Origin of the sequence: Streptomyces changchenzhani (genome assembly GCF_039766235.1) — a bacterium.
Lineage (GTDB): Bacteria > Actinomycetota > Actinomycetes > Streptomycetales > Streptomycetaceae > Streptomyces.
In genome coordinates, this window is record NZ_JBDHNH010000003.1 from 57,672 (window position 1) to 173,014 (window position 115,343).

The window sequence follows — 115,343 nt, forward strand, 5'->3', positions numbered from 1 at the left end:
AGCTCCAGGGCAGCGCCAATGGATCGGACTTCACGGATCTGACGGCGTCCAAGGGGTACGAGTTCAGCGCGGCCAACAGCCGGGCGGCGACGATCACCTTCGATGCGGCGACGACCCGCCATGTGCGGGTACTGATCACGGCCAACACCGGTCAGCCCGCGGGGCAGTTGTCCGAGCTGGAGATCTACGGTCCTACGACCGGTGACACCCAGGCCCCCAGCACCCCCCAGGACCTGGCGCTCACCGAGCCGACGACCGGCCAGATCAAGCTCACGTGGAAGGCGGCGACGGACAACACGGCCGTCACCGGCTACGAAATCTACGCCAACAACGCGCTGCTCACCAGCGTCGCGGGCAATGTCACGACGTTCACGGACACCCAGCCGGCGAATGCCACGGTGTCGTACTTCGTACGGGCCAAGGACGCGGCGGGCAACCAGTCCGGCAACAGCAACACCGTCACCCGCAACGGGTCGGGCGAGGAGGGCTCCAACCTCGCCGTCAACAAGCCGATCAGTGCGTCGTCCGTGATCCACACCTTCGTCGCGGAGAACGCCAACGACAACAAACCGACCACCTACTGGGAGGGTGGCGCGGACAGTTACCCCAACACCCTGACCGTCAAGCTCGGCGCCAATGCCGACGTCAGTTCGCTGGTGCTCAAAATCAACCCCGACAGTGGCTGGTCCACCAGGACCCAGCGCATCGAGGTGCTCGGCCGTGAGCAGAGCGCGACCTCCTTCACCAGCCTGGTGGCGGCCAAGGACTACACGTTCAACCCGGCGTCCGCAAACGCGGTCACCGTCGCGGTCACCGAGCGGATCGCCGACGTCCAGCTGAAGTTCACCGCGAACTCCGGTGCCACAGCGGGCCAGATCGCGGAGTTCCAGGTGCTCGGTGTCCCGGCGCCCAACCCGGATCTGGAGATCACCGGGCTGACCGCCTCCCCGGCCTCCCCGGTCGAGTCGGACGACGTCTTGCTCACCGCCACCGTCCGCAACAGCGGTCCGGCCGCAGCTCCGGCGACCGCCGTCAACTTCAAGCTCGGTGGCTCCAAGGTGGGCACGGCCGCCGTGCCGGCCCTGGCCGCCGGGGCCTCGGCGAGCGTGGCAGCCGCCATCGGACCGCGGGACTCGGGTACGTACCCGCTCAGCGCGGTCGTCGACGAGGCGAACACCGTCATCGAGCAGAACGACACCAACAACACCTACACGAGCGGCAGTCTGCTGGTGGTGAAGCCCGTCGCCAGCTCCGACCTGGTCGCCTCGCCGGTGAACTGGTCGCCCAGCGCCCCGGGGGACGGGGACAACGTCACCTTCTCCGTGACCATCAAGAACCAGGGCACGCAGGCCTCCGCCGCCGGCAGCCACGGCATAACGCTCACGCTCGTCGACTCCAAGGGCGCAGTCGTACGCACACTGACCGGCGCCCACAGCGGGGCCATCGCCCCCGGGGCCACCACGGCGCCGGTGGGTCTGGGCAGTTGGACGGCAGCCAACGGCACATACACCGTCAAGGTGGTGATCGCGGACGACGCCAATGAACTGCCGGTCAAGCGGGAGAACAACACCAGCACCCAGCCGTTCTTCATCGGACGTGGCGCCAATATGCCGTTCGACATGTACGAGGCGGAGGAGGGCAGCGCCGGTGGCGGCGCCCAGGCCGTCGGGCCCAACCGGACCGTGGGCGACATCGCGGGCGAGGCGTCCGGCCGTAAGGCCGTCACCCTCAACGAGACCGGAAACTATGTGGAGTTCACCACCAAGGCGAGCACGAACACGCTGGTGACCCGGTTCTCCATCCCGGACTCGCCGGGTGGCGGCGGCACCGACGCCACGCTCAACGTCTACGTCAACGGCACCTTCCGCAAGGCGATCGATCTCACGTCCAAGTACGCCTGGCTGTACGGCGCAGAGGCGAGCCCCGGCAACTCGCCGGGGGCCGGTTCGCCGCGCCACATCTACGACGAGGCGAACTTCACCCTGGGCGAGACCGTCCCGGCGGGCAGCAAGATCAAGCTGCAGAAGGACTCGGGGAACACCGCCAAGTACGCGATCGACTTCGTGAACCTGGAGCAGGTCCGGCAGCTCGCCAACCCGGACCCGGCGACGTACACGGTACCGGCCGGCTTCACCCACCAGGACGTACAGAACGCCCTGGACAAGGTGCGGATGGACACCACCGGCAAGCTGGTCGGCGTATACTTGCCGGTCGGTGACTACCAGACGGCCAGCAAGTTCCAGGTCTACGGAAAGGCCGTGAAGGTGGTGGGCGCCGGGCCCTGGTACACCCGGTTCCACGCGCCCACGACACAGGACAACACCGACATCGGCTTCCGGGCAGAGAACACGGCCAAGGGCTCCTCGTTCGCGAACTTCGCCTACTTCGGCAACTACACCTCGCGCATCGACGGCCCGGGGAAGGTGTTCGACTTCTCAAATGTCTCCGACATCGTGATCGACAACATCTGGAACGAACACATGGTGTGCCTCTACTGGGGCGCCAACACCGACAACGTCACCATCAAGAACTCGCGCATCCGCAATATGTTCGCCGACGGCATCAACATGACCAACGGCAGCACGGACAACCTCGTGACCAACAACGAGGCGCGGGCCACAGGTGACGACAGCTTCGCGCTGTTCTCGGCGATCGACGCCGGCGGCGCGGACATGAAGAACAACGTCTACGAGAACCTGACCTCGATCCTGACCTGGCGTGCTGCCGGTGTCGCCGTCTACGGCGGGTACAACAACACCTTCCGCAACATCCACATCGCGGACACGCTGGTGTACGCCGGGATCACGATCAGCTCGCTGGACTTCGGCTATCCGATGAACGGCTTCGGCACCGACCCGACCAGGTTCGAGAACATCTCGATCGTGCGGGCCGGCGGGCACTTCTGGGGAGCGCAGACCTTCCCCGGCATCTGGGTGTTCTCCGCGTCGAAGGTGTTCCAGGGCATCCGGGTCAGCAACGTCGACATCGTCGATCCGACGTACAGCGGCATCATGTTCCAGACCAACTACGTCGGAGGGCAGCCACAGTTCCCGATCAAGGACACGGTGTTCACCGATGTCTCGATCTCCGGTGCCCGCAAGAGCGGGGACGCCTACGACGCCAAGTCCGGCTTCGGACTGTGGGCGAACGAGATGCCGGAGACGAGCCAGGGACCTGCGGTGGGTGAGGTCACCTTCAACAACCTGAGGCTCAGCAACAACGCTCAGGACATCAAGAACACCACCGCCACCCTCGAGATCAACATCAATCCGTAGTCCACGGAGAGACCCGTAGAAGGTCCATGGAAAGGAGAGGAAACAGCGGCGTGCGGCGCCGTCCGGCGGTCCTGACCCCGGGCGGCACCACTTGCAGTCGAATTTGCGCGGATCAGTAAGCCACTTGCGGGGTTTGCGTTAGTCTTGCGTCCATGACGCGACGACTTGCTCAGGTTGCCAAGAAGGTAGGGGTCAGCGAGGCCACGGTCAGCCGGGTACTGAACGGCAAACCGGGGGTCTCCGAGACTACCCGGCGGTCGGTGCTGACGGCCCTGGACGTGCTCGGTTACGAGCGGCCGACGCAGCTGCGCGGCGAGCGCGCGCGGCTGGTCGGCCTGGTCCTGCCGGAGCTGCAGAACCCGATCTTCCCGGCCTTCGCCGAGGTGATCGGCGGAGCGCTGGCGCAGCAGGGGCTGACGCCCGTCCTGTGCACCCAGACCAAGGGCGGGGTGTCCGAGGCCGACTACGTCGAGCTGCTCCTCCAGCAGCAGGTCTCCGGAGTGGTCTTCGCCGGGGGGCTGTTCGCGCAGGCGGACGCGCCGCACGAGCACTACAGGCAGCTGTCCGACCGCAAGGTCCCCGTCGTGCTCATCAACGCCTCCATCGACCGCCTCGACTTCCCCTGTGTCTCGTGCGACGACGCCGTCGCCGTCGAGCAGGCCTGGCGCCACCTGAAGTCCCTGGGGCACGAGCGCATCGGTCTTGTCCTCGGCCCGCCCGACCACATTCCCTCGCGCCGCAAGCTGGCCGCCGCCCACATCGCGGCGCAGGCGGCGGGCGCCACGCTGCCCGAAGAGCACATCGAGCGCACCCTGTTCTCCCTGGAGGGCGGCCACGCCGCCGCCTCCCGGCTGCTGGGTCGCGGAGTCACCGGCATCATCTGCGCGAGCGACCCGCTGGCCCTCGGCGCGGTACGGGCCGCGCGCCGGCGGGGTCTCGACGTACCCGGTGACGTATCGGTAGTCGGCTACGACGACTCCGCGTTCATGAACTGCACCGAGCCCCCGCTGACCACCGTGCGCCAGCCCATCGAGGCCATGGGGCGGGCCGCGGTCGAGCTGCTGTGCGCGCAGATCCAGGGCGGCGCGGTACAGCAGGGCGAGCTGCTGTTCGAGCCCGAGTTGGTGGTACGCGGCTCCACGGCCCAGGCGCCGCGCTAGCCGCGCATCAACCGCGCAACCCCCTGTCAATCATTTACGGAATCAGCGCGACATATTGCGGTCGTCTGCTCTCGGTGGTTGAGTGTGCCGCGCCCCCGCTGTGTGTCAGCAGGGGGTCTTCCACGCTCATGCCCGAAGGGGACCACCGATGAGAAGCACTTGGTTCCGCCCTGCCTCCCGCACCCGCCGGAACTCCGCGGCTGCGATCGTCTCCGCGCTCGCGCTGACCGCTCTCGCAGCCTGCGGCACCAGTAGCAGCGACAACGACAACGACGGTGGTGGGGGCGGCGGATCGGCAGATCCTGCCGCGCCGCTCGACCCGAAGACCAAGGTCACGCTCACCATGGACTGCATGCCGCCCGCAGCGAAGGCCGCAGAGCTGAGGCAGTGGAAGGAGGACGTCAAGACGTTCAACGAGAAGTACCCGAACGTCAAGATCGACGGCAAGTCGACGACCGGGCAGTGCAACGAACCGGCCCGGTTCACCGCCGCGCTCAAAGGCAAGTCGCAGCCCGACGTCTTCTACTCGTATTTCACCGACCTCCAGCAGGTGCTGGACAACGACGGCGCAGCGGACATCTCGCAGTACGTGACCGAGAAGACGGTCCCCGCTCTCGCGAGCATCGACCCGCAGGTGCTGGACGTCCACAAGAAGGACGGCAAGGTCTACGCCCTGCCCACCAGCAACTACACCATGGGCCTGCTGATCAACCGCAAGCTCTTCGAGCAGGCCGGCCTCGACCCGAACGCGCCGCCCAAGACGTGGGAAGCGGTCCGCACGGCCGCCAAGGCGATCGCGAAGCTCGGCAACGGAGTCTCCGGCTTCGGCGAGTACAGCGCGGCCAACACCGGGGGCTGGCACTTCACCGCCACCATGTACGGCCTCGGCGGCGACGTCGTCACGGCCGACGGCACAAAGGCCGCGTTCAACAACGCCCTGGGCAGGCAGATCGTGCGGAACCTGCACGACATGCGGTGGGAAGACGACAGCATGGGCAAGACCCAGCTGCTCAAGTGGGGCGACCTGCAAAAGCAGATAGCCACCGACAAGCTCGGCATGTTCCTCGCCGCGCCCGACGACATCACGTACATGGTTCAGCAACTCGGTGCCAACTACGAGAACTTCGGTATGGGGCCGATTCCCGGAGGCAGGGACACGCTGTTCGGTGGCAACAACTACGTGTTCAAGAAGGGCAGTTCGACCGACGAGCTCAAGGCGGCGATAGCCTGGGTGAACTTCAAGACGCTCACCCCGGGCAAGGGGCAGTTCGACTGGGCCCGTCACAAGGCCGACAAGCTGCCCGTCGGCCTGCCCCAGCCGAACTTCTGGACCGGGGACGTCAAGGCCAAGGACGCCGCCGAGCGCGCCGAGAACGCGACCATGCCGGTTGAGAACTTCAAGCCCTTCGTGGATAACCCGGTGGCCGGCAAGGCCGAGCCGCCAAAGGCCCAGGAGGTCTACAAGGTCCTGGACAACGTGATGTCCGGCGTCCTCACCAACAAGAACGCGGACGTCGACAAGCTCCTGACCACCGCCGAGACCCAGGTCAACCAGGTACTGGCGAAGCGGTAGCAGGCGAGCGGGGCCGGGACCAGCCTCCCTGACCCGCCCCCCGTACCGCCCGCGTCCCTGAGGCCGCGTACGCCGTCCCCGACGCCGTACGCCGCCCAGGACCGCGTACACCTCGAAGACCCTGCGCCCCGGCACCAAGGAGAGACGATGTCGGCCCCCACCCTGGCCAAGAGCAAGACGGCGAAGCCCCGCCCCAAGAGCCCGGGCGACTCCGGCGCGCCGCGCACCCGCGAGGAGTTCGTGCGGGCGCTGCGGCGCAATGTGTCGGCGCACGGCTTCCTGATCGGCGCGGTCCTGTGCTTCTCGTTCTTCTCCTGGTACCCGATTGTCAGGGAATTCCTGCTGGCCTTCCAGAAGACCGAGGGCGGGAAGACCACCTGGGCCAGCTGGTCGAACCTGACATACATCTTCAACGACCCGGCGTTCTGGCAGGCCTGGCGCAACACCCTGCAGTTCACCGGACTCGCGCTGGTGCTTGGCTTCGCGGTGCCGTTCCTCATCGCCGTCCTGCTCAATGAATTCCGGCACGGGCAGGGCTTCTTGAGGCTGCTGGTCTATCTCCCGGTGATGCTGCCGCCGGTCGCCTCGGTGCTGCTCTTCAAGTACTTCTACGACCCGGGGTACGGCCTGTTCAACCGGATCCTGGAGCTCCTGCACCTGCCTCCCCAGGACTGGCTCCAGTCCACCGACACCGCCATGTTCTCCGTGGTGATCGCGGCCACCTGGATGAACATGGGCGGCGCGACCCTGATCTACCTGGCCGCGCTCCAGGGGATACCGGGGGAGCTGTACGAGGCGGCCGAGCTGGACGGCGCCGGCATCCTGCGCAGGATCTGGCATGTGACGATCCCTCAGACCCGGCTGATCCTCTCGCTGATGTTCCTGATGCAGATCATCGCGACCATGCAGGTCTTCACCGAGCCGTTCCTGCTCACAGGCGGCGCGGGCCCCGAAGGGTCCACGACCACCGTGGTCTATCTGATCTACCAGTACGCCTTCAACTTCAACAACTACGGCAGCGCGGCGGCGCTCGGCCTGGTCCTGCTCGTACTGCTCGCCGTCTTCTCCGCGGCGTACGTACGACTGAGCCGCGACAGCGACGACTAGGGAGTCCGACGATGGCAGCGAGCACTCTCATATCCCGCCGGAAGGCCACCGGGAAGGCCACCGGGAAGACCTCTCGGGCCAAGGCGCACACCGAACGCACCCGGACCCTCATCTCCCCGGCGCAGCTCGGCCGGACCCGCGGGAAGGTCGTCTACTGGGCCGTCCTCGCGCTGGTGGTGCTGGTCTTCGTGCTGGTCTTCCTGGGCCCGCTGTACTGGATGGTCAGCGGCGGTCTGAAGACGACGCAGGAGTTCGCGCAGAGCCCGCCCACACTGGTCCCCGAGTCGGTGCACCCGGAGAACTACTCCAGCGCCTGGCACGTGATGGACCTGGCCCGGCTGCTGTTCAACACGCTGTACTACGCGTTCGGCGCGCTCGCCTTCCAGCTGGTGTTCGACGTCGCCGCCGCCTACTCGCTGTCCAAGCTCAGGCCGCTCTTCGGCAAGGCGATCCTCGGGATGATGCTGGCCACCCTGATGATCCCGGCGACGGTACTCGTCGTACCGCAGTACCTCACGGTGCTCGACGTGCCGATCTTTGAACGCAATCTGCTCAACTCGCCCTGGGTGATCTGGCTTCCGTCCGTCACCAACGCCTTCAACATCTTCCTGCTGAAGCGGTTCTTCGACTCGATCCCGCGCGAACTGCTCGACGCCGCGTCGATCGACGGAGCCTCGCCGGTACGCACCCTGCGCTCCGTGGTCCTGCCGATCTCGCGGCCGATCCTGGGCGTCGTATCGATCTTCGCGGTGGTCGGGGTCTGGAAGGACTTCCTCTGGCCCATGCTCACCCTTCCCGACCCGGCCATGCAGACGCTCAACGTCGGGATCTACTCACTCGCCCAGGGCGTACCCGAGAACTGGCTGATCGCCGCGCTCGCCATCGCCTCCGCCCCGACACTGCTCATCTTCCTGATCTTCCAACGGAACATCATGGGCGGTCTCACGGCGGGCGGCCTGAAGGGCTGACCGCAGCCGCCGTACCCGCACCCACAAGCACTCCGCCGTCGGCCTCCTGGCGGCGCCCCCGCTGTCCGGGGCCGGCGGCGGAGTCCCACCTGCCCGAAAGGACCGTCACGTGGCAGTCATCCTCCCGCCCGAGGCCACCGCCGACTGGTGGCGCTCCGCCGCCATTTACCAGGTGTACGTACGCAGCTTTGCCGACGGCGACGGAGACGGCACCGGTGATCTCGCAGGCGTCCGCAGCAAGTTGGGCTACCTCGCCGAACTGGGCGTCGAGGCGCTCTGGTTCACCCCCTGGTATCTCTCACCGCTCGCCGACGGCGGCTACGACGTTGCCGACTACCGCACCATCGACCCTGCCTTCGGCAGTCTCGCCGAGGCCGAGAAACTGATCGCCGAGGCCCTCGGTCTGGGCATCCGCACCATCGTCGACATCGTGCCCAACCATGTCTCCGACCAGCACGCCTGGTTCCGGGCGGCGCTGGCGGCCGAGCCCGGCAGCCCGGAGCGCGAGCTGTTCCACTTCCGGCCGGGGCGCGGTGAGCACGGCGAACTGCCGCCCAACGACTGGCCGTCGCAGTTCGCCGGCACCACCTGGACCCGGGTACCCGACGGGGAGTGGTATTTGCACCTCTTCGCCCCCGAGCAGCCCGACCTCAACTGGGCACATCCCGCCGTGCGTCAAGAGCACGAGGACGTCCTGCGCTTCTGGTTCGAGCGAGGCGTCGCCGGCGTACGTATCGACTCGGCCGCACTGCTCGCCAAGGCCCCGGGGCTGCCCGACTTCGTCGAGGGCCAGGATCCGCATCCGTACATCGACCTCGACGAACTCCACGACATCTACCGCTCCTGGCGGACGATAGCCGACGAGTACGACGGCATCTTCGTCGGCGAGGTGTGGCTGCCCGACTCCGAACGCTTCGCCCGCTATCTGCGCCCCGACGAGCTGCACACGGCCTTCAACTTCAACTTCCTGTCCTGCCCGTGGGACGCCACCCTGCTGCGCACGTCCATCGAGGAGACACTCGCCGAGCACGCGCCCGTCGGGGCGCCCGCGACCTGGGTGCTGTGCAACCACGATGTCACGCGGACCGTCACCCGGTACGGGCGCGAGGCCACCGGATTCGACTTCGCGGCCAAGGCCTTCGGCACCCCCACCGACCTCGCGCTCGGCACCAGGCGGGCACGCGCCGCCGCTCTCCTCTCGCTCGCGCTGCCGGGGGCCGTCTACCTCTACCAGGGCGAGGAACTGGGCCTGCCCGAGGCGGAGATCCCGCTGCAGCGCATCCAGGACCCCATGCACTTCCGCTCCGGGGGCAGCGACCCCGGGCGCGACGGGTGCCGGGTGCCGCTGCCCTGGTCGGCGGAGGCCCCGCACTACGGATTCGGCTCCGTGCGGCCGCCCTGGCTGCCCCAGCCCGAGGACTGGGAGGCGTACGCCGCCGACCGCCAGGAGGGTGATCCGTCCTCGATGCTCAGCCTGTACCGGACGGCGCTGGGCCTGCGCCGCACCGAGCCCGGCTTCGGCGACGGCCCGCTCCGCTGGCTGCCCGCCCCGGACGGCGCCCTGGCGTTCGCCCGTGAGGACGGCCTGATGTGCGTGGTCAACCTCGCCGCACAGAGCGCCGAACTCCCCGGCCACACCGGCTTCCTGCTCGTGAGCGGCCCCCTGGACGAGGACGGCCGCCTTCCGCAGGACACGGCGGTGTGGCTGCGGGCCTGACGGCCGCACGGCACGCTCCGCCGGCTCGACCTCCTCGCCCCCGATCCCCACGGAAAGGTGTGAGTGTCATGAGCGCAACAAGAGCCGCCCCCAGGTCGCAGGACTCCGTGCGAAAGCCAAGCGCCGGGCCACGGACTGGCAGCACCAAACGACCACCGTCATCGCCCGCACCCACGGCACCGTCGTGGTCGAAGGACTGCGGCTGGTCGGGCAACGCCGACCACAACGCAGCCCGCAACGTCTTGCACCTGTACCGAATGGGCCTCGCGCTCATCCCGGCACCGCAACCTCGCCAAGGGCCGTCCCGCCACCGCGTCCGGCCAGGTGGACGGCTATCCCGCGGCCAGGGCTGTGGATGGCCCGGTGCCCGCGGACGAGGAAGTACCCCCGGTCGGGCGGCCCCCGGGCCGGGCGCGCTGACCGGAGTTGGCCGGTCAGGCGGCGGCGCGGGCCTCCCGGATCGGGGCTCCGGCCTGGTGGAGACTGGCGAGCGCCTGCTTGTACGACGTGATCAGGCTGGTCTCCAGGTAGCTGATACCCAGCTCCTCGCAGTGCCGCCGGACGATGACCTGCGCCTTGCGCAGATGCGGGCTGGGCATGCTGGGGAACAGGTGGTGCTCGATCTGGTAGTTCAGCCCGCCCAGCGCGATGTCGGTGATCAGACCGCCGCGCACATTGCGCGAGGTGAGCACCTGGCGGCGCAGGAAGTCGGGGCGGTCCTTGCCGGTCAGGATCGGCATGCCCTTGTGGTTCGGGGCGAAGATGGAGCCGAGATACACACCGAAGAGGCACTGGTGGACGGCCAGGAAGGCGATCGCCATGCCGGGCGGCAGCACCAGGAACAGGGCGGCCAGGTACACCGCGAAATGACCGAAGAGCAGCGCGCCTTCGATCTTGCGGTTCTTCAGAGACGGGTTGGCGAGCCCCCGTACGCCCGCCACATGCAGGCTGAAGCCTTCCAGCGTGAGCAGCGGGAAGAAGAGGAAGGCCTGCGAGCGGCCTAGCAGCCTGGGCAGGCCCTTGGCGGCGCGGGCCTGGTCCTGCGACCAGACCAGTACGTCGGGGTTGACGTCCGGGTCGAGATCCTCGTGGTTGGGGTTGGCGTGGTGGCGGGTGTGCTTGTCCTGCCACCACCCGTAGCCCATGCCGATGCCGGCGTTCCCGGCGATCCACCCGGACCGCTCGCTGCCCTTGCGCAGCCGGAAGACCTGGCGGTGGGCCATGTCATGGGTGAGCAGTGCGACCTGGCCGAAGACCACGGCGAGGAAACCGGCGATCGCCAGTGTCCACCAGCTGTCGCCGACGAGGACGAAGGCGGCCCAGCCTCCGACGTAGAGCGTGGCCACCGCGGCGATACGGGCCGCATAGTACCCGGGGCGGCGGCTCATCAGTCCGGCAGCGATGACCTTCTTCGAAAGCCGGGCGAAGTCACTGCCGGTCTCGCTCGGCGGCGGGGGCGGAGGACGGACGGAAGTCTGCACGGTCATGGGTGGATCCTTCTCTGGAGGGGGGCACAGGAGGCGTCGTGACAACGTGCCGTACGGGGGCAGCGCGCAGCGGCGGTGCCGCCGGTCGGGAGTGGTGCGCGGGCGCTCGTGCCCGGACTACAGCGCGATGTATTCGCGGATCTTGCCCCGCACCATGGGTCTGGGGGCGCCGATGTTCAGTGGAAAGGCGGGGAATCGTTCGGCCAGGGTGTCGGGGCTCAGCGGTCGGCCGAGTGGCAGCGCGACCTTGCCCTGCGGATTCTCCTGCCAGGGGCCGTCCTCGATCTCACGGACCCGGGTGACCTTGCCGTCGGTCACGTAGGCGACAGCACGCAGGAGAGGGCGCTTGCCCTTGGCCACGGTAAACCACATGCGGTCGGCATCCCGCTGGGCCGCACTGTCCTCGCCCTGCCCGGTCTCGCCGTACGGCCGCCCGTCCGCGTCGATCTTCTCGGTGTGGGTACCGCGGTAGACCACCATGACCATGCCTGCGGCGCGCTCGCGGGCCCGGACGGTCTTGGGGTCCAGACCCAACAGAGCGGCGGCCTGACTGACCCCGCCGGCTTTCGCCACTATCGCGCGGATCACTGCCGCCTGCTCCTCGCGAAGCTCCTTCTGTCGGGTTTCGATGGTACGGAGTCGATCAAGGAGGTCGCGGATGCCAGGTCCTTCGTCGCATGAGCCGGAGGCCCTTACCTTTCATTTGTCCTCTCTTGACCCGCTGTTGTCAATGGAGAGGAATAACACGGAGACCTTTATGGATCTCTTATCCGCACCCCGCCCCTTCGGCTTCGCCATCGCCATCGCCATCGCCGAAATGATTCACTACGGCATGTCCAAGACCGCGCTGCTCGCGGTCTCCCGGGGCTTCGCGAAGGAAGCGGCCGGCACCGGGGTCACCGTCAACTTGGTGATCGCGGGGCCCACGCGCACCGGCGGGGTCGAGGACTTCGTATACGAGCTGGTGGACAGCGCACTTCCGTGGGACGAGGCGCAGCGCGAGTTCATGGGGCTGCACCGCCCCCAGTCGCTCATCCAGCGCCTGATCGAACCCGAGGAGATCGCCAACATGGTGGTCTACCTCAGCTCGATGCTCGCTTCGGCCACCACCGGCGGCGCCGTCCGCGTGGACGGCGGATACGTCGACTCGATCCTTCCCTGACCCTTCCGCCCCGCACGACAGGTTTCCTCCCCGGGGACCGGGGCACGGCCGCCCGGGGAGTCGGGTGCGCGACGGCGGAACCAGGGCCGCCCGGCTGGCCGTACACTCCCCTTATGGGTCGCACATGTGGAGTAAGGGAGTGCCTGCTGCAGGTCTCCCATGCCCTGTGCCCGATCGCGCCCGGCGCGACGGCCCACGGTCCGGCGAATGAGCCGGAGAGCGGCTGCCGGGCCCTGCACGGCCACGGCTAGCGATCCTCGCCCGCTCCTCAGAGGCACCCGGCGGTTCCCGCCCCGTTCGTGACACCCCTTTCTCACGGTCCGCTCCTCGCAATGGGCGCCGTAGTACGTCCGCAATATCTCTGCCTCCGGGCCGATCCGCTGTGTCCCGGCCCCGCACGCACGACCGCGCACACCTGCACGACCTTCTTCGGCGCCCCGGGCGCCGTCCTTGACGACCGCCGGACGGCCGGCTGTCGTCCGCACCCTCCGAGAGGACCCCTGTGAAGTTGAGCGAGTTGCTGGCCGGCCACGACCACGAGGTGCTCCAGGGGGATCCGGAGACGATGATCACCGCGGGAACCTGCTTCGACGCCCACCGGGTGTCGCCGGGCTCCCTGTTCGTCGCCGTTCCCGGTCACCGCGAGGGCGGCCCCGAGGCTGTCGGGCCGGCTCTCGCACGTGGCGCGGCGGCCGTACTCGTCGAAGGTGCTTCGGACCACCCCGCGCCGTCGTGGGCGTCGGACACCGGCGTCTGTGTCGTGCGGGTTCCGGAGACCAGGACGGCCGCCGCCGCCGTCGCCTCCCGCTACTACGGCGAGCCCGGACGGCAGTTGGACATGGTGGCCGTCACCGGCACCAACGGGAAGACCTCCGTGTCGTACATGGTCGAGTCGGTTCTGCGGATCGCCGAGGCCGCCGTCGTCGGCGTCATCGGCACGGCCGGCAGCCGGATCGGGGACGATGTGATCCCGATGCCGAGGTCGGTGCTGAGCACCCCCGAGTCGCCCGACTTCCAGTACCTGTTGGGGCACATGCGCGACCGTAGGGCGAGCACCGTCGTGCTGGAGGCCACCTCGATGGGCCTGTTGAACCACCGCATCGACCACTCGTTCATCGATGTCGGCATCTTCACCAACCTGACCCAGGACCACCTGGACGACCACGGCACCATGGAGAACTACCGGGACGCCAAACTGCGCCTGTTCGACGGCCTTTGCGAGCGTGCCGTGGTCAACGTTGACGACTCGGTGGGCGCCGGGATCGCCGCGATGATGCCCGGCCGGGTGACCACCTTCGGACTCGACTCACCCGCCGACTACCGTGCGACGGACCTCGATATGGACGGTTTCGGCACGCGTTTCACCCTGCACCACGACGGTCGCAAGTACCCGGCGGCGATTCCCGTCCCCGGCCGCTTCTCGGTGGCCAACGCGCTCGCCACCGTGGCGGCTTGCCACCTGCTGGGTCACGACCTCGCCGGACTCGTCGCCGCGCTCGACCGGATGCCGCCGGTCCCGGGGCGCCTGGAGCGCTACGAGACGCCGGCGGGCACCTCGGTGATCGTGGACTACGCGCACTCCCCGGACTCCCTGGAGAAGGTCCTGACCGCCATCCGCGGCTTCGCCAAGGGCCGGGTCGTCACCGTCTTCGGCTGCGGCGGAGACCGGGACGTCACCAAGCGCGCCCAGATGGGAGAGATCGCCGGGACCCACTCCGACCTGTGCGTTCTCACCTCGGACAACCCCCGCAACGAGGACCCGGAGGCGATCCTGGATCAGATCGTCCCGGGTCTCGCGGCGACCGGCACCCGGTTCGAACGGTTCGCCGACCGCCGCGAGGCGATCGCTTTCGCGCTGTCCGCCGCCGGGCCCGATGACACCGTGCTGATCGCGGGCAAGGGCAGTGAGCCGTATCAGATCGTCGGGGAGCAGCTGATCCCGTTCAGCGACATGGCTACGGCGCGCGAACTCGCCGGGGCATAAAGGCCGTTACAGGAAGGCCGTACAGGAATACCGTTTACTGGAAGGTCTTTACTGGTTCTTCCCGGTATTCAGGTGGACCACATTGGACTGCTTTCCGTACGAGATCGCGCGGACCCGGTAGGAAGCCTTCTTTTCGTTCGGCAGAGTGATGAGTCCGAAGGAATTGATATCGGGGTCCAGGACGGCGGTCGGCCGGAATGTACGGCTGCCCGCCGGTCTGGTCTCCAGTAGATAGCCCGCCTCGTCGTCGGCGTGGTCGGTCCAGGTGAACTTGATGCCGTTGGCGTGCTCGACGGTCGCCTTCAGACCGCTCGGCGCGGAGCCCGCGTTCCGAACAGGGCGGGTGGGCACGGGCTTGCCCCGGACCGTGCGCGGAGGCGCCCACTCGTGGTCGCCCTGCTGGTCCTTCTCCGTCAACTCCCCCGGGGGCAGAGTGACTTCGACCGGTGGCGAGGCCTGGCCGTAGTAGGGGCGGAGCCGGTAGTGGAACGGGGTCAGGGGCATGAGGTCGGGATGCCGGTAGGTCCGGCTGTCCGGCGTCAGGTACTCCAGAATCGTGTACGGGCCTGCCGGATCCGTCGCGAACTCGATGATGCGGCCGGCCGCACCCCGGTCCTCGCCCGTCCACTTCAGGGTGATGTCGACGGGCGTGACGAGCTCGGCCGTGAGCCTGGTGCCGGTGACAGCGACGGTGGCCGGCGCGGGCCGGCCGGCCGGCCCCTCGCCCGAGTCCTTCGACTCGTTCGACGAGCGCGTGCAGCCGGCCAGCCCGATGACGAGTGCCGCCGTCACCGCGGTGCGCAGTCGGGTCCTCATGTGGCCACCGGCTACTTGCGCCAGAACTTCACGTTGCTCCACACCACGGTGGCGGGACCGTTGCCACTGCTGGTGCGGTAGGCGCCGAACTTGTCGTAGAAGCTGCCGCCGGGACTGCTGTAGGTGTGCTTCAGGGACCCGTTGATATAGGTGCGGTGCTCATTGCCCACCTGGTGCACCGTGTTCACGCGGACGTTCGCGCCGACCGTGCCCGCGTTGGAGAGGGTGTCGCCGCCGTGCACGGCGTACAACCGTCCGCCGCGCTCGGCGGCCAGCATGAAGAACGGTCCCGCGGCCGATTCGTTGAAGGTCTGCTTCAGGCTGATCCGGGTGCCGCCCATGCTGCTTATCCTGAAGTACCCCTCGAACTGGCGGGTTCCGCCGGTGTACGTCGCGTAGCGCCGCTCGGCGCGCTGGTCACCACTGGCGGTGGAACAGGTCAGTTGGAACGTCAGGTTGTCGACCTGACCGCAGCCCCTCTCCTGCACGTTGAAGGTCGGGGAGACCGAGGTCCAGCCGCCCGGCTCGACCTCCGCGTGGGCGGTGGGTGCCAGGAGCAGTCCGCAGGCCGCGGTCAGTCCGGCGGTGGCAAGGATTTTGGTGCGCATGTCTCACTACCCTTTGATCGAGTCGAGTTGTTCGGCTGCGGGCCGCAGCGCCCAGAGGTCGCCGCCCGGTGGTGTCTCGACATGCGGCACGGCCGCCCGCGCGCGGGCGTCGCCCGCGTCGGCCGCCGCGTGGATGATGTCGCTCGCCGCGTACGCGCGGAAATCGAGTTCGGGGTGGGGCCAGGGGGTGGCCGAGGTGGCTGCGGGGATGAGCTGGTGCACGGCCTTGAACAGGCTTCTGCCGCCGGGTCCTTGGTGGCTCCACAGGTTGACGCCGACATGCTTGCCGATGTCGGCGAGGCGGGTCAGCGCGACCAGGTTGAAGGTCGAGTAGTGCCAGCTGCGGGTGCGGCTGATCTCCGCGGGCTGGCTGCCGTCGGCCGCGATCTGGGCGTCGATGCGCTTCTTGCGTGCGTCGAGGACCGTCTTGCGCGCCAGCTTGTCGTCGCCGACCGCGACGGCCGGCGCGGCGACCTGCATGTCGTGGAAGCTGCCGTGGTTGTTGACGGCGGCGGCCTCCTCCTTGCCGAACGGGCTCGTCACCAGCCAGTCCAGGAAGCCCCGGTACCAGGTGCGCATACCGGCCCGGTCGCTCGCCTTCCAGCCGGGCGCACCGGTGTCGAGGATCGCGGTGGCGTCCAGGACGCCGGTGAAGGACTGCGAGAAGTCGATGATGCCGATCGCCCGGCCGTTGTACTTGCAGGGGATGAACTGGGCGTGGTTCAGGTTCGGGTTCATCCGGGTGTCCGGATCGGTGAACCAGGTGCGCAGGATGGCGCCCGCGTGCTCGGCGTACTTCTTCTGTCCGGTGTAGTACCAGGCGAGGCTGAGGGTGTACGCGGAGTCGAGGACCTTGGCCCGGTCGGGGTGGTCGGTGCCGGTGTCGACCTCAGGGTTGCGCTGCCCGTCGCGCTGGACGTACGGGCAGCCCCAGGGGTTCTCGGCGGTCCTGGGCTTCGACGGCCACCAGTAGGGGGCCTGGCTGAGGTAGTCGTGCGGGTCCCCGCTCGGGGCGGGCTTCGGTTTGTCGACGACGGTCCACGGCCCCTGGCCGAGCCGGTCGTCGGCCCGTGCGACGAGGTCGTTGAGGGCCCCGCGCAGTGCGGGATCACCCCGGTCGAGGCGGCGGCGGGTCTCCCGGAGCTGCTTGCCGTCGAGGACGGCGGTCCGGGGGGCGACGGCATCGGCGGACGGCGCGGGCGCCGATGCCGACGACGCGGGGGGTACGAGTACGGCGGCGAAGGTGGCCGCGGCGACGATCAGGGTTGCCAGACGGTGCGATGGTCTTCCGTTCATTCAACGCTCCCGCCGCATATGTGAACGCTGTCCATGAGCAGGACCGTGCGAGCGTAGAACTGCCCATGGCTGCGTGGCAATGGTGGGAGCGGAATTCACGGACAGGATCCGCGTACGGATCTGCGTACGGTCTCCTGGAAGCCCATGAGATCTCCTGAAAGTCCCCGGAAGCCGGAATTCGTCGGCTAGTTGCTCCGGATGAACTGCTTCGCCAGCGTCTCGCCACGCGCGGTCGCGGCGCTGCTGTTCTCGATGGGGGAGACCTTCGAGTTCTTGAAGAGGATGTACGTGACCCCCGACGCGGTGCCGCCGCTCGTCGGGTCGGGGTCGATGCCCAGGGACCGCGCCGCCGCGTACGACGCCTCACCGATGATGCGGCTGGGGCCGGTGTCGCCGACGACGGCGTACCGTACCCGGCCGCGGTAGACAACGGCGGCGACGGCGCCGCCGCGGATTCCCGACGCCCGGTGGTTCCAGATGCCGCTGGCTCCCGGCACGACGACGAACGGCAGCTTCTCCGAGTTCAGCGGCTTGCCGTCGGACTGCTGGAAGGCGGTGGCGTCCTGGAACCAGCGGTCGGTCCGCTTGTTGCACCGCGCGGTGACCTGGCCGTCGCAGTCGATGTCCATGTCGGCCTTGAAGAACACCGCGCCGTTCTTGCCGCACACGGGCACATCGGCCTTCGCGCCCTCGTCTGAGCGGTACCTGCCGTTCGAGATCTGCGAGCAGCTCCTGACCTTGGCGAGCAGCGCGTCCGCACCGACGGCCCCCGCCTCGACGGCCCCCGCCTCGACGGCCCCCGCCTCGGCGGGCGGGGGTGCGGCGGGCAGCGCGGTGGCGGGCAGGGCGGTGGCGGCGAGCAATGCGGCGCCGAGGACAGCGAGAAGCTGCGTTCGGTGGTGCACTCAGGGTTCCTTCCGGGCGCGGTTCATGGGGCCGGTGGTGAGGTGGGTGGTGGGGGACGGTTGTCCTGTACGTGGGCGGCGAGCCGGTCGAGGAACACGCGCTGGCCGGTCACGAGCCGCTCGTGGGCGCTCCGCGGTGTGCACCACGCGACCCGGTCGAGCTCCGGGAACTCACGCAGCACCCCCGAGCCCCGCGGCCACTCCATGCGGAATGTCCCGAAGACGGCCCGGCCGATGTCGAGATCCGCCTCCACCGCCCAGACGGTGACGGTTTTGCCGCCCGACTGACGGGACTCGCCGAGCGCGATCGGCTCCCCGTCGGGCACCGGCAGGCCCAGTTCCTCCGAGAACTCCCGGCGGGCAGCCGCCTCGGCCTGCTCCTCGGGCCCGTACTCGCCCTTGGGAATCGACCAGGCCCCGGCATCGCGGCCGGCCCAGAACGGACCGCCCATATGACCGATGAGCACCTCGGTCCCCGCCTCCGAGATCCGGAAGAGGAGGAGCCCCGCGCTTCGCTTGCCCGACATGCCGTCAAGTCTGCTCGCGGGGAAAGCGCGACGCCATCGCAGCGAGCCGGGCAGCGACAGGCCCCGGCACTGCGATCCGCCGTGCTGCCAGGGGCCCCGACCGGCCGCCCCGGAAACTGTGCCGCGTTGCGCCGACCGGGTTCATAACCCTCAGCAGCCGCGTGCGGTGCGTCGGGATGGATGGCAGCCACGGCGCCGGAGAACCCGGTGAAGGCGTACGTGCCTGAGCAGTGCTGCCGGGGCCGGTACCGGTCCCGACGCCTCCCGACGCCTCCTGACATCGGGTCAGGGAATTTTGTGCGCGCAAACGGTGAACACAACTCTCGCACCGCCCGTACCAGACGGCGGACGCGTCCCCCCGGTTTCCGTCGGCGACCGGGCTCCATATCCCCCTTAGGAGGCGACGAGTTGAGCCACAGGCGAATACCCAAGCGAAAGGCCATCCTCGCAGGAGCCGGGGCCGCGGGCATCGCGGCAGCGGCCATCCTGCTGCCCAACGCCAACGCCTCGCAGACCGAGGACGACGCGGCGTCGGATCCGGCCCCCAGGACGATGAGCGCCGCATCGGTGGCGGGCCTCATCGAGAAACTGGCGCCGCAGCTCGGCGAGGCCTACGGCGGGGCGTACTACGACGCCGAGAAGCAGCAGGTCATCGTCAACGTCGTGGGCAACAACAAGGCCGTGAGCGTCGAGGTGAAGAAGGCCGGGGCCGTCGCGCGGAGCGTGCAGAACAGCACGAACCGGCTGACGTCCGCCACCCGCACCCTGACCAGCCGCGCCAGCATCCCGGGGACGGCATGGGCCGTCGATCCCAGGACCAACCAGGTCCTGGTCACGGCGGACCGTACGGTCACCGGCGACCGGTGGAACAGACTTGAGACGGCCGTCGAGTCACTGGGCGCCGGTACGGCCCGCATCCAGAAGTCCACGGGGGAGTTCAAGCCCTTCATCGAGGGCGGGGACGCCATCTTCGGCGGCGGCGCGCGCTGTTCCCTCGGATTCAATGTGACCACTCAGGACGGCCAGCCGGGCTTCCTGACCGCGGGACACTGCGGTGTCGCCGCCGAACAGTGGTCGGACGCCCAGGACGGCGCGCCCATCGGTACGGTCCAGGCCGCCACCTTCCCTGGCGACGGCGACTTTGCGCTCGTGACGTACGACGACCCGGCTACCGACGCGCCGAGCGTGGTCGACGTGGGCGGCGGGCAGACCGTGGAGATCACGCAGGCGGCCGAGGCCGCGGTCGGCCAGCAGGTGTCCCGGATGGGCAGCACCACCGGGCTGAACGATGGCGCGGTCACCGGGCTCAACGCCACTGTGAACTACCCCGAAGGCACCGTCACCGGCCTCATCCAGACCGATGTCTGCGCCGAACCTGGCGACAGCGGCGGCGCGCTCTTCACCCAGGACGGCGGCGCGATCGGCCTCACCTCGGGTGGCAGCGGGGACTGCACCGCGGGCGGCGAGACGTTCTTCCAGCCCGTGACGACAGCGCTGGCCGCGGTCGGCGCCGAGATCGGTGCGGGCGCGGGCGGCAACGGGGGAGCCGGGGATGCCGGTGACGCGGGCGCCGCGAACGCCGGTGCCGGTGACGCGGGCGCGGGCGACGAGGGCGCCGCTGACGCGGGCGCCGCGAACGCCGGGGCGGGTGACGCCGGTAATGCCGGCGCCGGTGGCGAGGATGCCGCCAACGCCGGGGCCGAGGGTGCCGGGGACGCCGATGACGCGGGGGCGGGAATCGCGGGTGTCGGCATCCCGGGCGTCGGAGAGGTCGGGGTCGGCGAGAACGGCTGACGTACAGAAGCCCCCGGGCATCGGCGGATGCCCGGGGGCGTGATGGCCTCCGGTAGTCCCGACGCGGCCGGTCGCGTCACCTGCCTGGGGCACCTGAGGGCTCTGAGGGGCCGGGCATGACGAAATGCGCTCCGGCCCCGGTGGCGTCGACATGCACGATGTGACGGCCCACCCGCACGAACTGGGACTGCACGGACCGCGCGTCTCCCACACACCAGGAACCGTCCTGCCCGTCACTGCCGGGCAAGGGGGTCCAGACTTCGAGGAATGTGCTCCCGTCGGTGTTGGTCCCCGTCTCGATCAGACCGTCGCCCTCGGTGCGCAGAACTCCCACGTCATGACCCGGTGTGCCGACGTCGTTGTGGAAGCAGACCTGCCCGTCCTCGTACGACGTGGTGCCGGCGAAGCCGCGGCTGTCGGCTCAGGCAGCGCCGAACCAGGTCTCTGCCGGCGAAGAGCGTGCCGTCGGCGGGGTCCGGCAGTTCCCGCAGTTATCAGGGGAGGTTGTACGTGCTCGTCACCGACCGCGTAGACCGGCTGCGACCCGCGCGCCCGGCTCACCGGCCCCGGCCGGATCACGACATGCCCTCGTAGGCGTACCCGGCGACCCAGGTGATGTCGAGCTGCGCCGAGGAGCCGGGCTCGGCAGGCGGACCGTACAGCGCGCTCTCGTTCTGCAGAATCCAGGACAGCGGCTCTGACGGGATGCCGCGCGTGCTGGAGCCGACGAGTTCGCCGTCCAGGTAGTACCTGACCTCGTCCGGCGTCCACTCCACGGATGTGGTGTGCCAGTCCGTCCACCGGGCGCCGGTGGTGAACACGTCCTGCTGCCCGCCGTCACAGGGGTGGGTGAACGCCGCGATCTTGTCGGTCCAGTTCTGCTCCGGGAAGTCCATCTCACAGCCGTTGCCGTACCAGAGGTGCGCCGACTTGTAGCCGGGCGCGGCGTCGACCACCCGGAACCGCTCGCTGAACTTTCCGTACGTCTGCTCCATGAGCTTCTTCGGCACGACGGCCGCCGCGTGCACCGGGCTGCCGTCCTCGGGCCGCCACATACGGATGTTCATCCGGCCGTCGCCGTTGTCGGCGGGACCGACGCTGATGGTGTCCTCGGGGTGGTAGGCGCCACCGACCGACCGCACGGAGTTCCCGTCGGCCCCGGAGGTCGCGGTGTCCCGCCAGGCCGCCGGGTACGCCCACCAGTCCTCCCGGTACTTGCCTTCCAGGCCCGCGCAGTACGCGTCGCGGGTGTCGGCGAAGTGGTCGCAGTCGCTGAACGAACCGAGCGGAACAGTGTCCCCGTTGAAGTTCTCGGCGAAGATCTGCCGGAAGGGCCCGCAGTCGCCGATCGGCATGCTGTTCCCGGTCGTGCGGCAGGCGTCCTGGGAGGCGACGGAGGCACCCGAGACGGGTGTGAGCCAGGCGAGGAGGAAGGACACCGAAGCGAGAGCCAGCGTGGCCGGCAGCAGATGGCGCCGGGGGCGACGGTGCGTCAGCCCCCGCCGGGGCCGCCGGTCCGTAGGGGCAGTCATCCGGTGCTTATGGGCGGTCATGGTGACCGGTCCTCCACTGGGTCGACGGTCCCACCGGGGCCGCGGAGCCCCGGTGGCGCGTGCCTGTCCTGGACGGTGCGTCACCACCGTAAGGGGCGCGGCGAGATCACGTACACGGGACGGGAGAAACCAGTGCTCCGAAGTGGCTAGAGGGCGTCCGGAGCTGCCTTCTCCAGGGTTTCGACGCTGCCGGACATGATGGTGCGCATGTGCCGGGTGAGGTGTTCCGTGGGCCAGTCCCACCAGGCGACGGCCAGCAGGCGGGCAACGTCGGACTCGTCGTAGCGGGCGCGGATCAGCTTGGCCGGATTGCCGCCCACGATGCCGTAGTCGGGCACGTCGTCGACCACCACGGAGCCGGAGGCGATGATCGCGCCGTGTCCGATGCGGACACCCGGCATCACCATGGTGCCGTGGCCGAACCAGACGTCGTTGCCGACGACGGTGTCACCGCGGCCGGGCAGTCCCGTGATCAGATCGAAGTGCTCGGCCCAGGAGCCGCCCATGATGGGGAACGGGAACGTCGAGGGCCCGTCCATCCGGTGGTTGGCGCCGTTCATGATGAAGCGCACACCGGTGCCCAGCGCGCAGAGCTTCCCGATGACGAGCCGCTCCGGCCCGTAGTGGTGGAGCACATTGCGGGTCTCGAACGCGGTCGGCTCGTCCGGATCGTCGTAGTACGAGTACTCCCCGATGTCGATCAGCGGAGACTTCACCAGGGGCTTGAGCAGGACCACCCGCGGCTGGTCCGGCATCGGGTGGAGCACCGTGGGGTCGGCGGGGGCAGGTGACATGGGCAAACCGCTTCCGGTCGGTCGGGGGACACAGGTGCCGAACATCGTGCACCACGTACGCCGTTCGCGCGGCCGGGCCCCGGGCCGGTACGCGGACCGGAACACGTGGTATGTGCACGGCATGTGCACCCTGAGCAGTCAGCCCGCCGCTGTCGGGCGGGCTGTCGGTGTGCTGCGTTCAGATCAGCGCGGCGGCCTCCTGGAGGGAGAGGCCGCCGCCCGCGCGTACGCGTGCTCGTAACTCCGCTCGTCCAGCACCGCCCGGCCCTCGTCCCCGGCCCGTCGGCGGATCTCCGCCTCGGCCTCCGGCCGGTTCTGGTGGAAGCCGAAGCACTCCGGCATCGAGGTGTGGTGGTCGTACGCGCCGAGCAATCGCGCCGCTTCCTCGGCCACCCCGCTGTGCGCCATCGCCCAAGCCGCCGAAGGGAACTGGCTGATGATCAAGTGCGGGGCGACCAGGAACACCAGGCTCTCCAGATCCCGCGCGGCCACCCGGATCTCCGAGATGCTGGGCCAGCATGGTCCTTGTGATGACGGCCGCCTCACCGGCGTACGACGTCGCCTCCTCGACGGCCTTCACCAGCAGCGTGGCCGCCCGTCCGGCGTCACCGGCCTTCAGCCTGACGGGCCGACCCGGCCGACCGGGCGTCGTAACGGTTCATATCCCTGCTCAGCGGCTACGGTGCCTACTGTTCGCCGCGAGGTTGCCCCCACCTCCTGGTGAGTGGGTAGGAACGCAGAGACGCTGTCCGCCGACAGTGCCTTTCGCATCCAACCAGCTTTCCCCCAGGAGGACTTGTGGACCTTGGCCGAGTGGGCCGGCCCGTCGTGCTGCTCGCGACGGTGACCGCGCTGACGGTAGGAGCCGTATCACCCGCCGTCGCCGATTCCACCCCCGATCCCCGCCCCCGAAACTCCGCCGAGATCCTCAGACCGGTCGCACCGCCACCGGCCCGCTCCGCCCCCGGCAGCCCACGGTCCGTCGTCGACGGAGACGGCATCGAGACTGCGCGCAGCGCCCGCCCGATCTCCCCGGGCGTCCGCCTCAGCTCGTACGACCGGCTCGAATCCGACAAGTGGCTGCGGGTCGACGCGCTCTCCGTCGACCTCGACAACGCCGGCGTACGCACCGACTATCTGCACTCCGGGAAGGTCGCCGACCGCCGCACGGTCTCCGAGCTCGCCGCGGCTCACCGGCCGGGCGCCGGCCGTCGTACCGTCGCCGCCGTCAACGCCGACTTCTTCGACATCAACCAGACCGGCGCCCCACAGGGCCCCGGCATCAAGGACGGCCAGCTCGTGCACTCCCCGTCCGCGAGCGCCAACCGCGCCGTCGGCATCGGACCTGGGGTCGCCGGGCGCGTCCTGGAGCTGTACTTCGACGGCACGCTCACCGTCCCGACCGGCACCCACCCCCTGGCCGCCTACAACGCGGCGAATGTTCCGGCCGGGGGAGTGGGGGCGTACACCTCGGGGTGGGGAGAAGCCGATCGCGCACTGACCGTGGACGACGCGACCCCGGTCGCCGAGGCCGCCGTACGAGACGGCAAGGTCGTCTCGGTGGCGGATAAGCCCGGCACGGGACCCGTCCCCGCAGGCACCACCGTCCTCGTCGGCCGTGAGGCCGGGGCCGCGGTGCTCCGCGCGCTCAGGCCCGGCGACCCGGTGACCACGGAATACCGGCCGCGCACCAACAGCGGACCCGTGCCGCGCACCGCGGTCGGCGGACGCGAACTGCTCGTCGTCGACGGCGTCGCGCAGAACCACGACGGCCAGGGCAACAACACCGCCGCGCCCCGCACCGCCGTCGGCTTCTCCAAGGACGGCCGCGCCATGCAGGTGATGACCGTCGACGGTCGGCAGGCCGACAGCGGCGGTGTCACCCTCACCGAACTCGGCGTCATGATGAAGCGCGCCGGGGCGCACAGCGCGCTGAATCTCGACGGCGGCGGCTCCTCGACCCTCGTCGCCCGCGAGCCGGGCAACGACGCGCTCCAGCTGGAGAACAGCCCTTCCGACGGCAGCGAACGCACCGTCCCCAACGGCCTGGCCCTGACCGCGCCCGACGGCACCGGCCGGCTGCGCGGCTTCTGGGTCGAGACCCGCACCCCGGCCGGTTCCGCCCCGACCGTCGACCCCGTCAAGGGCGGTCACCCCGAGCGGGTCTTCCCCGGCCTGACCCGGCAGCTCACCGCGGCGGGGCACGACGAGACCTACGGCCCGGCCGCAGGCACCCCGCACTGGCAGGCCGTACGTACCCCGGTCGGCCGGGTCGACACGCGCGGGCTGTTCACGGCGCGCCGCAGCGGCACCACGGACGTACGCGCGCTGCGCGGCCCCGCCCGCGGCAGCATCCGGCTGACCGTGCTCGACGACCTCGCCCGGATCGAACCGACCACCCGGCGCGTCGGCCTCGCGGACGCGGCGGCGAGCGGGACGTTCGGCATCGTCGGGCTCGACGCCCACGGCACCAGCGCCCCCGTCGAGCCGCGCGACGTGACGCTCGACTACGACCGCGCGCTCTTCGACATCCGGGACGACGGCCGGGGCTCCTTCACCGTCACATCGCGCACCGGCGGCGGCGCCGGACAGATCAAGGCCACGGCCGGTGGCGTCACCACGGCGCTGGCGGTCAGCGTCGGCCTCGCCGAACAGGCCGTGTCCGCCTTCGACGACGCGGCTTCCTGGACGTTCAGCCAGTCCCGCGCGAGCGGGACGGTCACCGCGACACCCGAAGGACACACCGGCACCGGGCTGAAACTCGGCTACGACTTCACCCAGTCGACGGCGACGCGCGCCGCCTATGCCAACCCGCCCCGGCCCATCGTGATCGAGGGCCAGCCGCAGTCCTTCAAAATGTGGATCAAGGGTGATGGCAAGGGCGCCTGGCCGACCCTGCACCTCAAGGACGCCGCGGGCTCCGACCAGTTGCTGCGCGGGCCGTTCATCACCTGGACCGACTGGCGCCAGGTGACCTTCGCGGTCCCGCCGGGAGCGGCGATGCCGCTCAAGGTGCACCGGTTCTACCTGGCGGAGACCGCCGCCACCCAGCAGTACACCGGCGCCATCGTCATCGACGACCTGACCGCACAGGTGCCACCCACCGTCGAACTCCCGGAACAGCCGAAGCCCCGCGATCCGTTGATCGACACCGCGGCGCAAACCGACGCCAGGGACTGGCAGTTCGCGGTGATGTCCGACGCCCAGTTCGTCGCCCGCGACCCGAACAGCGCCATCGTCGCGCAGGCACGCCGTACCCTGCGCGAGATTAGGGCGGCGAAACCGGACTTCCTCGTCATCAACGGTGACCTCGTCGACGAGGGATCACCCGCGGACCTCGCCTTTGCCCGCCGCATCCTGACGGAGGAGCTGGGGGACGCCCTGCCCTGGTACTACGTGCCGGGCAACCACGAGGTGATGGGCGGCAGGATCGACAACTTCGTCGCCCAATTCGGCCCGGCGCAGCGCACGTTCGACCACGCGGGCACCCGCTTCATCACGCTCGACACCTCCAGCCTGAGCCTGCGCGGCGGGGGCTTCGCCCAGATCCAGCAGCTGCGCGGCCAACTGGAGTCGGCGGCCGAGGACCCCGCCATTGGCTCGGTCATGGTCATCGAGCATGTCCCGCCGCGCGACCCGACCCCGCAGAAGGGCAGCCGGCTCGGTGACCGCAAGGAGGCCGCGCTGATCGAACAGTGGCTCACCGGATTCCGCCGTACGACCGGCAAGGGAGCGGGCTTCATCGGCAGCCACGTCGGGGTCTTCCACGCCTCCCACGTGGACGGCGTGCCGTACCTGATCAACGGAAACTCCGGCAAGTCACCGGCGGGCCCGGCGAACGAGGGCGGCTTCACCGGCTGGTCACTGGTCGGCGTCGACAAGGTCTCGCGCACCGAACAGACCGCGGCGCGGCTGCGGCCCTGGCAGGGCGGCCCCGACTGGGTGTCCGTACAGACCCGCGCACACGTGGACGCGCTCACGCTCGACGCCCCGACGGAGCTGGCCCCGGGACGCAGTGCGCCCGTGGCGGCGACCGTCACACAGGGCGCCGCCCGCCTGGTCCCGGTCGCGTTCCCGGTGAGCGCGGACTGGACCGGCTCGCCGAACCTGCACATCGGCGACCAGGACGACGCCGGCCGCCGTCACGCGGCGTCCTACGACCCGGCCACCGGCAGGCTCACCGCGCTGCGCCCCGGAACCGTCACCCTCGCGGTGACGGTCAACGGCACCACGCGGCGGTCGGAGATCCGGATCGCTGTGGCGGGTACGGCCATGCGGGAAAGAGCGGCATAACGGGAGTGGCCCCGCGCCGGTGGACGCGGGGCCACTTGCGTACGACTCACATTTCGGCGAACGGTCACACCTTGCGGTACTCGTACGCCTCCTTGGCCGCCGCTTCCACCGCGTCCAGATCCGCTCCGGCCGACGCCGTGACCACTGCCGCCACCGCGCCCTCCACGAACGGTGCGTCCACCAGCCTGGTCCCGTCCGGCAGTTCGTCGCCCTCGGCCAGCAGCGCTTTCACCGTGAGCACCGCGCTGCCCAGATCGACGAGCACCGCGACTCCCGCGCCGCCGTCCACCGACGCGGCCGCCTGGGCGATCAGCTCCGAGCTGGTGCCGAGGCCGCCGTCCGGCAGGCCGCCCGCAGCGGCCACCGGTGCGAGCGTTCCACCGCCCGCCAGCCCCTTCGCCAGCTCGGCGACGGCGGTGGCGACCGACGCGCTGTGCGAGACGAGCACGATCCCGACCTGCTTGTCCCCGCTCACGCGGTGTCCCCGGCCACATCGGCGAGGGTGTCGATCAGCAGGGCCGCCGACGTCGCCCCGGGGTCCTGATGCCCGATGCTCCGCTCACCGAGATAGCTCGCCCGGCCCTTGCGCGCCTGCAACGGTACGGTCGCCAGCGCACCCTCGTCCGCCGCGGCCCGCGCGGCCGCGAAGGACTCGCCGAGCGCGTCGGCGGCAGGGACCAGCGTGTCGAGCATCGTCTTGTCCCCGGGCTTGGCCCCACCGAGCTGCGCCACGGCGTCCACGCCCGCGCGCAGCGCCTGCCCCAGCTCCTGCCGTGTGACTTGCTCCGCTTCGCCGAGCGCCTTGCCCGTGCGCCGCAGCAGCGTCCCGTACAGCGGCCCGGAGGCCCCGCCCACGGTCGAGATCAACTGCCGCCCCGACAGGGCGAGTACGGCGCCGGGCGTGACCGGTGGCTCCTTCTCCAGCGCCGCAACCACGGCGCGGAAGCCGCGCTGGAGATTGCTGCCGTGGTCGGCGTCACCGATGGCCGAGTCGAGGTCGGTGAGGTGCGAGGCCTCACGTTCCACGGCGGCCGCTATGGCTGTCATCCAGGCGCGGAAGAATGGGGCGTCGAGCACAGAATCTCCGTCGGGCACAGAATCTCCTTCGTACGGTCCGTACGGCTCAGCGGCCCCAGCGGAGCGCGGCGGTCTCGACCGGCGCGTCCCACAGGCGCAGCAGTTCCTCGTCGATCTGGCACAGCGTCACCGAGCAGCCGGCCATGTCGAGCGAGGTGACGTAGTTCCCGACGAGCGTACGGGCCACGGAGACGCCCCGCTCGGACAGCACCCGCTGCACCTCCGCATTGAAGCCGTACAGCTCCAGCAGCGGCGTGGCGCCCATTCCGTTGACGAGTGCGATCACGGGCCCGGTGGGCCGCAGGTCCTCCAGGACGGCGTCGACCGCGAAGTCGGCGATCTCCCGCGAGGTCATCATCGCCCGTCGCTCACGCCCCGGCTCCCCGTGGATACCGATGCCCAACTCCAGCTCACCCGGCGGCAGATCAAAGGTCGGTGAGCCCTTGGCGGGCGTGGTGACGGCGCTGAGAGCCACTCCGAAACTCCGCGACGAGTCGTTCACCTGCCGCGCGACGGCCTCCACCCGCTCCAGCGAGGCACCCTCCTCGGCCGCGGCGCCCGCCAGCTTCTCGACGAAGAGCGTCGCACCTGTGCCGCGCCGGCCCGCCGTGAACAGGCTGTCGGTCACCGCCACGTCGTCATTGACGAGAACCTTGGCGATCTGGATGCCCTCGTCCTCGGCCAGCTCGGCGGCCATCTCGAAGTTGAGTACGTCGCCCGTGTAGTTCTTGACGACGAACAGCACCCCCTTGCCACTGTCGACCGCGGCCGCGGCCCGGACCATCTGGTCGGGGACGGGAGAGGTGAACACCTCACCGGGACAGGCGGCGGACAGCATGCCGGGCCCGACGAACCCGCCGTGCAGCGGCTCATGCCCGCTGCCGCCACCCGAGACGAGGCCGACGTTTCCGTTGACGGGCGCGTCACGCCGTACGATCACTCTTTTCTCCACGTCGACCCTGAGCGCCGGGTGGGCGGCGGCCATGCCGCGCAGGGCGTCGTCGACGACGGTCTCCGGCACATTGATGAGCATCCTCAACGGTTCCTCCTGGGAAGATTACCAGGCAGGCCCTTGAGCAGGGTTTTGCCTGGTCAGCGGTTCTTTAGGGATTCTCGGCCTTGGCGGTCGGTGGCGGCCTTGGGCGGTGTCCGGCGGGGCTGATGCTGACCCAATGCTGACTTTCCTGACGCACCGTCAGTAGCGTTCGGGTCCTATCGTTCTCGAGATGCAGGCGTCCAGTATCGAAGAGGTGTGACCCAATCGGGAAGCGACGCGTCGAAGGCTGTGCACAGATCCGGTGACGTTCTGGCGTGACGTGGTGCGAGATGCCGCCAGAGCCCTCGTGGATCGGTTGCTGAGTTCGCCAGTGTGGCAATTGGGTCACGGAATGGGAGCTGCCGCTTTGCGGCGAGGTGCATGGCTGCGACGGGCGGTGGACGGCCTGCCGTGCCGAGGGTGGAGGCCGTTTCCTGCAAGGGAGCTCATGCCTCTGCCGCTGCCGACGGCTGTCAGGGGATGACAAGCAGCTGCAGCCCAGCGTCGCCGATGTGGTTCCGATTACGCATCACGTGGAGTGCGTTGTGATCCTTGAGCCGATCAAGAAGGATGCCTGACCTGCGGTTTTGACGATGCGCATTATGTGCGATGCGGGCGTTACGGGCGATATCTTGACGCTGAAATGACGCTCATTCTGATGGGTCGTCACCTTGTTGTTGATGCTGGTCGCGGGTGCTGGTCCTCTGCGTCTTCGGAGTGTGGAGGACGTACGACCGCTCCATGTTATGAAGGGCCAGATCGCCGCGAGCCTGCTGATCGTGCCACGTGAACGGCAGGGGCATTGGCTCGGGCGTCGGCGGCATCTGCACTCCTGGGTTCGAGTCAATGTCTGCACTGGGTACCGATGCTGGACCGTGGGGACGTCGAGTGAGCGGCACCGGGTCTGCCTTGTTGAAGGAATGGGACCTGTGTGCGTCCGGAAACGCAGGGGCTGGGACGGGGTGGAGGTGTCTCCGCCCCGTCTGAGATACGTCAGGAGTTCTGCGCGAGTGGGGAGGGCAAGCCCTTCCAGAACGAGCACTGGCGGTCTGCGGCGAAGGTGGTGGACGGTGCGTCCGCCTTGGGATTGAGCGTGAGCACCGTGTGCTGCCTGCTCGTGGGCGCCCAGGGTGTCTGGCCGGCCACCACAGGGGTGCCGTAGCGCGCGAACGCCGCCCAGTAGCGCTTCATCCGGTTTGCCAGAGCAGCCTGCGCCGGAGTCAGCGGCCTGTCACCCATGGTGAAGTCGTGCAGGTAGGCCAGTTCGGCACTGTGGGCGTTCGACTGGTCGAGTCCGGGCACCCGAGCCCCGTACAACGTGGGCGAGGCGGGGTCGTCGAACTCGTAGGCGTAGGTGGGTACCTGGCGGGAGAGCACCTGGGCCGACCCGTATGTATGGCAGGCAAAGGTCGAATCGGTGAGTACGGCCGAGAGCGCGAGGTACGGGGAGTCGTAGTCCGAGAGCGGGTAGCGTTCCAGAACCCGGTCTGCCGCAGCTCCGTAGCTCGACTTGAGCTGGGCGGTGTACTGCTGCGCAGTCAGATACGGCTGGGTTGCGGCGACGAACATCCTTCCTTCGGCCCGGGTGCTGCCGATCAGTATCGGTACCTTGTTCCACTCACCGGATTCGAGCGCCTGGGAGGGCTGCACAGGAAGCAGCCGGTCGCCGACCGCGGGTCCGGACGTGGGGAGCGTACGGGCGGCGCCCACGAGATCGGATCCGCTTGCGGCACGCAGGCACGCGGCGATTGCCTCGGCGCCGGGGCAGCCTGCCTGCGCGGCGAAAGCGCGACTTTCTCTCTCCGCCCGGGCTCGATCGGGCGATCGCAGCAGCGTGCAGGGCCCGCTCTGCAGGATGGCCCGGCTGAACATTCCGGCAGCGCGTGGTGAGGCGAGCATGGCGCACACCGAGCCGCTGCCGGCGGACTGCCCGGAGATGGTGACGTTGCCGGGATTTCCACCGAACGCTGCGATGTTCTGCCGTGTCCACTTAAGCGCCGCGATCTGGTCCATCAGCCCCCACGACCCTGAGCGCAGCGCGTTGTCGGTGGTCAGCTCGGGCAGGGTCAGGTAGCCGAGCTGGCCCAGGCGGTAGTTGATCGTGACGACGATGGTGTTCGTCGATTCGGCCATGGTGCGGCCGCCGAATTGGGTTCCTGTGCCCTGGCTGTACGCTCCGCCGTGCATCCAGAAGACAACCGGAAGCCTCGTTCCGGCATGGGCCCCCCGTGGGCGGTACACGTCGAGGTAGAGGCAGTCCTCACTTGCCGCTTGAGGGTCGCGGAGGCCGAACGGCGAGAACTGCAGACATGCTGGTGCCTGGCGCGTGGCGTCGCGAACCTCGCTCCATCGCTTGGGTGTCTGTGACGGACGGAAACGCAAGTCCCCCACGGGAGGCGCCGCATAGGGGATGCCGAGGAACTCTTGGGCCTGCCCCCGGCTCTGGCCCCGTAGACCGCCTTGGGCGATCGTGACGAGGGGGCTGGTCTGCGACCTCTCGGACGGAGCCGCCGAGGCAGGCGCCACCGGCACGAGCAGCGCCACCAGAGCAAGTAACCAGGCGAGACCCGCGGATACCCGCGAAAGGGAAAGCTTTCTCATTCTTCCTCCTGGAATTCCTTGAGCCGTCGGTGAATCCGCCGGATCCTTGCCTGGTCGAGCTGCTTCGATTCGTGGGCGGTTGCCGAGGCACGCAGCCAAGGGAAAGTGGGGGCGGAGCGCACTCGTGCTCCGCCCCCATCCGCCTGTGCGCTTCGGCCTGTGTGCCCGTTACGCGCACGGATGCCGGGTCGGCGCTATGGGCGGATCCCGGCGAGGAGAATGCTGGTCCTGGCGAAGCCCGCGGGCCCGGTGTTCCAGTTGGCGGCCATGGGGCTGACGGCGATCTTGTCGGCGCTCACGGCCTCGACGTCCCCGCCCTTGGCGGCGGGCTGCGGTGCAAACTTCACATCCACCTTCCACGTTCCGTCGCCGGAGTCGATGAAGTCCGGCTTCAGGGGCGTCTGGGGGTCCTGGAACGTTGTGGCAACCCCGGCGGCGGTTCCGGTGCCGTCCGTGCCGACGACGGGGTGGTTGATGTTCAAGCCGACGCCCTTGGGCAGCAGCGGCCCGGACTTCGACCGGGACTGCAGCTGCTTGATGAGCTTGACGGTGAAGTCGACCGTCGGTCGCATGGCATTGACGGTGGCGACCGGGTCGGGAACGCCCATGCCGCCGGTACTCAGCGCGATGGCAGGTACGCCGGACTCGAGGGCGGCGACTGCGCCGCCGACCGTACCGGAGTGATTCGCCAGGCTGGCGACGTTCGGGCCGAAGTTGGTGCCGGAGACTACGAGGTCGGGTGCACGGCCTTCGAAGACCTCGGAGAGGCCGAAGAGCACCGAGTCGCCGGGTGTGCCGTCCACGGCCCACACCTTCGGCTCAAGGTGTTTGACCGTAACGCTGGGGCCGCTGAGTATCTTCGTACCGGTGCCGCTCTGGTTGGTCAGCGGGGCGACGATGGTGACGTCGTGCCCGGCGGCAGTCAGGCGCTGGAACGCCGTACGGATGCCGGGGGCGCTGTAGCCGTCGTCATTGGTGAGCAGGATGCGCAGCGGGCCGGTGGGCGCGGTCTGCGGCGAGGCGGCCGCCGGTGCCGTGCCGGCAAGAGCGGGCGTACACAGCAGCAGGGCGGCCAGCGGCAGAACTCGCTTGCGTCTCACGATGTGCTCCTCCGAGGAGTGAGGGAGATGTGTGGGACCGGCGGGCGCTCGACCCTCGACGAGTGCCCGCCGGAGTAAAGCGGCCTGCCGCGCTCAACGAGCGCGGCCAAGGGATCGCTCAGCGCACGCCGCGGATTGGGAGGATCGCCAGCGCGCCGAGCAGGGACAGGGCACCGCCCACCAGGAACAGCCCGGTGTAGCCACCCAGAACGGTGACGACCGCGGAGGCGACGAAGGGGGCGATGATCTGCGGTCCGGCATTGGCGATGTTGAGTACGCCCATGTCGCGGGCGGCGTCCTTGGCGCTGGGCAGGACGAGCGTCACCACAGCGGTGTCGACCGCCATGAAGCACCCGAAGGCCAGCCCGTTGAGCGCGCTGAAGACGAGCATCCCGGTCCAGGTGGGACTGACGACAGGGATCACCGTGACCAGACCGGCGAGCGCGGCCGAGGCGCCGACGAACACCTTGCGCCGGTCCAGGCGGTCGGAAAGCACGCCGCCGGCCACCGTGGAGACCGCCATGGCAACCATCGACACCGGGGTGAGGATCGCCATGGCCGCGGCCGGCTGCATCCCGCCCGGGAGCGCGATGTGGTCGTCGAGGATGTAGAGCTGGTATCCGATGACGGAGAAGTATCCGAGCACCATCAGCGCCCGGCCGATGAACGCCCACCGGAAGTCGTGATGGGACAAGGCCGACAGGAACGCGGCGAGGCGCTCGCGTCGTGGCACGGAGGGTGCGGGTGCCGAGCGGGGAACATCGCGGCAGAAGCTCGTCAGCAGGACGGCCGCACCGGCGATCAGGGCGCCGAAGACGAGATAGCCGGTTCCCGGATGACCTGAGGTCTGGGAAGCGATGAGCACGCCGACGGTCCCGCCGATCGGGAGCGCCAACCCCACCAGGGCCGACGCGGTTCCGCGCCGGGATGGGGGTATCCGGTCGGGCACCACCGCGGTGACCGCGGCCTGGTAGACGTTCATGGTCGCCTGGACCAGGCACCAGCCGATGCCGACGAGCAGCGCCGTCTGCGCTGTGCTGAGAAACGCCAGGCCGGCCAGCGAGGCGAGGGCGCCCCCCAGAATCCACGGGTTGCGGCGGCCGGTCCGGTCGGACAACGCGCCGGCGATCGGGTTGAACGCGGTCGCGAAGACCGCGCTGATCCCACCCACCAGGCCCAGAATGGCGACCTTGTTCGCCGGGTCTATGGCTGCGATCTGCAGAGGGAGCAGCACGGAGCCGACACCCATGTACACGGCCAGCATGGACGCGTTGGCCACCAGGAGCAGCATCAGCAGACCGCGCTGCCGGGGCACTTTTGGCACCGCGTGTGAGCGGGGGTCGATCAGTTCGTTCGTGGTCATGACGGCCGCCGGTGTGTACACGCCGTACTACGGCGGATGTGGACAGACATGTCGACTCCTCGGGGGAGGGAGCAGAGAGGGAGTGGAGGGGCCGCAGTAAGCGAGAGGCGCTCGGCGGACAAACCCTGCAACGTGAGAGTTACACGTGTTAATACGCGGTGTTCACTGTTTAGCACTCGCCCCCGGTGGTCCGCTAGGGCTGGTTTCGAGAAATCGAAGGGAGGGGGCCCAGGGGTGCGGGGCCGACGGAAGCGCGTGCAGGCGCCATCGAAGCTTCTGGCGTAAGGGACTTCCTGGCTCCCGGCCGGTGCGTGGCCACGGCTGCGGGGCGGACTGCGTTGGGCCGAAAAATATATTGCACTTGTGGCGACAGCCAAGTAGGCGCAATACTCCCGGGTACTGCTGCGCTACTGCCTGTATCGCTCGGGCGATGTGACCCGCCCGCGTTGCGCGTATCGCACTGTGCCGCGCTCAGGTACCGCTCCCTGCTGCCGCCTGCCTGTTCGCGCCGTGCACCGCCCCCACAAGGGGCCCCTGTGCCGTGCTCCCCGCAGTGATGCCACTTCCGCAGCGCCGTTCGTCGCTCTGTCGGGGGCGGCACGTGCGGGAGCTTGTCCCTCGCCATACTCCCTGCGCCTGATGCTCGGGCAGGGGACCGTGAAAGGCGTATCGTGCTCAATTCGTCCCCACCGATCGACCCGCCCCCAAGCCCCCCCAAGCCTCCTGGGCGCCAACTTCCCGCCACCCCACCTCGAGGTGTGCTTGCGGCCGGAGCGGTGCTCCTGCTGGGAGCCCTGGCAATCGGCCTCGTACTCCGAGGCGGAGGGGCGTCACCGGTTCAGAATCTCGACGACCGCTGGGCTCGCTGGACGGCGGGTCCTCGAAACGAGGTGGCCACGGACTTCGCCGGCATCCTCGACCGCCTGGGCGGCCCATTGGGGCTGGTCTTCCCCCTCGCGCTGATCGGGTGCCTGTGCGTCTACGGCCGGTGGAGGTCGGGGCTGTTCATGTTCGTGGCCTGCGTCGTCTCGAACGTGCTTATCGTCCTTCCGCTCAAGTCCGTTGTCGACCGGCCGAGGCCACCGCATCCCTTGGTCCTGGTCAATGACGGGTCGTACCCCTCTGGTCAGGTATTTACTGCCGTAGCGCTCGTGATGGTGGTCGCAGTGGTGATCTTCCATCGGAATGTACGACGCTGGTGGTGGGTGTTCGGGGGCGTGTACGTCGCCGCCATGATGTGCAGCCGTACCTGGCTGCACGCCCAGTGGCTCAGTGACACGGTCGCCGGAGCCATGGCCGGCGCAGGAACCTTCCTGCTGCTGTGGCGGGCGTTTGCACCCCTGCTGGAGCGGGAGGCCGTGCGGGCTGCAGCCGATCGCTTGTGGTAGCTGCCGACTGCGGGCGGCAGCGCATCACGCATCGCGAGATATTGACGGACGTCGCAAATGCTACACACTTGCAGTTGTCGCCGACCCCGCCCCCGTTGCGAGGTCCGCATCCACGACCAGTCGTAGCCGCGGCGTTGTCACGCACCGAGCCGGTGCGCGAAACGGCGGCAAGTGAGGAAGGAAAATTCATGGCTGTCTCTCAAGACCGGATTCCGCCCGTGGCCGACCTGTCGGCAGGACGGCTGCAAGGCGCCGTCGACGGAGGAGTCGCCGTCTTCAAGGGAGTGCCGTACGCAGCACCCCCGGTCGGGGCTCTCAGATGGCGCCCGGCGCAGCCGCACCCGGGCTGGAGCGGCACGCGGGACGCCACCGCCTTCGGTCCCAGCGCGCCGCAGATGTTCATGGAAGGGGGCGACCCCGTGATGGGCGGCCACGGCTCGCCACCGTTCGGCGACGACTGCCTGACTCTCAACGTGTGGACACCCGCTGTGGATGACGGGCGCCGTCCGGTGCTCGTCTGGATTCATGGGGGAGGCTTCGTATCGGGCTCTGGGTCGCTGCCCAACTACTCGGGGGAGGCGTTCGCCCGCGACGGCGACCTTGTCGTGGTGAGCATCAACTACCGCCTGGGTCCTCTCGGATACCTGCACTTCGGCGGCGAGGGGGAGGAATCGGAGGTCGGAAACTTCTGGCTCACCGACCAGTTGGCCGCTCTGCGGTGGGTGCGTGACAACATCGAGCGCTTCGGCGGGGACCCCGGCGCCATCACCGTGGCCGGCCAGTCGGGCGGCGCGATATCGACTGCCGCACTGGCGGGGCACCCCGAAGCCCAGGGCCTGTTCCAGCGCGTCATCCTGCAGAGCCCGCCGCTCGGGCTGCGCATCCCCACTCCGGCCGAATACCTGGAGCGAACCGATGCCTATCTGGAGATCGCAGGCGTCAAGGACGCTGCGGAACTCAGAGAGCTGCCCTGGCCGAAGCTCATCGAGGCGGCCGGCGGACTGTTCGCGCACACGATGCGATGGGGGTATTGGCCGACCCCGTTCCTTCCCGTGCGCGATGGGGTGACGCTGCTCGAGCATCCGGCCGACACGCTGCTCCATGGCGAAGCCGGCGACATCGACGTGATGATCGGCTGGACCCGGGAGGAGGCCAACTTCGGGTTCGCCCTGGACGGGGGGTACGACGCGGCGACGCGACACCAAGTGATCGCCAGGATCGCGGAGACGTTCGGTGAGGACGATGCCGCCGAGGTGTACGACTCGTACGCACGGACCCGCCCCGGCGCCCGTCCTGTGGACGTGCTCATGGATCTGATTACTGATGAGCTGTTCCGTGTCCCCTGCTTGGAGCTGGCCGAGGCCCGGGCGGGCATGGGGAGGCCGGTGTGGGCGTACCAGTTCGACCTGCCGACGCCGGCGCACAGCGGCAGGCTTGCCGCAGCGCACTGCCTGGAACTGCCCTTCGTTTTCAGCAACTTCGACAATTGGACGCACGCCCCCTTCCTCGAAGGGCTTGATCCCGCGGTCCGTGGCGGGCTGGCCCACAGCATGCACGAGTCGTGGATCGCGTTCGTTCGCACCGGAGACCCCAACCACCCGGACCTGCCGACCTGGGAGCGGTACGACGCAGACGCGCGCCAAACCATGCGCTTCGACTCGGTGGTGACCGCGGTGGGAGATTTGGCAGGGCACTCGCGCCGTCTGCACGGCAGGTTGCGTGACCGACCGTAGAACCGCGCCTGCCCATCGTGCGCGCAGCTACAACCAACCCGTGGTTTAGTGTGTTACACGTGTAATACGGTGACCTGGTCGCCGCGGTGGGAGCGGCAGCCCGCCCAGGTCCCGGGCGCTGCGGGAGCGCCCGGGACCGACCTCCGAGAACGCCTCGCACCCACAAGCCCGCCTCACGACAAGGGCCGACGCGCCATGAAACGGAACAGGTAACCCCATGTCACAGACCCCGGCCGTTCGGCCGCGAACGCTCACCGCCCCGGACGGCACCGCCTTTCGAGACCTGAACGGCAATGGCGTCATGGAGCCTTACGAGGACCCTCACCTCCCGGTCGCCGAGCGCGTCGCAGACCTCCTTCAGCGCATGACGCCGCAGGAGAAGGCGGGCCTGCTGTTCCAGACCATGGTCACCATCAACGCCGACGGCACCCTGGTGGAGCCGGAACCCGGCGCTCCCGTCGATGACCCCATGCGCGTATCCACCTCTGGCATGGTGACTGGCAAACTCATGAACCACTTCAACCTGTTCGGCGCGGCAGCCCCGAGACTCATGGCCGAGTGGAACAACCGGCTTCAGGACCTGGCCGCGACGACACGCCTGGGCATTCCGGTGACGATCTCCACCGATCCCAGGAACGGCTTCGTGGACAACCCGGCCGCTAGCGTGCACACCGAAGGTTTCTCGCTGTGGCCGGAGCCGCCGGGCCTCGCTGCCATCGGTGACGAGGACGTCGTCCTCCAGCATGCCGACATCGTTCGCCGCGAGTACCTCGCAGTCGGCATCCGGCTGGCCCTGGGACCCATGGCCGACCTCGCCACCGAACCCCGCTGGCCGCGCGTCCTGGGCACCTTCGGCTCGGACGCGGAGGTGAGCGCCCGCCTGGTCGCCGCGTACATCCGCGGCCTCCAGGGCCAGACTCTCGGCGCCGACAGCGTCGCCGCGATGACCAAGCACTTCCCCGGCGCCGGCCCCCAGATGGACGGCGAGGACGCCCACTTCGCCTACGGCCGCGAACAGGTCTATCCCGGCGATAACTTCGACTATCACCTGATCCCCTTCGAAGCCGCCTTCGCGGCCGGAACCTCGCAGATCATGCCGTACTACGCCATGCCGATCGGAACGCACCACGAGGAGATCGGGTTCGGCTTCAACAAGGGCATCATCACTGGCCTGCTGCGTGAAAAGTACGGCTTCGACGGCATCGTCTGCACCGACTGGGGCCTGGTGACCGACAGTGAGATCTTCGGAGCGCCCTTCCCCGCCCGCGCCTGGGGAGCCGAGCACCTGGACCGCCTGACCCGGGTGAAACGCATCCTCGACGCCGGAGCCGACCAGCTCGGCGGCGAGGCGGCCCCCGATCTGGTCCTGGAGCTGCTCCGCACCGGCCGGGTGACGTCCGAGAGGGTCGACGCCTCAGTGGCACGCCTGCTGCGGGAAAAGTTCGTCCTCGGCCTCTTCGACAATCCGTATGCGGATCCCGACACAGCTGCCGAAGTCTGCGGAAGCGCCGGGTTCACCGAGGCGGGACTTGACGCACAGAGCCGCTCCATCACCGTGCTCAAGGACCGGCCGAATGGGGCCACGGCGTCCCAGCTGCCTCTCGCCGACGATGTCCGCCTCTACGTCGCAGGGGTCGACGCGGATGTCGCCGCGCGGTACGCGACCGTCGTTGCGACGCCTGAGGAAGCCGACGTGGCGATCCTGCGCATCGCCGCCCCCTACGACAAGGGCCGTACCACAGGTTTTGAGTCCTTCTTCCGGGCAGGGCGCCTCGACTTCACCGCGGAGGAACTCCGTCCGGTGCTCGACGTCGCCGCGGCCGTCCCCACGGTCGTGGACATCTTCCTGGACCGTCCCGCGGTCATACCGGAGATCGCCGAGCACGCGGCGGCGCTCGTGGCCAATTACGGTGCCTCGGACATCGCGCTGCTGAATGTCCTCTTCGGTCGCTCAGTGGCTGAAGGGCGCCTGCCGTTCGAACTGCCCAGCTCGATGCGGAGTGTCGAGTCCAGTCGCGAGGACGTACCCAACGACTCTACGGAACCGCTCTTCGCCTACGGCCACGGCCTGCGACTGGGCTGATCCGAGCTCTGATCAGGAGGGTGGCAGCTGCCTTCGTGGCAGCTGCCACCCTCGATGTGTGAGTAGCAGTCGACGGGGCGGGCATGAAGGCACGCGTGCTGGAGCTGCTACCGGGACTAATCGCAGTGCACCGGGCTTCAGCCCGGTGGTGATGCGGGCTCCTGAGGTACGACTCGGTAGGGCTCGGATGCGGCTCAAGAAGCGGCTCAAGAGGACTCCGCCGGGCGGGCGGGGAGCGGCGCCTTGTCGTGGCCTGACCAGCACTGTCGGCGCCGACTCGTGCAGTAACGCGTGTAACCTGGGAAGGAAGCGGTCAGCCGGACCGAGAGGAGCGAAGAAGGGCGTCATGGCCAAAGACACACCCGCCCAAGCCTCGATCACCAGCGCGGACGTAGCGCGTCTGGCCGGGGTGTCCCGCGCCACCGTCTCCTTCGTACTCAACGACACTCAAGGGCATCGAGTCAGCGAGAGCACCAGGGCGCGAGTGCTGTCCGCGGCCAAAGACCTCGGCTACGTGCCGCACGCGGCCGCCCGTTCGCTGCGCGCCGGGCGAAGCAACCTGGTCCTGATGCCCGCGTCGATCTCTGCGATCGGCCGCCTCGTCAGCGACTGGGTGGACGATCTGCACAGCGAGCTGGATCGGCACGGATACACGACCGTGCTGCACGCCGGCCGCTTCCCTGACGCGACCAGCGCTGCCCGCTCCTGGGCCGAACTGCGGCCCGCGGCGGTACTCGCACTGGACGGCGACGCGCTCACGACCCAAGCGGCCGACATCCTGCGACGCGCCGGCGTCCGTGGACTCCTCGCCTTCGCGTCTCGCCCGATGGAAGGGATCCACACCGTGGACTTCGATCACGCCGAAATCGGCGCGGCCGCCGTGGGACACCTCATCCGGCGCGGACGCAGCAGGATCGGAGTGGTCATGCCGCAGGAGCGGGGGCTCGACGCCTTCTCCCGACCGCGGCTGGCCGGTGCCCAAAGCGTCGCGGCCCAGCACATGGCCACCGTGACACCGGTGGAACTCGCCTACACCCGTGAGTCCGCTGCGTCCCTGGCCAAGCGCTGGGTGTCCTTGGACCTGGACTCGGTCTTCGCCTTCAACGACGAGTACGCGGCCCTTCTGATGCATGCCCTCCAAGCAGAGGGCATCACTGTCCCGGACAACGTGGCCATCGTCGGGTCCGACGACCTAGTGCTCTCCGCCCTGCAACAGCCGCCACTCACCACGGTTCGACTGGACCTGCCTTCGGCGGCATCCATCGCGGACACCCTGCACAATCTGATTGAGAAGGGGACAGCGCCGCCGGTGCCGGGCCTGGAGGCCGTGCTGGTCCACCGCCAGACTTCCTGAGGCATCAGGTCCGGGAGCCGGCTGCTACGCCCTCTCCACATCCGGCGTCCCGGTCGTAGTTTCGAGAGCCAGTTTGTGCCGGAACACCCACCACGACAGTAGAGCTGTGCCAGCCCCGACCGCTGCGCCGGCGACGGTGTCACTCAGCCAGTGCGCATGCAGCCATGTACGGCTCCACATCATCGCCATGGTGAACAGGACACCCCCGACCCACCACGCGCGTCGGTGAACCGCGGGGACCATGAGGGCGCCGATCATCACCACGAGCATGGCTGCCCCGGCAGCGTGCCCGGAGGGGAAGGAGCCGTGGTCGACCCGGACCATCGGGTTCTCCGGACGCGGGCGGTCCACCAGATACTTGATGACTTGGACGACCAGCATGCCGCCGCCCAGGTAGGTGACGAGCAGGTAGAAGATGGACCACCTGCGCTTTCGCATGATCAGGAAGATCAGGAGACCGACCGGCACGACCACCCCCAGTGGCCCGCCGAACCAGTCCAGAACGGCGGCCATGGCGGCGTAGGCACCGTCGTGGGGGCCTCCCATCCAGCCCAGCCAGTGCTCGTCCAGCTCCTGGAAGGGCGGCTGCGCGGCATCCGCCTGAACAATGATCGCCAGCAGGGCGGTGATGAGAATGCAGAAGATCCCCAAAGGAAGCACACCGCGGGGAGCGGGAGTGGATCGGCGGCGGGTGGCGATCACCGGAGTATCAGGGGCGGCCGGGGCAAGGGACATGAGAGCCTCTCGTGGCCGCGAAAAGCCCGCGGCCCAGATCTGAGTAACGGGGGACTCGGAACACAAATCCGGCAGGCGGGGGTGCGTCGGAGCGGTGCCGCCACCCCCACCTCGGACGGGCGGAGATGTCGGTCAGGCGCCGAGGTGGCGAGCCATGAAAGCGACACCGTCGGTGACGATCGGCGTGACATCCAGGGCACCGAGGAAGATGTGGTCGGCACCGTCCACCGGTTGCAGCGTGACGTCGCCGTCCACCGCCTTGAGAGCCTTGGCCAGCGCTTCACTCTGGCTGTACGGCACAAGAGTGTCCTGAGTGCCGTGAACCAGCAGGAACGGCGGCGGAGTTGTCCCTTCCGCGTACGTGACGGGGCTGGCGATCCGCGCTAGTTCCGGCCGCTCCTCGGCAGTGCCGCCGAGCAGCGCCGCATAGGGATCCGGGAACTCGACGCCGGGCGGATTCGGCGGCATGGGATGCGAGAGCAGGGCGCCGATCTCGGAGACGCCGTACCAGTCCACGACCGCCTGGACTGCGGAGTGTCCCTCGCGCACGCCCTCGCTGCCTTCGAGGGCCTGGCCGTTCGGGCTGCCGGGTCCCACGAGCCCGGCGAGTGCGGCGAGATGCCCACCTGCCGACTCTCCCCAGACTCCGATGCGCTCCGGGTCGATGCCGAAGGTGCCGGCGTACTGGCGGACATAGCGGATGGCGGCCTTCACGTCATGGAGCTGGGCCGGGAAGGGGGCCTCAAGGCTGTGCCGGTAGTCGATGCACACGAGCGCGAGCCCGGCGCCGAGGATCGAGCCGTGGAGCAAGGTGACGGGAATGGTCGGTGGCGGATAGCGCCGGTCGCCGTCCAGCCACCCTCCACCGTGAATCCAGACGACCGCCGGAACCGGACCGTCCCCCGGAGGTACGTGGACGTCGAGCAGGCGGGGCCGGTAGCCGGGAGTGGTCGCATAGGTGGTCGCCTCGAAGCGGCGTACGCCGTCCTCGGCTACGACGGGTGGCTCAGGAGCCCGGTAGGGAGGCGGAGGCCATGCCTGGTCGAGGTCGACCGGAGCAGATTGCGTCATGGCGGCCCTTTCGAATCGGCTGAGAAGCAGGAGATGGGGTAGCGCGAGTGCGTCAGGTCGAGGGCTCGGTGGCTCTGCAGACCTTGGTAAGCAATCGGCTTCACGGTATTTGTCCGAAATGCTTGCGCTGTCCCGTGGGAGATGCTTAGCATGTTACACGTGTAACAACAACTCTGCGACGCTCCATCCCCCATCTCTCGCGCTCAGTGCGAACAGTTCCATGTGAACTTGATTACGCGAGTGATCTCGGGGCTGTGGTCGCCCTCCTGCTCGGGAGCTCGTCATGCTCACTGCTGCTGTGGTTGTCCCTCGCCCGCCCTCCGGGCGGCGCACGTTCACTCATTGGTCGTTCAGTCCGACCGCGGCGACTGTCCCGCTGGTGCGGGCGAGGGTGCGCGCCGTCCTCGAGGGGTGGCGGCTCTCTCTCGATCTCTCCGACGTCATGCTGCTGGCCGTCAGCGAACTGGTGACCAATGTGGTGCGGCATGCCGCGTCCGTCACCGACAGGCTGCGCGTGACCGTGGCCTTCGAGGAGGGGCGGCTTCGGCTTGATGTCGCCGATGGGGACCCGTCCCTGCCGCGTGTCGGCCCGGTCGATCTGGATGCCGAGGGCGGCCGCGGGCTGGCGATCGTCGGGCTTCTGGTCGCGGAGGCGGGCGGAGAGGTGTCCGTAGTCGCCGGTCGGTGCGGCAAGGCCGTTCGGGTGTGCCTCCCGGCGGGCTGAGTCGGGCGGTGCGCAACGCGCTGTTAACAAATCCGTACGTCGCGCAATATTGACGGCCGCCATTTTGGCGAGATACTGACTCCACTCTCCCTGCTGCCCCGAGATTGAGGTGCCGCTCCATGGAGCTCTCCCCGTCTGCGCATGTGGATTCGTTCTGCCGTGATCGACTCCCGCCCTTTCCGCTCTGGCCTGAACTGCACTTCGATCTACCGGAGTTGCACTACCCGGACCGGCTCAACGCGGCCCAGTACCTGCTCGACGGCGCCGTCGAGCGCTGGGGGCCCGACCGTGACTGCCTGCTGACTCCCATGGAGCGGTGGAGCTACGGTGAACTGCTGATCCGCGCCAACCAGGTCGCCCAGGTGCTCACCGACGACTTCGGGCTCCGCCCCGGCAATCGTGTCTTGCTGCGCGGCCCCAACAACCCCTGGCTGGTTGCCGCCTGGTTCGGTGTGCTCAAGGCCGGCGGGGTCGCCGTCACCACCATGCCGCTGCTGCGAGCGACGGAGCTCTCCGAACTCTGCGACATCGGCCGGCCGGTCGTTGCCGTCTGCGACCACCGCTACCTCGACGAGCTCGCCGCGGCCGGCGTTCCCGGCCTCGCCGTACTCGCCTACGGCGGAACCGGAGAAGGGGATCTCGCCGCGCGCTGCACGGCCAAGGATGGGCGGTTCTCCAATGTCGCCACTGCGGCCGACGATGTTGCCCTGATTGCCTTCACCTCGGGAACAACTGGCCGGCCGAAGGCGACCATGCACTTCCACCGCGACGTGCTGGCCAACGCCGACACGTTCTCCCGCCACGTCCTCAAGCCCCAACGGGACGACATATTCACCGGTACGCCTCCGCTCGCCTTCACATTCGGCCTCGGCGGGCTCGTCGTCTTTCCCCTCCATGTGGGCGCGGCGACCCTGTTGATCGAACAGGCGGCCCCGCAACGGCTCGCCGATCTGGTGGAAGAGCACGGTGTCACCGTGCTCTTCACTGCACCCACCGCCTATCGGGCGATCATGGACGCCGGCGCGGTGGACCGGCTGGCCGGACTGCGTCGCTGCGTATCAGCAGGTGAGGCACTGCCGGCGGCGGTGTGGGAGGAGTTCCATGCCGCCACAGGGCTGCGCATCATCGACGGCATCGGTGCCACCGAGATGCTGCATGTGTTCATCTCCGCAGCCGACCACGACATACGCCCCGGGTCCACAGGGAGACCTGTCCCCGGATACCGGGCACGTGTGGTGGACGAGGAGGGTCGGCCCGTCTCCGACGGGCAGCCCGGCCTCCTCGCTGTAACCGGCCCCACCGGCTGCCGGTACATGGAGGACCCGCGCCAGACCACGTACGTCAGAAGCGGCTGGAACATCACTGGCGACACTTACATCCGTGATAGCGACGGCTATTTCTGGTACGTGGCCCGCAGCGACGACATGATCGTCTCGTCCGGGTACAACATCGCCGGGCCAGAGGTGGAGAAGGCGCTGGCCGCGCATCCCCACGTCGAGGAATGCGCTGTCGTCGGGGCACCGGACACCAAACGAGGGATGCTCGTCAAGGCGTACGTGATCCTCCGGGCCGGCGTCGTCGCCGACGAGGCCACCGCCGCGGAACTGAAGAACCACGTCAAACAGACGATCGCGCCCTACAAGTACCCGCGCGCCATCGAGTTCGTCAGCGAACTGCCGCGCACCAGCAACGAAAAGCTCCAGCGCGGCGAACTGCGCAAGCGGGCCCGCTCCGGGGCCGACTAGATCCTCCTTGGGCTGACACAACGTCAGTCTGCCCCCCCCATGTTGTCGCCCCAAGGCCGGATGAAAGGCACCACCATGAGCACCCCCAGTCCGCAGCAGGAAAGCTTGCCGACGGAGGGCTGTGCAGCCGGATGCGCTGAAGCCCAGGAAGAGAATCTGCCCAGCGCCGTCGTCGAGAGCCGTGTGGAGTGGCAGGACACGGACGCGGCCGGTCACTACCACCACTCCACAGTGGTGCGCTGGGCCGAGGCTGCCGAGGCGGCCCTGCTGCGGGGCCTGGGGTTGGCTCACCTCTTCGGCAGCACCCCTCGCGTCCACTTCGAGGCCGATTACCGGGCCCGTCTGTGGTTCGGCGAGATGGTGCGTACCGAAATCCTGGTCACCAAGGTCGGAAACAGCTCCCTGCACTACGCCTTCACCGTCTGGGGCGAGGGAGCCGAGGTGGCCGCCACCGGGCGCATGGTGATCGCCCACTCTGCCGCCCGTGCCACGGGAGCCACCCCCTGGCCGGACGACGTGCGGGAGGTCCTCACCAAGGCGGGTCCGCAGGCCGCCGAACTGTTCGCGTGACTCAAGGCCCACACGTGAGAAATGTAGCGCATTCTTGACGGTCGTCGAAATGACGGCATATCGTTTGCTCGGAACCACAAGGAGGACGCAGTGCGCGTAGCAGTTATCGGAGGAGGGCCTGGAGGGCTGTATTTCGCGGCCCTGGCCAAGCAGCTCTCCCCGCGATGGGACATCACCGTCTGGGAACGCAATGCGCCCGACGACACCTTCGGCTTCGGTGTCGTCTTCTCCGACGAGACGCTCGACGGCATCGCGCAGGCCGACCCCGAGATATTCGACGCGATGTCGGAGGACTTCGCCCGGTGGAGCGACATCGACGTCCGCTACAAGGGTCAGGTGCTCACCTCGGGAGGTCACGGCTTCGCGGCCCTGGGGCGCAAGCGGCTGTTGCAGATCCTTCAGGAACGCTGTGCCGCACTGGGCGTGGACGTTCGCTACCGCACGCAGGCCCCCCCGGTCGAGGAACTCTCCGCCCGGTACGACCTGGTCGTCGCCGGTGACGGCGTGCGGTCGGCCACCCGCGCCACGTACGCGGACACCTTCGGACCCGACCTCGACGAGCGGAACTGCCGCTACATGTGGCTCGGCACCGACAAGGTCTTCGAAGCCTTCAACTTCATCGTTGCCGAACGGGACTTCGGCACCCTGCAAGTCCACGCCTACCCTTACGACGACACGCGCTCCACGTTCATCGTCGAGATCGACGAAGCGTCCTGGCGCCGTGCCGGCTTCGACACGTTCGCCGCCCGTGAGCACCCCGCCGGGACCAGCGACGAGGACAGTATCCGGCTGTGCGAGGACATACTCGCCGAACACCTCGACGGCCACCGCCTCATCCCCAACAACTCCAGGTGGATCCGCTTCACCACGGTGCGCAACAGGACGTGGCAGCACGGCAATGTCGTACTGCTCGGGGACGCCGCCCACACCGCTCACTTCTCCATCGGTTCCGGCACCAAGCTGGCGATGGAAGACTCACTCGCTCTGGCCGCCTGCCTTCATGAGCACCCCGACGTCCCTACCGCGCTCGCCGCGTACGAGAGCGAACGCAAGCCGGTCGTCGAATCCACCCAGCGCGCGGCCCAGGCGAGCCTCGAATGGTTCGAGAACGTCGGGCGCTACACCGGCCAGCAGCCGTACCAGTTCGCCTTCAACCTGCTGACCCGCAGCCGCCGCGTCACATGCGACAACCTGCGGGTCCGCGACGAGGAGTTCACCGCCGCCGTCGGCCGCAGCCATGCTGCACATGACACCTCAGGCGTTGCTCTGCCCGGGGAGGCCGACGCCCCGCCGATGCTGCGCCCGTTCTGCCTGGGCGGACTGCGACTGCGTAACCGCGTTGTCGTGCCACCCACCGCCCTGTACACCGCGCGCGACGGTGTACCCGGAGACTTCGAACTCGTCCACCTCAGCACCCAGGCTCTGGGCGGATCCGGCCTGGTCTTCGCCGGCATGACGGCCGTCAGCCCCGACGGCCGTGCCACCACCGGCTGCCCCGGCCTGTACACCGACGAGCAGGAAGCGGCCTGGCGGCGAATCACCGACTTTGTCCACCGTCAGGCAGAAACCTGTCTGGGTATCCAACTCACCCATGCCGGACGGCGCGGCGCCACGCACACACCGCGGCTCGACGGCAGCACTGTCCCCCTGGACGAGGGGGCCTGGCCACTGCTCGCCGCTTCACCGCTGGCCTGGAACGAGCACAGTGCGGTGCCGCGAGAAGCCACCCGGCAGGACATGGACGTCATCACACGCGACTTCGTGGCCGCGGCGGAACGCGCCCACAAAGCCGGCTTCGACGCGCTTGAACTTCAGTACGGTCACGGCCACTTGATGTCCGGGTTCCTTTCGCCACTGACCAACCAGCGCACCGACTCCTATGGCGGCAGCCTCGCCGGACGCCTGCGCTTCCCCCTGGAAGTGCTACGCGCGGTACGCACTGTCTGGCCCGCGGGCAAAGCTCTCGTCGTTCGCGTCTCCGCCGCAGACTGGGCCGAGGGCGGCACCACCGAGGCGGACGCCGTCGACATCGCCCGCGCTGTCGCCGACGCCGGCGCCGACGCAGTGGACGTATCCACCGGAGAGGTCGTGGCCCATCAACGGCCTCGATACGGTCGCAGCTATCAGACGCCGTACGCGGACCTGATCCGCAACGCCACCGGAGTGCCCACCATCGCGGTGGGTGCCATCTCGACGTATGACGATGTGAACTCGATCATTCTGGCCGGCCGGGCCGACCTGTGTGCCGTCGGCCGCGCCCAGCTGCACGATCCCCTGTGGACCCTGCACGCTGCGGCCGCCCAGGGATACGCGGGCCCGGCGGCTCCTTGGCCGCGTTCTTGGAAGGCGGGCAGCGGACGCCCTCCTGGGGCGCGAACGGACCGCATCCCGCCCCGGCTCCAGCTGCTCCGGCAACCCACTGCGCCCGTGCACCAGCGTTGGCTCGCACCCATCGAAGCTGCCGCTGTTCCGACGGCTCGCTGATCAGGAGGACTGATGGAGAATTTGCCCCGCTTCACCGCTGCGGCAGTCCAGGCGGCGCCCGTCTATCTGGACTCTGCCGCGACCGTCGACAAGGCGATCGGCCTCATTGCCGAGGCCGCTGCCGGCGGCGCCGAACTCGTCGTGTTTCCCGAGGTCTTCGTTCCCGGTTATCCGTACTGGAACTGGACCATGAACCCGGTGCAGGGCTCCCCGTGGTTCGAGCGTCTTTACCGCTCGTCGATCGATGTACCCGGCCCACACGTGGACGCACTGCGCGCGGCAGCCCGCCGGCACGGCGTCGTCCTTGTGATCGGTGTCAATGAGCGCGGTCCGCACAGCCTGGGCGTCCTCTACAACACACTCCTGACCATCGGGCCGGATGGGGAACTTCTGGGTGTACACCGCAAGTTGGTACCCACCTGGGCCGAGAAGCTGACCTGGACCGGGGGAGACGGTAGCTCTCTGCGGGTCCACTCCACCCCGGTCGGCCCGCTCGGTGTGCTCGCCTGCGGTGAGAACACCAACACCCTCGCTCGCTTCACACTGCTGGCACAGGGCGAACTGGTACATGCCTCCTGCTACATCGCTCTGCCGGTCGCTCCTGCGGACTACGACATGGCGGACGCCATCGCGGTGCGTACCGCTGCGCACAGCTTTGAGGGCAAGGTCTTCTCCGTTGTGGCCTGCTCGACGGTCTCTCCGGAGATCATCGACACCATCGCGGGCGACGACGAGGAGCTACGTCGCACGCTCGCCCGTCCACGCAGCGCCCTGTCCGGGATTTTCGGGCCCGACGGCCGGCCGGTCACCGAACCCCTGATCGACGACGAGGGCATCGTCTACGCCGAAATCGACCTGTCCAAGTGCATCCAGCCCAAACAGATGCACGACATCGTCGGTCACTACAACCGGTTCGACGTCTTCCAGCTCCACGTCGACAACCGCCCCCGAACTCCCGTGACCTTCGCGACCGATCCAGCGCACTCCACGGTACCCACCACCGCACCCCTTCCGACCGAAACCACCGGCATCAAGACGGAGGAAGCATGAGCTCGGAGCAGGACGACACCATGCTGGGACGGGCCCGCGTGTCCGACACCCCCGAACTCACGAAGTACTACGGGGAACTCGCGGAGCTCCAGGCGGGTGCGCTGTGGACCGTCGCCAACGACATCGAACCGTGGTACCCGCAGCCCAAGTCCGTTCCGGTCCTATGGCGCTACGACGAACTGCGGCCCCTGGTCCACAAGGCGCTCGACCTGGTCAAGGCCGACGACGCCGGCCGACGTGTCGTCATGCTCGTCAACCCCGGCCGCAAGGACGTCAGCGCCGCCGCCGGACTCCTCTACACCGGGCTGCAGATCATGGGCCCCGGCGAGGCCATGACCGCTCACCGCCATCAGGCCGCCGCCCTGCGGTTCGTGCATGAGGGCACGGGCGCCTGGACGATCGTAGACGGACAGAAGCTGCGGGTGGGTCCCGGTGACTTCGCCATCACACCCAACGGCACCTGGCACGAGCACGGGAACGAGTCCGACGACGCACCGGTCATCTGGCAGGACGGCCTCGATATCCCTCTGGTCAACGCACTGGACGCAGGCTTCTACGAGGTCCACCCCGACCTCCACCAGGTACCGGGAGAAGCGATCAATTCCTCCGTCCTCACCTACGGTGCGAACCTGCTGCCCCACGGAGTCGAGAAGTGGGCTCGCCCGTACTCGCCGCTGCTCGCCTTCCCGTGGGGGCCGACGTACGAAGCCCTGCGCAACCTTGCCAAGGTCACCGAGGGATCTCCGTACGACGGAGTGATCGCGGAATACATCAACCCCCTCACCGGCAGCTCGGTCATGCCGACCATGAGCGCTCATATGCAGCTCCTTCGGCCCGGTCAGGCCACCCGTGCACACCGTCACACCGGCTCGGTCATCTATACCGCTGCCAAGGGGCACGGCGTCTCGGTGATCGCCGGGCGGCGCTTCGAGTGGAAGCAAGGTGACATCTTCTGCGTCCCGTCGTGGGCGTGGCACGAACACGAGAACCTCGACCAGTCCGAGGACGCCTGCCTCTTCTCCTTCAACGACTTCCCCGTGATGCACTCGCTCGCCTTCCACCGCGAAGAGGCATACGGGGACAACGGTGGGCGCCAGCCCACCGCGTGAACCGCGGCGCCGTGCCGCAACCGCCGGCCCTGACACCGGTACCGGCACGGCGCCGCACCAAGCCGGGGGAGGTCAATCCGCCCCGTACCAACCCCGGAGCGGGGTGGCCCGCTGCTGAGACCTGGGCTTCGGGCCACCCCACCCCTCCCGCTCCACCCACAAGGAGAACCGATGCGACTCGTGACATACACCCGCAACGACGGACCGCACCTCCTCGGTGCCCAGGTCGACGACGACCACATCGTCGACCTCACCACCCTGGCGGATCGGGCCGGCACACAACTACCACTCGACCTGCTGGCTTTGATCCGGGCCGGCGCCCCCGCCCAGGACGCCGCACGGCGCCTGCTGGACAGCGACCCCGCGGGCTGGCCGGCCGAGGCCGTTCACCGGACCAGTGACGTGTGCCTGTGCGCCCCCTTTCGCCCCGGCAAGATCATCGGCGTGGGGCTGAACTACGTTGAGCACGTCGAAGAATCCAGCCGCAGCCTCGACACCGACAAGGAACTGCCCCCTCGCCCTGTCCTCTTCAGCAAGCCCGCGACCGCCGTCACCGGCCCCGGGCAGCCGATCCTGCACAACGCGGACCTGACCGCCCAGCTGGACTGGGAGTGCGAACTCGCCGTCGTGATCGGACGCACCGCCTACAAGGTGAGCGAGGACGACGCGTTCGCGTATGTCTTCGGCTACAGCATCGTCAATGACATCAGCGCTCGCGACCAGCGCCGCTCCGGCCAGTGGTTCTTCTCCAAGGGCCAGGACTCGTACGCCCCCTTCGGCCCGGCGGTCGTCACGTCGGACGACGTACCCGACCCGATGGGCCTGGACCTGTCCCTGCGCGTCAACGGTGTGACCAAGCAGAAGTCGAACACCCGCCACATGCTGTTCCCCATTGCCCGCCTCATCGCGGACATCTCCTCGGGCGTGACCCTGGAGCCCGGCGACGTTATCGCCACAGGCTCTCCTTCCGGCGTCGGCGCCGGCATGGTCCCGCCGGAGTTCCTCACCCCCGGTGACACGGTCGAAGCCACCGTCGAAGGCATCGGCACGCTGTCCAACCCCGTGGTCGACGCCCGCTGACCACCACCCACCCGTACGAAGGACCGCCTGTGTCGCAATCCACCTTTCGCATCGGCCAGATCGTGCCGAGCTCCAACGTCACCATGGAAACCGAAGTCCCGGCCATCCTGCGCGCCCGCGAGACCGTCGCGCCGGAACGCTTCACCTTCCACTCCAGCCGCATGCGCATGACCCATGTCACGCCGGAACAGCTCAAGGCCATGGACGCCGACTCCGACCGGTGCGCCGTGGAACTCTCCGATGCCCACGTCGACGTACTGGGCTACGCCTGCCTGGTGGCCATCATGAGCATGGGACTCGGGTACCACCGCACCGCCGAGGAGCGCCTGCACACCCGGACCGTGGACAACGGTGCTCCCGCGCCCGTCGTCACCAGTGCGGGAGCCCTGGTCCAGGGTCTGCACACCCTCGGCGCGAAGAAGGTCGCCCTGATCGCCCCGTACATGCGTCCGCTCACCAGGACCGTCGTGGACTACCTCACCCACGAGGGCATCGAAGTCCTCGACTACACGGCGCTGGAGATCCCCAACAACCTCGACGTCGCTGCCCACGACCCGCGCAAGCTGCCCGGCTTCGCTCGCGCCCTGGACCACAGCGACGCCGACGCCGTCGTGCTCTCGGCCTGCGTACAGATGCCCTCCCTGGGTGCCATCGAGGAAGCTGAGCAGCTTCTGGGCAAGCCCGTGGTGTCGGCGGCGGTCTGCACGGCGCACCAGCTGCTGCGGGCACTCGACCTCCCGGCAGTGGCCCCCGGAGCTGGTCATCTGCTGTCCGGCGCCTATGCGGATGCGCCGCTCGCCCGTTAGCGGGCAGGCCCGCCGCGTACGTACCCGTCGCCGACGTGATCTGGACCCAGGCGGAGCATCGCCCGCTCCGCTGGATAAGATCGCGACCGCACACGACGGAAGGCGATCATGTCGGACAGCCCCACACGGCCCAGCTCGTTGATCAACACGGTCTACGGAGCGTTCCTGCGCCGCCTCGGCGGGTGGACCTCCATCGCCCACCTGATCACCCTGATGTCCGAGCTGGACGTGGAGAGCCCCGCGGTGCGTTCGGCAATCTCGCGGCTGAAGAAGAAGGGGATCCTGGAGCCCGAGAGGCAGGGAGCCACCGGCTATCGGCTGAGCCCCGCCGTCTATGACATCTTCGACGAGGGCGACCGGCGCATCTTCGGCAGCCTCGAACCCGCGGACCTGAACGACGGCTGGGCGATGGCCGTCTTCTCCGTGCCGGAGTCCGAGCGTTCCTACCGCTACCAGCTGCGCACCCGGCTGACCTGGCTGGGTTTCGGGAACATCGCTCCGGGCGTGTGGCTGGCACCGGGCCGGCTCCTGGCCGACGCACGCGGCACACTCGCTCGTCTCGGACTCAGCGAGTACGTGCATCTCTTCGCCGCTGACTACGCCGCATTCAGCGATCTGCGCACCAACGTCATCTCTTGGTGGGACTTTCCGGCGATCCAGACGCAGTACGCCGAGTTCACCCAGGCCTATGCCCCCATCGCCAAACGGATGGCGCGGCGCAGTGCCATCGACAGCACCGAAGCGTTCCGCATCTACGTACCGATGCTCACGCAGTGGCGCCGGTTGCCCTACCTCGACCCCGGACTGCCCTCCGAACTACTCCCCGCCGACTGGAACGCGGTCGAGGCGCGCAAGGTGTTCCAGAAGCTGCACGACGTTCTCGCCGCACCGAGCCTGGAACACGTACAGAAGATCACTGGCCTTGGGGAGCAATCTCAATGAGCGGGCGAATCCACTTGGCTGCCTGCTCATTTGTCCTTAGCACGTGTAACTGATTGCTCGCGATCGCGCCACGGATCGCGACGCGCAATGCTAGAGCCAGTCTTCCAACGACCCTATGAAGCCGTCCAGGTCGTCGCGGTGGATACAGTGTCCGGTGCCGGCCACGACAGTGATGTCGAACCCGCGCTCGCGCAGCAGTTCAGCCGTCGAGGAGTCGATCGTCAGGCTCGGGTCGGCAAGCTGCACCAGCGAGGGGACGGCGGGGCTTGCAGGCAGGTAGGCCCTGTCGAACGTGGCAACGCTCTCCAGGAACGCCGGGTCGAAGAGGGAGAACCCGGCTACCTCTGCCGCCGTGTCCGCCTCGGACCAGCGTGGATTCGCTGTCCGGACCGACTCCGGCGTGGCCTGCTCGACCATGGCGCGCATGAAGTCGAGCGCTTCCGGGGAGAGGCCGCCGAGGCGGAACCCAGGGTCGCTGTAGACGGCGCGCTTCGGTTTCAGCCGCTCAGCGGCAAGGGCCAGTGACAGGCCGCCCAGAGAGTGCCCGATCGCGATGTCCGCTCCCGCCGGCAAGGTTTCAACCAAGTCGTCCGCCAGTAGATCCGTACGGTACGCCCCTCTGCCGCTCAGCCCATGGCCTCGTAGATCGGGGGCGATCACGTGGTAGCCGCGGTCCACCAGCCGGCCCTCCACCGCGTGCCACGTGCGATGGTCTGCCATCCCGCCGTGGATCAGTAGAGCGACCTTGTCGCCGCTGCCTCGCTCATGAACGTTGAGTTTCATGGAGTACCCCCTAGACGACCTGAACTAACACGTGTAATCAGTGTCTCTATGTGGATGCGCCAAGGCAAGGGGGTTCGCGGTCGAAGGTTTCAGTTACTCAATATTTATCGAACTAATCTGGCGGCCGTGAATCATGCGCGATACCTTCCGCCGGAAGGCCCCTCTCGGTCGGCATCCCCCGAACGGCATGGTGGACGCAAGCGGGGCCATGTCTGAATCCCGAGCCGAGCGACGGCCGGTCGATGGGTCAGGCGCGATCCGCCTGCCGCCCCATCGGCTCGCCGGTGAGTTTCGGATTGTCATCCTCCGTGATTCATGGGGCGCATCGCGGGCGGGCATCGCATCTGCGCCAAGCGCCTGCCCCTCGCCTCGGATGCCCAAGTGTGTGTCCGGGAAACCCTGAACGAACGATCAGTTGCAAGACTCCCGATGAGGTGAGCATGGCAATTATCCGGCTGGTGGTACGACGGTTGCTGTCGTCAACACCGCTGCTGTTTCTCGTATCCGCCCTGACCTTCGTGCTGGTGTCTCTCGTGCCCGGTGACCCAGCCCGCACGATCGTCGGCCAGCACGCAACAGTGGACCAATACAACGCGGTGCGACTCCAGTTGGGCCTGGATGAGCCCCTGCCCATCCAGTACTGGGACTGGCTGGTCGGCGTCTTTCACGGCGACCTCGGCTCTTCACTCTTCAGCGGGGAGCCGGTGACGTCGGTGCTCAACAGCCGTCTTCCGGTGTCGCTTTCCCTGATCGTTGCGGGCACCATTCTGTCCGGCATCCTGGGCGTGTCGCTGGGGCTGCTCACTGCCCGGCGGGGTGGCTTCCTCGTCAAGGTGGTGGACGGACTTTCCCTCGTCGGCCTTGCGGTTCCGGCGTTCTGGTTCGCACTCGTACTGATCGCGATCTGGTCCGTGAAGCTGCGCTGGTTCCCGGTAACGGGGTACGTGCCCTTCTCCGAGGACCCGGCACAGTGGGGGCGTTCGCTGGTGCTGCCCGTCGTGTCCCTTTCCCTGGGCGCCGTAGCGATGATCGCCAAACAGACCCGTGACTCGGTACTGGACACCCTCGGCCGGGACTTCATCCGGGTGATGCAGGCCAACGGCTTCTCACAACGATCGATTCTCTACCGGCACGTGCTGCGAAACGCCGCCCTGCCGGTCGTGACCGTGCTGGGCGTGGTGCTGATCAGTCTGCTGGCCACCGGTGTCTTCGTGGAGACGGTGTTCGCGATGCCCGGCCTCGGACTCCTGACCCAGCAGGCCACCATCCAGCACGACATCCCTGTCATCCAGGGAGCCGTGCTGTACATCACCGTGCTGGTGGTGCTCGTCAACCTGCTCGTTGACCTCGCCTACCGCCAACTCGACCCCCGGGTGCGTGCCTCATGAAACAGTCGAAGAAGGCCGCGTCGGCCGGCAAGGCGGTTGCTGGTCCCGGCCTCGTGCGTCGCGTACTGCGACGCCCTGCCGGGGCGCTCTCGGTCGGATGGCTGGTGCTGCTGACCGTCGCCACCATCGGCGCGTCCCTGATCGCCCCGAACGGGCCGCTCGACCAGGATCTGGGCCATGTGCTGGCCGGCCCATCGGCGGACCATCTCCTGGGCACCGACAATCTGGGACGCGACCTGCTGAGCCGGCTCCTGTTCGGCGGCCGTTCCACTCTGCTGGCCGTGGGCGAGGCACTCGCCGTCTACCTACTCATCGGTGTCACCCTGGGATTGGCCTCGGGGTTTCTGGGCGGCTGGGTGGACTGGTTGACAACCCGAGCCGCAGATCTGCTGTTCGCTCTGCCGGGCATCATCATCGTCCTCGTCGTGCTGTCGGTGTTCCCGGGCAATCTGCACGCCGCCATGATCACCTTCGGCGTCCTCGGCAGCCCGGGAATGATCCGGGTGTTGCGGTCGCAGACGCTCAGCGTGCGGGAGGAGTTGTACGTCGCCGCAGCCAGGGTTGCCGGCCTGACGAACACCCAGATCCTGCAGCGCCACATCCTTCCGCGGATGACCAGCATGGTCATCGTCCAGGCAGCGCTGTTCGCGGCGATCGTCGTCATCATCCAGGCGGGACTCGGTTTCCTCGGCCTGGGGGCTCAGCCCCCCAATCCGTCCTGGGGCGGATTGGTCGCGGACGCCTCGCAAGCCATCGACCGTGCGCCATGGATGCTCGTTCCCGCAGGGGTCCCGCTGGTCATCACCGTGATGGCCCTCGGAAAGTTGGGTGACGCGATCCGTGACGCTGCCATCGAGCGCTGGTCGGTCTCCAGGATGTCCGGTCACCAAGTCGCACCTCCCGCAAGGGTGGAGACCGGTACTTCTACGACCAACGTCCCTGCGGATCCTGCTCCGAAAGCGCTCCTGTCGGTGCGGAACCTGTCGATCGAGATCGCCGGAACACCGGTCGTGCAGGGCGTCAGCTTCGACGTCCGCGCAGGAGAAACGCTCGGAGTGGTAGGCGAGTCGGGCTGCGGAAAGTCAGTAACCTCGCTCGGCATCCTCGGCCTCGTACCGGGCGGCGGCAGGATCACCGGCGGACGCGTGGTGTTCGACGGCGTCGACCTGGCGGACTCTCCCGCCGCCCTCACCCGGATGCGGGGGTCCGGCATGGCGTACGTCTCCCAGGAACCCATGGTGGCCCTCGACCCGACGTACACGGTCGGCCAGCAGCTTTCCGAGGCCGTCACGCGACACCACCGTTGCAAGAGCCGCACCGCGCGCGCCCGCGTGAGTGAACTCCTGAAGATGGTCAACATCCCGAACCCGGATGTGGTCTCGAAGCGATACCCGCACCAGCTCTCCGGCGGAATGGCACAGCGGGTGGCGATCGCCCTGGCCCTTGCCGGCAACCCCAAGCTGCTGATCGCCGACGAACCGACGACCGCTCTGGATGTGACCGTCCAGGCCGAGATCCTCACCCTGTTGCGGACGCTCCAGGCCGATACCGGAATGGCCGTGCTGATCGTCACCCACGACTGGGGAGTGGTCGCCGATGTGTGCCACCGGTCCGTGGTCATGTACGCGGGCCAGATCGTCGAACAGGCAGAGGTCGAGGCGATGTTCACCCGCCCCTACCACCCCTACACCGCGGGCCTCCTGGCCGCCAATCCCCACCTGGCGGGGGACGGACAATCTCTGCCGACCATCTCCGGCACCGTGCCCGCGCCCCGAGACTGGCCGTCCGGCTGCCGCTTCGCAGCCCGCTGCACGCTGGCCACCGACGTGTGCACGAGCGAGCCGGTCGCCCTCACACAGCCGGCGCCGGACCGCCTCACCCGGTGTATCCATTCCCAGCAGCTCCTCGTGGAAGGCGCGAGCACATGAATAGGCCCCCCGTCCTCGACATCCGGGATCTGACCGTCGAATTCCGCCAGGGCCGCCGCGTTCCGCCCCTGCGTGCTGTGGACGGAGTCTCGCTGAGCATCGCTGCAGGCGAGACGCTCGGCCTCGTCGGTGAATCCGGATCGGGAAAATCCACCATCGGCCGCGCAGTCCTCGGACTCAGCCCCGTCCACGCCGGCCAGATCCACTTCGAGGGCACCGACATCACCCGCGCCCGGCCCCGCATCCGGCGGGACCTCAGCGCACGACTCCAGGTGGTGTTCCAGGATCCGTACTCGTCCCTCAACCCCGCCCGCACCATCGGCCAGACCTTGGCAGAACCCTTGCTCGTCCACGAACAACTCGATCACCGGCGGACTGCTACCCGCATTGGCGACATGCTGGAACGGGTCGGCATGCCTGCCGACACCGCTGACCGGTACCCCGGCCAGTTCTCCGGCGGCCAGCGCCAGCGCATCGCCATAGCTCGCGCCCTCATGCTCAAGCCGAGCCTGGTCATCTGCGACGAACCGGTCAGCGCACTGGACCTGTCCATCCAGGCCCAGGTGATGAACCTGCTGGCCGAGCTGCAGAGCGAACTCGCCCTCAGCTACCTCTTCATCGCCCACGACCTCCCCGTGGTGCGCCACCTCTCGCACCGCATCGTCGTCCTCTATCGCGGCCAGGTCATGGAATCCGGGCCCGCGAAATCCGTGTACGCCGACCCGGTCCACCCCTACACCCGCGCGTTGCTCGCAGCGGTACCGGAACCCGATCCGCGTGCTCAGCGCGCCCGCAGGGCCGCACGGAGCGCGACCCTGCCCACGGCCTCGCCCGCAGTGGGCGGATGCGTCTTCGCCCACCGCTGCCTGCTCGCCATCGACACGTGTCACCGCGACCGGCCGCCGTTGCTGCCCCTCGCAGAGCGAGGCGGAGACGCCGCCACGTCCCAGCGTCTTGTCGCCTGCCATCGATCCGCAGAACTGGACCCGCTGACCGTCACACAACAACACCAGCCGCAAGACGACCTGCCCACCGCCGTGGGCTCCACAGCTAAGGAAGCGCCATGTTCAGCAAGCGAATAGTCCGTGGGCTGGCGACACTGGCCGTACTCACCGTCTCCGCCAGTGCGTGCACGGGATCTGAATCAGGCTCCTCGTCCGGGTCGGCCGGCGGGCAGGGGGGCACGCTCACCGTCGTGTCCCAGGGCGCACCCGCGAGCCTTGACCCGGCAAAGGCCAACGTCGGATCCGACAACTGGTTCGTCAACCTCACGTACGACACGGTCCTGAGACAGGACAAGCGCGGAAAGACCGGCCCTGGGCTCGCCACGAAATGGGGATACGTCGGTACCGGCAACAAGGAGTTCGAGTTCACACTGCGCAGTGGGCTGAAGTTCGCGGACGGCAGCCCGCTGGATGCCAAAGCGGTGGCGGCTTCGCTGAACTACAGTCGGAAGAACGGCCTCAACGTCTCCTGGACATCGGCCATCGATTCGGTCAAGGCGACCGGCCCATTGACTGTCCGCATCCACTGCTCCAGCCCCAACCCCATACTTCCCCAGCTCCTGAACCAGCTGCTGATGGTGGGGTCGGTGATCAGCCCCAAGGGACTGGCCAGTCCGAAGCAGATGGGGACGAAGTCCTTCGGCGCGGGTCCGTACGTCCTGGACACCGCGAGCACGGCTTCCGGGGATCACTACACGTACAAGCCCAACCCCCACTACTGGGACAAGAAGAAGATTCACTGGAAGAAGGTGGTCATCAAGATTGTTTCAAACCCCAACTCCGGTCTCCAGGCGGTCAAGACCGGGCAGGCGGACGCGATGGCCATCACAGCCAATCAGGCGGACACCGCCAAGGCCGGTGGACTCAAAGTGATCGGGTCACCGAACGTGTTTCTCGGGGTCAACCTCGCCGACCGGGGCGGAACGCTGGCCAAGCCACTGAAGGATGTCCGTGTCCGTCAGGCTCTCAACTACGCCGTGGACCGTGATGCCATCACCAAGGCAGTGGTCCAGAAGTACGGCCACTCCACCAGCCAGATATCGCTCCCCGGCCTCGACGGGTTCGCTGCCGACTACGACAACCGCTACCCCTACGACCCGTCAAAGGCCAAGAAACTGCTTGCCGAGGCCGGATATCCCGATGGCTTCCCCCTGAAGGTGGAGACCCAGGGATTCTTCGGCATCGATCTCGTCACCCAGGCGGTCGTCCAGCAGTGGAAGAAGATCGGCATCACCGCCGACGTCACGACCGACACCACGGTCGGCCAGTGGCTTACCAACGCCACCTCCAAGAAGTACCCCGCCCTCGGCTTCGGCTACGGCGGTGCCGCCAGCTACGCCCTCTCCCTGGACTGGATGCTGCCGCACGCCACCGCCTTCAACCCGTTCGCTTCGTCGGATCCCAAGCTGAGCTCCATGCTTGCCGCCGCAGCGGCCGCTGACCAGGACAAGCAGCCGGCCCTCTACCAGAACGTCATGCGGTACGTCGTCGACGAGGCGTGGTTCGTCTCAGTGATGCGTATGGACGGGCTCTACGCCTTCAACAGCAAGAAGCTGACCGGCTTCGACACCGCCCCCAGCTACCTTCCCGAACTCGCCTGGACCGTGGCACCCAAGTAGGACACGAGGCACTGCAGTGTCCAGCGGTGGGCCGGAGCCCACTCCGGCCCACCGCCTCCCTGTCCCTCTGTCTTGCCTCAGGAGCCTTCAAATGATCATTCACACGGCTCGCGCTTGACGAGCACCTCCCACTCCCCGCCGGTGCGCCTCAGCCAGGTCCGCCAGCGCGAAGGACCGGGCGATGGGCAGGTCCAGGTCGCCGCGGTCGGCGAGGTCGGCGAGGTTGGCGACCGCGGCCACCGTCTCGGCCGCGCGGGTGTCGAACATCATCGTGATGCCGTACTGCTTGGCCAGCGGCGGGCTGGCCAGAGTCACGATCCGGCCCTTGTCGCCGGTCACGGCGATCGAAGTGGTGATCGCTTCCTCGGAGCCGCTCAGATCGAGGGAGGCGTCCACCCCCTGCGGGGCCAGCTCCCGCACACGCTCCACGAGGCCCTCGCCGTAGGTGACGGGGGTGGCGCCGAGGGAACGTACGTAGTCGTGGTTGTCGTCGCTTGCGGTGCCGATGACGGTGGCTCCCCAGGCGCGGGCGAACTGGGCGGCAACCGAGCCGACCCCGCCGGCCGCACCGTGGATCAGCACGGTCTCGCCCGCTGCCACCTCTAGCATCCGCAGCGCGTTGTGCGCCGCCTGGCCGACCGTGCCGATGACCGCTGCCGTCTCCCAGGAGAGTTCCGTCGGCTTCAAGGTCAGGTTCTCGACGGGGACGACGACCTGCTCGGCGTAGGCTGCCAGATCGACGAACCCGATCACCTCATCCCCCACCGCGAAGCCCTCGACTCCGGCGCCGACCTGGTCGCGATGTACCGCTTCTGACCTGTTCGTTTCCTTGATCTCGCGCAGGCCGGCATCCTTCCGATGACGCATCACGTGGAGTGCGTTGTGATCCTTGAGCCCATCAAGAAGGACGTCTGACCTGCAGTTTTGTTGATGCGCATTATGTGCGCAAAGTCGGTCGACTCAACGCCGTCGAAGACACCGTCAACAGCGCGTGTTCACGCCGCGACTACACCTTCGACAAGCGCGCCAGCCGCACCAGCCTCACCACCGCACAAGGCACCTCCGGCGCCGCCTGCCCGGCCACCGGGAGCACCACCCAGTCCCACACCTACGATAGCGCCGACCGGCTCATCGACACGGGATACGCGTACGACGCCTACGGGCGCACCACGGCCGTCCCTGGGCACGGCGCCATCGGCTACTTCGCCAATGACCTCGCGCACCAGCAGACCGCGGACGGCAAGCGCCAGACCTGGCAGCTCGACGCCGGTCTGCGCTTCCGCTCCTGGGAAACCGAAACTGGCAGCGGGAGTGCTTGGACCCGGACCGCGTCCAAGGTGAACCACTACGGCGATGACAGCGACAACCCCCGCTGGATTGTCGAGGACGCCGCCAGCGGGACTCTGACCCGCAACATCGAATCCGCCTCAGGCGACCTCGCCGCTACCACCAGCAAGACCGGCGAGACAGTCCTGCAAATCAGCACCCTCCACGGCGGCATAGCACTTCAGCTCCCGCTGGACACCAGCGAGGCCCCGGTCGCGCTGGACTCGGACGAATACGGCACCCCTCGGTCTGACCAGTCGGCCATTCGCTACAACTGGCTCGGCGCCAAGCAGCGCTCCAGTGAATCCGTCACCGGCCTCACCTTGATGGGCGTCCGCCTCTACAATCCCACCACGGGGCGCTTTCTGTCGGCAGACCCCGTCTACGGAGGCGGCTCCAACGCCTACGGATACCCCGCAGACCCGATCAACCGCTACGACCTCGACGGTCGCGTCTGGGGCTGGGTTGCAAGAGGCGCAAGCTACCTCTGGAAGAATCGCCGTTACGTCAGGAAGGTCTGGCGGGGCGCCAAGCACGTCGTGCGGAACACGCGCGTCAGGTGCCGCAGATACCCGAACACTGGCGGCGGCGGATGTAGCTACCACTGGAAGGGCCATCAGAAGTGGCGCGTTGATGTGCACCGCTTGAAGGGCCGGCGAGGCTACTACCCGTACTATCACCGCCGACCGGGCATCGGACGTCACCGCCCCTGGGACAGGGCGCCCAACAACGGACGCTGGTGGAAACGTTTCTAAAATCATCCCCGAGACCGAGACAGTGACAATCTGAAGGCCGCCTGCCACACGCCAGCCACGTGTGGCAGGCGGCCCAGCATGGAGAACAGACATGAGCGAGATCGTCTTTCCATTGATCTACACGGACGATGAGGGCACCGATCACAGGGTGGCCTCTCTGGAAGAGCTCTCGCTGGTCGCCGAGTTCGTGGACGACAAAGACCCCATTTACGGGTGCAGAGATTCTCTGGGAAGGCGTGTACGCCTCATCGTCTGGGCCCTTGAAGTGCTGGTCATCCAGTTGGTGCCGGACGAATTCGATCCGCACCAACTGGTCGTCTGCAGCTCGAAGGAGGAGCAGTCCGTACTCGTCGAGACCTTCAATAGAATCTCCCTGCGGGCCTTGAGAACGGCTCCTGGGGAAGTAGCAACAACTCTTGATCCTGAAGCGTGGAGTGCATCCGCGAAATCGAGCGTGAGCGCAGGTGAATTCCACGACCTGTGGATGAGGGCAAGGGTGGGAAAGCGCTACTGAGGGCACTGGCCGGCTGAGCAAGTCGAGCCGGGCCGCACGGGCTCACTTCGTCGTCACTCCCGAGGAACCCGTGCGGCCCGGCATGGTCATGACCTGCGGCCGCGCCAAACTAGGGCCTGTTGCGAAAGTGCTGGTCACAGCCACTCATTGATGGCTGCGACGAGGATGGTGGCTTCGTAGCGGACGGCGAGTTTGTCGTATCTCGTGGCGACGGCCCGGTGACGTTTGAGGCGGTTGATCCCGCACTCGACTGCGTGGCGTTCGCGGTAGTCGGCCTTGTCGAACTTCGGCGGTCGGCCGCCACGGGAACCAAGCTTCCTGCGGTTGCGGATCTGGTCCTTCTTCTCCGGGATCGTGCAGCGGATCCCGCGTCTGCGCAGGTAGGCGCGATTCTTCCGGGAGCCGTACGCCTTGTCGGCGCGGACTTTGGCGGGCCGTTTGCGGGGACGCCCCAGCCCCTTGCGGGGTACCCGGATGCGCTCAAGTACCGGTTCGAACTGCGGGGAATCGCCGCGCTGCCCGGCCGTGATCACGATGGACATGGGTTTTTGCCCCTGCTCGACCGCGAGGTGAATCTTGGTGGTCAGCCCACCGCGTGAGCGCCCGAGCCCGTGGTCGTCCGGCTCGGTCTCGACACCTCCGGGCGGCTCCTTCTGGAGATCCCCCTTTTCACCGCACCGGCGGCGTGCTGATGGGCTCGGCACACCGTTGAGTCGACACTCACATCCCAGGTGATCAGGTCCTTCGCGTCGGCCTGGGCCTGCAGTTCGGTGAAGATCCGCTTCCAGGTGCCGTCCCGCTGCCAGCGCCGGAACAGATCGTAGACCCGGTCCCACGGCCCGTACCGCTCGGGCACATCCCGCCACGGCGTGCCGGCCCGGGTCCGCCACCGGATGCCGTTGATCAGCTGCCGCCTGGGCCATATCGGCGGTCGGCCGGACTTACTGCCCTTCGGCAAGAGCGGTTCCAGCCGTACCCACTGTTCGTCTGTCAGATCTCCACGCGCCACACCGTGATCGTTTCACAGTCAAGATCCACTTTCGCAACAGGCCCTAGGGCACGTTGTTCAGTATCCTCATGGGTACCTCCTGGTGAGACGGACAGCGAGCATCCGACTGATGATGGCCGACGCATCGCTCGCGGGGCGCGTAGCAGTCTGCGGGCCGCACCGCGTGTCGCTCAAGTGGCGCGCCCTGCTCAGTTGCCGCGTGGCTGCTCGCCTCTGTCGCCGTCAGCAGAGCTCTGGTCCGGCTGATTCTTGGCGTGCTCGCCGTCCATGCGGCCCGCAAGGCACTTGGCGCGTCGGGCGGATCGCGGTCCGCCGACCGCCTGCGCGCCCACCGCCTCGCGGTGTTGCGCGAGCTGCTCAACGGGTTGAAATCAAAGGGGTGACGGGCGGGCCTCCGTCCTCGTCGAGTACCTGGCGGCCGGGGCCGGAGCTCAGCCGGGGGTGTTTCCCCACGGGGTGAGGGGCCGGTGTCTGCCAAGGTGGCCGGGTGCGCGTCGATCCCGCCTTCACCGGCCGAAGTTCCGCCCCTCCCCTCCGGACCCGTCGGACCGTGCTGCGTGCCGGCGCGGTAGCGCTGGGGGCATCGGTCATAGCGGCCTCCACGGGCCGGGCGCAGGGCGCCACGCGGCGGTGGCCCGGGCGGTTGATCCTGGCGTGCGACCAGGCGTCCCGGTCCGTACTCCTCCTGGACGAGGCGTCCAGGTACTGGAGCGCCCGCGGCTGGGCGCGTCCCGTCGACCTGTCACCCCTGTGGGCGTGGAGCGCCGAGAGCGACCCCCAGGTGGCCGACCTGGACCCGAAGCGGTCCTGGCGCAACGTCAGTGAGGCGAAATCCGTCTCGGCAGGGGGCACCTCGCTGGTGCTGACCTGCGCGTCGGAGGGCCTCGCGGCGGTCGTGCGGGTGGGCACGGGCCGGGTGACCTGGGCCGTCTCGCTGCCCCGGGCGAACCTGCACAGCATGGAGCTCCTGCCCGACGGAAACATCGCCCTGGCCGCGAGCACAGGTGGCTTCGTGCGTGTGTACGCCGCATCCCAGGGCCCGCGCGCCGGTACCTACAGCGAGGTCCTGCTTCCCGGCGCCCACGGACTGCACTGGGACGCCGCCGGTGGGCTGCTGTGGGCGCTGGGTACCAGGGTGCTGATGGCACTCGCTGTGGACGGGCCGGCACGACACCCCCGGCTCACACCGGTGGGCAAGCTCCCGCTGCCGGAGCCCGGCGGCCACGACCTGTCCCCGGTGCCCGGCGCACCGGGGCGGATGTGGCTGTCGACCCGCACCCGGGTGTACCAGTTCTCCGTACGCCGCTCCGCGTTCACCTCGGGCCCGAGGTGGCTGGGTCTCGACCGGCCGTCGATCAAGAGCATCAGCCAGAACCGGCTGACCGGACGAGTCCTCACCGTCAGCCCCGACCCGGCGTCGCCGTGCACCTGGTGCACCTCGCGCATCCAGTTCCACAGTCCCCGACGCACGGCGGAACTCACCGGGTCGAGCCTCTACAAGGCCCGCTGGTGGAACCTGGCGGACGTGCCGGGCCTCGCTCCGGCGGGTGGCTCGTAAGGCGCGTGCGGAGGCGTCACGTCCCCCACACCCGCACTCCGTACCGGTGCTCCGGCTCGCCCCGGCCGCCGGGAATCTCGACGGTGGCCGGTTCGCCGCCGCCGGCGAAACGGAGGGGGTGCGCAGGGACGCGCGCCCCCTCCCGTTCTCCGATACTCAGCGCACGGTGACGGAGAGCACGGGCGAGACCGCGCTGCCACCGACCATCCGCAGGGAGTTGCGGCCCTTGAGGCCGAGCTTGACCCGCAGGTTGTAGGCGGCCTTGCAGTTGGTACGCATCGACACGGGCAGGGACACCCACCGCTTGCCCTGCTTCTGCTGAAGGGTCACACGGGTTCCCGTCTTCAGGTGCTTGCTCGCACCGTGGATACGGAACTGCTGCCAGGCCCGCACACTGCTCACGGTGGCCTTCGCCGTCAGCGTGGGACGCACGGCCGTGGTCGTGGCCGACTGCGGGGTGGCGGTGGCGCCCGCCACCGGGCCCACCAGCAGGGCGGCGGCCGTCAGGCCGACGACCGACACGTACTTCAAGCGGTTGATGGACACTTCCTCAACTCCAGCTCTGGGGTTTCTCGCGCCTCGATGAGGCTGCCACCCTAGGCAAATAGTGATGAAATATTATGTATCGACTCACCAGTATCGACTCACCGGTCGTGCGGACCGGCGACTACCCTGGGCCCGGTGTTCACCTCCCAGGGACCTACCTTCCGCGAACTGACCGTCCAGGCCCTCTCCTCCATCGAGCGCGGCTACGACCTGCTGGCCCCGAAGTTCGACCGCACACCCTTCCGCACCCCGGACCGCTTCCTGGACGAGGTCGAGCGCACACTGCGTCCGCTCGGGCCCTTCGACGCGGGCCTCGATGTCTGCTGTGGGACGGGCGCCGGCGTCCGGGCGCTGGCGCCGCTGTGCCGGGAGCGGGTCACAGGGGTCGACTTCAGTGCGGGGATGCTCGCCACCGCACGCGCGACCCTGGGTGACGAGGGCTCGGACAAACCGGCGGTGGAGTGGGTACGCGCCGACGCGCGCGCCCTGCCGTTCACCGGGGCCTTCGACCTAGCGGTGAGTTTCGGGGCGTTCGGACACTTTCTGCCCGCCGAGCGTCCGGGGCTGTTCGCCGAGGTGCACCGGGCGCTGCGGCCCGGCGGGATGTTCGTCTTCCCCATCGGCGCGCCCCCGCCCTTGGGCACCCCGCTGTACTGGACGCTGCTCGGCTTCGACGCCGTGATGCGGGTGCGCAACCTGCTGTGGCGGCCCACGTTCGTCATGTACTACCGGACCTTCCCGCTTCAGGGCGTACGGGACGACCTGGTCCGGGCCGGTTTCACGGTGGAGCTGCTGCCCCTGGAGGAGTTCGGCCGCCGGCCCGACGGCAGCCCCAAGTGCCGACTGGTGGTGGCCCGGCGGAGCTGACCGCGGTTTCTTCGCCCCAACGCCATGCAGCGACCACGCCGACCCCGTACGCCGCTCGGACATACCGGCCGCCGCCTCGGGGGCGGTATGGAGGTCTTCGTGGACCGGGTCGTACCGACCCTCCAGGAGCGCGGACTGTTCCGGACGGAGTACACCGGCGACACCCTGCGCGAGCACTGCATTCTGCCGCACCCGGCGAACCGGCTGTTCGACACGGCCGGTGCCCGGTGACGGACGGTAGTCGTTCGACGTGCAGGGAAGGCGAAGCCCTGGTTCGCTGATGGGGCCCGCTCTCCCCCAGCGTACGAGGAGTGACCATGAGCGTCGCAGACGAACCCCGTGGCCGAGCGCAGCAGATGCGCGAGAAGGCAAAACAGCTGAGTGACGCCGCGGAGCGCGCCAGCGACCCGCAGGACCGTCAGAGGCTTCAGGAGAAGGCTCGGCGGTTGCAGGACCAGAGCATGCAGGAAGGCTCGGCGGGTGGACAGGACCAGTACTTCCCCGAGTGACACACCCGGCTGTTCGCGGCCGAACGCCTCCCGTCCGCCGAGCGGACCGGGAGGCATTCGGTATGCCGGAGAAGTAACCTCGTTATGGGGCAGGCCTGTTGGAACAGGTCAGCCCGCGAGGGCGCTTCTGACGTCGTCGAGGACGTCCGGCCGGTGATCGGGCTGCGGGAGCTGTTCCAGGCGGACCCTTCGACGACGGCATGGCCCATTTTCTCGGAGTTCAGCTTGGAGAAGTTCGGCACCTTCTTGGCGTCCTGGTAGGCGTTCTCGCCCGCCGCTTTGTCGCCGAGTGCGCCGAAGAAGAGCCATTCGCCGTCGATGGTGTCGAGCTTCTCCAGGCTGACCGGCTCGCTGCGGCCCGCGCTCGCGCCACGGCATCCACGGCACCCGGAGAGGCGCGAGAACCGTGCAGCACACCAGCCCGCAGAGGGTGACCGAGGATGCGAGCCGGTCCACGGTCACCCTGCACGTCAACGGCACCGCACACACCATCGACCTCGATCACCGCACGACCGTCCTCGACGCGCTGCGTGAGCACCTGGGCCTCTTCGGCGCCAAGAAGGGCTGTGACCACGGCCAGTGCGGCGCCTGCACGACCATCGTCGACGGGCGGCGCCAGAACAGCTGCCTGCTGCTGGCCGTCGCGCACGACGGGGCCACGGTCACCACCGTCGAGGGCCTGGCCGACGGCGAACGGCTGCATCCGCTCCAGGAGGCGTTCCTCGCACGCGACGCCCTGCAGTGCGGGTACTGCACCCCCGGCCAGATCTGCTCGGCCGTCGGCGTGCTGGCCGAGGCCGCCGACGGGCACCCCTCGCACGTCACCGCGCCGGACCGGGCGCCAGGACGGCCGGTGGAGCTCACCGGGGACGAGATCAAGGAACGTATGAGCGGCAACCTGTGCCGCTGCGGGGCCTACCCGCATATCGTCGAAGCGGTCGAGGACGTGGCCCGGTGAAACCGTTCGGCTACCTGCGCGCACAGAGCGCCGCCGAGGCGGTCGACGCCTTCGCCGCGCACCCCGCGGCCCGCTATCTCGGCGGCGGCACCAACCTCGTCGACCTGATGAAGCTCGGCGTCGAAACGCCGGGCACGCTCATTGACGTCAGCAGGCTGCCGCTCGGCGAGGTGGAGGACACCGAGGACGGGGGCCTGCGCATCGGCGCGACCGTACGCAACAGCGACCTCGCCGCCCACCCCGCCGTACGTACCCGCTACCCCGCCCTGTCGCAGGCCCTCCTGGCCGGCGCCTCCGGGCAGCTGCGCAACACCGCGACCACCGGCGGGAATCTCCTCCAGCGCACCCGCTGCCCCTACTTCCAGGACACGTCCAAACCCTGCAACAAACGCGAGCCGGGCACCGGCTGCCCGGCCCGCGAGGGCGCCAACCGCGACCACGCGGTCCTCGGCCACTCCGCGCACTGCGTGGCCACCCACCCGTCGGACATGGCGGTGGCCCTCGCGGCGCTCGACGCCACTGTCCGGCTGCTCGGCCCGGACGGCGAACGCGGCGTGCCGCTCACCGACTTCCACCGGCTGCCCGGCGACCGCCCCGAGCAGGACACGGTGATCCGCCCCGGCGAACTCATCACCGCCGTGGAGCTGCCCAAGGCCCCCGCAGGCGCGCACTCCACGTACCGTAAGGCCCGCGACCGGGCCTCCTACGCCTTCGCGCTGGTCTCGGTTGCCGCGCTCCTGGAGGTACGCGGCGGAGTCGTTCAGCGGGCCGCGCTCGCCTTCGGCGGCCTCGCCCACCGGCCCTGGCGCGCCCGCGCCGCCGAGGACGTCCTGCGTGGTGCGCCCGCCACCGAGGACACCTTCGCCCGCGCCGCCGAGGCCGAACTGGCCGCCGCCGAGCCGCTGAGCGAGAACGCGTTCAAGGTGGCGCTGGCCCGCAACCTGGCCACTGCCGTACTGACCGAACTCGCCGCCCGCACCTGAGGACACCTCATGACCCCCGAGATGACCCCCGAGAAACCACCCCTGGGCGCCCCAGTGGTCCGCCGCGAGGGACGCGACAAGGTCACCGGCGCCGCCCGCTACGCGGCCGAACACACCCCGCCGGGCTGCGTGTACGCCTGGCCGGTGCCCGCCACCGTCGCCAGTGGCCGCATCACCGCCGTACACACCGCCGAGGCGCTCGCGCTGCCCGGCGTGCTCGCCGTCCTCACCCACGACAACGCGCCCCGCATCGAGAAGCCCGACGACGCGATCCTCGCCGTACTGCAGAACGACCATGTCCCGCACCGCGGTTGGTACGTCGCCCTGGCCGTCGCCGACACCATCGAAGGGGCCCGCGCCGCCGCGGCGGCCGTCCGCGTCACCTACGAGAGCGCCCCGCACGACGTACGCCTCACCGCGGACCACCCCGGCCTCTTCACCCCGGACGAAGCCACCGGCGACACCGAAGCCGACCGGCACCGCGGCGACTTCGGCGCCGCCTTCGCCTCGGCGCCCGTGCAGGTCGACGTCACGTACACGACGCCCGCGCTGCACAACCACCCGATGGAGCCGCACGCCTCGACCGCGCACTGGGACGACGGGCACCTCACCGTGCACGACTCCAGCCAGGGCGCCACCCTGGTGCGCGACACTCTCGCCGCACTGTTCGCCCTCGAACCCGAGCAGGTCACCGTCATCTCCGAGCACGTCGGCGGCGGATTCGGCGCCAAGGGCACGCCCCGCCCGCAGGTCGTCCTGGCCGCCATGGCGTCCCGGCACACCGGCCGACCCGTCAAGCTCTCCCTGCCCCGTAGGCAGCTCGCGGCGGTCGTCGGCCACCGCGCGCCCACCATCCAGCGGGTCAGGCTCGGCGCGGGCGCGGACGGCGTCATCACCGCCGTCGGCCACGACGCGGTCACCCAGACCTCCAAGGTCAAGGAGTTCGTCGAGACGGCGGCTCTCGTCTCCCGCGTCATGTACGCGACCCCGAACAGCAGCACCACCCACCGGCTCACCGCCCTTGACGTGCCCAGCCCCTCCTGGATGCGAGCCCCCGGCGAGGCGTCCGGGATGTACGCCCTGGAGTCGGCCATGGACGAACTGGCCGTCGCCACCGGCCTGGACCCCATCGAACTGAGGCTGCGCAACGAGCCGTCGACCGAGCCCGACAGCGGCCTGCTCTTCAGCAGCCGGCATCTGACCGAATGCCTGGCGGACGGCGCGCGGCGCTTCGGCTGGCACGAGCGGGACCCGCGTCCGGGCGTCCGCCGCGAGGGCGCGCTGCTCCTGGGCACCGGGGTCGCCGCGGCCACCTATCCGACGCTCACCTCGCCCTCCAGTGCCTCGGCGCACGCCGCCGCCGACGGCACGTACCGCATCCAGGTCAACGCGACGGACATCGGCACCGGCGCCCGTACCGTGCTCGCACAGATCGCCGCCGACGTGCTGGCCGCGCCGCTGGACGCCGTACACGTCGACATCGGCAACAGCGACCTGCCGAGGGCCCCGCTGGCCGGCGGCTCATCGGGCACCGCGTCCTGGGGCTGGGCGGTGCACAAGGCGTGCACGGCCCTCAACGGGCGCCTGCGCGAGCACCGGGGCGCGCTGCCGCCCGAGGGCATCTCCGTGTCCGTCCGTACCGAGCAGGAGGCGAAGGCGGAATCCCCCTTCGCCCGGCACGCGTTCGGCGCGCACTTCGCCGAGGTCCAGGTCGACACGGTCACCGGGGAGGTCCGCGTACGCCGGCTGCTCGGTGTGTACGCCGCGGGCCGCATCCTCAACTCCCGCACCGCGCGCTCCCAGTTCATCGGGAGCATGGTCATGGGCCTGGGGATGGCGCTGACCGAAGGCAGCACCATGGACGCGGCGTTCGGGGACTACACCGAGAGCGACCTCGCCGCGTACCACGTCCCGGCGCACGCCGACGTCCCGAAGGTCGAGGCGTACTGGATCGACGAGGACGACCCGCACATCAACCCGATGGGCAGCAAGGGCATCGGCGAGATCGGCATCGTCGGCACACCGGCGGCGATCGGCAACGCCGTCCACCACGCCACCGGCGTCCGGTTCCGCGACCTTCCCCTCACCCCGGACAAGATCCTGACCGGGATGGCCGCCCGCTGACCCGCTGACCCGCTGACCCGCTGACCCGCGCCGCCCGCGACCGGGCACCGCGGGCCGCGCGGGCGCTGGTCACACGAGCAGTGGCAGGGACTCCAGCCCGCGCATCAACCGCGTGTGACGCCACCGGAGTTCCTCGGCGGGAACCGCCGGGCGGACCCCCGGGAAACGCGTGATGAGCGCCCGGAGCGCGATCTCGGCCTCGGCCCGCGCCAGGGGCGCGCCCAGGCAGCGGTGGATGCCGTGGCCGAAGGCGAGCTGCGCCCTGGTGTCCCGGTCCAGGTCGAGCCGGTCGGGCTCGCTGAAGCGGGCGGGGTCGCGGTTGGCTGCGCCAGGGGCGATGAGCACCGGGACGCCCGCGGGGATCTCGGTGCCGCCGAGCGTCAGTGCCTCGGTGCTGTAGCGGAACGTGGCGATGCCCACGGGGGAGTCGTAGCGCAGCAACTCGTCGATGGCGCCGCCGAGCAGCTCGGGCTCCTCGCGCAGCCGCCGCAGCGAGTCCGGGTGCTGCACCAGGGCCAGCGCCGCGTTGCCGATGAAGTTGGTGGTGGTCTCGTGACCGGCCACCAGGAGAAGCACGGCGAGCGAGACGAGCTCCGGCTCGGTCAGCCGGTCGTCGCCGTCCCGCACGGCGATGAGGTCGTCGATCAGGCCCTCCCCGGGCCGGGCGCGCTTGGCCGCGATCAGGTCGGTCATACAGCCCGCGATGGCGTGCGACGCGGCGTCGGCCCGCTGCGGTTCTCCTGCGGCGAAGAGCTCACTCGACCACTCGCGCACGCTTTTACGGTCCGCCTCCGGGACGCCGAGCAGCTGGCAGATGACGGTGACCGGCAGCGGCACCGCGAGGCTCGCCACCAGATCGACGGGCCCGTGCCGCGGCCACTCGTCGAGCATGGTGTCGACCAGGCCGGTGATGTACGGGCGCATCCGCGCGACGGCCCCCGTGGTGAACGCCCTGGTCACGAGGGTCCGCAGCCGTGCATGCTCCGGCGGGTCGGTGGCCAGCATGCTCTGGGAGACGGCCGGATGGATGTCGCGCCGCGACGGCTGACCGGCGAAGAACCGTGCGGTGTTCTTCGACAGCCGGGGATCGGCGAAGGCCTCGCGGGCCTCCGCGTAGCCGGTGACCAGATAGCTGTAGCGCCCCCCGGAGCCGGTGGGGACCTTCTGCACCGGGGCCGCGCCGCGCAGCTTCGCGTAGGTTGGGTACGGGTTGGCGAAGAACCGCGGATCCTGCAACGGGTCGCTCATGCCTGCGCCCCCGCTTCCGCGGAGGCCGGTGCGCCGTCGGCGTCACGCACGATGTCGCTGTGCGCGTACGCGTGGGCGACGAGCAGCAGCCACTCGGTCTCGGCCCGGAGGTTGCCCTCGCGGGACTCGGTGCCCGGGGCCTGGGGGGCGGCTTCTTCGGGCAGTTCCCCGCCCGCCGCCTTCGCGCGTACGGCGGCCGACAGGACGGCGGCCTCCACGATGGCGTCGCCCTGGGCGGTGTCCGCGAGACCGCGCGAGGCGACGGCCAGGCCCGCGCTCTCCTGGACCGTCACGGAGCGGTGGAGGCGCAGCGCGATCCCGCCGTCGTTGATCTCGATGACCCGGCGGTGCAGGAAGAAGTCGGAGTCGTCCGCGTCGTCCTCCTGGTGGAAGTCGGCGGGGTCGAGGACGACTTCGGGGGTCGCTCCGGTGATGTCCTTCCAGAGCGGTCCGAGCGCCGCGAAGGACCGCGACTCCCACCGTCGCCGCAGGAACTGGCTGAACGGCCAGGCCACCGCGGGAAGCGTGAGGCCCAGGGTGATGAGAAGCACGGCCAGGGCCGGCGAGGTCACACTGAACACGCAGCGCACCGGAATGACGGGCGACGAGCACCGGGAATGGTCTGCGATGAGGTCGAGCCCGAGCCCCAGCGAGATCATCACGAACACCTTGTACGCGGAGTACAGCAGCGCGAAGAGGCAGCCGACGGCCGTCATGCGCAGCCCGACGCGCTGGCTGGTGCGCCGGGAGCGCTTGGACTGCTGCCAGGTCTGTACGAGGAAGTCCTTCGCCGTGATGCCCAGATACGAGATGTAGATCAGGACGTAGAGCGCGTAGATCCTCGGCGAGCGGTCGTTCATCTCCTCGGCGGCGAACAGCACGGTCATCCCGGTGACGGCGATACCGAGGAAGAGCACGCGCAGCCGGATGCTCCGGCGGGCGGCGTCGGGCTCCAGATTGAGCTGGAGCATGAAGGCCAGCACCGAAGTCGCGGCGGCCAGCGTGAAGGAGTTGCTGAGCAGCCGGCCCACGTGGGGGACCACGCTCTCCGCCGCGTTCTCCACGAGCGGTGTGTACGACGCGAAGGCGAGGGCGAAGGAGACGAGCAGCGCAGCCATGGCCCACGTGCCGGTCGGCCGGTGGCCGCCCCGTCCGCGAACCCAGTAGACGGCTGCGAGGAGCAGCACGATGGCCACTCCGGAGAAGAGCAGGCTGATCATGGGCGGCGGCGGCCCTTCCTGGATGGTTTGGCGAACAGTGCTTCCCAGCTCTCGGCGCCCTTGGCGGGCCGGCTGGGGGGGGGGGAGTTCACGCCCGCGGTAGATGCGCTGACGGATGACGGTGGCCATCATCTCGGCCTCGCGTTCGTCGTCGGTGGAGTAGCAGGTCCGTCCCGACATGCGCTGGACGAGGGTGGGGTTGAAACCGATCGCGTGGAACGCTTCGGCGTCCAGCTCCAGGCTGCCCGGGTGGTCACAGAGGATGTGGCTCACCTCGTGCGCGAGGATGTGATTCTGGTGCAGCGGCGACGTCGCCTCCTCGTAGAACAGGAGATCGGCCTCGGGCGTCTCCAGGCGGATTCCGCACGGTGCGTCGATCGCGCCGAGTGTGCTCAGCGGCCTGAGGATGATCGGGCGGCCGCGCAACTCCGCCACGGCATCGCACAGATGCCGCGTGTTGAAGCGGTGGGGCAGCCGAAGGGCGCCCACACGCTCCTCGCACTCCGTGCGGAGCCGCTCAAGGTCCATGATCGTCCTGACGTCGCTCGGGTCTGGACCCATGTGGGCGCAACCCGGGTGCGGCCGGGGGATGATCCGGAAGAGCCTGCTCCAAATCGCTCGAAAGCTTAGGCGATTGCTCCGACCGATTCAAAGAAATCTGCCCCTCCCGGCGAAACGCCGGGCAAGGCGGAGCGCTAGTCGTCGAGTTTGAGGTTGTTCGTCGCGGTATCGCCCGGCAGGCCCTCCAGGCGACGCGCCTGCTCGATCACCGCGGACAGCATCTGAAGGCTCTCCGTACTGAGGCCGTTGGCCCGCAGCGCCACGCTCCGCACGCCCTGGTCCCGCATGGCGGCCAGAACGGCGATCTCCGCCCGCGCGCGGTCGGCGGTCTCCTCGTCGAAGAAGTAGCCCGCGGGCACACCGAAGAAGCCTGCGAGCGCCTTGATGGTGTGCCGTGTCGGGTTCTTCTTGGCGCCGGTGCGCAGTTGCTGGATCGCGCTCGCGGTGAGCCCCTTGCCCTCACCCCCCGACGCCTCCTGGATCCCCTCGGCGACCTCGGTGTACGTGTACGGCCCGCGGGCCGGCGGATGGACCTCCCTGAACAGGTGGTCCAGCAGCTGCGCGAAGGTGTGCCCCTCTTCGTCTGTCACGTCCAGTACGTCCTTCTCGCCATGATCGCCGCGCTGTCCACTCTGGTGTGGGGGGAGCCCGGAATGTGCTGGGCCCACCCAACTGTAGTTGACGCGGTCCCGCAACTGGGGTGTACGTTTCTGCCAGTGCCCGGTCACACCAGAGTGTTGCTCTGCTGATCAGGTGCCATATGCTGTCCTGGCCATACGGCCGAGCCACCGGGACGGCGGCCGGGTTCCACGGGGGTGGGCCCGGCCGCCACACTGGACATCCGGGCAGTATTCGGGCCCATCCGGTCACGGCACCGCGCACAGGGCTGAACACATGGCTGTGGGCCGCCCGGCACTGCCTGGCGCGCCACCGGGGCATCGGGAACCAGCTCCACCAGGGCGCCGCCCGCGTCCAGCACCTCGTCGCAGCGCCTGGCCACATCGGGCGTCGCCGGCCCGAGGCCACGGCTCCCACCACATTGAAGAGCCCGATCAGCGCGAGGAGCGACGACGGCAATACGTACCCTGTCGTCGACGTCGAGATCTCCTCGGAGAGCCACCCCTTCTATACGGGGAAGGCCAGGACAGCGGACTCGGAGGGCAGGGTCGCGCAGTTCGAGCGCCGCTACGGGCAGGACGGCCAGGGCGGCGAGCCCCCGGCGGCCGGATAGCCCCGCAGTCGGACCCGCCGCGGTCAGATCTCGTTCAGATCCTCAATCAGTTCCTCGGTCAGTCCGTCCTCCGGGCCCTCGTCCAGGTCCTCGTTCGGCGCGTCCGGGTCTTCCTCCTCGTCACCGGTCGCCGGTTCGGTGTCCGGCTCCTCCTCGGCGAGCAGCTGATCGAGCGATTCGCCGCGCCGTGCCTCCTCGGCCGTCGTGCCGAAGGACTCGGCGGGCGACCAGTGCTCGGCCGGGGTGATGCCCGCGTCGAGCGGGTCGGAGTCCAGGTCGTCGCTCATCAGCGTGTCCTGCGCGTCCAGAACGCCGTCGTCCTCGGGAAGCTCCGTGTTGTCTTCGCTCATCAGTCCCACTCCGTGCTCGGTTATGGCCTGGCTGGGCTCACCTCACACCACGCTGCCGCAGGCGGGCGCCCTTCGCATCCGGAACATACGGCAGTGCCGGACGCGAAGGGAGTGGGCGAGGTGAAAGACGAGCGGGCACGTGATGTTCAGCGGATGCGGTCCGGGTAGGCGCCAACCAGAATGCCGACTGATCGACGAAACAAGGAGGAGGCGGTATGAGCGAGGAATCCGTTTCGAAGCGAGACCCGTCGGAAGTGACCCCCGACAGCTTGCTGCACACCGGCGCCAGCGACGACGTCACCCCCGAGGACCTGGTGCTTGCCTCGGGGCGCGATGTGACTGCGGAAACCCTGGAATGGGCGCGGCGCCGGCTGGAGAAGGAGGGCCGCGCGGCCATTGACGCTCAGCTTCCGTAGCGTGTAAAGATTCGGCCCGGCACAGCGTCCGCCGCTGTGCCGGGCCGAATCCGTACGCTCAGAGGCCGCGGTGGGTCAGCCCGTCGCGTAGACACGGCTGACGAAGTCGGCGAGCTGCTCGGCGGGCAGGTTCCGTGCCAGGTCCGCCTCGGTGATCACACCGGCCGGCCTGCCGTTGTCCAGGACGAGCAGCCTGCGGATACGCGCCTCACCCATCACCCGTACGGCGTCGGACGTGTCGGCGGACACATCGACGGACACCGGTGCACCCGCCGCGAGGTCCCCGGCGGTGACCTTCGCCGGGTCGTGGCCCGCGGCGACACACTTCACGATGATGTCGCGGTCGGTGACGATGCCGATGAGCTCCCCGTCGCCATTCTGTACGGGCAGCGCGCCGATGCGGTGGTCCCGCATCAGCTGGGCCGCGCGGTCGAGTGTCTCGGTCGCCGGAATGCACCGGACGTCAGGGGTCATCAGGTCACGGACAGTGGTCACGAAGGTCCTCCGGGTTCGACGGATGCGCCACAGTCATGCTGGACGCACCCCGGGTGGTCAGCGACCGGACGGGCTCTTACGGGTGACTCGCGGGGGTTCACCGGTGCGGGTGAACCGCACGGGGGGCGGGACGCGCCGAAGCCGCCCGGCCCGGGGGAGCCTGCTTGGGCCAGACGGCTGCGGCGTGGCGCCACGGGAGGCCTCTGCGTCGTGACGCCTCTGCACGGTCGGCCCGTCGCCCGTGGGCGCGTGACGTCCTCCGCGCACCGGCCGGGCCGGTCGTCCGCGTCGATGACGAAGCGGACGCTTCCGGGAGCCGTGGGCCGACCGCCGTCCTTGTGTTGGCAACCCTGGTCGCAGTTGCTCCAAGGCGGCAACTCGCGTCGTTCGTGCGTCGTATCGTCCGGAGATGGACATCGAAAGCGGGACATCGCCCGAAGCCGGGATGACAACTGGGGCGGTTGCACTGCGACTTGGTGTGGCGCCGACGACGTTGAGGTCCTGGGACCACCGCTACGGCCTCGGCCCGGCCGTGCGTGAGGGCGGCCGGCACCGGCGCTGGGCGCCCGCGGACGTGGCCCTGCTGGAGCGCATGTGCCGCCTAACGGCCCACGGCGTCGCGCCTGCCGAGGCCGCCCGGCTGGTTCGTGGGCCCGACGGGCCGTACCAGGGGCAGGTGTCGCCGGGACCCGACACGTACTCCGGGCGCGTCGTCCTGATCCCCGCTCCGCGCACCGCCGCGCGGGCCGGCCGTGGCCTGGGCAGGGCCGCCGTACGCCTCGATTCTCCCCGCCTCGACACCCTGCTGGCCGCATCCGTCACCGAGCACGGGCTCGTCGGGGCCTGGGAGGAGGTGATGTCCCCGACGCTGCGCGCGATCGGCCGCACCTGGGCCGCGTCCGGTGACGCGGCGGGCGAACGGTACGTCGAGGCCGAGCACTTGCTGTCCTGGCACATCTCCACCGCGTTGCGCCGCGGCTGCCGCCCGAAGGACCCGGAGAGCGACGAGCCCCCGGTGCTGCTGGCCTGCGTACCGGGCGAGACGCACACTCTGGCGATGGAGGCACTCGCGGCCGTCCTGGGTGAACGAGGGCTGCCGGTAAGGATGTTCGGCGCGGCGGTTCCTGCCGGGGCCCTGTCCGAGGCGGTACGCAGAACGGGACCGCGCGCCGTGGTGCTGTGGTCCCAGACCCGCCTCACGGCCGACCGCGTCCTGGTGAACCTGGTGCGCGCCACGGCCTGGGGCATCAGGGGTGCGCGGTCCCGGCCCACCGTACTGATCGCCGGTCCCGGTTGGACGAGGGTGCGCGATACGGCCGGGGTGCGCCGGCCCAAGAGCCTCGCGCAGGCACTGGACTTCATCGAGGCGGCGAACGACGGCTGACGTACGGGACGCCGCCGGTTCGCGCGAACCACCGCACGGGGACTCCCGGTGCGGCGTGCGGTTGAGGGGAAGCCCTTCCGGATTCTTGGAACACGTTCTAGTCTGTGCGCCGCCATAGGGAACGCGATACTCCTGGAGGGCCCGTGCACCTCGAATACACGCCTGAGCAGCAGCAGTTGCGCGCCGAACTGCGCGCGTACTTCGCCGAGCTGGTGCCGGACAACGTATACGCGCGGTACGCCGACCCGGCGGCCCAGAAGCGCTTCTACCGGGAGACCGTCCGCCGCCTGGGCACCGACGGCTGGCTCGGCGTCGGCTGGCCCAAGGAGTACGGGGGGCGCGGCCTCTCGCCGATGGAGCAGTTCATCTTCTTCGACGAGGCCGCACAGGCCGGTGTGCCGCTGCCGCTGATGGCGCTCAACACCGTTGGCCCGACGATCATGCAGTTCGGTACGGACGAACAGAAGACGTACTTCCTGCCCAAGGTCCTGGCCGGTGAGATCGACTTCGCGATCGGCTACAGCGAACCCGACGCGGGCACCGACCTCGCCGCCCTCAAGACCCGCGCCGTACGCGACGGCGACGAGGCCACCGGCCACTACACCGTCAACGGCCAGAAGATCTGGACCACCAACGGCGACACCGCCGACTGGGTGTGGCTCGCCGTCCGCACGGATCCGGACGCACCGCCGCACAAGGGCATCACCATGCTGCTCGTGCCGACCAGCGACCCCGGCTACTCCTGCACCCTCATCAACACCCTGGCCTCGCACGACACCACGGCCAGCTACTACGAGAACATCCGCGTCCCCGTCTCCTGTCGTGTCGGCGAGGAGAACAAGGGCTGGCGGCTCATCACCAACCAGCTCAACCACGAGCGCGTCACCCTCGCCGCCCACGGCACCATGGCCATCCGCGCCTTCCACAACGTCCAGCGCTGGGCCGCGGACACCAAGCTCGCCGACGGACGCCGGGTCATCGACCTCGGCTGGGTGCGCGGGCGCCTGGCGAGGACCCACACCAAGCTCGACGCGATGAAGCTCCTGAACTGGCAGATGGTGTACGCCCTCCAGAACGCCACGCTCACCCCGCAGGACGCGTCGGCGGTGAAGGTGTACGGCTCCGAGGCGCGCCGTGACGCGTACGCCTGGCTGATGGAGATCGTCGGCGCGGCAGGCCCGTTGAAGGAGGGCTCGGCGGGCGCGGTCCTGCACGGTGAGCTGGAACGGGGCTACCGCAGCGCCGTCATCTTCACCTTCGGCGGCGGCAACAACGAGATCCAGCGGGAGATCATCTCCTGGATCGGGCTGGGGATGCCGCGGGTACGCCGCTGACGGGCCCACGCCGTTAGCCTGGGCGTACCGGCAGGAGGTGGGGGACATGCGCGACGCCGATCCGGGCCTGTTCGGGCCCGAATCCGTCACCTGGCAGATGCACGGCGACCCGATGATGTGGGTCGCGGGCATCAGGGCCCTCTATCTTCAGGCGCTGCACCCGCGCGCGGTGCGCGGAGTCATGCAGAACAGCGACTTCCGCAACGACGCCTGGGGCAGGCTGATGCGCACCGCAGGCTTCGTCGGCACCATCACCTACGGCACGACCGAAGCGGCCGAACGGGCCGGCGCCCGGGTCCGCAAGATCCACAGCATGCTGGGCGCCACCGACCCCGCGACCGGCGAGCGCTACGGGGTCGACGAGCCCGAGCTGCTGCGGTGGGTGCACTGCGCCGAGGTCGACTCCTATCTGCACGTCCTGCGCCGCTCCGGCTTCCGCCTCAGCGCGGCCCAGGCCGACCGGTACATCGACGAACACCGTGAGGGCGCCCGGCTGGTCGGCCTGGACCCGGCAACGGTCCCCGCGTCCACCGCCGGGCTCGCCGCGTACTTCGAAAAAGTGCGGCACGAACTCGTGGTGGGCCCCGAAGCGCGCGCCGTCGACGATTTCCTCCGCAAACCGCCCGTTCACCCGCTGCTCGTACCGGCGCGCATGCTGCTGTGGCGGCGCGTGGCCGGGCTCGCGTACGCCTCCCTGCCCACATACGCCCATGAGCTGTACGGACGCCCCGCCCCCGCCTCGCTCACCGTCACCCGTAGGCTCCGCGCAACCGGAACCGCCCTGCGGGCCGTCCCCGCACGTGTGCGCTGGCAACTTCCACCGGGGCACATCCTCGAAGCGATGGCCAGGCTCGGGCCCGACGCGCGTCCGGCACCGTACAAACTCACCTGTCGGACGGCCATACTGGACGAGCCGGGGAGGGCGCAGCAAAACGACGGGGGCGACAGCACGAGATGGCGGACACCAGGCTGATCCAGGGCCGGTACCGGCTGCTCGATCTGATCGGGCGCGGGGGCATGGGCGAGGTGTGGCGTGCTCGCGACGAGTCGCTGGGCCGACGGGTCGCAGTGAAATGCCTCAAGCCGATGGGCCCCCAGCACGATCAGTCCTTCACCAGAGTCCTGCGCGAACGCTTTCGCCGCGAGGCGCGCGTCGCCGCCGCCCTCCAGCACCGGGGCGTCACCGTCGTGCACGACTTCGGGGAGCACGAGGGCGTCCTCTATCTGGTCATGGAGCTGCTGGAGGGCCGCAACCTCAGCCAGCTCCTGGAGGACAACAAGGCCCACCCGTTGGCCGTCCCCGATGTCGTCGACATCGCCGAGCAGGTCGCCTGGGCCCTCGCGTACACGCATGAACAGGGCATCGTCCACCGTGACCTGAAGCCCGCCAACATCATGCGGCTCACCGACGGCACAGTGAAGATCTGCGACTTCGGCATAGCGCGCCTGGGCCACGACATCGGCATCACCTCCCGGCTCACCGGCACGGGCATCGCCATGGGCACCCCCCACTACATGTCGCCCGAGCAGATCGGCGGCGTCAACGTCGATCACCGCAGCGACCTCTACTCACTGGGCTGTGTGCTGTACGAGATCGCCACCGGCGTCCCGCCGTTCGACCTGGACGACGCCTGGGCGGTCCTCGTCGGTCACCGCGACACCCAGCCGGAGCCGCCGCGCACCCACCGCGAGGAACTCCCCGAGTTCTTCGACCGGATCGTCCTCGACCTGCTCGCCAAGGAGCCCGACGAGCGACCGCCCGACGCCAAGAACCTCGCGCACCGCCTCACCGCGGGGCGGGCCTCCGGCGTTGTCCAAGCTCTGGCGTCCGTGCCCTCACCCGTGCTGCGCCCGTCCGGCGCCCGCCCCGAGCAGCCGCCCTCGCTCGCGCCCAGGCTCCCGTCCTGGACCCGGGGCATGACCACGGGCCACAAGGCGAGCGGGACCTGGCCGTCGCCCGCCGCCGCGACCGACCACTCCGCCGGGCTGACGGGGGAGTGGACCACCGGCGTCGGCCTGCGGGCCGGGGTCGCCGTGCAGGCCCCGCAGCGCCAGGAGCGGCCCACGCCGCCGCCCGAGGTGCTCACCGTCCTGAACAGCAGGCACAACGCGGGCCTCAGCCTCGGGCGGCTCGGCCGCTGGACGGAGGCCGGTGAGGTGCACCGCGCGGTCGCCGTCGAGCGCGAGCACGCGCTGGGCCCCGACCACCCCGACACCCTCGCCAGCCACTACGAGGTCGGCTTCACCCTCAGCAGGACCGGCCGCGCGGCGGACGCGCTGCGCGAGTTCGGCCGCGTCGCGGACGGCCGCGAGCGCACCATGGGCCCGGACCACCCCGAAACCCTCGCCGCGCGCCAGGAGATGGCGTACGTCCTCGGCCAGCTCGGCCGGCACTTCGAAGCCCATCAGGTGTACGCAGCGGTGCTCGCTTCGCGCGAGCGCACCATGGGACCCGAGCACCCCGACACCCTGCGCTGCCGGCACAACCTGGCGTTCAACCTGAGCAGGCTCGGCCGCCTGGAGGACTCGTACCGCATGGCGCACGAGGTCGCGGCGGCCCGCACGAGGGTGCTCGGCGCGACCCACCCCGACACGCTCGTCACCCAGTACGAGGTCGCTTACGCGCTCGGCCAGCTGGGCCGCTGGTCGGAGGCGCTCCAGACCTACCGCGAGGTCGCGGCGGCCAGGGCCCAGGCACTGGGCGCCGACCATCCCGACACGCTCTCCGCCCGCTACGAGGTGGGCATAAGCCTCGGCCGCCTCGGGCGCAGCGCGGAGGCACTTGAGCTCTACCGTTCGCTGGTCGACGACCGTACCCGCGTGCACGGCCCCGCCGACCCCGAGACGCTGCGTGCCCGCCACGGCCTCGGCGTCAACCTCGGGCGGCTCGCCCGCTGGGAGGAGGCTCTCACCGAGGCGCGCGACGTGTGCGCGATACGTGAGCGCGTGCTGGGGCCCGACCACCCCGACACGCTCGTCAGCCGCCGCGAAGTCGCCGTCGGCCTCGGCTGGCTGGGCCGCTGGGCGGACGCCCTCGCGGTGTACGGGCAGGTCGCGGAGGCCCGCCAACGGGTCCTCGGCGCCGACCACCCCGACGCCCTGGCCAGCCGCAACGACGAGGCGCACTGCCTGGAGCAGCTCGGCCGCGGCGCGGAGGCCGTGGAGCTGTACCGGCGAGTGGCGGCGCTGCGCCAGCAGCGCGGTGCCCAGAGCCTCTGATGCCACCGACGCCCCGGACCTCACACTGATACCTCCGACGCTGCGGAGCCGATGAGCGTCAGTACCCGAGACAGGAGCGTGTGAGGCCATGTCCGTACAGGAAGTCCCCGGGACAGGCGGGGCCCATGACTCCTACGACGCCGTGATCGTGGGCGGCGGGCACAACGGCATGGTCGCCGCCGCCTATCTGGCGCGCGCCGGGCGCTCGGTCCTCGTCCTGGAGCGGCTCGGCCACACCGGCGGCGCCGCCGTCTCCACCCGCCCCTTCGCCGGGCTCGACGCCCGGCTGTCGCGCTACTCGTACCTGGTCAGCCTGCTGCCGGACAAGATCGTGCGCGACCTCGGACTGCGCTTCGCGGTCCGCGAACGCACCATCTCCTCGTACACCCCCGCCCGGCGGCACGGCGCTTCGACCGGCCTGCTGGTCGGCGGCGGCGAGGACCGCACCCGTAGCTCGTTCCGGGCGCTCACGGGAGCCGACCGGGACTTCGAGTCCTGGCAGCGGTTCTACGCCATGACCCGCCGGGTCGCGGAGCGGGTCTTCCCCACGCTCACCGGGCCGCTCCCCACCCGCGAGGCCCTGCGCGAGCGGATCGGTGACGCGGACGCCTGGCGCATGCTCTTCGACGAGCCGCTCGGCGTCGCGATCGAGGACACCTTCGACGACGACCTCGTCCGGGGCGTTGTCCTGACGGACGCCCTGATCGGCACGTTCGCCGACGCGCACGACCCCTCCCTGGCGCAGAACCGCTGCTTCCTCTACCACGTGATCGGCGGCGGCACCGGCGACTGGAACGTACCGGTGGGCGGCATGGGCGCCCTCACCGACGCACTCGCCACCGCCGCGCGGTCGGCGGGCGCGCGGATCGTCACCGGGCGCGAGGTGACCCGGATCGAAACCGACGGGACCCGGGCCGAGGTCTCCTGGCGCACGGATCAGGAGGAGGGCACCGTCGCGGCCCGCCAGGTCCTGGTGAACGCCTCACCGCAGGCGCTCGCGGGCCTGCTCGGTGACGCGCCCCCGGCCCCGTCCGAGGGCGCCCAGCTCAAGGTCAACATGCTGCTGCGCCGCCTTCCCGAACTGCGCGACCGTACGGTTTCGCCGAGTGACGCCTTCGCCGGTACCTTCCATGTGGCCGAGGGGTACGAGCAGTTGGCGGCCGCGCACCGGGAGGCGACCGCGGGCAGGCTGCCGAGCGCGCCGCCGTCCGAGATCTACTGCCACTCGCTGACCGACCGGTCCATCCTCGGCCCCGAACTGGCCGAGCAGGGCTACCAGACCCTGACGCTCTTCGGACTGCACACCCCCGCCGGACTCTTCGCGCACGACAACGACGGGGCGCGCGAGAGCCTGCTCAAGGCGACCCTCGCCCAGCTCGACGCCCACCTCGCGGAGCCGATCGCCGACTGCCTCGCGCTCGACGAGGAGGGCCGCCCCTGCATCGAGGCGAAGACCCCGCTCGACCTCGAAGCCGAACTGCGGCTGCCCGGCGGCAACATCTTCCACCGCCCGCTCGCCTTCCCGTACGCCGACGAGTCCGCCGGGACCGGCAGGTGGGGCGTGGAGACGGCGCACGCGAATGTGCTGCTGTGCGGGGCGGGCGCGGTCCGGGGCGGCGGAGTCAGCGGCATCCCGGGCCACAACGCGGCGATGGCGGCGCTCGGCCACTAGCGGGTGTCGCAGCTACCGCACCGGAACCGGCACGGCGGTCAGCAGCGCCGATACGAGCACCACCGCGCCCAGCGCCACCAGCTCGACCCGGGCCGCGCGGCAGGCACTCGGCCCGCGCCGAGGCCGGTGCAGTCGCCGTCGGGCCACCATGGCGAGCAGACCCACCAGGGCGACCAGGAGCAGCTTGGCCAGCAGGGTACGGCCGTAGGCACTGCTCAGGATCTGATCGAGCGGCAGTCGGCGCAGCGTGCTCGCCGTCCCGGTGACCGCGAGCGCGGCGAACAGCCAGGCCGCCATTCGGGCGTAGCGGCCGAGCAGGACGCGGGCCGCGTCCGGTGCGTCGCGCCACCCGTACATCGTGCGCAGCGCGTGCAGCAGCCCGCCGCACCACAGGGCGGCGGCCGTGAGGTGAACCACGGTCAGCGCGACCCCGACGGCGGGGCTGTCGACCTCGGGGTGTGCGCGTACCGCCTCGGCGATGACCACGAGGGCGAGCGGCGTCACGGCCCACGCGGGGCGGCTCCGGCTCGCGCAGTACGCGGCGGCCAGGAAGGCGTTGGCCTGGAGGAGCGCCAGTTGGCCGGGAAGGGTCCCGTACGTCTCCAGGAGACCGTCGGGATCGGCCAGGCCCGCAGCGAGCGACCCCAGACCGGCCAGCTGGACGATCTGCGCGACGGCCGCGACTGCGCCGAGCAGCGAGACGCCCACGGCCCAGCTGCGCGGACGCGACGCGGGGGCGCCCCGGACGGTCCGTGCCATCCGGGTCACGGCCAGCTCGCCGGCGTGCAGCGTGAGCGCGGCGAAGAGCACCGCGCGCAGGACGGCGGTGGTTCCCACGCCGGGTATGCGGATCTCGCCCGTGCCGCGCGTCACGAGGCCCGCGCCGATCAGACACAGCGGGACGAGCACGGCCACGACAGCGGCCACCCGGACAGCCGGTGCGACGGCCTGCCGGGCCCGCCATGGGCGTACCTCGGCCGCCCGGACCGGCGGCGCCGCGTCCAGAACGGCGTCATTCGTCGCATCAGTGAGAGAACGGTCCGGAAACGTCACAGATTGATCGTCTCCGGAGGAGTGCCTTCCCTGCAAGGCGGGTTCGGGTCCAGTTCGGTCGCTGGAGCCCCTGGACCGGCGCTGAGGATTTCCACCGGACCCGCCTCGGACCCGCATAACGTGGGCCCATGTCGAAATCGCGTTTGTCGCTCTGGTCGTCGGACTCGGTGCTGTCGATCGGTTCCGTGGGGTCGGTGCTGTCCATCGGGTCGGTCGGCTCCGCGCTCAGTGTCGGCTCGATCGGCAGCTCACTGTCGGTCGGCTCGATCGGGTCCGCCCTGTCGTTCCTCTCCGTCGGCTCGGCTTTGAGCACCGGATCGGCGTTTTCCCTGCAGTCCCAGTGGTCGGTGCTGTCCGTCCAGTCCCGGCGTGGCGTCCTGTCCGCGGGGGCCGTGGCAGGGCTGGCCGGCGCCGCCCTGCTGCTCATGCGGCGCCGGGACCGGTAGGGAGGTCGCGCCCGCTGAGCGCTGCTGATCAGTCCTCGGTGGCCGTCCAGCCTACGGCCTCGATACGGGCCGCGTCCCGGGGCTTGGACTCGTCGAAGACGGTGCGGCGCCCGTCGTCGACCCGCAGACCGTCGACGTACGCGCCGCGTCCGACGTACAGCGTGTCGGTCGTGTATCGCCAACGCAGCGTTACGTCCCTGCCGGTCCAGGCCGCCAGGTCCGCGGTCAGCCGGTGCCAGACCCGTCCGGACCAGCCGGTGGCGGAGCCGTCGGGGTGCGGCTCGGGCGCCCGGCCCTTCTCCTTGCGCGCAGTTCGTACGGTGGTGAACGGCGCCGGCTGCCAGGTGGCGCCGTCGTCCGTCGAGGCTTCGAGGAAAAGGCGGTCCGAGCCGGGCTCGGTGTCCCACCACAGCGAGCAGCGCAGCCGAGGGCGGTCCTGGCTGAGGCGCAGGGCGGGCAGGGTGAGTGTGGCGGTGGTGGCGACGGCCATGCCGGAGAACCAGGCGGTGCGGCCGTGTGGCGGGCGTACGGCGACGGCGCGCGCCAGATTGTTGGCGGCGGCGACGCGCGGGGCGCTGCTGGAGCGCCAACTGCGCACCGGGTGAACCGAGTTGCCCAGGACCACGAGAAACGAGTCGGTCGACGGATCGAGCACCAGGCTGGTACCGGTGAAGCCGGTGTGGCCCGCGGTCCTGGGCGTGGCCATCGCGCCCATGTACCAGTGCTGGTAGAGCTCGAAGCCCAGGCCGTGCTCGTCGCCCGGGAAAGCGGTGTTGAAGTCCGTGAACATCAGCTCGACCGACTCCGGGTCCAGGATGCGCCGACGGCCGTACGCGCCGCCGTTGAGCAGCGTACGGGCGAGGATCGCGAGGTCCCAGGCGTCGGAGAAGACCCCGGCGTGGCCAGCGACACCGCCGAAGGCGAAGGCGTTCTCGTCGTGCACCTCGCCCCACACCAGGCCGCGTTCGAGGCCCGACCAGGGCAGCCGGGCGTCCTCGGTGGCCGCGATCTTCGGCTTCCAGGAGGCGGGCGGGTTGAAGCGAGTGCGGTGCATCCCGAGCGGAGCGGTGATCTCGTCGTGGAGCAGCACATCCAGAGTGCGAGCGGTGATCTCCTCCAGGATCAGCTGGAGCGAGATCAGATTGAGGTCCGAGTAGAGGTACTTGGTGCCCGGGGCGCCGGTCGGCGCCTCGTTCCACAGCAGCCTCAGCTTCCCCTCCCGGGTCGGCTCCTTGTAGAGCGGGATCCAGGAACGGAACCCCGAGGTATGGGTGAGGAGTTGACGGACCGTGATGTCCTGCTTCCCCGCGTCCCCGAACTCCGGGAGATACGCGGCGACCTTCCCCTCCAGCTCCAGCGTGCCGCGCTCGATCTGCTGCACGGCGAGGATGGATGTGAAGAGCTTGGAGACCGACGCCAGATCGAAGACGGTGTCCTCGGCCATCGCGATCCGCTGCCCCGCCGGGAGCTCGACCCCCGTGTCCGTCTTCTCGTCGTACGCCGAATAGCGCACCGCCGAGCCGATCGGCCGGTGCAGCGCCACGGTGGCGCCCCGGCCCGCGAGCAGCACGGCACCCGCGTACCAGGGATGCTTGGGGGAGGGGCCGAGGAAGCGCTCCGCGTCCGTGACGAGTTGCCGCAGCGGGCCGGGGAGCAGCCCGGCCCGCTCGGGCGAGCCGCGCCGCAGGGTGGTCCGGCCGCCGGAGGGCGGCGTCGCGGCCGCCGCCGAGGCGGGCAGTCGCGCGAGCGCCAGGGCGCCGCCCAGCGCCATGAGGCCACCGCCGAGGCCGCGCCTGCTGATCCCGCTGTCCGCCGCACCTTCGGTCACGAGCCACCCCTTGTGAAAGTAACTTCCGCCTCACGTCCAACGCCTGAAACTTTCTTGCAGACGGAGAGTGCTGTCAACCGCCCAAATTGTCTGACGCAGCATCAGAAAATCTCTTCCCTCGTCCGCCCCGCTGCGGCATCCTGCGGCCCATGGAGACGGAGCTGAGCAAGAAACTGGGAGTCGAGCACGCGATCTTCGGCTTCACCCCCTTCCCGGCCGTGGCCGCCGCCATCACCAGGGCGGGCGGACTCGGCGTACTGGGCGCGGTCCGCTACACGGCACCCGAGGATCTCGCGCGCGACCTCGACTGGATGCAGGAGCACACCGACGGCAAGCCGTACGGCCTCGATGTCGTCATGCCCGCGAAGAAGGTGTCGGGGGTGACCGAGGCCGAGGTCGAGGCGATGATCCCCGAAGGGCACCGCGAGTTCGTCACGCAGACCCTCGCCAAGCACGGCGTACCCGAACTCGATCCGGGCGAAGCCTCGGGCTGGCGCATCACCGGCTGGATGGAGGAGGTCGCCCGCAACCAGCTCGACGTCGCCTTCGACTACCCGATCAAGCTGCTCGCCAACGCACTGGGCTCGCCGCCCGCCGACGTCATCGCGCGCGCCCACGCCCACGACGTCCTGGTCGCCGCGCTGGCCGGCAGCGCCAAGCACGCCAGGCGGCACGCCGAGGCGGGCATCGACATCGTCGTCGCACAGGGCTACGAGGCGGGCGGCCACACCGGTGAAATCGCCACCATGGTCCTGGTCCCCGAGGTCGTCGAAGCGGTCCACCCGCTGCCCGTACTAGCCGCCGGAGGCATCGGCAGCGGCGAGCAGATCGCCGCCGGGCTCGCTCTGGGCGCCCAGGGCGCCTGGCTCGGCTCGATCTGGCTCACCACCGAGGAGGCCGACCTCCACTCGCGCGCCCTCACCGCCAAGCTCATCTCGGCGGGCTCCGGCGACACCGTCCGCTCCCGCGCACTGACCGGCAAGCCCGCCCGCCAGCTGCGCACCGAATGGACCGACGCCTGGGACGACCCGAGCGGCCCCGGCACCCTGCCCATGCCACTCCAGGGCCTCCTGGTGGCCGAGGCCGTCTCCCGTATCCAGAAGTACGAAGTCGGCCCGCTGCTCGGCACCCCGGTCGGCCAGATCGTCGGCCGGATGAACTCCGAGCGCGGCGTCCAGGCCGTCTTCGACGACCTCACCCGTGGCTTCGAGCGGGCCGTGGACCGTATCAACCGCATCGCAGGACGGAGCGAGTCATGAGCGAGCCGCTCAACGGTTTCTGGGCACAGGCCACCGCGAACCCCGACCGCGTCATACTGGTCGCCCCCGACGGCGAGGAATGGACGGCCGGCCGGCTGCACGCCGCCGTCAACCAGCTCGTGCACGGCCTGCGCGCGGCCGGACTCGAACGCGGCGACTCCTTCGCCGTGGTCCTCCCCAACGGCGTGGAGTTCTTCACGGCGTACCTCGCCGCCTCCCAGGCCGGGCTCTACCTCGTCCCGGTCAACCACCATCTCGTCGGCCCCGAGATCGCCTGGATCGTCGCCGACTCCGGCGCCAAGGTGCTCATCGCGCACGAGCGATTCGCCGACGCGGCCACCGCCGCCGCCGACGAGGCGAAGCTGCCGGCCTCGCACCGCTACGCCGTCGGCGCCCTCGAAGGCTCCCGCCCGTACGCCGAACTCCTCGACGGGCAGAGCGAGTCAACGCCCGACGACCGCACGCTCGGCTGGGTCATGAACTACACCTCGGGCACCACGGGACGCCCCCGCGGCATCCGCCGCCCGCTGTCCGGCCGGCTTCCCGAGGAGTCCCACCTCGGCGGCTTCCTCGGCATCTTCGGCATCAAGGCCTTCGACGACAACGTCCACCTGGTCTGCTCGCCGCTCTACCACACCGCCGTACTGCAGTTCGCGGGTGCGGCCCTGCACATCGGCCACCCGCTCGTCGTCATGGACAAGTGGACGCCCGAGGACATGCTGCGCCTCATCGACCGTCACGCGTGCACCCACACCCATATGGTCCCGACCCAGTTCCACCGGCTCCTGGCCCTGCCCGAGGACGTACGCACCGCGTACGACGTGTCGTCGATGCGGCACGCCATCCACGGGGCGGCGCCCTGCCCCGACCACGTCAAGCGGGCGATGATCGACTGGTGGGGGCACTGCGTCGAGGAGTACTACGCGGCGAGCGAGGGCGGCGGCGCCTTCGCGACCGCCGGGGACTGGCTGAAGAAACCGGGGACCGTCGGCCGTGCCTGGCCCATCAGCGAACTCGCCGTCTTCGACGACGACGGCAACCGGCTGCCGCCCGGTGAGCTGGGCACCGTCTACATGAAGATGAGCACGGGCGGCTTCAGCTACCACAAGGACGAGGGCAAGACGAAGAAGAACCGCATCGGTGACTTCTTCACCGTCGGTGACCTGGGCGTCCTGGACGAGGACGGCTACCTCTTCCTCCGCGACCGCAAGATCGACATGATCATTTCGGGCGGCGTCAACATCTACCCGGCCGAGATCGAGGCCGCCCTCCTCACCCACCCCGCCGTCGCGGACGCCGCAGCCTTCGGCATCCCGCACCCGGAGTGGGGCGAGGAGGTCAAGGCCGTCGTCGAGGTGGCCGACGGGCACCCCCCCGACGACGCGCTGGCCGCGGACATCCTGGCGCTCTGCGAGCAGCGACTGGCCCGCTACAAGCGGCCCAGGACCGTCGACTTCATCGAGACGATGCCACGCGACCCCAACGGCAAGCTCTACAAGCGCCGACTGCGCGAGCCCTACTGGGAGGGCCAGGAGCGCGCGGTGTGAGGCGGGGCCGCCCGGCGGCGGCTGAGCGCTGAAGCGGAGGTCAGACCGCGTCGGTCGAGGCAGCGGCGTCGGCTTTGGCCTCGGCGGCGTCTTCGGCCGCGTCGGCCTTGGCCTCGGCGGCGTCCTTGGCGGCGTCCGCTTTGGCCTCTGCCGCGTTGGCTTTCGCTTCGGCGGCGTCCTTGGCCGCGTCGGCCTTGGCCTCGGCGGCGTCCTCGGCCGCCTCCGCCTTGGCTTCCGCCGCGTCCTTCAGGGCCTCTGCCTTGTCGTCCGCGGCATCGTCCGCGTCGTCGTCGACGGCGGCGGGCGTGTCCACGGCCACGCCGTGGACCCGGTCCTGATCCCGGTCTTGGTCCTGGTCCCGCACGATACGGTCCGATCCGCCGTCGCCTGCGGCGTGCGCGCCGGCCGCCACGGCGGCCCCCGGCAGCGCGGCCATGAGGGCGACGGCCAAGGCGGCCGAAGCGACGGAACCCCTGCGAATGCTGCGATGCATGTGTCTGCCTTCCAAGCCGGTCGGCGGGAGATCCCACCGCTTCCATGGCATCGCGCCCGGCAGGAACGGGCGACCTGCGAAGGCCAAGTGGGTGCGGCCCGGCCCGTACAGGGCGGGCCCAGCCTCGACGCGCCGAGAAACGACTCGGCCGAGTGGCCGCGCGCACGGTGCGTGTGTGACCCAGGCCACTTATTGTGAATTTCGGAGCTCGTCGCAGACCGTACGCACCACTCCTTCTTCCCGTGCGAGCCCGGAGGGACGTCATGCCGGAGCTGTTCATCGGTGGCCAATGGACCGCTGCCGTAGAGGGTGGAACACGCGAGATCCGCTGTCCGGCCGACGGCACGCTCGTCGCGACCGTCGACGAGGCAGGACCCAAGGACGCCGCCGCCGCGGTCGGCGCCGCCCGCGACGCGTTCGACCGCGGGCCGTGGCCGCACACCCCGGCCGCCGAGCGTGGACGGCTGCTGCTGCGCGTCGCCGACCTCCTCGACCGCGACACGGACGCGTTCGCCCGAGCCGAATCCCTGGACACCGGGAAGCGGCTCGTGGAGAGCGAGTACGACATGGCGGACATCGCGAACTGCTTCCGCTACTTCGGCAACCTGGGCGCGTCCGGCGGCACCGACCGGGTCGTCGACGCGGGGAACCCGGAGACGGACAGCAGAGTGGTGCACGAGCCGGTCGGCGTCTGCTCGCTGATCACACCGTGGAACTACCCGCTGCTGCAGACCGCCTGGAAGGTCGCCCCCGCGCTCGCCGCGGGCAACACCTTTGTCCTCAAGCCCAGCGAGCTGACGCCGCACACCGCCATCCTGCTGATGAAGGCACTCACGGAGGCCGGACTGCCGCCCGGCGCCGCCAACCTGGTACTGGGCGCCGGCGCCACCGCGGGCGCGCCCCTGAGCACCGACGAGCGCGTCGACCTGGTCTCCTTCACCGGCGGCCTGATCACCGGCCGGCGCATCATGGCCGCGGCCGCGCCCACCGTGAAGAAGATCGCCCTTGAGCTGGGCGGCAAGAACCCCAACATCGTCTTCGCCGACGCCGACTTCGACACGGCGGTCGACTACGCGCTCATGGCGGTGTTCCTGCACTCCGGACAGGTCTGCTCGGCCGGTGCCCGGCTCCTCGTCCAGGACGAACTGCACGACGCCTTCGTCGACGAGGTGGTGCGCCGGGCCCGGGAGATCCCGCTCGGCGGCCCCTTCGACGAGCACGCACGCACCGGACCGCTGATCTCCGCCGCGCACCGCGACAAGGTCGAGGCGTACGTCGCCGCGGGCCTCGCCGAGGGCGCCGTGCTGCGGTGCGGCGGCGCGCGCCCCGACGACCCGGCCCTGCAGAACGGGTTCTACTACCCGCCGACCGTCCTCGACGAGTGCACCCCCGGCATGTCGGTGGTACGTGACGAATCGTTCGGCCCGGTCCTGACCGTCGAACGGTTCCGCAACGAGGCCGAGGCGCTCGCCCTGGCCAACGACACCGTCTACGGCCTGGCCGGAGCCGTCTGGACGCAGGACAGCGAGCGCGCCCACCGGGTCGCCGCCGGGCTGCGGGCAGGCACCGTATGGATCAACGACTTCCACCCCTACGTGCCACAGGCGGAATGGGGCGGGATGAAACAGTCCGGCGTCGGCCGTGAACTGGGACCCGCCGGTCTTGCGGAGTACCAGGAGGCCAAGCACATCTGGCGCAACACCGCGCCCAGGCCGCAGAGGTGGTTCGAGTGAGCACGACCGGAGCAGACCGTCCCGGAACACGACCCGACGGCACCCACGACGACGACTCGCTCCACGAGCTCGGCTACAAGCCCGAACTCAAGCGCACCCTGGGCAACTTCCACACCTTCGCCGCGGGCATCAGCTACATCTCGATCCTGACCGGCACCTTCCAGCTCTTCTACTTCGGCGTGAGCTTCGGCGGACCGGCCTACTGGTGGTCCTGGCCGATGGTCTTCGCCGGTCAGCTGATGGTCGCCCTGTGCTTCTGCGAGCTGGCGGCCCGCTACCCCGTCGCCGGTTCGGTCTACAACTGGGCCAAGGCCATGGGCGGCCCGCACACCGGCTGGCTCGGCGGCTGGATGATGATGACGGCCACCATGGTGACGCTGTCGGCCGTGGCGCTCGCCTACCAGCTCACGCTGCCGCAGATCGACTCCTGGTTCCAGTTCATCGGTGACGGCAGCGGCAAGACGGACGCGGCGGCCAACGCCGTCCTCCTCGGCTCGGCGCTCATCCTCTTCTCCACCGTGATCAACGCCTTCGGCGTCAAGCTCATGGCCCGGATCAACTCGGCGGGCGTATTCATCGAGCTGATCGCCGCTGTCGCCCTGATCGTCTTCCTCGCGGCGCACATCACCCGCGGCCCCAGCAGTGTGCTGACCGAGACCAACGGGCTCGGCGCCGGCGAGAGCCTCGGCTACTTCGGCGCGTTCCTCACCGCGTCGCTGGCCTCCGCGTATGTGATGTACGGCTTCGACACGGCTTCCTCACTGGGCGAGGAGTCGCACAACCCCGACCGCAACGCGCCCCGCGCCATCCTGCGGGCCCTCGTCGCCTCCTTCCTCATCGGCGGACTCATCCTGCTGTTCGCTCTGATGGCCGTACCGGATCTGGCCGCGAAGGAGCTGTCGACGGGCGGCCTGCAGTACGTCGTCCTGGAGACGCTCGGCTCGACCGTCGGCGAAGTCTTCCTGTGGTGCGTGGTCGTCGCGATCACCGTCTGTGTGCTGGCCGTACAGGCCGCGGGTATCCGCCTGATGTTCGCCATGGCCCGGGACAACAACCTGCCCGCGGGCTCCGTACTCGCCAAGGTCAGCCCCCGCTTCCAGACCCCGGTGGTGCCCGCCGTCGTGATCGGTGTGGTGGGCGTCGTCATCCTGGTGATCAACGTCAACCAGCCGCAGATCTTCTCGGTGATCACCAGCATCGCGATCATCATGATCTACGTGGCCTACCTGCTGGTCACCGTGCCCATGCTGATCAAGCGGCTGCGCGGCACCTGGACGCCCGCCGAGGGCAAGTTCTCGCTCGGCCGGTTCGGTCTGCCGGTCAACATCGTCGCCGTGGTCTGGGGCGCCGTCATGTCGCTCAACCTCGCCTGGCCGCGCGCCGAGGTGTACAACGCGACGGGCGCTCAGCACTGGTACCTGCGCTGGGGCGCGTTCCTGTTCATCGGCATCGTCGCGCTGGGCGGCTTCGCCTACTACTGGTTCGTGCAGCGTCACAAGACCGGCGTGCTCGAAGACCACCGTGCCGAGGTGCGCGACCCCACGGCACCCTGACCCCGCGACGGGCGTCATCGCACCAGCCGCTTCCCGCACCCACGTTTCCTCCCCCACCGTTTCCTGGAGAGAAGATGCCGGCCGAGAGCCACCCGCAGGAGCAGTTCGACTACGTGGTCGTCGGTGGTGGTACAGCCGGGGCGGTGGTCGCCGCCCGGCTGACCGAGGACCCGGCCGTCACCGTGTGCGTACTGGAGGCGGGTCCCTCCGACGTCGGTGACGAGAACGTCCTGCGGCTCGACCAGTGGATGGGGCTGCTGGAGTCCGGCTACGACTGGGACTACCCCGTGGAGCCCCAGGACAACGGCAACAGCTTTATGCGGCACGCCCGCGCCAAGGTCCTCGGCGGCTGCTCGTCACACAACTCGTGCATCGCCTTCTGGGCGCCCGCCGAGGACCTCGACGAGTGGGCCGCCCTGGGGTGCGAGGGCTGGAGCGCCGCGGACTGCTTCCCGCTGTACAAGCGTCTTGAGACCAACGACGCCCCCGGCGACCACCACGGCCGCAGCGGCCCCGTCACCATCCGCACCGTCCCGGCCAACGACCCGTGCGGCACGGCCCTCCTGGAGGCCTGCGCCGCCGCCTCCATCCCCACCACGCCGTTCAACACCGGCACCACGGTCAAGCGCGGCGCCCACTGGTTCCAGATCAACGCCCGCCCCGACGGCACCCGTTCATCGGCCTCGGTCTCCTATCTGCACCCCGTCATGGGCAAGCGCCCCAACCTGGAGGTGCGTACCGGGCTGCACGCCAAGCGGCTGGTGCTGGACGCCGACCGGCGCTGCACCGGGGTGGAGTACCTGGCACCGGACCTCATCCATACCCGTACCGTCGGCGCGCGCCGCGAAGTGATCGTGGCCTGCGGATCGATCGACACCCCGAAGCTGCTGATGCTCTCGGGCATCGGCCCGGCCGAGCACCTGCGCGACAACGGTGTGGAGGTCCTCGTCGACTCCCCGGCGGTCGGCTCCAACCTCCAGGACCACCCGGAGGGCGTGATCATGTGGGAGGCGAAGCGGCCCATGGTCACCTCGTCCACCCAGTGGTGGGAGATCGGCATCTTCGCCGACACCGAACCCGGCCTGGACCGACCCGACTTGATGTTCCACTACGGGTCGGTGCCCTTCGATATGAACACCTACCGCCGTGGTTACCCGACCGCCGAGAACGCCTTCTGTCTCACCCCCAACGTCACCCGCGCCCGCTCCATGGGCACCGTGCGGCTGCGTACCCGCGACTTCCGCGACAAGCCGCGCGTCGACCCGCGCTACTTCACCGACGAGCACGACGTGCGGGTGATGACAGCGGGTCTGCGGCTCGCCCGGGAGATCGTCTCGCAGTCCCCGATGGCCGACTGGGCCGGGCAGGAGCTGGCTCCCGGCCTCGCCGCGCAGTCCGACGACGACCTCCTCGACTACATCCGCAAGACCCACAACACCGTCTACCACCCGGCGTGCACCGTACGGATGGGCGCCGCCGACGACCCCGGGGCCGCGCTCGACCCGCAGCTGCGGGTCAAAGGCGTGCGGGGCCTGCGGGTGGCCGACGGGTCGGTGATGCCGTTCCTGCCCGCCGTCAACCCGTGCATCACGACCATGATGATCGGCGAGAAGTGCGCCGACCTGCTCAAGGCCGACCAGGCCTGAGACCGCGACCGTCGGGTCTGACACCGCGACCGTCGGGCCTGACACCACGAACGAGGTCCGGGCCCGCCGCACCGGCGGGCCCGGACCTTCGTACGTACCCTCGTCAGCGCTCGCGCGCCCACACCACGCGCAGCTTCGGCGAGGTGAGGATGTCCTTCTCGCAGAACCGCGACGTCACCCAGCGCTCACCGGAGTACAGCTCGGTCTGGTCGCTGAAGTACGGCGATTCCGGGTTCGAGGACTGTGCGTACGTCAGCAAGGTGCGCGCCTGCGGGCACCTGCCGCCGTCCCAGCCGACGGCCTGGATGTAGCTGGAGCCCGTCGTCACCTCGGTATAGCCGCCGCCCGCCGGATTCCACACCGGCTCGACCTTGTTCCAGATGCCGAGCGACTCCGTGCCGCCGTGGATCGGGATGCGCTTTGCGTTGCGTACGACGAACTGGTGCTTGCCCAGAGGCGCGTCGAGCGCGATGCCCGCCGCCCGCAGCTCGGCGACCGCGCCGGTGAGCGCGGTGGCGAAGCCGGGCGCCGCCGTATTGAGCGTGTTCGGTGTACGCACCGGATCCGCGGCCGAGAACGGCACTTTCCACAGCTCCGCCCGCGGCACGGCCACGAGCAGCTTGCGCCAGAACCGGTCGAAGAGCAGCGCGCCCCTGCTGTCGGTGTTCACCGTGCGGTCCCAGCGCCCCAGCACATCGCAGGCCTCCTTGAGGTCCGCGGACAGTGTGGTGCACGCCTTCGCGGCATCGGCCGCGGCCAGATCACCCACGGGCGCCCGGTTGGCGAACTGCTGGCGCTGGAGGTCCGACACCTTCAGCCGGCCCTTGTCCGCCATGGCCGCCACGTCCTCGATCGCCCCGCGCGTGCGCGGCGAGCGGGGCAGGGCGATCGAACCGAAGACCCGCTCGTAACCGGTCAGCGGCCGGTCCGCGTTGGTCAGCCAGGCGCTGTCGTTGGAGTTCTCGACGTACGGCGCGTCCTTGAGCGTCGGCATCTTCGACGGTCCGAAGATGCCGGGCTGCACCGCGTCCTTGTCCGAGCCGAGCGCGCAAGCGGTACGCGAGCCGTCCAGGACTGCGACCCCGGACGTCGGATACGTCGCTCTGCCCAGCGGGGTCGAGCAGCTCTGCACCAGCTCGTCGGTGATCCTCGGCAGGACCTGCGACTGGCTGAAGAACGAGTGCCCGGCGGAATCGGCGGCGACCGTGTTCACCCAGGGCAGGCCCTGGACGCGGCGCAGCGTGTCCTGGATGTCGCGCGTGGAACGGGCCTTGGCGAAGCCCAGCGCTGTGTCGGAGCCCCGCAGATTGACGGCGTTGGGGTCATTGAGGGCGTACGCCGTCGTCGCCGACCAGGGGAGCGGCAACGCGTCTCCGAGCGCGGTGACCACGGGCCCGTACCTGGTCCACCACTGGCTGCGGGTCACCGGCGCACCGTCCTTGACCGGCACCGACACCGTCCGCTTCGTCATCCGCTCCCGCTTGCCGTCCACCAGATACGCCGTCGGGTCGGCCGGATCCAGGGTCAGTTGGTGCAGATTGAGCGTGACGCCCGTCGCGACGGTGTGGCTCCACGCCACCTTGTCGGTGAAACCGATGTTGACGACGGTCGTGCCGAGCAATGAGCCGCCGGAGACGTTCAGTTCGCCCGGGATGGTCTGCTGCGACTGCCAGAAGCGCCGCCCGCCCTGCCAGGGGTAGTGCGGGTTGCCGAGGAGCAGCCCGCGCCCGTTGGCGGTCGAACTCCCGTTGAACGCGACGGCGTTGGAGCCCATGTCGGCGTTGCCCGCGTCGAACAGCTCGCGCGCCGCCCCCGCCGCCCGCTGCGGATCCACCCCGGCAACGGGCGCGGTGCCCGGCGGCGCGGCGGCGGTGATGCCGTCGATGCCACGGCCCTGGCCGCCGAGTACGGACACCGCGAATCCGCGTCTCGCGACATCCAGCGGGGTCACCGGGCGCACCCAGTCGGCGCTGCGGCACGCCGGGTCGGTGATGCGGTTCTGCTTCAGCCAGGCGTTGTACCCGGCCGCCCAGCCGCGCATCGTGTCCTTGATCTGCCGGCTGGGTCCGGCGGGAGCGGGAGTGGCCAGCAGCTTCTCCACCGTGCCCGCCTCCCGCACCCCGGCGAAGTACAGGTCGCTGGACAGGTTCTTGGTGGCCGACGACAGCGAGCCGTCGGGCGCCGCGTCAGGGCCGAAGTACCGTGAACGCTCGCCGCGCACGGTCACGAAGCCGTCGGCGAGCGTGCACACCTGGTCGGCGGCCTGGGCCCAGCCGGTGCCGAAGCCGAGGTTCGCGTAGTCCTTGGCCACGATGTGCGGCATGCCGTACTCCGTGTAGCGGATGACGGCGGACAGCTTGCCGGAGGTGGGGTGGCGGTCACGGGGATCGGTGTCGGCGGCCGCTGCCGACGGCAGCGAAGCCGTGACGGTGGCCAGGGCGATCGAGGCGAGCGCCAGGTGTCTCAGGCGGGTTCGGAAGTGCAACGTGCCTCCCAACGTGACGGTGGTGCAGGGTGGTTGGTCCATGCACTCAGCCGGGCGGACACATGTCAACATGCCGTTCGGTATTGGGCGTCGACCCGCTCGACCCCCGGGGCGCGGCCCCACCCAGAGACCTACGGCGCTCCGGTACGTGGACCGGAGAAGCGCGAACTGCGGGACCGCTTCAGCGCGGACGGCGGTCCACGATCCGCTTGAACTTGCCCACCGACCGCTCCAGAGTCTCGGGGTCGAGGACGTCGACCCCGACCGACACCCCGATGCCGTCCTTCACGGCCGTCGCGACCGCGAGCGCGGCGGCCACCCGCTCATCGGCGGTGGCATCGGCCCTGGCCTCGGCCAGTACCGTCAGCTGATCCATCCGGCCCTCGCGGGTCAGCAGCAGCTGGAAGTGCGGGGCGAGCGCGGGTGTCCGCAGCACGATCTCCTCGACCTGGGTGGGGAAGAGATTGACCCCGCGCACGATCACCAGGTCGTCACTGCGTCCTGTGACCTTCTCCATGCGCCGGAAGACCCTGGCCGTACCCGGCAGCAGCCGTGTCAGGTCCCGCGTCCGGTAGCGGATCACCGGCATCGCCTGCTTGGTGAGCGAGGTGAAGACCAGCTCACCCTTTTCGCCGTCCGGCAGCACCTCACCCGTGATGGGGTCGACGACCTCCGGGTAGAAGTGGTCCTCCCAGATGTGCAGTCCGTCCTTCGTCTCCACGCACTCCTGCGCCACTCCGGGGCCGATCACCTCGGACAGCCCGTATATGTCGACCGCGTCGATCGCGAACCGCTCCTCGATCTCCGTGCGCATCGCCTCCGTCCACGGCTCGGCGCCGAAGATCCCGACCTGCAGGGAGGTGGAGCGCGGATCGACGCCCTGGCGTTCGAACTCGTCGAGCAGGGTGAGCATGTACGACGGCGTCACCATGATGACCTCGGGGCGGAAGTCCTGAATCAGTTGCACCTGGCGCGCGGTCATGCCGCCGGAGGCCGGGATGACGGTGCAGCCGAGCCGCTCGGCCCCGTAGTGCGCGCCGAGCCCGCCGGTGAACAGCCCGTATCCGTACGCCACATGCACCTTGTGGCCGGGACGTCCGCCGGCCGCGCGGATCGAGCGCGCGACCATGTCGGCCCACATGTCCAGATCGTCCTCGGTGTAGCCGACGACGGTCGGACGGCCCGTGGTGCCGCTGGAGGCGTGGATGCGGCGGATCGAGGACTGGGGGACGGCGAACATGCCGAAGGGGTAGTTGTCGCGCAGATCGGCCTTGGCGGTGAACGGGAAGCGGGCCAGGTCGGCGAGCGAGACGCAGTCCTCGGGGCGCAGCCCTGCCTTGTCGAACGACTGCCGGTAGAACGGCACATGGTCGTACGCGTGGCGCAGACTCGTCCGCAGCCGCCCCAGTTGCAGCGCTTCGAGTTCTTCGCGGCCGAGCTGTTCCGCCGCGTCCAGCAGTACCGCCATGGGCAACTCTCCGTCCAAACCGGACGACCGATCATTCGGTCGATCTTCTGGAGGATCAGTAATTCAGCAGCCCGACCGTGCGTCAAGGCATGCGACCGGCCCGGCTTCCGGAGGGCCTGAGAGGATCTTCGGCATGGGAATGCTCGGCACGCGCGACGGCACGGAACCCGGCTACCGCCTGGTGGGGGAGGGGGAGCCGCTGATCTGCCTGCCGGACGGCGCGCCGAGCCCGTCGGGGTGCCCCGGGGACTTCGGAGGGCTGGGCGCGCACCGGCAGCTGGTCCTTCTCGACCGGTGCGGCGCCGCCAAATCCGCGGCCCCGGCGAGCCCGTCGACGTACCACGCCCCGACCGTCGACGACATCGAGGCACTGCGCCGAGCGGGTGGGCCTGCTGCCCGACGCCGAGCTTGTGGTCCTGCCCGGCGGTGACGGCCTGCCGTGGGACGCCGACCGGGGCGGGTTCCACCGGGCCGTGATTTCCTTCCTCGATCCGGAGGTGCTCACCGTGTGGGCGAACGGCCTGCGGATGGCGTGGGCGGCGCGGTCGCCGCACTGGTGGCGCAGGCGTATCCGGAGCGGGTCGGGCGGCTCGTCATAGAGGAGCCCCCGCCGTTCCCGGCCGACCCGAGGCGTCCGGACCCGGTGCGCACGGACGAGGTGCTCGACTACGACTGGGGCGTGGTCGTCGAGACCGACGCGCAGTACAACGACCCGGATCCGCCGAATCCGCTGATTTCGCCGAATCGGCTACTGACGAGACGTCTAGTAATGCGGTCTACTGGCAGGTAATAATCGTGCTGCTGTCCGCCGCCCCCCATCTCCGACCGCCCAGGAGGCCCCAGTTGCCCGCCACCGAACGTTCCGCACAGCTGCTCGTCGGTCTCCTCGCCGCGGCGGGTGCGGCCCACGCCGTGGCGCCGAAGCCGTTCGACGCCACCATCCCGGAGGCGCTGCCGGGCAGCGCCCGCGCCTGGACCCGGGGCAGCGGGGTGGTGGAGCTGCTGCTCGCGGCGGGCGTGGCGGTGCCGCGTACCCGGCGGGTGAGCGCGCTCGCCACCGCGGTCTTCTTCGCGGCCGTCTTCCCCGCCAACGTGAAGATGGCGTACGACTGGCGGCACAAGGAGGCCCCGCTGAAGGCTCTCGCCTACGCACGGCTCCCGCTGCAGGTGCCGCTGGTCCTGTGGGCGGCGAAGGTCGGCAGGGACGCGGCCCGCTGAGTCAGCGCGACTTGCGGGTACGGGTCGTCTTCCGCCAGCCGAAGGGACCCGGCAGGTCCATGGAAGTGGTGCGGCGGCCCGTGCTGCTCGTTGTGCGGCGTGGGCCGTGCCGGCCGCCGGTGGTGATGGACCAGGAGCGGCGGTTGATGTTCAGCCGCACGCCGGGGAGGATCCGGAAGCTCTTACGGAAGGTGATCGCCATGGTCTGCATCCTCGCGTCGGGGGTGTGATGCCCTACGTGTTACCGGCGTTGGCGTGAACCATGCGCCGCGGACCAATGAACTCCAGCAGCACGAACCCGGCGAACACCGCCTTTCGCGCCCGTATTCGGGCCGCGCCCAGCGCCAACTTGCCGACGGGCACGGCCGATCCGACCGATCCGACCGAGCGGATGTCGCACGGCCCGTCAGACGCGGACGACGATCTTGCCCCGCGGGTGGCCCTCCCTGAGGTGGTGGATGGCGGCGCGGACGTCGGCCAGCGGGTAGGTGCGGTCGATGACGGGTGTCACCGATCCGGCCTCGATGAGCTCCGTGAGAAGCGCCAGGTCGCTGTGGCGCTGGGTGGCGACGAGCCCGCGCAGCCGGTGGCCGACGAACGGTGACAGCAGGACCGCCCCCAACTCCCGGTGGGTACCGCCGATCCAGGTGCCGCCGCCCTCGCCGCCGACGATGACGAGGGTTCCGCGCGGGGTGAGGGCTCTGCGCAACCGCGCGAGGGGGCGGTTGCCCCCGGTGTCGACGACGAGGTCGTAGCGGTGGGCGCCGTCGGTGGGGTCCTCCTGGGTGTAGTCGATGACCTCGTCGGCGCCGATGGAGCGGACCAGGTCCGTGTTGGCGGTGCTGCAGACGCCGGTGACCTGGGCGCCGAAGGCCTTGGCCAGCTGTACGGCGAATGTGCCCACGCCGCCCGACGCGCCGATGACGAGGACCCGCCGGCCGGACTTCAGACGTCCGCCGTCGCGCAGGGCCTGGAGTGCGGTGCACGCGGAGACCGGGACCGCTGCCGCCTGCTCGAAGTCGAGGTTCGCGGGCTTCGGTGCGAGGCTGTCCTCCTTGGCGCACGCGTATTCGGCGAACGCCCCCTTGCCGGAGCCGTACACCTCGTCGCCCGGCCGGAACCGGGTCACGCCCGGACCGACCGCCTCCACCCGCCCCGCGACGTCCGTGCCCCGGACGCGGGCCTTGGGGGCTTGCAGGCCGAAGCCCGCGGCGCGGAGCAGGTACGGGCGGCCCGTCGTGAGATGCCAGACGCCCGGATCGATGGACGAGGCCTGAACCTTGATGAGGACCTCGCCCCGGCCGGCGACCGGTTGCGCGACCTCGTCGAGGCGCAGGACCTCGGGCGGTCCGTAGATGTCGTGAACGATGGCCTTCATGGGGTCTCCGTACGTTGTTGGGCGGCGCCGAGCGAGATGTCCGGCTCCCCATGTAAAGAAAACCTGACACTCAGGAGTGTTAAGCACCTCCGACATGGTGTCAAGTGTTCTTTACCTCGGGAGCGAGGGGAGCGAGAGGGGGAAGGGGGCCGTCCCACTACGGCTCCGGCTGCTCCTCGGCCAGGACCGGCCCCGACGCGAGCACCGTCTCGACGGTGTCCGCCTCGGCCGCCGCCTTGTCCTCCCGGTAGCGCACCACCCGTGCGAACCGGAGCGTGACCCCTTCCGGATAGCGTGTGGACCGCTGGAGCCCGTCGTATGCGATCTCGACGACAAGCTCCGGGCGTACGGTCACCACGTAGCCCTTCTCGGCCGTCGCCAGCTCCTGCAAACGCTTCGTCTGCCAGGCCAGCGTCACATCGGTGAGCCCCTTGAACGTCTTGCCGAGCATCGCGAACGTCCCGTCGGGCCGGCGCGCGCCCAGATGCAGGTTGGACAGCTTCCCGGTCCGCCGGCCGTGGCCCCATTCGGCGGCCAGCACCACCAGATCCAAGGTGTGGACCGGCTTCACCTTGAGCCACGAGGCGCCGCGCCGTCCCGCCTGGTAGGGCGCGTCCAGCGCCTTGAACACCACCCCTTCGTGACCGCGCTCAAGCGTCCGCGCCCAGAACTCGTCCACCGCGGCCCGGTCGTCGGCGCCCGCCACCACTGTCCGGCGTACCCGCATCGGTTCGGGAACGAGCCCGGTCAGCCGATAGTGGCGCTCCCGGTACGGCAGGTCCAGCAGGACCTCCCCGTCGAGAGCCAGTACGTCGAAGAACACGGGCGACAGGGGCAGCGCCGCACGGGCCGCCGCCACATCGAGGCGCGAGCCGACCCGCCCCGCGATGTCCTGGAAGGGTAGGGGTCGGCCGCCAGCGTCGAATGCGATGACTTCGCCGTCGAGAATGAAGGAATCGGAGCTCAACTCCATTGCTGAGGAGGTGAGTTCGGGCACCCGGTTGGTGATGTCGTCCAGGGTGCGGGTGAAGACGCGTACCTCTTCGCCGTCGCGGTGCACCTGCACTCGGATGCCGTCCAGCTTCTCCTCCACGGCGCACGGGCCGAGCTTCTCGACCGCCGCACCCACCCCGGCCGCCGGGCTCGCCAGCATCGGCGGCACGCCACGCCCCACCCGCAGGCTGAATTCGGCGAGTGCCGCCGGGCCCCGGCTGAGCAGCGCCCGGCCGACCTCGACGAGGGAGCCGCCCAGCATCACCGCCCGGCGCACGGCCGCCGCCGGTGCCTCGGCGGCGGCGGCCAGACCTTCCGCGGCCAGCGCGTCCAGGGCGCCCTGCCGCACCTCGCCGGTGAGCAGCCCCGTCAGGAAACGCTGCTCACCGGCCGTCGCCGACCTCATCAACTCCCGCACCAGGCCGCCTCGCTCGGCCTGCGCGCCGCGCCCGCTGACCGCCGCGAACGCGGTCAGCGTCGCGTCCATCTCGCGCAGCGTCAGCGAGGGCCCGGTGGCCGGGGCGACGGGCTCGCTCAGCAGGCTCCAGCCGATCCCGATCCGGCCCTGGGGCAGCCGGCCCGCCAGATAGGCGATGGCGATCGGTACGTCGTCGGGTTCCGCGGCCCGGAAGAGCTCCGCCAGCAGCGCGGTCTTCCCCGAGCGCGCCGAGGTCGAGGTGATCTCCTGGGAGACCCGGGCGAGTGTGGCCAGCAGCATGCCCTCATCCTGCAACGGCATCCGTCGTCCCGCAGGCCTGGAGGGTGCCGTTCGGAGCCGGCCTTGTCCGAACGGCACCCCCTAAGCTCGCGCTGTGGCCCTCTTCCGTATCGAACGACGCACCCACCTGTCCGCCGCCGAGGCCTGGCGCCGCCTGACCGCGTGGGAACGCCACGGCGCACAGGTCCCCCTCACTCGGGTCACGGTCAGCACGCCGTCGCCGACCGGCCCGGGGACGGTGTTCGTGGCCCGCACGGGCCCCGGTCCGCTCGGGTTCGACGACCCGATGGAGGTGGTGTGCTGGGAGCCGCCGCAGGCGGACGGCCCGGGGCGCTGCCGGCTGGAGAAGCGCGGCTCCGTCGTGCTGGGGTGGGCCGAGTTCGATGTGCGGCCCGTGCCCGGCGGCGCCCGCGTCGTCTGGACGGAGGATCTGCGCATCCGTGGGCTTCCCGGGGTGTTCGACGGGGCGATCGTGCGCGCGGGCCGGCTGCTCTTCGGCCGCGAGCTGAAGAGCCTGCTGGGCAATCCGTAGGGCGCGCGGGCGACCCGCCGAACGCCGGGGGCTCAGCTGATGTCGATGTGGACGTTGTACGTGATCCCCCGGATGCTGACGAACAGGTTGCCCTGCCTGCCGCGGCGCGCCAGCGTCGCACCGACGCTGCCCTTGCCCTTCTCCTCCTTGTTCTCGACCGGCAGCCACCGGAACGACTGGAACTGCGTCAGCCCCTGGCCCGAGGCCCAGGTGCCCAGCGTCTTCCAGCTCGCGCCGAGTGCTTCGAACGCCGTTTCGGTCATAGTCGCGCCGTAACTGAAGTCCACCGGGGACCCCGCGATGTACTGGGCCCGGCACTGGCTCGCGATGTTCTGGACGGCGCCGCCAATCGTGGCTGTACGACCCGACAGCGTGCCCCACTGTGTGGCGATCGCGTCACGGCGGGCCGTCTTGTTCGTCTCGCTCCGCAGCTCCTGCAGGTCGGTGAGCAGCGTGGCTTCCGCCACGGCGATGCCCTCCTTGGGGTCGCAGGCGATCCGCAGCGTCGTGGCCCAGGTGCTGTCGGACACCAGCGCCCGGTCGAGGTCGATGCTCTTGGTGTACTCCAGCATCAGATCCTTGGCCTCGGTCTCGTTCTCCGCGTACAGCACGCCCTTGCCCGATTTCTTCGGCATGGCCCCTCCGATTCGCGCCAGTATTTGCCCGATTGCTCGCAGCGTCCCACCGGAGGCGGCGGAAGTCACCGGGGGCGACAGGAGGAGTCTCGGCAGAGGGAGAACCGACGGCCCTGAGGGGACGCCTACCGGCCGCCGGTGCCCGCCGCGACCGTCCGGGCCCACCGGTAGTCCGCCTTGCCGCTCGGCGAGCGCTGGATCTGCGGCGCTATCACCAGCTGCCGGGGAATCTTGTACCCCGCGAGCCGGGTCCGGCAGTGCGTCTGGATGTCGTCGAGGCTCGGCTCGCCCGCTCCTTCGCGCAGCTGCACCACGGCCGCCACATGGTTGCCCCACTTCTCGTCGGGGACACCGGCGACCAGTGCGTCGTACACATCGGGATGGGACTTGAGCGCCTGCTCGACCTCTTCCGGGTAGACCTTCTCGCCCCCGGTGTTGATGCACTGAGAGCCGCGGCCCAGGACGGTGACGATGCCCTCGTCGTCGACGGTCGCCATGTCGCCGAGCAGCACCCAGCGCTCGCCGTCCGCCTGGAAGAACGTCTCGGCGGTCTTCTTCGGGTCGTTGTAGTAGCCCAGCGGTACGTGCCCGCGCTGGGCGATGCGGCCCACCTCGCCGACCGCGACCGGCGCGTATGTCGCCGGATCGACCACCGCCGTACGGGAGTTGACGCGCAGCCTGAAGCCCTTCTCGGGCCCGGAGTCGTCGGTCGCCGTGCCGTTGAAGCCGGACTCGGAGGACCCGAAGTTGTTCAGCAGCATCACCGTCGGGACCAGTGCCTGAAATTGTGCGCGCACCGTCTCCGACATGATCGCGCCCGACGACGAGACGCTGAACATCGAGGAGCAGTCGGTGCCCTTCATGGGCCCGTTCAGCACGTCGATCAGTGGCCGCAGCATCGCGTCACCGACCAGCGACACGCTGGTGACCTTCTCCTTCTCGATCGTACGGAGCACCTCTTCGGGCGCGAACTTGCGGTGGATGACGATCCGTTGGCCGAAGAAGAAGCCGATGAACGCGGTGAGGGTGGAGGTGCCGTGCATCAGTGGGGGAGTGGGGAAGAAGGTGATCCCGTCGCCGCCGGCCGCCACCCGCTCGGCCAGTTCCTGGGGGGACTTCACCGGCTCGCCGGTCGGTGCGCCGCCGCCGAGCCCCGAGAAGAACAGGTCCTCCTGGCGCCACATGACGCCCTTGGGCATGCCCGTGGTGCCGCCGGTGTAGATGATGAACTGGTCGTCGGCCGACCGTGGTCCGAAGCCCCGCGCCCCGGATGCCGCCGTCTCGGCCTCTGCGAACGGCACGGGCGGTACGGCAGGTTCGGGGGCGCCGGGCGGCGCGGTGCCCACCCGCACCAGATGCCGGAGCTTGGAGGTCCGCGGCAGGGCGGCCGCGACCCGCTCGGTGAACTCGGCGTCGAAGACGAGCGCCGCCAGGTCCGCGTCCCGGTAGAGGTAGATCAACTCATCTTTCACGTAACGGTAGTTGACGTTGACCGGCACGATGCGTGCCTTGAGGCAGCCCAGCACGGTCTGCAGATACTCGATGCCGTTGTACAGGTGCAGGCCCAGGTGCTCGCCCGGCTTGATGCCCGCGTCGATCAGGTGGTGTGCGACACGGTTGGCGGCCGCGTCCAGCTCGGCGTACGTGAGCCGGCGCTCCGCGCCCGTCCCGGGATGGTCGATGTACACGAGCGCCTCGCGGTCCGGGACCACGTCGACGACCGACTCGAACAGGTCGGCAAGGTTGTACTCCACCGTTCCTCCTGACTGACCCGGGGGCGATCCGGCACGACTGGCTCGACGGTCATCAGAGCAAAGCCCGCCTCAAGTGGGAAGGGCCTGCACCGAAGAAATCTGACTGACTGTCAGAAAACTATTGAACTGGACCCCGCCCTCCTGCAACCTGTTCCACGTCCGACGACGGGAGGATGGTCATGAGTGGTACGGAAAGCCCCGGTGCGGAAAGCCTCGCCACGGAAGGCCTGAGTTCGGAAAGCCTCAGTTCGGAAAGCCTCGGTACGGAACACCTCACCGTGCGGCGCGAAGGCGCCACCCTGGTGCTCACCCTGAACAGGCCCGAGGCGAAGAACGCCCTCTCACTGCCGATGCTGGTCGGCCTGTACGACGGCTGGCTCGCCGCCGACGAGGACGACACGGTCCGCTCGATCGTGCTGACCGGCGCCGGAGGGGACTTCTGCGCGGGCATGGACCTCAAGGCACTCGCGGGCGACTCGATGGGCGGCGAGCAGTACCGGGACCGCATGAAGGCCGACCCCGACCTGCACTGGAAGGCGATGCTGCGCCACCACCGCCCCCGCAAACCGGTGATCGCCGCCGTCGAGGGCTACTGCGTGGCGGGCGGCACGGAGATCCTCCAGGGCACCGACATCAGGGTCGCGGGCGAGAGCGCCACCTTCGGTCTCTTCGAGGTCAAACGCGGCCTCTTCCCGATCGGCGGCTCGACCGTGCGCCTGCCCCGCCAGATCCCGCGCACCCACGCCCTGGAGATGCTGCTCACCGCCCGCCCGTACAGCGCCGAGGAGGCCCGGGGCATCGGGCTCATCGGCCATGTCGTGCCGGACGGCGCCGCCCTGGAGAAGGCCTTGGCCATCGCCGAGCAGGTCAACGCCTGCGGCCCACTCGCCGTGGAGGCGGTGAAGGCATCGGTGTACGAGACGGCGGAGATGACCGAGACCGACGGCCTCACCGCCGAACTCGAACGCGGCTGGCCGATCTTCGCCACCGACGACGCCAAGGAGGGCTCCCGCGCCTTCGCCGAGAAGCGTCCCCCCGTCTACCGGCGCGCCTGACGGACGCAGGCCCTGAGGGCCTGCGTCCGACCCGACCCAAGGAGTGACCGTGCCCGAAGTCCTCAGTGCCCCCCTCGTCGTCGAGTTCCCCTTCACCCGCTCGCTCGGTCCCGTCCAGAGCGCCTTCCTCACCGGCCTGCGCGAACGCACCGTGCTGGGTGTGCGCAGCGCCGACGGCAAGGTGCTCGTACCGCCCGTCGAGTACGACCCGGTGACCGCCGAGGAGATCCGCGACCTGGTCGAGGTCGCCCCCACAGGCACCGTCACCACCTGGGCCTGGAACCCGAGCCCGCGCCGCTTCCAGCCCCTGAGCACACCCTTCGCCTGGGTCATGGTGAAGCTCGACGGCGCCGACACCGCCCTCCTGCACGTCCTCGACGCCCCGGACGCGGACGCCGTGCGCACCGGGATGCGCGTCCGGGTCCGCTGGGCGGGCGAACGCAGCGGCGCCATCACCGACATCGCCTGCTTCGAGCCGTACGACGGCGAGGCGGCCACCGGGGCCGCCCCGCACGACGGACTGTTCGAGAACCTGGTCACCGGCATCGTCACCCCCGCCCGCCTCGACTACACCTACAGCCCCGGCCGCGCCCCCACCGACTACATCAACGCGCTCGCCGAACGGCGCACCGTCGGCGAGCGCTGCCCCTCCTGCCGCAAGGTCTACGTCCCACCCCGCGGCGCCTGCCCCACCTGCGGCATCGCCACCGAGGAACGGGTCGAGGTCGGCCCGCGCGGCACCGTCACCACCTTCTGCATCGTCAACATCAAAGCCAAGAACCTGGACATCGAAGTGCCTTACGTCTACGGCCACATCGCCCTCGACGGAGCCGACCTCGCCCTGCACGGCCGCATCGGCGGCATCCCCTACGACCAGGTGCGGATGGGCCTGCGCGTCGAACCGGTATGGACCGAAGGCAGCAGCCATCCCGACCACTACCGGCCCACCGGCGAGCCCGACGCCGACTACGACGTCTACAAGGAGCTGATCTGATGCGCGAGGTGGCCATCGTCGCCTTCGGACAGAGCGACCACAGGCGGCGCACCGACGAGCTCTCGGAAGTCGAGATGCTCATGCCCGTACTGCACGACGTACTGGGGCAGACCGGACTGAAGACCAGCGACATCGACTTCACCTGCTCGGGATCGAGCGACTATCTCGCGGGCCGCGCCTTCTCCTTCACCATGGCCCTGGACGGCGTCGGCGCCTGGCCGCCGATCTCCGAGTCCCATGTCGAGATGGACGGCGCCTGGGCGCTGTACGAGGCCTGGGTCAAGATCTTGACCGGCGACGCCGACACTGCGCTGGTCTATGCGTACGGGAAGTCCTCGCCCGGCGAGCTGCGCGACGTACTGACCCGCCAGCTCGACCCGTACTACGTCGCCCCGCTGTGGCCCGACTCGGTGTCGCTCGCCGCGCTCCAGGCGCAGGCACTCATCGACGCCGGGGACACCGACGAGCGGGCCCTCGCAGGCGTCGCCGCCCGCAGCCGCGCTGCGGCCGAGGCCAATCCGCACGCCCAGCTCAGGGGCTCAGTCGCGGCAGGTGACTACCTCGTACATCCGCTGCGCAAGGGCGACTGCCCGCCCATCGGCGACGGCGCCGCCGCCGTGATCCTCGCGGCCGGCGACACAGCGCGCAGGCTCTGCGCACGCCCCGCGTGGATCCGCGGCATGGACCACCGCATCGAGGCGCACAGCCTCGGCGTGCGCGACCTCACCGACTCACCTTCGGCCCGGCTTGCCGCCGAGCGGGCGGGCGCCTTCGAACGGCCCGTCGACACCGCCGAGTTGCATGCGCCCTTCACCTCGCAGGAGGTCGTGCTGCGCAAGGCCCTGCGCCTCGACGACAGCGTCAACGTCAACCCGTCGGGCGGAGCGCTCGCCGCCAACCCCGTCATGGCGGCCGGCCTCATCCGCCTCGGCGAGGCCGCGGCCCGCATCCACCGCGGCCAGTCCGACCGCGCCCTCGCCCACGCCACATCGGGCCCGTGTCTGCAACAGAACCTGGTCGCCGTCCTGGAGGGGGAGTCATGAAAGAGCCTGTGGCCGTCGTCGGCATCGGCCAGACCAAGCATGTCGCGGCCCGCCGCGACGTCTCGATCGCGGGCCTGGTCCGCGAGGCCGCCCAAGCAGCCCTCCTGGACGCCCAGTTGACCTGGGCGGACATCGACGCGGTCGTCATCGGCAAGGCCCCGGACTTCTTCGAGGGCCTGATGATGCCCGAGCTCTATCTCGCCGACGCGCTCGGCGCCGTGGGCAAGCCGATGCTGCGGGTGCACACCGCGGGCTCGGTCGGCGGCTCCACCGCGCTCGTCGCCGCGAACCTGATCGCCGCCCGCGTCCACGGCACGGTCCTCACGCTCGCCTTCGAGAAACAGTCCGAGTCCAACGCCATGTGGGGCCTGTCGCTGCCCGTTCCCTTCCAGCAGCCGCTGCTGGCCGGGGCCGGGGGCTTCTTCGCCCCGCACATCCGCGCGTACATGCGGCGCACCGGCGCACCGGACACGGTGGGCTCCCTCGTCGCCTACAAGGACCGCCGCAACGCCCTGAAGAACCCGTACGCGCACCTGCACGAGCACGACATCACCCTGGAGAAGGTCCAGGCGTCCCCGATGCTCTGGGACCCCGTCCGCTACTCCGAGACCTGCCCGTCCTCCGACGGCGCGTGCGCCATGATCCTCACCGACCGCACGGGCGCCGCCCGTTCACCGCACCCGCCCGCCTGGGTGCACGGCGGGGCGATGCGCAGCGAGCCGACCATGTTCGCCGGCAAGGACTTCGTCTCGCCGCAGGCGGGCAAGGACTGCGCGGCCGACGTCTACCGGCAGGCCGGGATCACCGACCCGCGCCGCGAGATCGACGCCGTCGAGATGTACGTGCCGTTCTCCTGGTACGAGCCGATGTGGTTGGAGAATCTTGGGTTCGCCGCCGAGGGCGAGGGCTGGAAGCTCACCGAGTCGGGCGCCACCGAACTCGACGGTGACCTGCCCGTGAACCCGTCGGGCGGCGTCCTGTCCACCAACCCCATCGGCGCCTCCGGGATGATTCGCTTCGCCGAGGCCGCGCTCCAGGTCCGGGGTCAGGCGGGCGAGCACCAGGTGGACGGCGCCCGCAAGGCCCTTGGCCACGCCTACGGCGGCGGCGCCCAGTTCTTCGCGATGTGGCTGGTCGGGGCCGATTCACCGGCCGGCTGAGCACCCTGCGCCGCCGGACGGGTCACGGCACTCCTGCCGAGGCCTGTCCGGGACCGGTGGCGATCGCTAGTCTGACCCACGGACGACGAACCGGGAGGAGCAGACGTGGCCGAGAGCATCACTCAGCAGCGGCGTGCGGGCTGGGACAAGCCGGAGCTGGATCTGAGCAAAGCGGACTGGCAGTCGAGCAGTCAGGGGGCCGGCGATGTCCAGATCGCCTTCGTCGAGGGATTCATCGCGATGCGCAACGCCACCAAACCCGGCAGCCCTTCATTGATCTTCAACCCGGCCGAGTGGCGAGCCTTCGTACTGAACGCCCGCGACGGCGAGTTCGACCTCACCTGACGCGCCCCCTGTCGTGGCCGCCGTAGCCTGGCGGTCATGAGCGGCGAACAGGACCTGAGGAAACTACTGAGCGGCATGCGGCCCGAACTGAACCCGGGCCGGTATGTCTTTACCACCGTCGAGGGTGACGTCCCACCGGGCCTGGTGCCGGTCGTCACCGTGACGGAGCCGGAGGGCCTGACTCTCGTCGTACGCAAGGAGGACGCCGACGCGGCCGACCTGCCGTACGACTACGAGGCGGGCTGGATCACCCTGCGTGTGCACTCCGCGCTGGAGGCCGTCGGCCTCACCGCCGCAGTCTCCCGCGAGCTGGCCGAAGCGGGGGTGAGCTGCAATGTTGTCGCGGGCTTCCACCACGATCACCTCTTCGTGCCCCACGAGCGGGCCGCCGGGGCCGTCGCGCTCCTAGAGGCGCTGGCGGAGCGCTCCGCCTAGGAGGTGCCCGGTCGATCTCCGCGGCAGATGTGCGTGTCAGACCCCGCGACGCCACGGAGATCGACCGGACACCCGCTAGGAGCGGAGAGCCGCCCGGCGGGGCGCGGGGCCGTCCACGGAGTGGGACGCCCCGGCTCCGGCGGGCCGCCCCGGCCACGTACCATGGCTGCATGTCCTTCCTCCGCCGCCGCCCCGCCGCCACACCTGCCGGCCCGGACTTCGACGTCCTGGCCATGGACCCGGGGGACTGGCCGGGCAACCTCGGAGCGGGCCTGCTCCCCGCCTCCGACGGAAGCTGTCAGGGCGTTTTCCTGCGCTACGACCTGTTCGGCGGCCGCGGCCCCGCGATGGTCATCGGCAACCTGCCCGAGGGCTCCTCGGCCCGCGACCTCGTCGACGGGCAGGTGCCCTTCGAGGTGGCACAGCTGCTCGCGGCGCTGGAGAACGACGAGCCCGTCGAGGTGGTGAGCACCGAGGACATGCCGGTCATGCAGGGCGACAACCTCCTGATCGTGCGCCGCCTCAAGCTCTCCGAAAGCCGCATCTCCTGCGTGCAGTTCGACCGCAGCGACAATGTCCTCGTCACCATCGCCAGCTGGGACCGGCCGATCACCGACGACCTGTACACGCTGCTCAAGCCGCTGCCGGCCCAGATGTTCCAGCAGGGCTGACCGCCCGCCCGCGCACCTCCCGCACCGCACTCCCTCCACTTTCGTCCAAGGACCGGCCCTGTTTGGTCAAGGGCCGGTCCTTCGCGCATCTTGTCCTGCCAGTCATTGGACCTTTAGCGTCGCTGCATGACTAAGCGGATCAGTCGAAGAACTACGATCAAGACCGCGCTCGGGACAACAGGCGCTCTGGCGCTCGGAGGTACGCTCTCAGTAGGTGATGCGGTCGCAGCGGATACCTCCGATGAATGGGCGCTCTGGTACACGACTCCGGCCGCCTCCTGGGAACGCGAATCCCTGCCGATCGGCAATGGCGCACTCGGGGCCGCCGTATTCGGCACCCTCAACTCCGAACGGCTCCAGTTCAACGAGAAGACCCTGTGGACCGGCGGCCCCGGCTCGACGCGGGGCTACGACTCCGGCAACTGGACCACCCCACGGCCCGGCAGAATCGCCGCCGTACAGCAGCGCCTCGACGAGCAGGGCGCCCTCGACCCGGAAAGCGCCGCTGCCGAGCTCGGCCAGCCGCGCCGCGGCTACGGCGCGTACCAGACGTTCGGCGACCTGCGGCTCGACGTGCCAGGCGCACCGGCGGCGCCCGACGCCTCCTACCGGCGCGCCCTCGACATCCGTACCGGCGTCGCCACCGTCGCGTACACCCACCAGCAAGTGCGCCACCAGAGGGAGTTCTTCGCCTCCTTCCCCGGCCGCGTCATCGCCGGACGGCTCGGCGCCGACCGGCCGGGACAGGTCACCTTCACCCTGCGCTACGCCTCGCCGCGCACCGACTTCACCGCCACCGCCGCCGGGGACCGCATCACCGTGCGCGGTGCGCTCCAGGACAACGGGCTGCGCTTCGAGGCGCAGATCCGCGTCCGCACGCAGGGCGGCGCCGTCACCACGGGCACCGACGGCAGCCTCACCGTGACCGCCGCCGACAGCGCCTGGTTCGTGCTCGCCGCGGGCACCGACTACGCCGACACCCACCCCCGCTACCGCGGCGACGACCCGCACTCCTCGGTCACCCGCGCCGTCGACGCGGCCGTCGGCCTCGGCCACCAGAAGCTGCTCGCCCGGCACATCGACGACCATCGCGGCCTCTTCGACCGGGTCGCCCTGGACATCGGCCAGACCGTCCCCGACCTGCCCACCGACCGGCTGCTCGCCCAGTACACGGGCGGATCGAGCGCCGCCGACCGGGCCCTGGAGGCGCTCTTCTTCCAGTACGGGCGCTACCTGCTCATTGCCTCGTCGCGCCCCGGATCACTCCCCGCCAACCTGCAGGGCGTGTGGAGCGACGGCGTGGCCCCGCCCTGGTCGGCGGACTACCACACCAACATCAACCTCCAGATGAACTACTGGCTCGCCGAGGCCACCAACCTCGCCGAGACCACCGCCCCCTACGACCGCTTCGTCGAGGCCCTACGCGCCCCGGGCCGTGTCACGGCGAAGGAGATGTTCGGCACCGCCGGGTGGGTCGTGCACAACGAGACCAATCCGTACGGCTTCACCGGCGTCCACGACTGGGCGACCTCCTTCTGGTTCCCCGAGGCCGCCGCTTGGCTCACCCAGCAGATGTACGAGCACTACCGCTTCAGCGGCTCCACCGACTACCTGCGCTCCACCGCCTACCCGGCGATGAAGGAGGCCGCCGTCTTCTGGCTGGAGAACCTGCGCACCGACCCGCGCGACGGCAAGCTCGTCGTCACCCCCAGCTACTCGCCGGAACACGGGGACTTCACCGCGGGCGCCGCCATGTCGCAGCAGATCGTCCACGACCTGTTCACCAGCACCCTCGAAGCCGCCCGCACCCTCGGCGACGACCGTCCCTTCAGGACCCGCGTCGAAACGGCCCTCACCGCGCTCGACCCGGGACTGCGTATCGGCTCCTGGGGGCAGCTCCAGGAGTGGAAGACCGACCGGGACGACCCGGCCGACGACCACCGCCATGTCTCGCACCTCTTCGCCCTGCACCCCGGCCGCCAGATCGAGCCGGGCAGCCGGTGGGCCGAGGCGGCGAAGGTCTCCCTGACCGCACGTGGCGACGGCGGCACGGGCTGGAGCAAGGCCTGGAAGATCAACTTCTGGGCGCGGCTGTACGACGGCGACCACGCCCACAAAATGCTCGCCGAACAGCTCAGGACCTCCACCCTGGCGAACCTGTGGGACACCCACCCGCCGTTCCAGATCGACGGGAACTTCGGGGCCGCATCAGGCATCACCGAGATGCTCCTGCAGAGCCAGCACGGTCCGATCGAGATCCTCCCCGCACTGCCCGCCTCCTGGCCCGACGGCACGGTGAGCGGACTGCGGGCCCGTGGCGGCGTCACCGTCGACATCACCTGGCACGGCGGCCGGGCCGTCCGCATCGTGCTCACCGCTCACCGGACCGGTGAACTGACCGTACGCAGCGGCCTGTTCGCCGGCGGCGAGAAGAAGTTCCGGGCCCGCGGTGGGCAGCGCTATGTATTCACCGCGGCCGGCTGACCCAGCAACGACACAATCCGGGCCGCCGAAGTGCCCAGCCCCGTGGGACCGATCAGGTGCCACGGGGCGCCACCGGTGCCCGACCGCAGATCCTCGTCGCGGTAACGCACGCAGTCCCGGTGCCAGTTGAGGATCCCGGCCAACCAGTCCTTGAGCTCGTGCACATAGCCGTCGAGAATCTCGCGGGCCTCGCCGTCCAGCGCGAAGTCGTCGTAGAGCATGGGCAGTTCGAGCTTGATGACATGCTCGAACTGCCGCAGTCGCCCCTTCATCAGATCGTGCACCATGGCCATGGCGGTCGGGTAGTCGACGTCGAAGAAGTTCTGCACGACCAGGACGCCGTTGT

100 protein-coding genes and 2 pseudogenes (2 of these 102 cut by a window edge) are annotated in these 115,343 nt (G+C 69.5%); 63 read left to right on the forward strand and 39 right to left on the reverse strand.

What is annotated here, in order from left to right; genetic code table 11:
- From ABCR94_RS11750 to ABCR94_RS11775, 6 genes are all read left to right on the forward strand, one after another.
- Window positions 1-3,275 carry the 3' portion of a discoidin domain-containing protein gene (locus ABCR94_RS11750; RefSeq protein ID WP_347119196.1) on the forward strand. Its footprint begins 658 nt before the window's first position, so 3,275 of the gene's 3,933 nt are visible here — the last part of the coding sequence; its start codon lies beyond the left edge, outside the window; its stop codon occupies window positions 3,273-3,275.
- A 152-nt stretch (window positions 3,276-3,427) separates the two neighbouring features.
- Window positions 3,428-4,435 (forward strand): LacI family DNA-binding transcriptional regulator, encoded by a 1,008-nt coding sequence (locus ABCR94_RS11755; RefSeq protein WP_347119197.1) that lies wholly within the window; start codon window positions 3,428-3,430, stop codon window positions 4,433-4,435.
- Window positions 4,436-4,583: 148 nt separating this feature from the next.
- Window positions 4,584-6,008, forward strand: a complete 1,425-nt coding sequence (locus ABCR94_RS11760) for an ABC transporter substrate-binding protein (RefSeq protein WP_347119198.1) — start codon at window positions 4,584-4,586, stop codon at window positions 6,006-6,008.
- 147 nt (window positions 6,009-6,155) lie between these two features.
- Window positions 6,156-7,115, forward strand: coding sequence for a carbohydrate ABC transporter permease (locus ABCR94_RS11765; protein WP_347119199.1), 960 nt, complete (start codon window positions 6,156-6,158; stop codon window positions 7,113-7,115).
- An 11-nt stretch (window positions 7,116-7,126) separates the two neighbouring features.
- Complete coding sequence (locus ABCR94_RS11770; RefSeq protein WP_347119200.1) at window positions 7,127-8,083, forward strand: carbohydrate ABC transporter permease; 957 nt, start codon at window positions 7,127-7,129, stop codon at window positions 8,081-8,083.
- Between the two features lie 109 nt (window positions 8,084-8,192).
- The gene (locus ABCR94_RS11775) at window positions 8,193-9,800 is read left to right on the forward strand and encodes a glycoside hydrolase family 13 protein (protein ID WP_347119201.1); all 1,608 of its coding nucleotides are present in this window, start codon (window positions 8,193-8,195) and stop codon (window positions 9,798-9,800) included.
- A 434-nt stretch (window positions 9,801-10,234) separates the two neighbouring features.
- On the opposite strand, the gene ABCR94_RS11785 is transcribed toward ABCR94_RS11775, so the two are convergent.
- Both ABCR94_RS11785 and ABCR94_RS11790 read right to left on the reverse strand, forming a co-directional pair.
- Window positions 10,235-11,287 carry a fatty acid desaturase family protein gene (locus ABCR94_RS11785; RefSeq protein ID WP_347119202.1) on the reverse strand — a complete coding sequence of 351 codons (1,053 nt, stop codon included), beginning with the start codon at window positions 11,285-11,287 and terminating at the stop codon, window positions 10,235-10,237.
- A 117-nt stretch (window positions 11,288-11,404) separates the two neighbouring features.
- Window positions 11,405-11,875 (reverse strand): hypothetical protein, encoded by a 471-nt coding sequence (locus ABCR94_RS11790; RefSeq protein ID WP_347119203.1) that lies wholly within the window; start codon window positions 11,873-11,875, stop codon window positions 11,405-11,407.
- A 223-nt stretch (window positions 11,876-12,098) separates the two neighbouring features.
- Here ABCR94_RS11790 and ABCR94_RS11795 point away from each other — a divergent pair.
- Both ABCR94_RS11795 and ABCR94_RS11800 read left to right on the forward strand, forming a co-directional pair.
- Window positions 12,099-12,449: pseudogene (locus ABCR94_RS11795) on the forward strand (SDR family oxidoreductase); the annotation flags it as partial.
- A 502-nt stretch (window positions 12,450-12,951) separates the two neighbouring features.
- Complete coding sequence (locus ABCR94_RS11800) at window positions 12,952-14,433, forward strand: UDP-N-acetylmuramoyl-L-alanyl-D-glutamate--2,6-diaminopimelate ligase (RefSeq protein WP_347119204.1); 1,482 nt, start codon at window positions 12,952-12,954, stop codon at window positions 14,431-14,433.
- Window positions 14,434-14,481: 48 nt separating this feature from the next.
- Here the strand turns inward: ABCR94_RS11800 and ABCR94_RS11805 are convergent, their stop codons facing one another.
- From ABCR94_RS11805 to ABCR94_RS11825, 5 genes are all read right to left on the reverse strand, one after another.
- Window positions 14,482-15,249 carry a fibronectin type III domain-containing protein gene (locus ABCR94_RS11805; RefSeq protein WP_347119205.1) on the reverse strand — a complete coding sequence of 256 codons (768 nt, stop codon included), beginning with the start codon at window positions 15,247-15,249 and terminating at the stop codon, window positions 14,482-14,484.
- Between the two features lie 11 nt (window positions 15,250-15,260).
- On the reverse strand, window positions 15,261-15,857 hold the full coding sequence (locus ABCR94_RS11810; RefSeq protein ID WP_347119206.1) for a hypothetical protein: 597 nt from the start codon (window positions 15,855-15,857) through the stop codon (window positions 15,261-15,263).
- Window positions 15,858-15,863: 6 nt separating this feature from the next.
- Window positions 15,864-17,153, reverse strand: coding sequence for an alginate lyase family protein (locus ABCR94_RS11815; protein WP_347119207.1), 1,290 nt, complete (start codon window positions 17,151-17,153; stop codon window positions 15,864-15,866).
- Between the two features lie 185 nt (window positions 17,154-17,338).
- Complete coding sequence (locus ABCR94_RS11820; protein WP_347119208.1) at window positions 17,339-18,058, reverse strand: glycoside hydrolase family 75 protein; 720 nt, start codon at window positions 18,056-18,058, stop codon at window positions 17,339-17,341.
- Window positions 18,059-18,081: 23 nt separating this feature from the next.
- Complete coding sequence (locus ABCR94_RS11825) at window positions 18,082-18,585, reverse strand: NUDIX hydrolase (RefSeq protein WP_347119209.1); 504 nt, start codon at window positions 18,583-18,585, stop codon at window positions 18,082-18,084.
- Window positions 18,586-18,993: 408 nt separating this feature from the next.
- Here ABCR94_RS11825 and ABCR94_RS11830 point away from each other — a divergent pair, with 408 nt between their 5' ends.
- Complete coding sequence (locus ABCR94_RS11830) at window positions 18,994-20,379, forward strand: S1 family peptidase (protein ID WP_347119210.1); 1,386 nt, start codon at window positions 18,994-18,996, stop codon at window positions 20,377-20,379.
- A 76-nt stretch (window positions 20,380-20,455) separates the two neighbouring features.
- Here the strand turns inward: ABCR94_RS11830 and ABCR94_RS11835 are convergent, their stop codons facing one another.
- The 4 genes from ABCR94_RS11835 to ABCR94_RS11850 form a co-directional block, all read right to left on the reverse strand.
- Window positions 20,456-20,713 (reverse strand): hypothetical protein, encoded by a 258-nt coding sequence (locus ABCR94_RS11835; RefSeq protein ID WP_347119211.1) that lies wholly within the window; start codon window positions 20,711-20,713, stop codon window positions 20,456-20,458.
- Between the two features lie 241 nt (window positions 20,714-20,954).
- Window positions 20,955-21,932 (reverse strand): glycoside hydrolase family 16 protein, encoded by a 978-nt coding sequence (locus tag ABCR94_RS11840; protein ID WP_347119212.1) that lies wholly within the window; start codon window positions 21,930-21,932, stop codon window positions 20,955-20,957.
- 146 nt (window positions 21,933-22,078) lie between these two features.
- The gene (locus ABCR94_RS11845) at window positions 22,079-22,726 is read right to left on the reverse strand and encodes a CatB-related O-acetyltransferase (RefSeq protein WP_347119213.1); all 648 of its coding nucleotides are present in this window, start codon (window positions 22,724-22,726) and stop codon (window positions 22,079-22,081) included.
- A 183-nt stretch (window positions 22,727-22,909) separates the two neighbouring features.
- On the reverse strand, window positions 22,910-23,218 hold the full coding sequence (locus ABCR94_RS11850) for a hypothetical protein (protein WP_347119214.1): 309 nt from the start codon (window positions 23,216-23,218) through the stop codon (window positions 22,910-22,912).
- A gap of 306 nt (window positions 23,219-23,524) precedes the next feature.
- Here ABCR94_RS11850 and ABCR94_RS11855 point away from each other — a divergent pair, with 306 nt between their 5' ends.
- Window positions 23,525-27,019 (forward strand): phosphodiester glycosidase family protein, encoded by a 3,495-nt coding sequence (locus tag ABCR94_RS11855; protein ID WP_347119215.1) that lies wholly within the window; start codon window positions 23,525-23,527, stop codon window positions 27,017-27,019.
- A 64-nt stretch (window positions 27,020-27,083) separates the two neighbouring features.
- Here the strand turns inward: ABCR94_RS11855 and ABCR94_RS11860 are convergent, their stop codons facing one another.
- The 6 genes from ABCR94_RS11860 to ABCR94_RS11885 all read right to left on the reverse strand — a co-directional run bounded on the left by ABCR94_RS11860 (window position 27,084) and on the right by ABCR94_RS11885 (window position 34,196).
- Window positions 27,084-27,494 carry a PTS-dependent dihydroxyacetone kinase phosphotransferase subunit DhaM gene (locus tag ABCR94_RS11860; protein WP_347119216.1) on the reverse strand — a complete coding sequence of 137 codons (411 nt, stop codon included), beginning with the start codon at window positions 27,492-27,494 and terminating at the stop codon, window positions 27,084-27,086.
- Window positions 27,491-28,096 (reverse strand): dihydroxyacetone kinase subunit DhaL, encoded by a 606-nt coding sequence (dhaL, locus tag ABCR94_RS11865; protein WP_347119623.1) that lies wholly within the window; start codon window positions 28,094-28,096, stop codon window positions 27,491-27,493. Before dhaL ends, ABCR94_RS11860 begins: the two co-directional genes overlap by 4 nt.
- Window positions 28,097-28,142: 46 nt before the next feature.
- Window positions 28,143-29,135: a dihydroxyacetone kinase subunit DhaK gene (dhaK, locus tag ABCR94_RS11870; protein WP_347119217.1), complete on the reverse strand. Its 993-nt coding sequence runs from the start codon at window positions 29,133-29,135 to the stop codon at window positions 28,143-28,145.
- Window positions 29,136-30,125: 990 nt separating this feature from the next.
- Window positions 30,126-31,676, reverse strand: a complete 1,551-nt coding sequence (locus ABCR94_RS11875) for a carboxylesterase/lipase family protein (protein ID WP_347119218.1) — start codon at window positions 31,674-31,676, stop codon at window positions 30,126-30,128.
- A 251-nt stretch (window positions 31,677-31,927) separates the two neighbouring features.
- Entirely contained in the window at window positions 31,928-32,833 is a 906-nt protein-coding gene (gene surE, locus ABCR94_RS11880) for a 5'/3'-nucleotidase SurE (protein ID WP_347119219.1), read from the reverse strand.
- 118 nt (window positions 32,834-32,951) lie between these two features.
- On the reverse strand, window positions 32,952-34,196 hold the full coding sequence (locus ABCR94_RS11885) for an MFS transporter (RefSeq protein WP_347119220.1): 1,245 nt from the start codon (window positions 34,194-34,196) through the stop codon (window positions 32,952-32,954).
- An 890-nt stretch (window positions 34,197-35,086) separates the two neighbouring features.
- Here ABCR94_RS11885 and ABCR94_RS11890 point away from each other — a divergent pair.
- The 4 genes from ABCR94_RS11890 to ABCR94_RS11905 all read left to right on the forward strand — a co-directional run bounded on the left by ABCR94_RS11890 (window position 35,087) and on the right by ABCR94_RS11905 (window position 40,754).
- Window positions 35,087-35,584: a phosphatase PAP2 family protein gene (locus tag ABCR94_RS11890; protein ID WP_347119221.1), complete on the forward strand. Its 498-nt coding sequence runs from the start codon at window positions 35,087-35,089 to the stop codon at window positions 35,582-35,584.
- A 188-nt stretch (window positions 35,585-35,772) separates the two neighbouring features.
- Entirely contained in the window at window positions 35,773-37,317 is a 1,545-nt protein-coding gene (locus ABCR94_RS11895; RefSeq protein ID WP_347119222.1) for a carboxylesterase/lipase family protein, read from the forward strand.
- 217 nt (window positions 37,318-37,534) lie between these two features.
- Window positions 37,535-39,400 (forward strand): glycoside hydrolase family 3 protein, encoded by a 1,866-nt coding sequence (locus ABCR94_RS11900; RefSeq protein ID WP_347119223.1) that lies wholly within the window; start codon window positions 37,535-37,537, stop codon window positions 39,398-39,400.
- 346 nt (window positions 39,401-39,746) lie between these two features.
- A complete protein-coding gene (locus ABCR94_RS11905; RefSeq protein ID WP_347119224.1) occupies window positions 39,747-40,754 on the forward strand; it encodes a LacI family DNA-binding transcriptional regulator in 1,008 nt (335 codons plus the stop codon).
- Window positions 40,755-40,778: 24 nt separating this feature from the next.
- Here the strand turns inward: ABCR94_RS11905 and ABCR94_RS11910 are convergent, their stop codons facing one another.
- Window positions 40,779-41,489 (reverse strand): phosphatase PAP2 family protein, encoded by a 711-nt coding sequence (locus ABCR94_RS11910; protein WP_347119225.1) that lies wholly within the window; start codon window positions 41,487-41,489, stop codon window positions 40,779-40,781.
- A 132-nt stretch (window positions 41,490-41,621) separates the two neighbouring features.
- On the reverse strand, window positions 41,622-42,560 hold the full coding sequence (locus tag ABCR94_RS11915) for an alpha/beta hydrolase fold domain-containing protein (protein WP_347119226.1): 939 nt from the start codon (window positions 42,558-42,560) through the stop codon (window positions 41,622-41,624).
- A 283-nt stretch (window positions 42,561-42,843) separates the two neighbouring features.
- Here ABCR94_RS11915 and ABCR94_RS11920 point away from each other — a divergent pair, with 283 nt between their 5' ends.
- The 9 genes from ABCR94_RS11920 (at window position 42,844) to ABCR94_RS11960 (ending at window position 53,070) form a co-directional block, all read left to right on the forward strand.
- Window positions 42,844-43,284: an ATP-binding protein gene (locus ABCR94_RS11920; protein WP_347119227.1), complete on the forward strand. Its 441-nt coding sequence runs from the start codon at window positions 42,844-42,846 to the stop codon at window positions 43,282-43,284.
- 119 nt (window positions 43,285-43,403) lie between these two features.
- A complete protein-coding gene (locus tag ABCR94_RS11925; protein ID WP_347119228.1) occupies window positions 43,404-45,029 on the forward strand; it encodes an AMP-binding protein in 1,626 nt (541 codons plus the stop codon).
- A gap of 75 nt (window positions 45,030-45,104) precedes the next feature.
- Window positions 45,105-45,599 carry an acyl-CoA thioesterase gene (locus ABCR94_RS11930; RefSeq protein WP_347119229.1) on the forward strand — a complete coding sequence of 165 codons (495 nt, stop codon included), beginning with the start codon at window positions 45,105-45,107 and terminating at the stop codon, window positions 45,597-45,599.
- A 90-nt stretch (window positions 45,600-45,689) separates the two neighbouring features.
- Window positions 45,690-48,083, forward strand: a complete 2,394-nt coding sequence (locus ABCR94_RS11935; protein WP_347119230.1) for a bifunctional salicylyl-CoA 5-hydroxylase/oxidoreductase — start codon at window positions 45,690-45,692, stop codon at window positions 48,081-48,083.
- 12 nt (window positions 48,084-48,095) lie between these two features.
- On the forward strand, window positions 48,096-49,133 hold the full coding sequence (locus ABCR94_RS11940; RefSeq protein ID WP_347119231.1) for a carbon-nitrogen hydrolase family protein: 1,038 nt from the start codon (window positions 48,096-48,098) through the stop codon (window positions 49,131-49,133).
- Entirely contained in the window at window positions 49,130-50,242 is a 1,113-nt protein-coding gene (locus ABCR94_RS11945; RefSeq protein ID WP_347119232.1) for a cupin domain-containing protein, read from the forward strand. Before ABCR94_RS11940 ends, ABCR94_RS11945 begins: the two co-directional genes overlap by 4 nt.
- A 171-nt stretch (window positions 50,243-50,413) precedes the next feature.
- Entirely contained in the window at window positions 50,414-51,322 is a 909-nt protein-coding gene (locus ABCR94_RS11950; RefSeq protein ID WP_347119233.1) for a fumarylacetoacetate hydrolase family protein, read from the forward strand.
- Window positions 51,323-51,405: 83 nt separating this feature from the next.
- Window positions 51,406-52,128 (forward strand): maleate cis-trans isomerase family protein, encoded by a 723-nt coding sequence (locus ABCR94_RS11955; protein WP_521976945.1) that lies wholly within the window; start codon window positions 51,406-51,408, stop codon window positions 52,126-52,128.
- 108 nt (window positions 52,129-52,236) lie between these two features.
- Window positions 52,237-53,070, forward strand: a complete 834-nt coding sequence (locus tag ABCR94_RS11960) for a PaaX family transcriptional regulator (protein ID WP_347119235.1) — start codon at window positions 52,237-52,239, stop codon at window positions 53,068-53,070.
- A gap of 90 nt (window positions 53,071-53,160) precedes the next feature.
- Here the strand turns inward: ABCR94_RS11960 and ABCR94_RS11965 are convergent, their stop codons facing one another.
- Window positions 53,161-53,853: an alpha/beta fold hydrolase gene (locus ABCR94_RS11965; RefSeq protein WP_347119236.1), complete on the reverse strand. Its 693-nt coding sequence runs from the start codon at window positions 53,851-53,853 to the stop codon at window positions 53,161-53,163.
- A 440-nt stretch (window positions 53,854-54,293) separates the two neighbouring features.
- Here ABCR94_RS11965 and ABCR94_RS11970 point away from each other — a divergent pair, with 440 nt between their 5' ends.
- The 4 genes from ABCR94_RS11970 to ABCR94_RS11985 are packed head-to-tail and all read left to right on the forward strand — an operon-like array spanning window position 54,294 to window position 59,792.
- Window positions 54,294-55,241, forward strand: coding sequence for an ABC transporter permease (locus ABCR94_RS11970; protein ID WP_347119237.1), 948 nt, complete (start codon window positions 54,294-54,296; stop codon window positions 55,239-55,241).
- On the forward strand, window positions 55,238-57,169 hold the full coding sequence (locus tag ABCR94_RS11975) for a dipeptide/oligopeptide/nickel ABC transporter permease/ATP-binding protein (protein ID WP_347119238.1): 1,932 nt from the start codon (window positions 55,238-55,240) through the stop codon (window positions 57,167-57,169). The genes ABCR94_RS11970 and ABCR94_RS11975 overlap by 4 nt, the downstream gene beginning before the upstream one ends.
- Window positions 57,166-58,251 carry an ABC transporter ATP-binding protein gene (locus ABCR94_RS11980; RefSeq protein WP_347119239.1) on the forward strand — a complete coding sequence of 362 codons (1,086 nt, stop codon included), beginning with the start codon at window positions 57,166-57,168 and terminating at the stop codon, window positions 58,249-58,251. Before ABCR94_RS11975 ends, ABCR94_RS11980 begins: the two co-directional genes overlap by 4 nt.
- A complete protein-coding gene (locus ABCR94_RS11985; protein WP_347119240.1) occupies window positions 58,233-59,792 on the forward strand; it encodes an ABC transporter substrate-binding protein in 1,560 nt (519 codons plus the stop codon). The genes ABCR94_RS11980 and ABCR94_RS11985 overlap by 19 nt, the downstream gene beginning before the upstream one ends.
- A gap of 99 nt (window positions 59,793-59,891) precedes the next feature.
- Here ABCR94_RS11985 and ABCR94_RS11990 read toward each other — a convergent pair whose 3' ends face one another.
- Window positions 59,892-60,659, reverse strand: coding sequence for an NADP-dependent oxidoreductase (locus tag ABCR94_RS11990; RefSeq protein WP_347119241.1), 768 nt, complete (start codon window positions 60,657-60,659; stop codon window positions 59,892-59,894).
- Window positions 60,660-60,742: 83 nt separating this feature from the next.
- On the opposite strand from ABCR94_RS11990, the pseudogene ABCR94_RS11995 reads away from it, so the two are divergent.
- Window positions 60,743-61,618: pseudogene (locus tag ABCR94_RS11995) on the forward strand (RHS repeat-associated core domain-containing protein); the annotation flags it as partial.
- A 346-nt stretch (window positions 61,619-61,964) separates the two neighbouring features.
- Window positions 61,965-62,387 (forward strand): hypothetical protein, encoded by a 423-nt coding sequence (locus ABCR94_RS12000; protein WP_347119242.1) that lies wholly within the window; start codon window positions 61,965-61,967, stop codon window positions 62,385-62,387.
- 134 nt (window positions 62,388-62,521) lie between these two features.
- Here the strand turns inward: ABCR94_RS12000 and ABCR94_RS12005 are convergent.
- A protein-coding gene (locus ABCR94_RS12005) for an IS5 family transposase (protein ID WP_521976805.1) occupies window positions 62,522-63,396 on the reverse strand; the annotation gives its coding sequence in 2 pieces (ribosomal slippage) (window positions 62,522-63,006 and window positions 63,006-63,396; 876 coding nt in all).
- Window positions 63,397-63,650: 254 nt separating this feature from the next.
- On the opposite strand from ABCR94_RS12005, the gene ABCR94_RS12010 reads away from it, so the two are divergent.
- Together ABCR94_RS12010 and ABCR94_RS12015 are read left to right on the forward strand one after the other, a co-directional pair.
- Window positions 63,651-63,779 carry a hypothetical protein gene (locus tag ABCR94_RS12010; RefSeq protein ID WP_347119243.1) on the forward strand — a complete coding sequence of 43 codons (129 nt, stop codon included), beginning with the start codon at window positions 63,651-63,653 and terminating at the stop codon, window positions 63,777-63,779.
- 167 nt (window positions 63,780-63,946) lie between these two features.
- Window positions 63,947-64,954: a DUF6528 family protein gene (locus tag ABCR94_RS12015; protein ID WP_347119244.1), complete on the forward strand. Its 1,008-nt coding sequence runs from the start codon at window positions 63,947-63,949 to the stop codon at window positions 64,952-64,954.
- A 156-nt stretch (window positions 64,955-65,110) separates the two neighbouring features.
- Here the strand turns inward: ABCR94_RS12015 and ABCR94_RS12020 are convergent, their stop codons facing one another.
- Complete coding sequence (locus tag ABCR94_RS12020) at window positions 65,111-65,500, reverse strand: hypothetical protein (RefSeq protein ID WP_347119245.1); 390 nt, start codon at window positions 65,498-65,500, stop codon at window positions 65,111-65,113.
- A 135-nt stretch (window positions 65,501-65,635) separates the two neighbouring features.
- Between ABCR94_RS12020 and ABCR94_RS12025 the strand changes: the two genes are divergently transcribed.
- From ABCR94_RS12025 to ABCR94_RS12055, 7 genes are all read left to right on the forward strand, one after another.
- Window positions 65,636-66,367, forward strand: a complete 732-nt coding sequence (locus ABCR94_RS12025) for a class I SAM-dependent methyltransferase (protein WP_347119246.1) — start codon at window positions 65,636-65,638, stop codon at window positions 66,365-66,367.
- A 24-nt stretch (window positions 66,368-66,391) separates the two neighbouring features.
- A complete protein-coding gene (locus ABCR94_RS12030; RefSeq protein ID WP_521976808.1) occupies window positions 66,392-66,598 on the forward strand; it encodes a hypothetical protein in 207 nt (68 codons plus the stop codon).
- 86 nt (window positions 66,599-66,684) lie between these two features.
- A complete protein-coding gene (locus ABCR94_RS12035; RefSeq protein ID WP_347119247.1) occupies window positions 66,685-66,876 on the forward strand; it encodes a DUF6381 family protein in 192 nt (63 codons plus the stop codon).
- A gap of 84 nt (window positions 66,877-66,960) precedes the next feature.
- Complete coding sequence (locus tag ABCR94_RS12040) at window positions 66,961-67,137, forward strand: hypothetical protein (protein WP_347119248.1); 177 nt, start codon at window positions 66,961-66,963, stop codon at window positions 67,135-67,137.
- 145 nt (window positions 67,138-67,282) lie between these two features.
- Window positions 67,283-67,834 (forward strand): 2Fe-2S iron-sulfur cluster-binding protein, encoded by a 552-nt coding sequence (locus tag ABCR94_RS12045; RefSeq protein ID WP_347119249.1) that lies wholly within the window; start codon window positions 67,283-67,285, stop codon window positions 67,832-67,834.
- A complete protein-coding gene (locus tag ABCR94_RS12050; RefSeq protein WP_347119250.1) occupies window positions 67,831-68,817 on the forward strand; it encodes an FAD binding domain-containing protein in 987 nt (328 codons plus the stop codon). The genes ABCR94_RS12045 and ABCR94_RS12050 overlap by 4 nt, the downstream gene beginning before the upstream one ends.
- A gap of 9 nt (window positions 68,818-68,826) precedes the next feature.
- Window positions 68,827-70,941 carry a xanthine dehydrogenase family protein molybdopterin-binding subunit gene (locus tag ABCR94_RS12055; RefSeq protein WP_347119251.1) on the forward strand — a complete coding sequence of 705 codons (2,115 nt, stop codon included), beginning with the start codon at window positions 68,827-68,829 and terminating at the stop codon, window positions 70,939-70,941.
- A gap of 69 nt (window positions 70,942-71,010) precedes the next feature.
- On the opposite strand, the gene ABCR94_RS12060 is transcribed toward ABCR94_RS12055, so the two are convergent.
- From ABCR94_RS12060 to ABCR94_RS12070, 3 genes are all read right to left on the reverse strand, one after another.
- Window positions 71,011-72,189, reverse strand: coding sequence for a cytochrome P450 family protein (locus ABCR94_RS12060; RefSeq protein ID WP_347119252.1), 1,179 nt, complete (start codon window positions 72,187-72,189; stop codon window positions 71,011-71,013).
- Window positions 72,186-73,970: an MAB_1171c family putative transporter gene (locus ABCR94_RS12065; RefSeq protein WP_347119253.1), complete on the reverse strand. Its 1,785-nt coding sequence runs from the start codon at window positions 73,968-73,970 to the stop codon at window positions 72,186-72,188. The genes ABCR94_RS12060 and ABCR94_RS12065 overlap by 4 nt, the downstream gene beginning before the upstream one ends.
- Before the next feature lie 134 nt (window positions 73,971-74,104).
- Window positions 74,105-74,560 carry a helix-turn-helix domain-containing protein gene (locus tag ABCR94_RS12070; RefSeq protein WP_347119254.1) on the reverse strand — a complete coding sequence of 152 codons (456 nt, stop codon included), beginning with the start codon at window positions 74,558-74,560 and terminating at the stop codon, window positions 74,105-74,107.
- Window positions 74,561-74,907: 347 nt separating this feature from the next.
- Here ABCR94_RS12070 and rpmE point away from each other — a divergent pair, with 347 nt between their 5' ends.
- The gene (gene rpmE / locus ABCR94_RS39040; RefSeq protein WP_521976947.1) at window positions 74,908-75,201 is read left to right on the forward strand and encodes a 50S ribosomal protein L31; all 294 of its coding nucleotides are present in this window, start codon (window positions 74,908-74,910) and stop codon (window positions 75,199-75,201) included.
- Window positions 75,202-75,224: 23 nt separating this feature from the next.
- Here rpmE and ABCR94_RS12080 read toward each other — a convergent pair whose 3' ends face one another.
- On the reverse strand, window positions 75,225-75,551 hold the full coding sequence (locus ABCR94_RS12080; RefSeq protein ID WP_347119255.1) for a hypothetical protein: 327 nt from the start codon (window positions 75,549-75,551) through the stop codon (window positions 75,225-75,227).
- 215 nt (window positions 75,552-75,766) lie between these two features.
- On the opposite strand from ABCR94_RS12080, the gene ABCR94_RS12085 reads away from it, so the two are divergent.
- The gene (locus tag ABCR94_RS12085; protein WP_347119256.1) at window positions 75,767-75,967 is read left to right on the forward strand and encodes a hypothetical protein; all 201 of its coding nucleotides are present in this window, start codon (window positions 75,767-75,769) and stop codon (window positions 75,965-75,967) included.
- Between the two features lie 75 nt (window positions 75,968-76,042).
- Here the strand turns inward: ABCR94_RS12085 and ABCR94_RS12090 are convergent, their stop codons facing one another.
- The gene (locus ABCR94_RS12090) at window positions 76,043-76,462 is read right to left on the reverse strand and encodes a CBS domain-containing protein (RefSeq protein WP_347119257.1); all 420 of its coding nucleotides are present in this window, start codon (window positions 76,460-76,462) and stop codon (window positions 76,043-76,045) included.
- A 409-nt stretch (window positions 76,463-76,871) separates the two neighbouring features.
- Between ABCR94_RS12090 and ABCR94_RS12095 the strand changes: the two genes are divergently transcribed.
- The 5 genes from ABCR94_RS12095 (at window position 76,872) to ABCR94_RS12115 (ending at window position 84,071) form a co-directional block, all read left to right on the forward strand.
- Complete coding sequence (locus ABCR94_RS12095) at window positions 76,872-77,846, forward strand: MerR family transcriptional regulator (RefSeq protein WP_347119258.1); 975 nt, start codon at window positions 76,872-76,874, stop codon at window positions 77,844-77,846.
- Between the two features lie 143 nt (window positions 77,847-77,989).
- Window positions 77,990-79,180: an acyl-CoA dehydrogenase family protein gene (locus ABCR94_RS12100; RefSeq protein ID WP_347119259.1), complete on the forward strand. Its 1,191-nt coding sequence runs from the start codon at window positions 77,990-77,992 to the stop codon at window positions 79,178-79,180.
- Window positions 79,181-79,226: 46 nt separating this feature from the next.
- On the forward strand, window positions 79,227-80,153 hold the full coding sequence (locus ABCR94_RS12105) for an oxygenase MpaB family protein (protein WP_347119260.1): 927 nt from the start codon (window positions 79,227-79,229) through the stop codon (window positions 80,151-80,153).
- Complete coding sequence (locus ABCR94_RS12110) at window positions 80,135-82,399, forward strand: serine/threonine-protein kinase (protein WP_347119261.1); 2,265 nt, start codon at window positions 80,135-80,137, stop codon at window positions 82,397-82,399. Before ABCR94_RS12105 ends, ABCR94_RS12110 begins: the two co-directional genes overlap by 19 nt.
- A gap of 88 nt (window positions 82,400-82,487) precedes the next feature.
- Window positions 82,488-84,071, forward strand: a complete 1,584-nt coding sequence (locus tag ABCR94_RS12115) for a phytoene desaturase family protein (RefSeq protein WP_347119262.1) — start codon at window positions 82,488-82,490, stop codon at window positions 84,069-84,071.
- A gap of 12 nt (window positions 84,072-84,083) precedes the next feature.
- On the opposite strand, the gene ABCR94_RS12120 is transcribed toward ABCR94_RS12115, so the two are convergent.
- Window positions 84,084-85,124, reverse strand: a complete 1,041-nt coding sequence (locus ABCR94_RS12120; protein WP_347119263.1) for a CopD family protein — start codon at window positions 85,122-85,124, stop codon at window positions 84,084-84,086.
- Window positions 85,125-85,252: 128 nt separating this feature from the next.
- Between ABCR94_RS12120 and ABCR94_RS12125 the strand changes: the two genes are divergently transcribed.
- Window positions 85,253-85,570, forward strand: coding sequence for a hypothetical protein (locus tag ABCR94_RS12125; protein ID WP_347119264.1), 318 nt, complete (start codon window positions 85,253-85,255; stop codon window positions 85,568-85,570).
- A 28-nt stretch (window positions 85,571-85,598) separates the two neighbouring features.
- On the opposite strand, the gene ABCR94_RS12130 is transcribed toward ABCR94_RS12125, so the two are convergent.
- On the reverse strand, window positions 85,599-87,341 hold the full coding sequence (locus tag ABCR94_RS12130; RefSeq protein WP_521976949.1) for a serine hydrolase domain-containing protein: 1,743 nt from the start codon (window positions 87,339-87,341) through the stop codon (window positions 85,599-85,601).
- Window positions 87,342-87,547: 206 nt separating this feature from the next.
- Here ABCR94_RS12130 and ABCR94_RS12135 point away from each other — a divergent pair, with 206 nt between their 5' ends.
- Together ABCR94_RS12135 and ABCR94_RS12140 are read left to right on the forward strand one after the other, a co-directional pair.
- Window positions 87,548-88,657: a nitronate monooxygenase gene (locus tag ABCR94_RS12135; RefSeq protein WP_347119266.1), complete on the forward strand. Its 1,110-nt coding sequence runs from the start codon at window positions 87,548-87,550 to the stop codon at window positions 88,655-88,657.
- The gene (locus ABCR94_RS12140) at window positions 88,654-90,204 is read left to right on the forward strand and encodes an acyl-CoA synthetase (protein ID WP_347119267.1); all 1,551 of its coding nucleotides are present in this window, start codon (window positions 88,654-88,656) and stop codon (window positions 90,202-90,204) included. The genes ABCR94_RS12135 and ABCR94_RS12140 overlap by 4 nt, the downstream gene beginning before the upstream one ends.
- A 40-nt stretch (window positions 90,205-90,244) precedes the next feature.
- Here the strand turns inward: ABCR94_RS12140 and ABCR94_RS12145 are convergent, their stop codons facing one another.
- Window positions 90,245-90,697, reverse strand: coding sequence for a hypothetical protein (locus ABCR94_RS12145; protein ID WP_347119268.1), 453 nt, complete (start codon window positions 90,695-90,697; stop codon window positions 90,245-90,247).
- Window positions 90,698-90,960: 263 nt separating this feature from the next.
- On the opposite strand from ABCR94_RS12145, the gene ABCR94_RS12150 reads away from it, so the two are divergent.
- From ABCR94_RS12150 to ABCR94_RS12160, 3 genes are all read left to right on the forward strand, one after another.
- A complete protein-coding gene (locus tag ABCR94_RS12150) occupies window positions 90,961-92,430 on the forward strand; it encodes an aldehyde dehydrogenase family protein (protein ID WP_347119269.1) in 1,470 nt (489 codons plus the stop codon).
- The gene (locus ABCR94_RS12155) at window positions 92,418-93,983 is read left to right on the forward strand and encodes an APC family permease (protein WP_521976818.1); all 1,566 of its coding nucleotides are present in this window, start codon (window positions 92,418-92,420) and stop codon (window positions 93,981-93,983) included. The genes ABCR94_RS12150 and ABCR94_RS12155 overlap by 13 nt, the downstream gene beginning before the upstream one ends.
- 74 nt (window positions 93,984-94,057) lie before the next feature.
- Window positions 94,058-95,629 carry a GMC family oxidoreductase gene (locus tag ABCR94_RS12160; RefSeq protein WP_347119271.1) on the forward strand — a complete coding sequence of 524 codons (1,572 nt, stop codon included), beginning with the start codon at window positions 94,058-94,060 and terminating at the stop codon, window positions 95,627-95,629.
- Between the two features lie 103 nt (window positions 95,630-95,732).
- Here ABCR94_RS12160 and ABCR94_RS12165 read toward each other — a convergent pair whose 3' ends face one another.
- Window positions 95,733-98,114, reverse strand: a complete 2,382-nt coding sequence (locus ABCR94_RS12165) for a penicillin acylase family protein (protein WP_347119272.1) — start codon at window positions 98,112-98,114, stop codon at window positions 95,733-95,735.
- A gap of 181 nt (window positions 98,115-98,295) precedes the next feature.
- Window positions 98,296-99,582: a phenylacetate--CoA ligase PaaK gene (gene paaK, locus ABCR94_RS12170; RefSeq protein ID WP_347119273.1), complete on the reverse strand. Its 1,287-nt coding sequence runs from the start codon at window positions 99,580-99,582 to the stop codon at window positions 98,296-98,298.
- A gap of 133 nt (window positions 99,583-99,715) precedes the next feature.
- On the opposite strand from paaK, the gene ABCR94_RS12175 reads away from it, so the two are divergent.
- From ABCR94_RS12175 to ABCR94_RS12185, 3 genes are all read left to right on the forward strand, one after another.
- A complete protein-coding gene (locus ABCR94_RS12175; RefSeq protein WP_347119274.1) occupies window positions 99,716-100,012 on the forward strand; it encodes a hypothetical protein in 297 nt (98 codons plus the stop codon).
- A 78-nt stretch (window positions 100,013-100,090) separates the two neighbouring features.
- Window positions 100,091-100,372 carry an alpha/beta hydrolase family protein gene (locus tag ABCR94_RS12180; RefSeq protein WP_347119275.1) on the forward strand — a complete coding sequence of 94 codons (282 nt, stop codon included), beginning with the start codon at window positions 100,091-100,093 and terminating at the stop codon, window positions 100,370-100,372.
- Window positions 100,373-100,425: 53 nt separating this feature from the next.
- Window positions 100,426-100,800, forward strand: a complete 375-nt coding sequence (locus ABCR94_RS12185; protein ID WP_347119276.1) for a DoxX family protein — start codon at window positions 100,426-100,428, stop codon at window positions 100,798-100,800.
- 1 nt (window position 100,801) lies between these two features.
- Here ABCR94_RS12185 and ABCR94_RS12190 read toward each other — a convergent pair whose 3' ends face one another.
- The 3 genes from ABCR94_RS12190 to ABCR94_RS12200 form a co-directional block, all read right to left on the reverse strand.
- Window positions 100,802-101,002, reverse strand: a complete 201-nt coding sequence (locus tag ABCR94_RS12190; RefSeq protein ID WP_347119277.1) for a DUF4236 domain-containing protein — start codon at window positions 101,000-101,002, stop codon at window positions 100,802-100,804.
- A 204-nt stretch (window positions 101,003-101,206) separates the two neighbouring features.
- Entirely contained in the window at window positions 101,207-102,178 is a 972-nt protein-coding gene (locus ABCR94_RS12195; protein WP_347119278.1) for an NAD(P)-dependent alcohol dehydrogenase, read from the reverse strand.
- Window positions 102,179-102,335: 157 nt separating this feature from the next.
- Window positions 102,336-103,889: an ATP-dependent DNA ligase gene (locus ABCR94_RS12200; protein WP_347119624.1), complete on the reverse strand. Its 1,554-nt coding sequence runs from the start codon at window positions 103,887-103,889 to the stop codon at window positions 102,336-102,338.
- Window positions 103,890-103,983: 94 nt separating this feature from the next.
- Here ABCR94_RS12200 and ABCR94_RS12205 point away from each other — a divergent pair, with 94 nt between their 5' ends.
- The gene (locus tag ABCR94_RS12205) at window positions 103,984-104,421 is read left to right on the forward strand and encodes an SRPBCC family protein (RefSeq protein WP_347119279.1); all 438 of its coding nucleotides are present in this window, start codon (window positions 103,984-103,986) and stop codon (window positions 104,419-104,421) included.
- A gap of 32 nt (window positions 104,422-104,453) precedes the next feature.
- On the opposite strand, the gene ABCR94_RS12210 is transcribed toward ABCR94_RS12205, so the two are convergent.
- Window positions 104,454-105,056 (reverse strand): hypothetical protein, encoded by a 603-nt coding sequence (locus ABCR94_RS12210; RefSeq protein WP_347119280.1) that lies wholly within the window; start codon window positions 105,054-105,056, stop codon window positions 104,454-104,456.
- A 125-nt stretch (window positions 105,057-105,181) separates the two neighbouring features.
- Window positions 105,182-106,810 (reverse strand): acyl-CoA synthetase, encoded by a 1,629-nt coding sequence (locus ABCR94_RS12215; protein ID WP_347119281.1) that lies wholly within the window; start codon window positions 106,808-106,810, stop codon window positions 105,182-105,184.
- 179 nt (window positions 106,811-106,989) lie between these two features.
- Here ABCR94_RS12215 and ABCR94_RS12220 point away from each other — a divergent pair, with 179 nt between their 5' ends.
- From ABCR94_RS12220 to ABCR94_RS12255, 8 genes are all read left to right on the forward strand, one after another.
- Window positions 106,990-107,865, forward strand: coding sequence for a crotonase/enoyl-CoA hydratase family protein (locus ABCR94_RS12220; protein WP_347119282.1), 876 nt, complete (start codon window positions 106,990-106,992; stop codon window positions 107,863-107,865).
- 49 nt (window positions 107,866-107,914) lie between these two features.
- Window positions 107,915-108,859, forward strand: a complete 945-nt coding sequence (locus ABCR94_RS12225; RefSeq protein ID WP_347119283.1) for a Zn-ribbon domain-containing OB-fold protein — start codon at window positions 107,915-107,917, stop codon at window positions 108,857-108,859.
- The gene (locus tag ABCR94_RS12230) at window positions 108,859-109,902 is read left to right on the forward strand and encodes a thiolase family protein (RefSeq protein ID WP_347119284.1); all 1,044 of its coding nucleotides are present in this window, start codon (window positions 108,859-108,861) and stop codon (window positions 109,900-109,902) included. The genes ABCR94_RS12225 and ABCR94_RS12230 overlap by 1 nt, the downstream gene beginning before the upstream one ends.
- A complete protein-coding gene (locus ABCR94_RS12235; protein ID WP_347119285.1) occupies window positions 109,899-111,062 on the forward strand; it encodes a thiolase family protein in 1,164 nt (387 codons plus the stop codon). The genes ABCR94_RS12230 and ABCR94_RS12235 overlap by 4 nt, the downstream gene beginning before the upstream one ends.
- Window positions 111,063-111,167: 105 nt before the next feature.
- A complete protein-coding gene (locus ABCR94_RS12240; protein WP_347119286.1) occupies window positions 111,168-111,407 on the forward strand; it encodes a DUF397 domain-containing protein in 240 nt (79 codons plus the stop codon).
- 36 nt (window positions 111,408-111,443) lie between these two features.
- Entirely contained in the window at window positions 111,444-111,842 is a 399-nt protein-coding gene (locus ABCR94_RS12245) for an ACT domain-containing protein (protein WP_347119287.1), read from the forward strand.
- Between the two features lie 170 nt (window positions 111,843-112,012).
- On the forward strand, window positions 112,013-112,513 hold the full coding sequence (locus tag ABCR94_RS12250) for a hypothetical protein (protein WP_347119288.1): 501 nt from the start codon (window positions 112,013-112,015) through the stop codon (window positions 112,511-112,513).
- Between the two features lie 126 nt (window positions 112,514-112,639).
- Entirely contained in the window at window positions 112,640-114,997 is a 2,358-nt protein-coding gene (locus tag ABCR94_RS12255) for a glycoside hydrolase family 95 protein (RefSeq protein WP_347119289.1), read from the forward strand.
- Here ABCR94_RS12255 and ABCR94_RS12260 read toward each other — a convergent pair.
- Window positions 114,973-115,343: the final stretch of a terpene synthase family protein gene (locus ABCR94_RS12260; RefSeq protein WP_347119290.1), read on the reverse strand. The gene runs 1,855 nt beyond the window's last position; 371 of the gene's 2,226 nt are visible here — the last part of the coding sequence; the start codon falls outside the window, past its right edge; it ends in the stop codon at window positions 114,973-114,975. The two genes, ABCR94_RS12255 and ABCR94_RS12260, sit on opposite strands and share 25 nt — an antisense overlap.

Bases quoted from the DNA above. Each gene is read 5' to 3' on its own strand.
- ABCR94_RS11755 (WP_347119197.1), top strand. From the start codon at position 3,428: ATGACGCGACGACTTGCTCAGGTTGCCAAGAAGGTAGGGGTCAGCGAG.
- ABCR94_RS11760 (WP_347119198.1), top strand. From the start codon at position 4,584: ATGAGAAGCACTTGGTTCCGCCCTGCCTCCCGCACCCGCCGGAACTCC.
- ABCR94_RS11765 (WP_347119199.1), top strand. From the start codon at position 6,156: ATGTCGGCCCCCACCCTGGCCAAGAGCAAGACGGCGAAGCCCCGCCCC.
- ABCR94_RS11770 (WP_347119200.1), top strand. From the start codon at position 7,127: ATGGCAGCGAGCACTCTCATATCCCGCCGGAAGGCCACCGGGAAGGCC.
- ABCR94_RS11785 (WP_347119202.1), bottom strand. From the start codon at position 11,287: ATGACCGTGCAGACTTCCGTCCGTCCTCCGCCCCCGCCGCCGAGCGAG.
- ABCR94_RS11805 (WP_347119205.1), bottom strand. From the start codon at position 15,249: ATGAGGACCCGACTGCGCACCGCGGTGACGGCGGCACTCGTCATCGGG.
- ABCR94_RS11810 (WP_347119206.1), bottom strand. From the start codon at position 15,857: ATGCGCACCAAAATCCTTGCCACCGCCGGACTGACCGCGGCCTGCGGA.
- ABCR94_RS11815 (WP_347119207.1), bottom strand. From the start codon at position 17,153: ATGAACGGAAGACCATCGCACCGTCTGGCAACCCTGATCGTCGCCGCG.
- ABCR94_RS11825 (WP_347119209.1), bottom strand. From the start codon at position 18,585: ATGTCGGGCAAGCGAAGCGCGGGGCTCCTCCTCTTCCGGATCTCGGAG.
- ABCR94_RS11840 (WP_347119212.1), bottom strand. From the start codon at position 21,932: ATGACCGCCCATAAGCACCGGATGACTGCCCCTACGGACCGGCGGCCC.
- ABCR94_RS11845 (WP_347119213.1), bottom strand. From the start codon at position 22,726: ATGTCACCTGCCCCCGCCGACCCCACGGTGCTCCACCCGATGCCGGAC.
- ABCR94_RS11885 (WP_347119220.1), bottom strand. From the start codon at position 34,196: ATGACCACGAACGAACTGATCGACCCCCGCTCACACGCGGTGCCAAAA.
- ABCR94_RS11895 (WP_347119222.1), top strand. From the start codon at position 35,773: ATGGCTGTCTCTCAAGACCGGATTCCGCCCGTGGCCGACCTGTCGGCA.
- ABCR94_RS11900 (WP_347119223.1), top strand. From the start codon at position 37,535: ATGTCACAGACCCCGGCCGTTCGGCCGCGAACGCTCACCGCCCCGGAC.
- ABCR94_RS11905 (WP_347119224.1), top strand. From the start codon at position 39,747: ATGGCCAAAGACACACCCGCCCAAGCCTCGATCACCAGCGCGGACGTA.
- ABCR94_RS11910 (WP_347119225.1), bottom strand. From the start codon at position 41,489: ATGTCCCTTGCCCCGGCCGCCCCTGATACTCCGGTGATCGCCACCCGC.
- ABCR94_RS11915 (WP_347119226.1), bottom strand. From the start codon at position 42,560: ATGACGCAATCTGCTCCGGTCGACCTCGACCAGGCATGGCCTCCGCCT.
- ABCR94_RS11920 (WP_347119227.1), top strand. From the start codon at position 42,844: ATGCTCACTGCTGCTGTGGTTGTCCCTCGCCCGCCCTCCGGGCGGCGC.
- ABCR94_RS11925 (WP_347119228.1), top strand. From the start codon at position 43,404: ATGGAGCTCTCCCCGTCTGCGCATGTGGATTCGTTCTGCCGTGATCGA.
- ABCR94_RS11930 (WP_347119229.1), top strand. From the start codon at position 45,105: ATGAGCACCCCCAGTCCGCAGCAGGAAAGCTTGCCGACGGAGGGCTGT.
- ABCR94_RS11940 (WP_347119231.1), top strand. From the start codon at position 48,096: ATGGAGAATTTGCCCCGCTTCACCGCTGCGGCAGTCCAGGCGGCGCCC.
- ABCR94_RS11945 (WP_347119232.1), top strand. From the start codon at position 49,130: ATGAGCTCGGAGCAGGACGACACCATGCTGGGACGGGCCCGCGTGTCC.
- ABCR94_RS11950 (WP_347119233.1), top strand. From the start codon at position 50,414: ATGCGACTCGTGACATACACCCGCAACGACGGACCGCACCTCCTCGGT.
- ABCR94_RS11955 (WP_521976945.1), top strand. From the start codon at position 51,406: ATGGAAACCGAAGTCCCGGCCATCCTGCGCGCCCGCGAGACCGTCGCG.
- ABCR94_RS11960 (WP_347119235.1), top strand. From the start codon at position 52,237: ATGTCGGACAGCCCCACACGGCCCAGCTCGTTGATCAACACGGTCTAC.
- ABCR94_RS11965 (WP_347119236.1), bottom strand. From the start codon at position 53,853: ATGAAACTCAACGTTCATGAGCGAGGCAGCGGCGACAAGGTCGCTCTA.
- ABCR94_RS11970 (WP_347119237.1), top strand. From the start codon at position 54,294: ATGGCAATTATCCGGCTGGTGGTACGACGGTTGCTGTCGTCAACACCG.
- ABCR94_RS11975 (WP_347119238.1), top strand. From the start codon at position 55,238: ATGAAACAGTCGAAGAAGGCCGCGTCGGCCGGCAAGGCGGTTGCTGGT.
- ABCR94_RS11980 (WP_347119239.1), top strand. From the start codon at position 57,166: ATGAATAGGCCCCCCGTCCTCGACATCCGGGATCTGACCGTCGAATTC.
- ABCR94_RS11985 (WP_347119240.1), top strand. From the start codon at position 58,233: ATGTTCAGCAAGCGAATAGTCCGTGGGCTGGCGACACTGGCCGTACTC.
- ABCR94_RS11990 (WP_347119241.1), bottom strand. From the start codon at position 60,659: ATGCGTCATCGGAAGGATGCCGGCCTGCGCGAGATCAAGGAAACGAAC.
- ABCR94_RS12000 (WP_347119242.1), top strand. From the start codon at position 61,965: ATGAGCGAGATCGTCTTTCCATTGATCTACACGGACGATGAGGGCACC.
- ABCR94_RS12030 (WP_521976808.1), top strand. From the start codon at position 66,392: ATGCAGCGACCACGCCGACCCCGTACGCCGCTCGGACATACCGGCCGC.
- ABCR94_RS12035 (WP_347119247.1), top strand. From the start codon at position 66,685: ATGAGCGTCGCAGACGAACCCCGTGGCCGAGCGCAGCAGATGCGCGAG.
- ABCR94_RS12040 (WP_347119248.1), top strand. From the start codon at position 66,961: ATGGGGCAGGCCTGTTGGAACAGGTCAGCCCGCGAGGGCGCTTCTGAC.
- ABCR94_RS12055 (WP_347119251.1), top strand. From the start codon at position 68,827: ATGACCCCCGAGATGACCCCCGAGAAACCACCCCTGGGCGCCCCAGTG.
- ABCR94_RS12060 (WP_347119252.1), bottom strand. From the start codon at position 72,189: ATGAGCGACCCGTTGCAGGATCCGCGGTTCTTCGCCAACCCGTACCCA.
- ABCR94_RS12065 (WP_347119253.1), bottom strand. From the start codon at position 73,970: ATGGGTCCAGACCCGAGCGACGTCAGGACGATCATGGACCTTGAGCGG.
- ABCR94_RS12080 (WP_347119255.1), bottom strand. From the start codon at position 75,551: ATGAGCGAAGACAACACGGAGCTTCCCGAGGACGACGGCGTTCTGGAC.
- ABCR94_RS12085 (WP_347119256.1), top strand. From the start codon at position 75,767: ATGAGCGAGGAATCCGTTTCGAAGCGAGACCCGTCGGAAGTGACCCCC.
- ABCR94_RS12095 (WP_347119258.1), top strand. From the start codon at position 76,872: ATGGACATCGAAAGCGGGACATCGCCCGAAGCCGGGATGACAACTGGG.
- ABCR94_RS12105 (WP_347119260.1), top strand. From the start codon at position 79,227: ATGCGCGACGCCGATCCGGGCCTGTTCGGGCCCGAATCCGTCACCTGG.
- ABCR94_RS12110 (WP_347119261.1), top strand. From the start codon at position 80,135: ATGGCGGACACCAGGCTGATCCAGGGCCGGTACCGGCTGCTCGATCTG.
- ABCR94_RS12115 (WP_347119262.1), top strand. From the start codon at position 82,488: ATGTCCGTACAGGAAGTCCCCGGGACAGGCGGGGCCCATGACTCCTAC.
- ABCR94_RS12125 (WP_347119264.1), top strand. From the start codon at position 85,253: ATGTCGAAATCGCGTTTGTCGCTCTGGTCGTCGGACTCGGTGCTGTCG.
- ABCR94_RS12130 (WP_521976949.1), bottom strand. From the start codon at position 87,341: ATGGCGCTGGGCGGCGCCCTGGCGCTCGCGCGACTGCCCGCCTCGGCG.
- ABCR94_RS12135 (WP_347119266.1), top strand. From the start codon at position 87,548: ATGGAGACGGAGCTGAGCAAGAAACTGGGAGTCGAGCACGCGATCTTC.
- ABCR94_RS12140 (WP_347119267.1), top strand. From the start codon at position 88,654: ATGAGCGAGCCGCTCAACGGTTTCTGGGCACAGGCCACCGCGAACCCC.
- ABCR94_RS12145 (WP_347119268.1), bottom strand. From the start codon at position 90,697: ATGCATCGCAGCATTCGCAGGGGTTCCGTCGCTTCGGCCGCCTTGGCC.
- ABCR94_RS12150 (WP_347119269.1), top strand. From the start codon at position 90,961: ATGCCGGAGCTGTTCATCGGTGGCCAATGGACCGCTGCCGTAGAGGGT.
- ABCR94_RS12160 (WP_347119271.1), top strand. From the start codon at position 94,058: ATGCCGGCCGAGAGCCACCCGCAGGAGCAGTTCGACTACGTGGTCGTC.
- paaK (WP_347119273.1), bottom strand. From the start codon at position 99,582: ATGGCGGTACTGCTGGACGCGGCGGAACAGCTCGGCCGCGAAGAACTC.
- ABCR94_RS12175 (WP_347119274.1), top strand. From the start codon at position 99,716: ATGGGAATGCTCGGCACGCGCGACGGCACGGAACCCGGCTACCGCCTG.
- ABCR94_RS12190 (WP_347119277.1), bottom strand. From the start codon at position 101,002: ATGGCGATCACCTTCCGTAAGAGCTTCCGGATCCTCCCCGGCGTGCGG.
- ABCR94_RS12195 (WP_347119278.1), bottom strand. From the start codon at position 102,178: ATGAAGGCCATCGTTCACGACATCTACGGACCGCCCGAGGTCCTGCGC.
- ABCR94_RS12200 (WP_347119624.1), bottom strand. From the start codon at position 103,889: ATGCTGCTGGCCACACTCGCCCGGGTCTCCCAGGAGATCACCTCGACC.
- ABCR94_RS12210 (WP_347119280.1), bottom strand. From the start codon at position 105,056: ATGCCGAAGAAATCGGGCAAGGGCGTGCTGTACGCGGAGAACGAGACC.
- ABCR94_RS12220 (WP_347119282.1), top strand. From the start codon at position 106,990: ATGAGTGGTACGGAAAGCCCCGGTGCGGAAAGCCTCGCCACGGAAGGC.
- ABCR94_RS12230 (WP_347119284.1), top strand. From the start codon at position 108,859: ATGCGCGAGGTGGCCATCGTCGCCTTCGGACAGAGCGACCACAGGCGG.
- ABCR94_RS12235 (WP_347119285.1), top strand. From the start codon at position 109,899: ATGAAAGAGCCTGTGGCCGTCGTCGGCATCGGCCAGACCAAGCATGTC.
- ABCR94_RS12245 (WP_347119287.1), top strand. From the start codon at position 111,444: ATGAGCGGCGAACAGGACCTGAGGAAACTACTGAGCGGCATGCGGCCC.
- ABCR94_RS12250 (WP_347119288.1), top strand. From the start codon at position 112,013: ATGTCCTTCCTCCGCCGCCGCCCCGCCGCCACACCTGCCGGCCCGGAC.
- ABCR94_RS12255 (WP_347119289.1), top strand. From the start codon at position 112,640: ATGACTAAGCGGATCAGTCGAAGAACTACGATCAAGACCGCGCTCGGG.